This is a genomic window from Pantoea sp. NSTU24, assembly GCF_050157905.1.
Classification (GTDB): domain Bacteria; phylum Pseudomonadota; class Gammaproteobacteria; order Enterobacterales; family Enterobacteriaceae; genus Pantoea.
Genome location: NZ_JBKIWZ010000001.1, coordinates 115344 through 230686, shown reverse-complemented (window position 1 = coordinate 230686; position 115343 = coordinate 115344). Strand labels below are relative to the sequence as shown.

At 56.5% G+C, this 115343-nt stretch carries 98 protein-coding genes, 3 tRNA genes, 3 rRNA genes and 2 pseudogenes (2 of these 106 cut by a window edge); 44 read left to right on the top strand and 62 right to left on the bottom strand.

Annotation, left to right across the window (positions count from 1 at the left end; translation table 11 throughout):
* On the top strand, positions 1-1387 hold the 3' portion of the coding sequence (locus ACLHDD_RS01010; RefSeq protein ID WP_427102572.1) for an AtzE family amidohydrolase. It extends 11 nt beyond the left edge of the window; the window shows 1387 of its 1398 coding nt (coding positions 12-1398); its start codon lies off the left edge, out of view; the stop codon is at positions 1385-1387.
* Positions 1387-1767, top strand: coding sequence for an oxalurate catabolism protein HpxZ (gene hpxZ, locus ACLHDD_RS01005; protein WP_427102571.1), 381 nt, complete (start codon positions 1387-1389; stop codon positions 1765-1767). The genes ACLHDD_RS01010 and hpxZ overlap by 1 nt, the downstream gene beginning before the upstream one ends.
* Before the next feature lie 45 nt (positions 1768-1812).
* On the opposite strand, the gene puuE is transcribed toward hpxZ, so the two are convergent.
* From puuE to ACLHDD_RS00990, 3 genes are read right to left on the bottom strand one after another with little or no spacing between them, the layout of a single operon-like run.
* A complete protein-coding gene (gene puuE, locus ACLHDD_RS01000) occupies positions 1813-2766 on the bottom strand; it encodes an allantoinase PuuE (RefSeq protein WP_427102570.1) in 954 nt (317 codons plus the stop codon).
* 34 nt (positions 2767-2800) lie between these two features.
* Positions 2801-3532: an allantoin racemase gene (hpxA, locus tag ACLHDD_RS00995; RefSeq protein WP_111140124.1), complete on the bottom strand. Its 732-nt coding sequence runs from the start codon at positions 3530-3532 to the stop codon at positions 2801-2803.
* Positions 3529-4251, bottom strand: coding sequence for a GntR family transcriptional regulator (locus ACLHDD_RS00990; protein ID WP_427102569.1), 723 nt, complete (start codon positions 4249-4251; stop codon positions 3529-3531). Before ACLHDD_RS00990 ends, hpxA begins: the two co-directional genes overlap by 4 nt.
* A gap of 144 nt (positions 4252-4395) precedes the next feature.
* Between ACLHDD_RS00990 and ACLHDD_RS00985 the strand changes: the two genes are divergently transcribed.
* On the top strand, positions 4396-5904 hold the full coding sequence (locus tag ACLHDD_RS00985) for an NCS1 family nucleobase:cation symporter-1 (RefSeq protein WP_427102568.1): 1509 nt from the start codon (positions 4396-4398) through the stop codon (positions 5902-5904).
* Positions 5905-5951: 47 nt separating this feature from the next.
* On the opposite strand, the gene ACLHDD_RS00980 is transcribed toward ACLHDD_RS00985, so the two are convergent.
* Positions 5952-6028, bottom strand: a tRNA-Asp gene (locus ACLHDD_RS00980).
* Positions 6029-6162: 134 nt separating this feature from the next.
* The gene (gene dnaQ / locus ACLHDD_RS00975; RefSeq protein WP_427102567.1) at positions 6163-6894 is read right to left on the bottom strand and encodes a DNA polymerase III subunit epsilon; all 732 of its coding nucleotides are present in this window, start codon (positions 6892-6894) and stop codon (positions 6163-6165) included.
* 51 nt (positions 6895-6945) lie between these two features.
* On the opposite strand from dnaQ, the gene rnhA reads away from it, so the two are divergent.
* Positions 6946-7413 (top strand): ribonuclease HI, encoded by a 468-nt coding sequence (rnhA, locus tag ACLHDD_RS00970; RefSeq protein ID WP_427102566.1) that lies wholly within the window; start codon positions 6946-6948, stop codon positions 7411-7413.
* Here rnhA and ACLHDD_RS00965 read toward each other — a convergent pair.
* Positions 7395-8132, bottom strand: coding sequence for a class I SAM-dependent methyltransferase (locus ACLHDD_RS00965; RefSeq protein ID WP_427102565.1), 738 nt, complete (start codon positions 8130-8132; stop codon positions 7395-7397). The two genes, rnhA and ACLHDD_RS00965, sit on opposite strands and share 19 nt — an antisense overlap.
* Positions 8133-8174: 42 nt before the next feature.
* On the opposite strand from ACLHDD_RS00965, the gene gloB reads away from it, so the two are divergent.
* Positions 8175-8930 (top strand): hydroxyacylglutathione hydrolase, encoded by a 756-nt coding sequence (gloB, locus tag ACLHDD_RS00960; RefSeq protein ID WP_427102564.1) that lies wholly within the window; start codon positions 8175-8177, stop codon positions 8928-8930.
* Between the two features lie 71 nt (positions 8931-9001).
* Positions 9002-10378, top strand: a complete 1377-nt coding sequence (gene mltD, locus ACLHDD_RS00955; RefSeq protein ID WP_427102563.1) for a murein transglycosylase D — start codon at positions 9002-9004, stop codon at positions 10376-10378.
* A 99-nt stretch (positions 10379-10477) separates the two neighbouring features.
* Here the strand turns inward: mltD and ACLHDD_RS00950 are convergent, their stop codons facing one another.
* Positions 10478-11269 (bottom strand): endonuclease/exonuclease/phosphatase family protein, encoded by a 792-nt coding sequence (locus tag ACLHDD_RS00950; RefSeq protein ID WP_427102562.1) that lies wholly within the window; start codon positions 11267-11269, stop codon positions 10478-10480.
* A gap of 261 nt (positions 11270-11530) precedes the next feature.
* Between ACLHDD_RS00950 and yafC the strand changes: the two genes are divergently transcribed.
* A complete protein-coding gene (gene yafC / locus ACLHDD_RS00945; protein ID WP_427102561.1) occupies positions 11531-12433 on the top strand; it encodes a DNA-binding transcriptional regulator YafC in 903 nt (300 codons plus the stop codon).
* 191 nt (positions 12434-12624) lie between these two features.
* Here yafC and ACLHDD_RS00940 read toward each other — a convergent pair.
* The 6 genes from ACLHDD_RS00940 to gmhB all read right to left on the bottom strand — a co-directional run bounded on the left by ACLHDD_RS00940 (position 12625) and on the right by gmhB (position 18796).
* Positions 12625-12701: transfer RNA gene (locus ACLHDD_RS00940), tRNA-Asp, on the bottom strand.
* A gap of 89 nt (positions 12702-12790) precedes the next feature.
* Positions 12791-12906, bottom strand: a 5S ribosomal RNA gene (gene rrf, locus ACLHDD_RS00935).
* A gap of 89 nt (positions 12907-12995) precedes the next feature.
* Positions 12996-15899: ribosomal RNA gene (locus ACLHDD_RS00930) — 23S ribosomal RNA — on the bottom strand.
* A gap of 225 nt (positions 15900-16124) precedes the next feature.
* Positions 16125-16199: transfer RNA gene (locus ACLHDD_RS00925), tRNA-Glu, on the bottom strand.
* An 88-nt stretch (positions 16200-16287) separates the two neighbouring features.
* Positions 16288-17829: ribosomal RNA gene (locus ACLHDD_RS00920) — 16S ribosomal RNA — on the bottom strand.
* The 16S, 23S and 5S rRNA genes sit together here with 2 tRNA genes alongside, the layout of an rRNA operon.
* A 406-nt stretch (positions 17830-18235) precedes the next feature.
* On the bottom strand, positions 18236-18796 hold the full coding sequence (gmhB, locus tag ACLHDD_RS00915; RefSeq protein WP_427102560.1) for a D-glycero-beta-D-manno-heptose 1,7-bisphosphate 7-phosphatase: 561 nt from the start codon (positions 18794-18796) through the stop codon (positions 18236-18238).
* 188 nt (positions 18797-18984) lie between these two features.
* Between gmhB and metN the strand changes: the two genes are divergently transcribed.
* The 6 genes from metN (at position 18985) to proS (ending at position 24546) form a co-directional block, all read left to right on the top strand.
* Positions 18985-20016, top strand: coding sequence for a methionine ABC transporter ATP-binding protein MetN (gene metN, locus ACLHDD_RS00910; RefSeq protein ID WP_427102559.1), 1032 nt, complete (start codon positions 18985-18987; stop codon positions 20014-20016).
* Positions 20009-20662, top strand: coding sequence for a methionine ABC transporter permease MetI (locus ACLHDD_RS00905; RefSeq protein WP_427102558.1), 654 nt, complete (start codon positions 20009-20011; stop codon positions 20660-20662). Before metN ends, ACLHDD_RS00905 begins: the two co-directional genes overlap by 8 nt.
* Positions 20663-20693: 31 nt before the next feature.
* Complete coding sequence (locus tag ACLHDD_RS00900; RefSeq protein ID WP_313653187.1) at positions 20694-21509, top strand: MetQ/NlpA family lipoprotein; 816 nt, start codon at positions 20694-20696, stop codon at positions 21507-21509.
* Positions 21510-21638: 129 nt separating this feature from the next.
* On the top strand, positions 21639-22037 hold the full coding sequence (gene rcsF / locus ACLHDD_RS00895; RefSeq protein ID WP_427102557.1) for an Rcs stress response system protein RcsF: 399 nt from the start codon (positions 21639-21641) through the stop codon (positions 22035-22037).
* The gene (gene tsaA, locus ACLHDD_RS00890) at positions 22034-22738 is read left to right on the top strand and encodes a tRNA (N6-threonylcarbamoyladenosine(37)-N6)-methyltransferase TrmO (protein WP_427102556.1); all 705 of its coding nucleotides are present in this window, start codon (positions 22034-22036) and stop codon (positions 22736-22738) included. Before rcsF ends, tsaA begins: the two co-directional genes overlap by 4 nt.
* An 89-nt stretch (positions 22739-22827) precedes the next feature.
* Positions 22828-24546, top strand: coding sequence for a proline--tRNA ligase (gene proS / locus ACLHDD_RS00885; RefSeq protein WP_427102555.1), 1719 nt, complete (start codon positions 22828-22830; stop codon positions 24544-24546).
* Positions 24547-24720: 174 nt separating this feature from the next.
* Here proS and arfB read toward each other — a convergent pair whose 3' ends face one another.
* A complete protein-coding gene (gene arfB / locus ACLHDD_RS00880) occupies positions 24721-25131 on the bottom strand; it encodes an alternative ribosome rescue aminoacyl-tRNA hydrolase ArfB (RefSeq protein ID WP_313653182.1) in 411 nt (136 codons plus the stop codon).
* Between the two features lie 217 nt (positions 25132-25348).
* Here arfB and ACLHDD_RS00875 point away from each other — a divergent pair, with 217 nt between their 5' ends.
* Both ACLHDD_RS00875 and rof read left to right on the top strand, forming a co-directional pair.
* Positions 25349-25549: a YaeP family protein gene (locus ACLHDD_RS00875; RefSeq protein WP_313653181.1), complete on the top strand. Its 201-nt coding sequence runs from the start codon at positions 25349-25351 to the stop codon at positions 25547-25549.
* Positions 25536-25796 (top strand): Rho-binding antiterminator, encoded by a 261-nt coding sequence (rof, locus tag ACLHDD_RS00870; RefSeq protein WP_313653180.1) that lies wholly within the window; start codon positions 25536-25538, stop codon positions 25794-25796. Before ACLHDD_RS00875 ends, rof begins: the two co-directional genes overlap by 14 nt.
* 40 nt (positions 25797-25836) lie before the next feature.
* On the opposite strand, the gene ACLHDD_RS00865 is transcribed toward rof, so the two are convergent.
* The 21 genes from ACLHDD_RS00865 to rpsB form a co-directional block, all read right to left on the bottom strand.
* On the bottom strand, positions 25837-26145 hold the full coding sequence (locus ACLHDD_RS00865; RefSeq protein ID WP_427102554.1) for a c-type cytochrome: 309 nt from the start codon (positions 26143-26145) through the stop codon (positions 25837-25839).
* Complete coding sequence (gene tilS, locus ACLHDD_RS00860; RefSeq protein WP_427102553.1) at positions 26142-27461, bottom strand: tRNA lysidine(34) synthetase TilS; 1320 nt, start codon at positions 27459-27461, stop codon at positions 26142-26144. Before tilS ends, ACLHDD_RS00865 begins: the two co-directional genes overlap by 4 nt.
* Before the next feature lie 52 nt (positions 27462-27513).
* Positions 27514-27903, bottom strand: a complete 390-nt coding sequence (locus tag ACLHDD_RS00855; RefSeq protein ID WP_427102552.1) for a VOC family protein — start codon at positions 27901-27903, stop codon at positions 27514-27516.
* A gap of 63 nt (positions 27904-27966) precedes the next feature.
* Positions 27967-30117 carry a lysine decarboxylase LdcC gene (locus ACLHDD_RS00850; protein WP_427102551.1) on the bottom strand — a complete coding sequence of 717 codons (2151 nt, stop codon included), beginning with the start codon at positions 30115-30117 and terminating at the stop codon, positions 27967-27969.
* 166 nt (positions 30118-30283) lie between these two features.
* Positions 30284-31240: an acetyl-CoA carboxylase carboxyl transferase subunit alpha gene (accA, locus tag ACLHDD_RS00845; protein ID WP_427102550.1), complete on the bottom strand. Its 957-nt coding sequence runs from the start codon at positions 31238-31240 to the stop codon at positions 30284-30286.
* A 12-nt stretch (positions 31241-31252) separates the two neighbouring features.
* Entirely contained in the window at positions 31253-34735 is a 3483-nt protein-coding gene (gene dnaE / locus ACLHDD_RS00840; protein ID WP_427102549.1) for a DNA polymerase III subunit alpha, read from the bottom strand.
* Positions 34736-34766: 31 nt separating this feature from the next.
* Positions 34767-35393 carry a ribonuclease HII gene (gene rnhB, locus ACLHDD_RS00835; RefSeq protein WP_427102548.1) on the bottom strand — a complete coding sequence of 209 codons (627 nt, stop codon included), beginning with the start codon at positions 35391-35393 and terminating at the stop codon, positions 34767-34769.
* A complete protein-coding gene (gene lpxB, locus ACLHDD_RS00830; RefSeq protein ID WP_427102547.1) occupies positions 35386-36534 on the bottom strand; it encodes a lipid-A-disaccharide synthase in 1149 nt (382 codons plus the stop codon). The genes rnhB and lpxB overlap by 8 nt, the downstream gene beginning before the upstream one ends.
* 3 nt (positions 36535-36537) lie before the next feature.
* Positions 36538-37326: an acyl-ACP--UDP-N-acetylglucosamine O-acyltransferase gene (gene lpxA, locus ACLHDD_RS00825; RefSeq protein WP_427102546.1), complete on the bottom strand. Its 789-nt coding sequence runs from the start codon at positions 37324-37326 to the stop codon at positions 36538-36540.
* Positions 37327-37329: 3 nt separating this feature from the next.
* Positions 37330-37785: a 3-hydroxyacyl-ACP dehydratase FabZ gene (gene fabZ, locus ACLHDD_RS00820; RefSeq protein ID WP_009091980.1), complete on the bottom strand. Its 456-nt coding sequence runs from the start codon at positions 37783-37785 to the stop codon at positions 37330-37332.
* Positions 37786-37936: 151 nt separating this feature from the next.
* The gene (gene lpxD / locus ACLHDD_RS00815) at positions 37937-38962 is read right to left on the bottom strand and encodes a UDP-3-O-(3-hydroxymyristoyl)glucosamine N-acyltransferase (RefSeq protein WP_427102545.1); all 1026 of its coding nucleotides are present in this window, start codon (positions 38960-38962) and stop codon (positions 37937-37939) included.
* Between the two features lie 3 nt (positions 38963-38965).
* Entirely contained in the window at positions 38966-39463 is a 498-nt protein-coding gene (gene skp / locus ACLHDD_RS00810) for a molecular chaperone Skp (protein WP_003852644.1), read from the bottom strand.
* A 109-nt stretch (positions 39464-39572) separates the two neighbouring features.
* Positions 39573-41984 carry an outer membrane protein assembly factor BamA gene (gene bamA, locus ACLHDD_RS00805; protein ID WP_427102544.1) on the bottom strand — a complete coding sequence of 804 codons (2412 nt, stop codon included), beginning with the start codon at positions 41982-41984 and terminating at the stop codon, positions 39573-39575.
* A 51-nt stretch (positions 41985-42035) separates the two neighbouring features.
* Positions 42036-43382 (bottom strand): sigma E protease regulator RseP, encoded by a 1347-nt coding sequence (gene rseP / locus ACLHDD_RS00800; RefSeq protein WP_427102543.1) that lies wholly within the window; start codon positions 43380-43382, stop codon positions 42036-42038.
* Between the two features lie 13 nt (positions 43383-43395).
* The gene (gene cdsA, locus ACLHDD_RS00795) at positions 43396-44253 is read right to left on the bottom strand and encodes a phosphatidate cytidylyltransferase (RefSeq protein WP_427102542.1); all 858 of its coding nucleotides are present in this window, start codon (positions 44251-44253) and stop codon (positions 43396-43398) included.
* A gap of 18 nt (positions 44254-44271) precedes the next feature.
* Positions 44272-45024 (bottom strand): (2E,6E)-farnesyl-diphosphate-specific ditrans,polycis-undecaprenyl-diphosphate synthase, encoded by a 753-nt coding sequence (ispU, locus tag ACLHDD_RS00790; protein ID WP_313653164.1) that lies wholly within the window; start codon positions 45022-45024, stop codon positions 44272-44274.
* 181 nt (positions 45025-45205) lie between these two features.
* The gene (gene ispC, locus ACLHDD_RS00785; protein ID WP_427102541.1) at positions 45206-46402 is read right to left on the bottom strand and encodes a 1-deoxy-D-xylulose-5-phosphate reductoisomerase; all 1197 of its coding nucleotides are present in this window, start codon (positions 46400-46402) and stop codon (positions 45206-45208) included.
* 111 nt (positions 46403-46513) lie between these two features.
* Complete coding sequence (gene frr / locus ACLHDD_RS00780; protein ID WP_009091992.1) at positions 46514-47071, bottom strand: ribosome recycling factor; 558 nt, start codon at positions 47069-47071, stop codon at positions 46514-46516.
* Positions 47072-47214: 143 nt separating this feature from the next.
* Positions 47215-47940, bottom strand: a complete 726-nt coding sequence (pyrH, locus tag ACLHDD_RS00775; RefSeq protein ID WP_009091994.1) for a UMP kinase — start codon at positions 47938-47940, stop codon at positions 47215-47217.
* 157 nt (positions 47941-48097) lie between these two features.
* A complete protein-coding gene (gene tsf / locus ACLHDD_RS00770) occupies positions 48098-48949 on the bottom strand; it encodes a translation elongation factor Ts (protein WP_313653159.1) in 852 nt (283 codons plus the stop codon).
* Between the two features lie 180 nt (positions 48950-49129).
* Positions 49130-49855 (bottom strand): 30S ribosomal protein S2, encoded by a 726-nt coding sequence (gene rpsB, locus ACLHDD_RS00765; RefSeq protein WP_009091997.1) that lies wholly within the window; start codon positions 49853-49855, stop codon positions 49130-49132.
* A gap of 316 nt (positions 49856-50171) precedes the next feature.
* Here rpsB and map point away from each other — a divergent pair, with 316 nt between their 5' ends.
* The 4 genes from map (at position 50172) to ACLHDD_RS00745 (ending at position 55210) form a co-directional block, all read left to right on the top strand.
* Positions 50172-50966 (top strand): type I methionyl aminopeptidase, encoded by a 795-nt coding sequence (map, locus tag ACLHDD_RS00760; RefSeq protein WP_427102540.1) that lies wholly within the window; start codon positions 50172-50174, stop codon positions 50964-50966.
* Between the two features lie 64 nt (positions 50967-51030).
* On the top strand, positions 51031-53685 hold the full coding sequence (glnD, locus tag ACLHDD_RS00755; protein WP_427102539.1) for a bifunctional uridylyltransferase/uridylyl-removing protein GlnD: 2655 nt from the start codon (positions 51031-51033) through the stop codon (positions 53683-53685).
* Between the two features lie 83 nt (positions 53686-53768).
* Positions 53769-54593 (top strand): 2,3,4,5-tetrahydropyridine-2,6-dicarboxylate N-succinyltransferase, encoded by an 825-nt coding sequence (gene dapD / locus ACLHDD_RS00750; RefSeq protein WP_427102538.1) that lies wholly within the window; start codon positions 53769-53771, stop codon positions 54591-54593.
* 224 nt (positions 54594-54817) lie between these two features.
* The gene (locus tag ACLHDD_RS00745) at positions 54818-55210 is read left to right on the top strand and encodes a DUF3461 family protein (protein ID WP_010254085.1); all 393 of its coding nucleotides are present in this window, start codon (positions 54818-54820) and stop codon (positions 55208-55210) included.
* A gap of 59 nt (positions 55211-55269) precedes the next feature.
* Here ACLHDD_RS00745 and ACLHDD_RS00740 read toward each other — a convergent pair whose 3' ends face one another.
* From ACLHDD_RS00740 to dgt, 3 genes are all read right to left on the bottom strand, one after another.
* A complete protein-coding gene (locus ACLHDD_RS00740) occupies positions 55270-56427 on the bottom strand; it encodes a CdaR family transcriptional regulator (RefSeq protein WP_427102537.1) in 1158 nt (385 codons plus the stop codon).
* A gap of 183 nt (positions 56428-56610) precedes the next feature.
* Positions 56611-58044, bottom strand: coding sequence for a serine endoprotease DegP (gene degP / locus ACLHDD_RS00735; protein WP_427102536.1), 1434 nt, complete (start codon positions 58042-58044; stop codon positions 56611-56613).
* A 134-nt stretch (positions 58045-58178) separates the two neighbouring features.
* The gene (gene dgt / locus ACLHDD_RS00730; RefSeq protein WP_427102535.1) at positions 58179-59669 is read right to left on the bottom strand and encodes a dGTPase; all 1491 of its coding nucleotides are present in this window, start codon (positions 59667-59669) and stop codon (positions 58179-58181) included.
* A 92-nt stretch (positions 59670-59761) separates the two neighbouring features.
* Here dgt and mtnN point away from each other — a divergent pair, with 92 nt between their 5' ends.
* From mtnN to ACLHDD_RS00715, 3 genes are all read left to right on the top strand, one after another.
* Entirely contained in the window at positions 59762-60460 is a 699-nt protein-coding gene (mtnN, locus tag ACLHDD_RS00725) for a 5'-methylthioadenosine/S-adenosylhomocysteine nucleosidase (RefSeq protein WP_427102534.1), read from the top strand.
* Complete coding sequence (gene btuF / locus ACLHDD_RS00720; RefSeq protein ID WP_427102533.1) at positions 60453-61247, top strand: vitamin B12 ABC transporter substrate-binding protein BtuF; 795 nt, start codon at positions 60453-60455, stop codon at positions 61245-61247. Before mtnN ends, btuF begins: the two co-directional genes overlap by 8 nt.
* 120 nt (positions 61248-61367) lie before the next feature.
* Entirely contained in the window at positions 61368-61619 is a 252-nt protein-coding gene (locus ACLHDD_RS00715; protein WP_427102532.1) for a hypothetical protein, read from the top strand.
* Between the two features lie 30 nt (positions 61620-61649).
* On the opposite strand, the gene erpA is transcribed toward ACLHDD_RS00715, so the two are convergent.
* Complete coding sequence (erpA, locus tag ACLHDD_RS00710) at positions 61650-61997, bottom strand: iron-sulfur cluster insertion protein ErpA (protein WP_111140272.1); 348 nt, start codon at positions 61995-61997, stop codon at positions 61650-61652.
* A 203-nt stretch (positions 61998-62200) separates the two neighbouring features.
* On the opposite strand from erpA, the gene hemL reads away from it, so the two are divergent.
* A complete protein-coding gene (gene hemL, locus ACLHDD_RS00705) occupies positions 62201-63481 on the top strand; it encodes a glutamate-1-semialdehyde 2,1-aminomutase (protein ID WP_427102531.1) in 1281 nt (426 codons plus the stop codon).
* Between the two features lie 351 nt (positions 63482-63832).
* On the opposite strand, the gene fhuB is transcribed toward hemL, so the two are convergent.
* The 6 genes from fhuB to hrpB all read right to left on the bottom strand — a co-directional run bounded on the left by fhuB (position 63833) and on the right by hrpB (position 75054).
* Positions 63833-65812 carry a Fe(3+)-hydroxamate ABC transporter permease FhuB gene (fhuB, locus tag ACLHDD_RS00700; protein WP_427102530.1) on the bottom strand — a complete coding sequence of 660 codons (1980 nt, stop codon included), beginning with the start codon at positions 65810-65812 and terminating at the stop codon, positions 63833-63835.
* Positions 65812-66690, bottom strand: coding sequence for a Fe(3+)-hydroxamate ABC transporter substrate-binding protein FhuD (gene fhuD / locus ACLHDD_RS00695; RefSeq protein WP_427102529.1), 879 nt, complete (start codon positions 66688-66690; stop codon positions 65812-65814). The genes fhuB and fhuD overlap by 1 nt, the downstream gene beginning before the upstream one ends.
* Positions 66691-66699: 9 nt before the next feature.
* Positions 66700-67494 carry a Fe3+-hydroxamate ABC transporter ATP-binding protein FhuC gene (fhuC, locus tag ACLHDD_RS00690; protein ID WP_427102528.1) on the bottom strand — a complete coding sequence of 265 codons (795 nt, stop codon included), beginning with the start codon at positions 67492-67494 and terminating at the stop codon, positions 66700-66702.
* A 43-nt stretch (positions 67495-67537) separates the two neighbouring features.
* Entirely contained in the window at positions 67538-69742 is a 2205-nt protein-coding gene (gene fhuA, locus ACLHDD_RS00685) for a ferrichrome porin FhuA (protein WP_427102527.1), read from the bottom strand.
* 198 nt (positions 69743-69940) lie between these two features.
* Positions 69941-72472: a bifunctional glycosyl transferase/transpeptidase gene (mrcB, locus tag ACLHDD_RS00680; RefSeq protein WP_427102526.1), complete on the bottom strand. Its 2532-nt coding sequence runs from the start codon at positions 72470-72472 to the stop codon at positions 69941-69943.
* A 98-nt stretch (positions 72473-72570) separates the two neighbouring features.
* Positions 72571-75054 (bottom strand): ATP-dependent helicase HrpB, encoded by a 2484-nt coding sequence (gene hrpB, locus ACLHDD_RS00675; protein ID WP_427102525.1) that lies wholly within the window; start codon positions 75052-75054, stop codon positions 72571-72573.
* Between the two features lie 30 nt (positions 75055-75084).
* On the opposite strand from hrpB, the gene thpR reads away from it, so the two are divergent.
* The 9 genes from thpR (at position 75085) to panD (ending at position 82142) form a co-directional block, all read left to right on the top strand.
* Positions 75085-75642: an RNA 2',3'-cyclic phosphodiesterase gene (gene thpR, locus ACLHDD_RS00670; protein ID WP_427102524.1), complete on the top strand. Its 558-nt coding sequence runs from the start codon at positions 75085-75087 to the stop codon at positions 75640-75642.
* Complete coding sequence (gene sfsA / locus ACLHDD_RS00665) at positions 75620-76324, top strand: DNA/RNA nuclease SfsA (protein ID WP_427102523.1); 705 nt, start codon at positions 75620-75622, stop codon at positions 76322-76324. Before thpR ends, sfsA begins: the two co-directional genes overlap by 23 nt.
* 247 nt (positions 76325-76571) lie before the next feature.
* Positions 76572-77027, top strand: coding sequence for an RNA polymerase-binding protein DksA (gene dksA, locus ACLHDD_RS00660; RefSeq protein ID WP_111140281.1), 456 nt, complete (start codon positions 76572-76574; stop codon positions 77025-77027).
* 73 nt (positions 77028-77100) lie between these two features.
* Positions 77101-78027: a tRNA glutamyl-Q(34) synthetase GluQRS gene (gluQRS, locus tag ACLHDD_RS00655; RefSeq protein WP_427102522.1), complete on the top strand. Its 927-nt coding sequence runs from the start codon at positions 77101-77103 to the stop codon at positions 78025-78027.
* A 38-nt stretch (positions 78028-78065) separates the two neighbouring features.
* Positions 78066-79484 (top strand): polynucleotide adenylyltransferase PcnB, encoded by a 1419-nt coding sequence (gene pcnB / locus ACLHDD_RS00650; RefSeq protein ID WP_427105147.1) that lies wholly within the window; start codon positions 78066-78068, stop codon positions 79482-79484.
* Positions 79481-79966 carry a 2-amino-4-hydroxy-6-hydroxymethyldihydropteridine diphosphokinase gene (gene folK / locus ACLHDD_RS00645; protein ID WP_427102521.1) on the top strand — a complete coding sequence of 162 codons (486 nt, stop codon included), beginning with the start codon at positions 79481-79483 and terminating at the stop codon, positions 79964-79966. Before pcnB ends, folK begins: the two co-directional genes overlap by 4 nt.
* 83 nt (positions 79967-80049) lie before the next feature.
* Complete coding sequence (panB, locus tag ACLHDD_RS00640) at positions 80050-80844, top strand: 3-methyl-2-oxobutanoate hydroxymethyltransferase (protein ID WP_427102520.1); 795 nt, start codon at positions 80050-80052, stop codon at positions 80842-80844.
* Positions 80845-80859: 15 nt separating this feature from the next.
* Positions 80860-81714 (top strand): pantoate--beta-alanine ligase, encoded by an 855-nt coding sequence (gene panC / locus ACLHDD_RS00635; protein WP_427102519.1) that lies wholly within the window; start codon positions 80860-80862, stop codon positions 81712-81714.
* Positions 81715-81761: 47 nt separating this feature from the next.
* On the top strand, positions 81762-82142 hold the full coding sequence (gene panD / locus ACLHDD_RS00630; protein WP_010254022.1) for an aspartate 1-decarboxylase: 381 nt from the start codon (positions 81762-81764) through the stop codon (positions 82140-82142).
* Between the two features lie 50 nt (positions 82143-82192).
* Here panD and ACLHDD_RS00625 read toward each other — a convergent pair.
* From ACLHDD_RS00625 to ACLHDD_RS00615, 3 genes and pseudogenes are all read right to left on the bottom strand, one after another.
* Positions 82193-83140, bottom strand: a pseudogene (locus ACLHDD_RS00625) (acyltransferase family protein).
* 416 nt (positions 83141-83556) lie between these two features.
* Complete coding sequence (locus ACLHDD_RS00620; RefSeq protein WP_427102518.1) at positions 83557-84327, bottom strand: ABC transporter permease; 771 nt, start codon at positions 84325-84327, stop codon at positions 83557-83559.
* Entirely contained in the window at positions 84324-85253 is a 930-nt protein-coding gene (locus ACLHDD_RS00615) for an ABC transporter ATP-binding protein (RefSeq protein ID WP_111140290.1), read from the bottom strand. Before ACLHDD_RS00615 ends, ACLHDD_RS00620 begins: the two co-directional genes overlap by 4 nt.
* A gap of 108 nt (positions 85254-85361) precedes the next feature.
* On the opposite strand from ACLHDD_RS00615, the gene can reads away from it, so the two are divergent.
* Positions 85362-86018, top strand: coding sequence for a carbonate dehydratase (gene can / locus ACLHDD_RS00610; RefSeq protein ID WP_427102517.1), 657 nt, complete (start codon positions 85362-85364; stop codon positions 86016-86018).
* 82 nt (positions 86019-86100) lie between these two features.
* On the opposite strand, the gene hpt is transcribed toward can, so the two are convergent.
* Positions 86101-86637 (bottom strand): hypoxanthine phosphoribosyltransferase, encoded by a 537-nt coding sequence (hpt, locus tag ACLHDD_RS00605; protein ID WP_427102516.1) that lies wholly within the window; start codon positions 86635-86637, stop codon positions 86101-86103.
* 235 nt (positions 86638-86872) lie between these two features.
* Between hpt and ACLHDD_RS00600 the strand changes: the two genes are divergently transcribed.
* Positions 86873-88156 (top strand): cystathionine gamma-synthase family protein, encoded by a 1284-nt coding sequence (locus ACLHDD_RS00600; RefSeq protein ID WP_427102515.1) that lies wholly within the window; start codon positions 86873-86875, stop codon positions 88154-88156.
* Here ACLHDD_RS00600 and cueO read toward each other — a convergent pair whose 3' ends face one another.
* The gene (cueO, locus tag ACLHDD_RS00595; RefSeq protein ID WP_427102514.1) at positions 88157-89767 is read right to left on the bottom strand and encodes a multicopper oxidase CueO; all 1611 of its coding nucleotides are present in this window, start codon (positions 89765-89767) and stop codon (positions 88157-88159) included. It abuts the gene before it with no gap.
* 180 nt (positions 89768-89947) lie between these two features.
* Here cueO and ACLHDD_RS00590 point away from each other — a divergent pair, with 180 nt between their 5' ends.
* The 3 genes from ACLHDD_RS00590 to speD all read left to right on the top strand — a co-directional run bounded on the left by ACLHDD_RS00590 (position 89948) and on the right by speD (position 92100).
* Positions 89948-90295, top strand: a complete 348-nt coding sequence (locus ACLHDD_RS00590; protein ID WP_111140856.1) for a YacC family pilotin-like protein — start codon at positions 89948-89950, stop codon at positions 90293-90295.
* Between the two features lie 103 nt (positions 90296-90398).
* A complete protein-coding gene (gene speE / locus ACLHDD_RS00585; protein ID WP_427102513.1) occupies positions 90399-91262 on the top strand; it encodes a polyamine aminopropyltransferase in 864 nt (287 codons plus the stop codon).
* Between the two features lie 28 nt (positions 91263-91290).
* Positions 91291-92100: an adenosylmethionine decarboxylase gene (gene speD / locus ACLHDD_RS00580; protein ID WP_427102512.1), complete on the top strand. Its 810-nt coding sequence runs from the start codon at positions 91291-91293 to the stop codon at positions 92098-92100.
* A 43-nt stretch (positions 92101-92143) separates the two neighbouring features.
* Here the strand turns inward: speD and ACLHDD_RS00575 are convergent, their stop codons facing one another.
* The 3 genes from ACLHDD_RS00575 to dtnK are packed head-to-tail and all read right to left on the bottom strand — an operon-like array spanning position 92144 to position 95147.
* On the bottom strand, positions 92144-92908 hold the full coding sequence (locus ACLHDD_RS00575) for a DeoR/GlpR family DNA-binding transcription regulator (protein WP_427102511.1): 765 nt from the start codon (positions 92906-92908) through the stop codon (positions 92144-92146).
* 6 nt (positions 92909-92914) lie between these two features.
* Complete coding sequence (locus ACLHDD_RS00570) at positions 92915-93895, bottom strand: D-threonate 4-phosphate dehydrogenase (protein ID WP_427102510.1); 981 nt, start codon at positions 93893-93895, stop codon at positions 92915-92917.
* Positions 93888-95147, bottom strand: a complete 1260-nt coding sequence (gene dtnK, locus ACLHDD_RS00565; protein ID WP_427102509.1) for a D-threonate kinase — start codon at positions 95145-95147, stop codon at positions 93888-93890. Before dtnK ends, ACLHDD_RS00570 begins: the two co-directional genes overlap by 8 nt.
* 187 nt (positions 95148-95334) lie before the next feature.
* Here dtnK and ACLHDD_RS00560 point away from each other — a divergent pair, with 187 nt between their 5' ends.
* The 5 genes from ACLHDD_RS00560 to ACLHDD_RS00540 all read left to right on the top strand — a co-directional run bounded on the left by ACLHDD_RS00560 (position 95335) and on the right by ACLHDD_RS00540 (position 100758).
* The gene (locus tag ACLHDD_RS00560; protein ID WP_427102508.1) at positions 95335-96483 is read left to right on the top strand and encodes an iron-containing alcohol dehydrogenase; all 1149 of its coding nucleotides are present in this window, start codon (positions 95335-95337) and stop codon (positions 96481-96483) included.
* A gap of 11 nt (positions 96484-96494) precedes the next feature.
* Positions 96495-97379 (top strand): dihydrodipicolinate synthase family protein, encoded by an 885-nt coding sequence (locus tag ACLHDD_RS00555; protein WP_427102507.1) that lies wholly within the window; start codon positions 96495-96497, stop codon positions 97377-97379.
* Between the two features lie 79 nt (positions 97380-97458).
* Entirely contained in the window at positions 97459-98874 is a 1416-nt protein-coding gene (locus tag ACLHDD_RS00550; RefSeq protein ID WP_427105146.1) for a sodium:solute symporter family protein, read from the top strand.
* Position 98875: 1 nt separating this feature from the next.
* Entirely contained in the window at positions 98876-100078 is a 1203-nt protein-coding gene (locus ACLHDD_RS00545) for a sialidase family protein (protein ID WP_427102506.1), read from the top strand.
* Positions 100075-100758 carry an SDR family NAD(P)-dependent oxidoreductase gene (locus ACLHDD_RS00540; RefSeq protein WP_427102505.1) on the top strand — a complete coding sequence of 228 codons (684 nt, stop codon included), beginning with the start codon at positions 100075-100077 and terminating at the stop codon, positions 100756-100758. The genes ACLHDD_RS00545 and ACLHDD_RS00540 overlap by 4 nt, the downstream gene beginning before the upstream one ends.
* Before the next feature lie 33 nt (positions 100759-100791).
* On the opposite strand, the gene yacL is transcribed toward ACLHDD_RS00540, so the two are convergent.
* The 3 genes from yacL to ACLHDD_RS00525 form a co-directional block, all read right to left on the bottom strand.
* Positions 100792-101172 carry a protein YacL gene (yacL, locus tag ACLHDD_RS00535; protein ID WP_427102504.1) on the bottom strand — a complete coding sequence of 127 codons (381 nt, stop codon included), beginning with the start codon at positions 101170-101172 and terminating at the stop codon, positions 100792-100794.
* A gap of 190 nt (positions 101173-101362) precedes the next feature.
* Positions 101363-103960, bottom strand: coding sequence for a bifunctional aconitate hydratase 2/2-methylisocitrate dehydratase (acnB, locus tag ACLHDD_RS00530; protein WP_427102503.1), 2598 nt, complete (start codon positions 103958-103960; stop codon positions 101363-101365).
* Positions 103961-104517: 557 nt separating this feature from the next.
* Complete coding sequence (locus ACLHDD_RS00525; RefSeq protein ID WP_427102502.1) at positions 104518-105027, bottom strand: phenolic acid decarboxylase; 510 nt, start codon at positions 105025-105027, stop codon at positions 104518-104520.
* Positions 105028-105132: 105 nt separating this feature from the next.
* On the opposite strand from ACLHDD_RS00525, the gene ACLHDD_RS00520 reads away from it, so the two are divergent.
* Positions 105133-106038, top strand: a complete 906-nt coding sequence (locus ACLHDD_RS00520; RefSeq protein WP_427102501.1) for a LysR family transcriptional regulator — start codon at positions 105133-105135, stop codon at positions 106036-106038.
* 199 nt (positions 106039-106237) lie between these two features.
* On the opposite strand, the gene ACLHDD_RS00515 is transcribed toward ACLHDD_RS00520, so the two are convergent.
* The 6 genes and pseudogenes from ACLHDD_RS00515 to pdhR all read right to left on the bottom strand — a co-directional run bounded on the left by ACLHDD_RS00515 (position 106238) and on the right by pdhR (position 114092).
* The gene (locus ACLHDD_RS00515) at positions 106238-106663 is read right to left on the bottom strand and encodes a type II toxin-antitoxin system HicB family antitoxin (protein ID WP_427102500.1); all 426 of its coding nucleotides are present in this window, start codon (positions 106661-106663) and stop codon (positions 106238-106240) included.
* Between the two features lie 81 nt (positions 106664-106744).
* Positions 106745-106867: pseudogene (locus ACLHDD_RS00510) on the bottom strand (type II toxin-antitoxin system HicA family toxin); the annotation flags it as partial.
* A gap of 179 nt (positions 106868-107046) precedes the next feature.
* The gene (gene lpdA, locus ACLHDD_RS00505; protein ID WP_111140842.1) at positions 107047-108471 is read right to left on the bottom strand and encodes a dihydrolipoyl dehydrogenase; all 1425 of its coding nucleotides are present in this window, start codon (positions 108469-108471) and stop codon (positions 107047-107049) included.
* Positions 108472-108631: 160 nt separating this feature from the next.
* Positions 108632-110545, bottom strand: coding sequence for a pyruvate dehydrogenase complex dihydrolipoyllysine-residue acetyltransferase (gene aceF, locus ACLHDD_RS00500; protein ID WP_427102499.1), 1914 nt, complete (start codon positions 110543-110545; stop codon positions 108632-108634).
* 14 nt (positions 110546-110559) lie between these two features.
* Entirely contained in the window at positions 110560-113226 is a 2667-nt protein-coding gene (gene aceE / locus ACLHDD_RS00495; protein WP_427102498.1) for a pyruvate dehydrogenase (acetyl-transferring), homodimeric type, read from the bottom strand.
* Between the two features lie 101 nt (positions 113227-113327).
* Positions 113328-114092: a pyruvate dehydrogenase complex transcriptional repressor PdhR gene (gene pdhR, locus ACLHDD_RS00490; protein ID WP_111139429.1), complete on the bottom strand. Its 765-nt coding sequence runs from the start codon at positions 114090-114092 to the stop codon at positions 113328-113330.
* 515 nt (positions 114093-114607) lie between these two features.
* Between pdhR and aroP the strand changes: the two genes are divergently transcribed.
* On the top strand, positions 114608-115343 hold the 5' portion of the coding sequence (gene aroP, locus ACLHDD_RS00485) for an aromatic amino acid transporter AroP (RefSeq protein WP_427102497.1). Its footprint extends 620 nt past the window's final position; only the first 736 of its 1356 coding nucleotides appear in the window; the start codon lies at positions 114608-114610; the stop codon falls past the right edge of the window.

Here is a 115343-nt window from a genome sequence, read left to right as displayed (position 1 = left end):
TGACGTTTCAATTCAGACCCTGCAGCGGGCGATCCGCCAGGGTGAGATCAGTGCGCATGAGGTGGCGCAGCAGACACTGCAGGCCATTGAACAGCACAATCCGGCGCTGAATGCCTGGACGGAGGTCACCGGGCCACGCATGCTGCAGGAAGCCCGGACGGTCGATGCACAGCGGCAGCGCGGCGAGCCGCTGCCGCCGCTGGCGGGCATTCCCTATGCCGTGAAAAACCTGTTTGATGTGGCGGGTCACAGCACGCTGGCCGGAGCCAGCCTGTTCCGCGATCGTCCGGTCGCGCAGGCGGATGCCTTTGCTGTCGATAAACTGCGCCACGCGGGCGCCCTGCTGTCGGGCATGCTGAATATGGATGCCTATGCCTACGGCTTTACCACTGAGAACAGCCACTATGGCGCGACGCGCAATCCCCGCGATCTCAGCCGCGTGGCGGGCGGCTCGTCCGGTGGCTCCGCCGCGGCCGTGGCCGCCGGGCTGGTGCATTTTTCGCTGGGCACCGACACCAACGGTTCGATTCGGGTGCCTGCCTCGCTGTGCGGTATCTTTGGCCTTAAACCCACCTTTGGCCGCCTCTCGCGCAGCGGCAGCCATCCTTTTGTCGCCAGCCTTGATCATATCGGCCCACTGGCCCGCCGGGTGGATGACCTTGCGCTGGTCTATGACCAGTTACAGGGTGCCGATCCCGCCGATGCGTTTCAGGCTACGCATCCACAGGCCGCCACGCTGCCTTCGCTGGCACTGGGCAGCGAAGGCTTACGCTGCGGTGTGCTTGGCGGCTTTTTTGCCCGCTGGTGCGATGAGGATGCCCGCGCGGCCGTCGCGGTCGTTGCGACCGCGCTGAACGCGCATGAAGAGGTGCTGATGCCGGAGGCGGAGCTGGCACGCTCGGCAGCGTTTATCATGACTGCCGCAGAAGGCGGCAATCACTATCTGCCCGCCCTGCGCCAGATGCCTGAGCAGTTTGAACCGAACTCACGCGAGCGGTTGCTGGCCGGTGCGATAATGCCGGGCGCCTGGTATGTGCAGGCACAGCGTTTTCGTCGCCATTTTCAGCAGCAGGTGTTACCGCTGTTCGACCATTTCGATGTGCTGATCGCCCCGGCGACCCCCTGCAGCGCGATCGCGATTGGTCAGCAGACGCTGTCGATTCAGGGCGAATCGCTGCCGGCTAAAGCGAGTATGGGCATGCTGACGCAGCCAATCTCCTTCCTGGGCCTGCCGGTCTGCACCGTGCCGCTGGCCACCCGCAGCGGCCTGCCAATTGGCTTACAGCTTATCGCCCGTCCATTTAACGAAGAGGCTGTGCTACGCGCCGCCTGGGCACTGGAACAACAGGGCATTACGATACCGCAAATCAATATGGCAGGAGCCTGATGAACAGAGAGATTAATTTACCGCAGGTGCTCAGCGAGGTGACGGCGCAGTTTTATCGCTACGAGCAGGCGCTGGTCAGCAATGATGTGGACGAACTGGATGCGTTGTTCTGGCATGACGCGCGCACCGTGCGCCTCGGCGCGGGTGAGAATCTGTATGGCATTGACGCGATCCGCGCGTTCCGCGCCGCGCGCCCGTCAGCCGGGCTGGACCGGACACTGCGAAATACCGTCATCACCACCTTTGGCGAGGATTATGCAGTCTGTAGCACCGAATTTACCCGCGCCGGCAGCGACAAAACGGGCCGCCAGCAGCAGACCTGGGTACGGATGCCGCACGGCTGGTGCATCGTGGCCGCGCAGGTCAGCCTGATGAGCTAAGCCTTCAGACGCCTGAGCCCGAAAAGGCCAGGCGTCATCACCGTATCAGGGCGCCGGGTGCGTCGCGATCCAGTGGTCTGCAATCTGCTGGCGGGTACAGATCCAGACATCGTCGTGCTGCTGAATGTGATCGAGGAATTTCTGCAGCGCGCGGAATTTGCCAGGCCGTCCCAGCAGGCGGCAGTGCATGCCGATCGACATCATCTTCGGTGCGGTTTCCCCCTCTTCATACAGTACGTCGAAACTGTCACGCAGATAAGTGAAGAACTGGTCGGCGGTATTAAATCCCTGCGGTGTGGCAAAGCGCATGTCGTTGCACTCCAGGGTGTAGGGGATGATCAGGTGTGGTTTCACCGTGCCATCCTGACAGGTCACCTGAGTCCAGAAAGGCAGGTCGTCGCCGTAGTAGTCGCTGTCATAGCTGAAGCCCCCCTGCTCCACCACCAGACGACGGGTATTCGGGCTGTCGCGTCCGGTGTACCAGCCGGTGGGCGCTTTACCAAACAGATCCACCAGCACATCGACCGCCTGCTGCATGTGCTGACGTTCGGTTTTTGCATCCATGCCCTGATAGTGGATCCAGCGCCAGCCGTGGCTGACCACATCATAATCGGCCTGCTTAATCGCCTCCACGATCTCCGGATGACGTGCCAGCGCCATCGCGACGCCAAATACCGTCAGCGGCAGACCGCGCTTCTGAAACTCGTTGTGGATACGCCAGAACCCGGCGCGGGACCCATACTCATACAGCGACTCCATCGACATGTGTCGCTCGGTGTAGCTGGCGGCACCGATGATGTCGGAGAGGAACTGCTCTGACCCGGCATCGCCGTGCAGCACGCTGTTTTCAGCCCCCTCTTCATAGTTCAGGACAAACTGCACCGCCACGCGGGCGTTGCCTGGCCAGGCGGCGTGCGGCGGATGAGCACCATAACCGATTAAATCGCGCGGATAGTTTTTGTTAAAACTGTACTCTTTCTTCTCTGCAGCGTCAGTCATCACTCGCTTCCTGTCTTAAGTCTGGAAAGTTCCGTTAGTTTAGATGCTCAAAGGCACCTGAGAGAGGTTTCTGCAAAGGCCAGGCCAGATCGCCCTGTTTGCTGGTGCCAAAGCCCAGCGCCACCAGCGACTCCACCATTTTCACCGCTGCACTGACGCCATCGATTACTGGCATATCGAGTTCCCGGGTCAGCGACGCTGCCAGCGTCGCCATGCCGCCACAGCCCAGCACGATCGCGCCGCTGCCATCTTCACGTTTCGCCTGTATACAACGCTGCCGCACTTTTTCCTGAGCCAGACCGCTGCCATCTTCCAGCGCCAGGACCGGCAAATCGATCGCATGCAGTGCGGCACAGTGATGGGTAAAGCCATACTGCTGCAGCAGATGGCGCGCAATGATCAGCGTGCGCGGCAGCGTGGTGACGATAGAGAACCGGGTCGCCAGCAGCGTGGCGGTGTGCATTGCCGCTTCGGCAATACCAATCACCGGGCCGCTGGCCAGCTCGCGCGCCGCCAGCAATCCCGGATCGCCAAAGCAGGCGATAACATGGCCGCTGACGCCCTGCGCCCTGCCCAGCTTAACCTGCTCCAGCACACCGATGGCAGCGATCGCTTCGTCGAAATGCCCTTCGATTGAGGGCACGCCCTGCGAGGGTGAAACAGCCAGAATCTCCGTGCCCGGCGCGGCGACGGCCCGTGCAGCCTGACCGATGGTTTCGGTCATCGCCAGGCTGGTGTTGGGGTTGATAACCTGAATGATGCTCATGAGACCGCTCCGAAGTCTGCGGCAAACAGCCGGGAAAAATCGGGAAGGGTTTCACCGCTGCGCTCAAAGTGCAGGCTGGAAACGATGTGATCAAAATGGTGCTGCAGCGCCTCTGTCAGCGGATGAAGCGCACGCGCACGCAGTTGATGCAGCAGCGTAGCGTGGTCGTCACAGCGACAGCCCCGCTGCCAGGGTGCGCCGTACGCGGCAATGACCAGCGATGATCGCTGTGTCAGGCTGGTGACCATGCCGGTCAGCACCTGATTACCGGAAATCGCCTGCAACTGAATATGAAACGCCGCCGAAAGGCGGATGGCGGCCGGGCCATCATGGCTGGCGTGCGCCTGATTCTCCTGCGCGATGAGCTGTTCCAGCGCCACCAGATGTGGCGGCTGAAGATGCGCCAGCACGGCGGGCAGATTGCCGCATTCTATTAAGCTGCGGGTGATGAAGATCTCCCGCGCCTCGTCGACACCCGGCGTCGCGACCTGCGCACCACGTTTGGGCGTCAGGGCCACCATCTGCACCGCCGCGAGGCGTTGCAGCACTTTGCGGATGCCGGTGCGGCTGACGCCAAAGACGCCGGAAAGGGCCTCTTCCGGCAATCTGCTGCCTGGCGGCAGCTGGTGCTCAACGATGGCGTTCATCAGCGCCTGGTAAATCCTTTCATCTTTATCCTGCAGCCTGCCCGCGTCATGCTGGCCTGTTTTATTCGTCATTACCTGCTCCGATCGCTCTCTGCCTGCCACCTATCGTATACGTGAAGAGAAATTATTGTATACAAAAAACGAGATCTGGCCTGAATCCTGCAATACCCCTTTACCAGATTATTCATTTCACTCTCGGTTAGAGGAGCAGGTTTTATGCCAGAACATTCCAGGGTGGCCAGCGCGGCCTCTGAAACCAGTACCCATTACAGCCCACGGCTCTGTAACGAGGACCTGGCCCCCACGCGCGATCAGAACTGGTCGTGGTACAACATTTTCTCTTTCTGGATGTCGGACGTACACAGCATGGGCGGCTATGTGGTGGCCGCCAGCTTCTTTACGCTGGGGCTCGCCAGCTGGCAGGTGCTGCTCTGCCTGCTGGCGGGGATCTGCATTGTACAGCTCTGTGCCAATCTGGTGGCAAAACCGAGCCAGATGGCGGGCGTGCCTTATGCGGTGATTTGTCGTCAGGCATTTGGCGTGTTTGGCGCGAACATCCCGGCGGTGATCCGTGGATTAATAGCGTTTGCCTGGTATGGCATCCAGACCTGGCTGGCGGCGAATGCGCTGATGCTGGTGTTGCTGAAATTTGCACCGTCGCTGACCCCGATGACAGAGCCGCACTGGCTGGGGCTGTCGCTGCTGGGCTGGTGCTGTTTCGGGGTGATGTGGTTGCTGCAGGCGATGGTGTTCTGGCACGGCATGAACGCGATTAAACGGTTTATCGACGTGGCCGGGCCGGCGGTCTATGTGGTGATGGCGGCACTGGCGGGCTGGATTGTATACCAGACCGGCTTTGAGGGGATCTCCTTTACTCTCGCCAGCAAATCGCTTTCACCGGGTGAACAGACATGGCAGATGATCACGGCGACGGCGCTGGTCGTCTCCTACTTCTCCGGACCGCTGCTGAACTTCGGTGACTTCTCACGCTACGGCAAAAACATGTCAGCGATCCGTCGCGGCAACCGCTGGGGCCTGCCGTTTAACTTCCTGCTCTTCTCCATCGTGACGGTGGTGATCGTTTCCGGAACGCAGTCGCTGTTTGGCAAAATGATCACCGATCCGATCGAAACGGTCAGCATGGTCGGCAACGATCTGGCCGTGGCGATTGGATTACTGACCATGATTACCGCCACCATTGGCATCAATATCGTGGCGAACTTTGTCTCGCCCGCGTTTGACTTTTCCAACTGTTCACCGCAGAAAATCAGCTTCAGAACCGGTGGCATGATCGCGGCGGTAGGCTCGGTGCTGCTGACGCCGTGGAACCTCTTCCAGTCACCTGAGCTGATCCACTACACCCTTGACGTGCTGGGATCCTTTATCGGGCCGCTGTTCGGGATTTTACTGGCCGATTTCTATCTGATTAAACGTGGACGTATCTCAGTCGACGACCTGTTCAATGACACGCCGTCAGGCCGTTACTGGTATCGCGGAGGCTTCAATCCCAAAGCCATTGCCGCGCTGCTGCCGTCGGTGGCGATCTGTCTGGTAATCAGCTTTATTCCCTCCCTGCATGAGGTAGCAAACTTCAGCTGGTTTATCGGTGTCGCACTGGCCGCAGGCTGCTATCGTTTCATCGCCCGTGAAGAGCGTGAAGCGACGGATGACGCACGCTGGACTCACGAAAGCATTACGCCAAACAAACAGGCTGCCGTCGAATAGCAGACAGCAAAAAGCCGATTCATTTCTGAATCGGCTTTTTTAAATAGTGGCGGAACGGACGGGGCTCGAACCCGCGACCCCCTGCGTGACAGGCAGGTATTCTAACCAACTGAACTACCGCTCCGCGCTGTGTTCCCCGTCGGGAACGAGGCGCATATTAATAGCAGGCTTATGCGGCGTCAACGCTTTTTCCTGGCGACTAAATCGTTTGCTGTTTTTTTCAGCTCACCGCTGTTTTTCTCCGCAAAATCACAAGGTTCAGCCACGCCAGAGGCAGCTGCCACCCTTCTTCATTACCAGATCCAGACGGGACTCATGGGCAACCACCTCTTCGTCGCTGGCGGTCACCACCCGCAGTGCAGAAGCAGGACGCACGATGCGCTGAATGCTTTCGCCCTGCGCCTGACGGGCGCTTTCGCTTTCTGACAGGAAGGAAAGCGATGTCTGACCGCCGGTCATGGTCAGGAAGACTTCCGCCAGAATCTCGGCATCGAGCAGAGCGCCGTGCAGAGTACGTTTACTGTTATCTATTTCGTAGCGCGAGCAGAGCGCATCGAGGCTGTTACGCTTGCCGGGGAACATGCGACGCGCCAGGGCGAGGCTGTCAGTGATCTTACAAAAGGCTTCGGTTTTCTCAATGCCGCGGTTCAGCTTTGAAAACTCATAGTCCATAAAGCCGATATCAAACGGGGCGTTATGGATCACTAATTCCGCGCCCCGGATATAGTCCAGGAACTCATCCGCAATTTCACTGAAGGCGGGCTTGTCAGCCAGGAACTCATCTGCAATGCCGTGAACGCCAAAGGCTTCCGGATCCACCAGCCGATCGGGCTTGAGGTACATGTGGAAATTGTTGCCGGTCAGGCGGCGGTTGATCACCTCCACCGCACCAATCTCGATGATGCGGTGCCCCTCATAATGTGTCCCGATCATGTTCATGCCAGTGGTTTCAGTATCGAGAACGATCTGGCGGTTATTTGCAGTGCTCATAAGACCCGTTTTATGTCAGACTTGACGCTTTTGAGAGGAAGTCTACCAGAGATGCGCAAACAGGTAGAAATATTCACCGATGGATCCTGCCTTGGGAATCCCGGCCCCGGCGGTTACGGGGCGATTTTACGCTATGGCCAGCATGAAAAAACCTTCAGCGCGGGTTATCGTCTTACGACCAATAATCGGATGGAGCTGATGGCGGCTATCGTCTCGCTTGAGGCGCTGACTCAGCCGTGCGAGGTGGTGCTCAGCACCGACAGCCAGTATGTGCGTCAGGGGATCACCAGCTGGATCCATAACTGGAAAAAACGGGGCTGGAAAACGGCCGATAAAAAACCGGTGAAAAATGTGGATCTCTGGCAACGTCTCGATGCCGCACTCAGCACGCACAAAATTCAGTGGGAGTGGGTAAAAGGTCATGCCGGCCATCCGGAAAATGAGCGTTGCGACGTGCTGGCACGCAGTGCAGCTGAGCATCCTGCCTTTGATGATACCGGCTATAAAACTGAATCCTGATCGTCTGCCTGCCGGAACTGACGTGTGGCGTTGACCGTCTGACGGATTTTGCTGGTGCTGATGCTCTTCTTTGTCCGGGTCGGCAGCAACGGGAAGGTGCGTTTACGTGCCACCACAATGTTCAGACAGCCTAAAGCCGGTAAATGCGCGCTGATGATTTTTCCGCCCTGCTGATGCCAGGGCAGAACCTGAAATCGGGTGCGGTAGACCACCTCATAGTTCAGCAGTCCCAGCCAGTCGAGCAGCCGCATCTGGCTAAACATCCGCCCGCTCCAGGGCGCTCTGCGCGCTAATCCCGGCACTATTTTACTCACGCCAAGCAGGCTGAAGGGATTGAAACCACTGATGATCATCCAGCCATCGTCAATCAGCACCCTGTCGACTTCGCGTAATACCCGATGCGGGTCCTGGCTCCAGGCAAGCGTATGGGCCATCAGACAGGCGTCGACTGACTTCGACTCAAACGGCAACTGCATCGGATTAGCGAGGACCTGAAGCAGCTCACCCTCACGGCCAACATTAACCTGATGTGAAATAGCACAATTTTCCGTATTGATTTCTGCGCTGAGGTTGCCAAGCTTAAGCATATGAAAGCCATATAGCTTTCCAAGGTAGGGCTGGAGCTGCTGCGTCAGCGCATCGCGGAAATAATCTCCCCATGGCATATCGCGCCACGACAGCGGTGCGTTCAGAACCTGGCGTGATTTAGCGGGCTTCATGCTTTACGCTCTTCCTTTTCCTGCGACCTTCGAGAGGTGATGATGAATCTTAACAGTATTCCTGCGTTGCAGGACAACTACATCTGGACACTGACTGACGATCAAGATAAGTGCCTGATTGTAGACCCTGGCGAAGCCCAGCCGGTGTTAGAAAAACTGGCTTCTAATGGCTGGCAGCCCGTGGCGATCCTGCTCACCCACCACCACAACGATCATACGGGTGGGGTCAAAACCCTGCGCGAGCATTTTCCTCAGCTGGAGGTCTATGGTCCTCAGGAGACGGCGGAGAAAGGAACCACAACGGTGGTCAGCGAAGGTGATAAGGTCAACGTGCTGGGCCTGACCTTTGACGTCATCCACACACCCGGACACACTTTAGGACATATCTCATATTACAGTGCACCTTATCTTTTCTGTGGCGACACGCTCTTTTCCGGCGGCTGTGGACGCCTTTTTGAGGGCACCGCAGAGCAGATGTATTATTCATTTCAAAAGCTTAATAAGCTTCCGGAAGAAACCTTAGTCTGTTGTGCGCATGAATATACTTTATCCAACCTGAAGTTTGCTGCGGCTATTCTGCCCCATGACCCGCAAATAACAGCCGAATATCAGAAAATTAAGGACTTACGTGCTGAAAATGGCATTAGTCTGCCAACAAAACTGGCGCACGAACGGATAATAAATTTATTTCTTCGCACGCAAGATGCTGATTTACAAAGGGCATTAAACGTTAACGTAGCTGATGAACCTGTATGGCAGACATTTGCCGTTTTACGCGAGAAGAAAGACGCTTTTTGATTTTTCGGGTTGTGTTGTGAAAAGTCGTCACGTATAGTTGCTCGTCTTTTAAGCGAACTATTGACACACACATGAAGGCTAAAGCGATCTTACTCGCCTCAGTCTTGCTGGTAGGATGTCAGGCGTCCAGGAACGATGCCAATATCCCCGAACAGCATGCACAGAGTCTGTCTTCAGCTGGTCAAGGTGAAAATGGAAAGTACGGAGACAAGTTTTTGTCGCCGCGATGGCAGGAAGATGGAACTGGCCTCGCAGCAGACGCCGATCTCTGGAGTTTCATTAGTGACGAGTTGAAGATGGGGATTCCGGAAAACCCGGCAATCCGCGAACAAAAAAGTAAATTTTTAAAAAATAAGAGCTATCTCCACGATGTAACATTACGGGCAGAGCCGTACATGTACTGGATAGTCGAGCAGATACAGAAACGTAAAATGCCGATGGAACTGGTACTGCTACCCATAGTGGAGAGCGCTTTTGACCCTCGGGCAACCTCATCTGCCAATGCCGCAGGCATCTGGCAAATCGTTGCTGCAACGGGTCGGAACTATGGTCTGAAACAGAATCAGTATTACGATGGGCGACGTGATGTGGTGGCATCCACAAAAGTTGCGCTGGATATGATGCAACGTCTCAATTCCATGTTTGACGGTGACTGGTTGTTAACCATTGCCGCGTACAACAGTGGTGAGGGACGGGTACTCAAAGCGATCAAACAGAACAAGGCGCGCGGTAAGCCGACTGACTTCTGGCATCTGTCGCTGCCACGCGAAACAACTGTGTATGTTCCCAAAATGTTAGCGCTGAGTGAACTGCTGAAAAATAACAAGCGTTACGGCATCAAACTGCCGACACCTAATGAAAGCCGTGCGCTGGCACGTGTGGAAGTGGGTCAGCAGATACAGCTGACGCAGGCTGCCGAAATGGCAGGTATGTCGCTCACAAAACTGAAGAGCTTCAATACCGGCTACAAAGGCGGCGCTACTGCACCAAACGGTCCGCACTACATTATGGTTCCGAAGTCGAACGTTGCAAAACTGCGCAACTCACTGGCCTCCGGTGACATCGCTGCGGTACAGCCGACCCAGCTGGCAAAAGCCAGTGCAGGCGGCGGATACAAAGTGCGACGAGGTGATACGCTTTCGGGCATTGCCTCAAAACTGGGCGTGAGTGTTTCCGCACTGAAGCAGGATAACAACCTGCGCGGGGCTGATATCCGACCGGGTCAGATGCTGACCATCGGTTCGAACGGCACCCGACTGGCTGATAACGGCAACAGCATCACCTACCGTGTTCGTAAGGGTGATTCTCTTGACAGTATTGCCCGTCATCACGGCGTCAATATCAAAGACGTGATGCGCTGGAACAGTGTGCTGGATAGTGCGAAAGATATTCAACCTGGCGATAACTTAACGCTGTTTGTGAATAATAACGCAACTCCGGATACCTGATACGTTGAAAAGGCTGACATCTGTCAGCTTTTTTCTTTTTTCCGCAGCCCTCTCCGGGCTTCCCCTTCCCCTTTTTTCCAGGCGAGCGGCCTTTGCGGGCTAGCGTATTGAGCTGAACTCCACCAGTAAAGGGTTATGATCAGAAGCGCGCGTCACCAGTACTGAAGCTTCGCTGACGTTGAGATCGCGATAAAACACGAAGTCCAGCGGGCGGCCAAAGGCTTTACGCCGGTGATCGGCCGTAAACATCACCTCTTCCAGCTTCATTCGCTGGGCAAAACGGTAGAGGGCATTGATACGCTGGCGGCTCCAGGCATTGAAATCTCCGGCCATAATGACCGGCCCCTGGTGATGCATAATCTGTTCGCCAATAGGCCCCAGTTGCTTACTGTAGACGTCGACACCCAGACTGAAGTTTACCGCATGTATATTAACCACCATCAGCATTTCACCGGCCGGTAGCGGATAGGCCGTTACCAGAGCCGACTTAGAGAGCCTCAGTAGCGGCTCACGCTCGCGTAACGGACAACAGTAGACCGGATGGGCTGAGGCCAGCGTCATCACCCCAGAGGGATGCTGAGGCAGCACAAAGGCGGGTACCTGATCGGCGGCCAGATAATTGGTGGTCGCAAACTGTACCAGTTCAGGCGTAGTCTGGGCTTCCTGCAGTAGTACCAGGTGAGCATCTTTACCGAATCCCTCCAGAACCGACATCCAGTCTGCTCGCTGCTGCTTGAAAATATTCCAGACAAGGACTTTGAGAGTGGGATGCGCAGGCAATGGCGCGCCAGGAGGCAGTGCCTGCCCGAGATGAAGCATCGCGCCAGGTGGAAAGATCTGTTCCACTGGTTGTCCTGCTACATATCGCATTGCATACGTTTTTTTGCGCACTTTCCCGCCTGGCTGATGATTCAGATTACAGTTAACACCTGTCTGTTATAGGGATTTTAGACCGGGGTTTCAATGGATGCAGGTGAATGTCAGAATTCATCACCCTTTTCCAGCATAAAACCGCTTCATTATGTTTGTTAAGCAAATCGGGTCAGATCGCGGCAAGCCCTGCTGGCTCATCCCTGCAAACATCTATACTGGTCAGGATTGCATTATCGGTCATCAATGGGTATGCAGGTCACGTCATAACAGGGAGGAAGGATGAAGGCATCTTCTGACGAACTACAGGTGTTTGTCAGTGTAGTCGAAAGCGGGAGTTTCAGTCGGGCGGCGGAGCAGTTGCAGATGGCTAACTCAGCCGTCAGCAGAACCATTAAAAAGCTGGAAAACAAGCTGGGTATTGCCCTGCTGACCCGCACGACACGGCAGCTGGCGCTGACGCAGGAGGGCGAGCGCTATTTCCGTCACGTTCAGCATTTTTTGCAGGAGATGACGACGGCAGAGAATGATTTGATCGAAAGTCTGCAAGAGCCGAAAGGGTTATTGCGCGTGGATGCTGCGACACCGGTCATTCTCCATCTGCTGATGCCGATGATCAAACCCTTCCGACTGCGCTATCCCGGCATCACCCTTTCGCTGATCTCCTCAGAGAGTTTTATCAATCTGATTGAGCGGAAAGTGGATGTCGCGATCCGTGCCGGTAATCTGACGGATTCTACCCTGCGCGCCCGGCTGCTGTTTAACAGTTTTCGCAGGATTGTGGCTTCGCCCGCTTATCTGCGTGAGCATGGCATACCGCAGCAGGTGGCGGATCTGGATAACCACCCCTGCCTGGGCTTCGATGACTCACCACGTCTGAATCGCTGGCCGGTCAGCCGTGAGAATGGCGAACTTTACGATATAAACTGGGCTATCTCTTCAAACAGTGGAGAGACGATTAAGCAGCTCTGCCTGACCGGCAATGGTCTTGCCTGCCTGTCGGACTATATGATCGATCGTGAAGTTGCAGAGGGGAAACTGGTGGAGGTGCTAGCCGATCAGCGTCTGCCGGTTGAGATGCCGTTCAATGCGGTTTATTACAGTGATACAGGCGTAAGCCAGCGTGTGCGAGCTTTCATCGACTTTGTCAGTGAGTGGACGGCAGCGCAGCCGTGGCGCAGCTGAAATCGGTGATTTTCATGCTGTCTGCTGGCAGACAGTCCTGAACAGATGAACGGGTCGCTCCGGCTTTGAACCTATGGCGATCCGGTCGCTGACTATGTGAGTCGGAGCAGGATCCTGCAGACGGCGCTGTCTGGCATAATGCGATCCAATGGAAAAAGCCCTGACCGTTAAGTCAGGGCTTTCCAATTAAGTGGCGGAACGGACGGGGCTCGAACCCGCGACCCCCTGCGTGACAGGCAGGTATTCTAACCAACTGAACTACCGCTCCACCGGTTCTTTCACAGCCATCAGCGCCTCGCTGATACCTGTCTGTTCCTTCTTTTTTTCCCTGTCAGAGGAAAAAGGAACGTATCTTATGCCTGGCAGTTCCCTACTCTCGCATGGGGAGGCCCCACACTACCATCGGCGCTACGGCGTTTCACTTCTGAGTTCGGCATGGGGTCAGGTGGGACCACCGCGCTAAAGCCGCCAGGCAGATTCTGTTTTCCGCGCCGCCCTGGGGCCGCGCAGACTTATCCGGTTCAGGCTGAAAATCGTCTCTCAAAAACGCCTCTGGCGTTGTAAGGTTAAGCCTCACGGGTCATTAGTACCGGTTAGCTCAACGCATCGCTGCGCTTACACACCCGGCCTATCAACGTCGTCGTCTTCAACGTCCCTTCAGGACCCTTAAAGGGTCAGGGAGAACTCATCTCGGGGCAAGTTTCGTGCTTAGATGCTTTCAGCACTTATCTTTTCCGCACTTAGCTACCGGGCAGTGCCATTGGCATGACAACCCGAACACCAGCGGTGCGTTCACTCCGGTCCTCTCGTACTAGGAGCAACCCCCCTCAATTCTCCAGCGCCCACGGCAGATAGGGACCGAACTGTCTCACGACGTTCTAAACCCAGCTCGCGTACCACTTTAAACGGCGAACAGCCGTACCCTTGGGACCTACTTCAGCCCCAGGATGTGATGAGCCGACATCGAGGTGCCAAACACCGCCGTCGATATGAACTCTTGGGCGGTATCAGCCTGTTATCCCCGGAGTACCTTTTATCCGTTGAGCGATGGCCCTTCCATTCAGAACCACCGGATCACTATGACCTGCTTTCGCACCTGCTCGAGCCGTCACTCTCGCAGTCAAGCCAGCTTATGCCATTGCACTAACCTCACGATGTCCGACCGTGATTAGCTGACCTTCGTGCTCCTCCGTTACTCTTTGGGAGGAGACCGCCCCAGTCAAACTACCCACCAGACACTGTCCGCACCCCGGATCACGGGGCCACGTTAGAACATCAAACATTAAAGGGTGGTATTTCAAGGATGGCTCCACGCAGACTGGCGTCCGCGCTTCAAAGCCTCCCACCTATCCTACACATCAAGGCTCAATGTTCAGTGTCAAGCTGTAGTAAAGGTTCACGGGGTCTTTCCGTCTTGCCGCGGGTACACTGCATCTTCACAGCGAGTTCAATTTCACTGAGTCTCGGGTGGAGACAGCCTGGCCATCATTACGCCATTCGTGCAGGTCGGAACTTACCCGACAAGGAATTTCGCTACCTTAGGACCGTTATAGTTACGGCCGCCGTTTACCGGGGCTTCGATCAGGAGCTTCTCCTTACGGATAACCCCATCAATTAACCTTCCGGCACCGGGCAGGCGTCACACCGTATACGTCCACTTTCGTGTTTGCACAGTGCTGTGTTTTTAATAAACAGTTGCAGCCAGCTGGTATCTTCGACTGGCTTCAGCTCCGGGAGCAAGTCCCTTCACCTACGCGCCAGCGTGCCTTCTCCCGAAGTTACGGCACCATTTTGCCTAGTTCCTTCACCCGAGTTCTCTCAAGCGCCTTGGTATTCTCTACCTGACCACCTGTGTCGGTTTGGGGTACGATTCTGTGTTACCTGATGCTTAGAGGCTTTTCCTGGAAGCAGGGCATTTATCACTTCAGCACCGTAGTGCCTCGTCGTCACGCCTCAGTGTAAAGTGAACCGGATTTGCCTGGAACACACACCTACACGCTTAAACCGGGACAACCGTCGCCCGGCTGATATAGCCTTCTCCGTCCCCCCTTCGCAGTAACACCGAGTACAGGAATATTAACCTGTTTCCCATCGACTACGCCTTTCGGCCTCGCCTTAGGGGTCGACTCACCCTGCTCCGATTAACGTTGAACAGGAACCCTTGGTCTTCCGGCGAGCGGGCTTTTCACCCGCTTTATCGTTACTTATGTCAGCATTCGCACTTCTGATACCTCCAGCATGCCTCACAGCACACCTTCGACGGCTTACAGAACGCTCCCCTACCCAACAGTATCGCTACTGCTGCCGCAGCTTCGGTGCATGGTTTAGCCCCGTTACATCTTCCGCGCAGGCCGACTCGACCAGTGAGCTATTACGCTTTCTTTAAATGATGGCTGCTTCTAAGCCAACATCCTGGCTGTCTGTGCCTTCCCACATCGTTTCCCACTTAACCATGACTTTGGGACCTTAGCTGGCGGTCTGGGTTGTTTCCCTCTTCACGACGGACGTTAGCACCCGCCGTGTGTCTCCCGTGATAACATTCTCCGGTATTCGCAGTTTGCATCGGGTTGGTAAGCCGGGATGGCCCCCTAGCCGAAACAGTGCTCTACCCCCGGAGATGAGTTCACGAGGCGCTACCTAAATAGCTTTCGGGGAGAACCAGCTATCTCCCGGTTTGATTGGCCTTTCACCCCCAGCCACAGGTCATCCGCTAATTTTTCAACATTAGTCGGTTCGGTCCTCCAGTTAGTGTTACCCAACCTTCAACCTGCCCATGGCTAGATCACCGGGTTTCGGGTCTATACCCTGCAACTTAACGCCCAGTTAAGACTCGGTTTCCCTGCGGCTCCCCTATACGGTTAACCTTGCTACAGAATATAAGTCGCTGACCCATTATACAAAAGGTACGCAGTCACCCCATAAAAGAGGCTCCCACTGCTTGTACGTACACGGTTTCAGGTTCTGTTTCACTCCCCTCGCCGGGGTTCTTTTCGCCTTTCCCTCACGGTACTGGTTCACTATCGGTCAGTCAGGAGTATTTAGCCTTGGAGGATGGTCCCCCCATATTCAGACAGGATACCACGTGTCCCGCCTTACTCATCGAGCTCACAGCGTGTGTGCTTTTGTGTACGGGAGTATCACCCTGTACCCTGCGACTTTCCAGACGCTTCCACTAACACACAGGCTGATTCAGGCTCTGGGCTGCTCCCCGTTCGCTCGCCGCTACTGGGGGAATCTCGGTTGATTTCTTTTCCTCGGGGTACTTAGATGTTTCAGTTCCCCCGGTTCGCCTTGCAGCACTATGTATTCATGCTGCAATGATGCACAGAGTGCACCGGGTTTCCCCATTCGGACATCGACGGCTGTAGCGGTTCATATCACCTTACCGTCGCTTTACGCAGATTAGCACGTCCTTCATCGCCTCTGACTGCCTGGGCATCCACCGTGTACGCTTAGTCACTTAACCTCACAACCCACAGGCGTTTTCACGCTGCGGACTGCAGGGATTTGAGAGACTCGTACGCATCGCCTTTTTCATTCTTATTACGGAGAATGAAAGCGACGCGTCGTTTCAATTTTCAGCTTGTTCCGGATTGTTAAAGAGCAAATATCTCAGACGCGTCTCCCTGCTCGCGCAGCGGAAACGGTTTTGAGATACTGTGGAGACACCTTTCACCTGTCACCAAGCAGGTGGCGTCCCCTAGGGGATTCGAACCCCTGTTGCCGCCGTGAAAGGGCGGAGTCCTAACCGCTAGACGAAGGGGACACGATAGTGTCACGACTTCGCAGCCGTCCTGCTCATTACTTTTTATCAGACAATCTGTGTGAGCACTGCGCGGGACCGTATCTTAAGGTAAGGAGGTGATCCAACCGCAGGTTCCCCTACGGTTACCTTGTTACGACTTCACCCCAGTCATGAATCACAAAGTGGTAAGCGCCCTCCCGGAGGTTAAGCTACCTACTTCTTTTGCAACCCACTCCCATGGTGTGACGGGCGGTGTGTACAAGGCCCGGGAACGTATTCACCGTGGCATTCTGATCCACGATTACTAGCGATTCCGACTTCACGGAGTCGAGTTGCAGACTCCGATCCGGACTACGACGCACTTTGTGAGGTCCGCTTGCTCTCGCGAGGTCGCTTCTCTTTGTATGCGCCATTGTAGCACGTGTGTAGCCCTACTCGTAAGGGCCATGATGACTTGACGTCATCCCCACCTTCCTCCGGTTTATCACCGGCAGTCTCCTTTGAGTTCCCGACCGAATCGCTGGCAACAAAGGATAAGGGTTGCGCTCGTTGCGGGACTTAACCCAACATTTCACAACACGAGCTGACGACAGCCATGCAGCACCTGTCTCAGCGTTCCCGAAGGCACCAATCCATCTCTGGAAAGTTCGCTGGATGTCAAGAGTAGGTAAGGTTCTTCGCGTTGCATCGAATTAAACCACATGCTCCACCGCTTGTGCGGGCCCCCGTCAATTCATTTGAGTTTTAACCTTGCGGCCGTACTCCCCAGGCGGTCGACTTAACGCGTTAGCTCCGGAAGCCACGCCTCAAGGGCACAGCCTCCAAGTCGACATCGTTTACGGCGTGGACTACCAGGGTATCTAATCCTGTTTGCTCCCCACGCTTTCGCACCTGAGCGTCAGTCTTCGTCCAGGGGGCCGCCTTCGCCACCGGTATTCCTCCAGATCTCTACGCATTTCACCGCTACACCTGGAATTCTACCCCCCTCTACGAGACTCAAGCCTGCCAGTTTCAAATGCAGTTCCCAGGTTAAGCCCGGGGATTTCACATCTGACTTAACAGACCGCCTGCGTGCGCTTTACGCCCAGTAATTCCGATTAACGCTTGCACCCTCCGTATTACCGCGGCTGCTGGCACGGAGTTAGCCGGTGCTTCTTCTGCGGGTAACGTCAATCGGCGCGGTTATTAACCGCACCGCCTTCCTCCCCGCTGAAAGTACTTTACAACCCGAAGGCCTTCTTCATACACGCGGCATGGCTGCATCAGGCTTGCGCCCATTGTGCAATATTCCCCACTGCTGCCTCCCGTAGGAGTCTGGACCGTGTCTCAGTTCCAGTGTGGCTGGTCATCCTCTCAGACCAGCTAGGGATCGTCGCCTAGGTGGGCCATTACCCCGCCTACTAGCTAATCCCATCTGGGTTCATCCGATAGTGAGAGGCCCGAAGGTCCCCCTCTTTGGTCTTGCGACGTTATGCGGTATTAGCCACCGTTTCCAGTGGTTATCCCCCTCTATCGGGCAGATCCCCAGACATTACTCACCCGTCCGCCACTCGTCACCCAAGGAGCAAGCTCCTCTGTGCTACCGTCCGACTTGCATGTGTTAGGCCTGCCGCCAGCGTTCAATCTGAGCCATGATCAAACTCTTCAATTTAAAGTTTGATTTGCTGAAACCAGTCCAGCGATGCTCATCTGTAAAACGTCATAATGAATGTCATTATGTGTTCACTCGTGAGACTTGATATTTTTTTGCGTCCGGAGACGCTGATATCAATCCTGCGAGTGCCCACACAGATTGTCTGATAAATTGTTAAAGAGCAGCGCGAACAGTGCGTTAGCGCCCTGTCGCGAGGTGGCGTATATTACGCTTTCCTCCTTCAGAGTCAACCTCTTTTTCAGAAGTTTTTCTCCGGCGGGTCAGCTTCCTGAACCTCTCAGCACGCTTCCCGTTGCCGGTGTGCCGTGTTGATGGAGGCGCATTATAGGGAACGGTTCAGATAGCGCAAGTGCAAAGTGAGACTTTTTTTCTGTTCGTCTGAAATTTGCACAAAAACGCCGTTTTAGCCCCTTTTAATGCGTCCCGGCAGCTCTGCCAGACTGTTTAATACCCAGTCCGCTGCCGCTTCCCCTTCGGCGGTCACGGGTTTCCCGCTGCGCACCAGGACTTTTGTCCCCACACCGGCGGCCTGCCCTGCCAGCATATCTTCCAGCTTGTCGCCAACCATATAAGAAGCAGCCATATCGATGTTCAACTCTTCCTGTGCCATCAGCAGCATGCCCGGCTGAGGTTTACGGCAGTCACAGGACTGACGGAACTCTTCTACTGTTGCATCAGGATGATGAGGACAAAAGTAGATGCCGTCGAGATCCACATCGCGATCGGCCAGCGACCAGTCCATCCATTCGGTCAGCTGCATAAAGGTATCTTCGGTAAACATACCGCGGGCGATGCCAGACTGATTGGTAACCACCACCAGCGCAAAGCCCATGGCTTTCAGCTGTTGCAACGCTTCGATCGTGCCTTCTATAAACTGAAAGTTGTCGATCTCATGGACATAGCCATTGTCGACATTAAGGGTGCCATCACGATCAAGAAAAATAGCGGGGACTTTATTCGCCACGTAGAAACTCCTGCTGTAGATATTGCCGATCAGTATCGCATGATTGCGATAAAAGGGAGAATGCCAGATTGTATCACTTCGATTGATTTAGACGTCTGGATGCCTTAACATCCATCCAGCTTTATCCTGGATAAAAGCGACGAGGTTTCCCACACCACGGACCACGCAACACGATAATAAACACCACAATGATTAAATTAGAAAATATCACCAAGGTCTTCCAGCAGGGCACGCGAACGATAGCGGCGTTAAATGACGTCAGCCTGCATGTACCTGCCGGACAAATTTATGGCGTCATCGGAGCTTCCGGTGCCGGTAAAAGTACGCTGATTCGTTGCGTCAATCTGCTGGAGCGCCCGACCTCGGGCCGCGTACTGGTTGACGGTACCGATCTGACGGCACTGAATGAGCGTCAGCTCACTCAGGCGCGTCGTCAGATTGGCATGATCTTCCAGCACTTCAACCTGATGAACTCCCGTACCGTTGCGGGTAACGTGTCTCTGCCTCTGGAACTCGGCAATCTCTCCCGTGCACAGATCAACGCCCGCGTCGCTGAGTTACTGGAACTGGTGGGATTGTCAGATAAGCATGATGCCTGGCCCGCTAACCTGTCGGGCGGACAGAAGCAGCGTGTCGCCATTGCCCGTGCACTGGCAAGCAACCCTAAAGTGCTGTTGTGTGATGAAGCCACCAGCGCACTGGACCCGGCGACCACCCGCTCAATCCTGGAGTTGCTGAAAGACATCAACCGTCGCCTGGGGCTGACCATTCTGTTGATCACCCATGAGATGGATGTGGTGAAACGCATCTGCGATCAGGTTGCGGTTATCAGCCAGGGTGAGCTGATTGAGAAAGATAGCGTCAGCGAGGTCTTCTCTCATCCTAAAACACCACTGGCGCAGCAGTTTATTCAGTCCACGCTGCATCTGGATATCCCGGACGATTATCAGCAGCGTTTGTCGGCCACTGCCGCTGACGGTACCGTGCCGTTGCTGCGACTGGAGTTCACCGGTAAATCGGTTGATGCGCCCCTGCTTTCCGAAGCGGCGCGTCGTTACAACGTCAATAACAATATTATCAGTGCTCAGATGGATTATGCCGGTGGCGTGAAGTTCGGCATCATGCTGGCCGAAATGCACGGTACAGCAAACGATATCAGCGTGGCCATCGCCTGGCTGCAGGAAAATCATGTGAAAGTAGAGGTGTTAGGTTATGTCTGAGGCGATGATCTGGTTGCTGGGACGGGGCGTGTGGGAAACGCTGATGATGACCTTCGTCTCAGGCTTTTTCGGTTTTGTACTGGGCCTGCCGGTCGGCGTTCTGCTCTATGTTACGCGCCCCGGACAGATTCTGCAGAATCAGGGACTTTACCGCGTGCTCTCCGCGCTGGTGAATATCTTCCGCTCCATTCCTTTCATTATCTTACTGGTCTGGATGATCCCCTTTACGCGCGTCATTGTGGGCACCTCAATCGGACTGCAGGCGGCCATCGTGCCATTAACCGTCGGTGCCGCGCCCTTTATCGCGCGTATGGTGGAGAATTCCCTGCTGGAACTGCCTACCGGCCTGATTGAAGCGTCCCGCGCCATGGGTGCCACGCCGATTCAAATCATCCGTAAAGTCCTGCTGCCCGAAGCGATGCCGGGCCTGGTGAATGCGGCGACCATTACCCTGATTACCCTCGTAGGTTACTCAGCCATGGGCGGCGCAGTCGGTGCCGGTGGTCTGGGTCAGATTGGTTACCAGTATGGTTATATCGGATACAACGCAACTGTGATGAATACAGTATTGGTGTTGTTAGTGATTTTGGTGTATCTCATTCAATTCTGTGGCGACCGCATTGTGCGTGCTGTGTCCCATAAGTAAGCCAGCAATATCACATTATTAAGGAAAGGATATGTCTTTCAGATTCAAGAAAATTGCCGCTGTGGGTGCACTGATTGGCGCGATTGCGCTGGCAGGATGCGATCAAAAAGAGAAAGATCCTAACCATATCAAAGTCGGCGTGATTGTCGGCGCTGAGCAGCAGGTTGCTGAAGCCGCGCAGAAAGTTGCCAAAGATAAGTATGGTCTGGACGTTGAACTGGTGACCTTCAACGACTATGTCCTGCCAAATGAAGCGCTGAGTAAAGGCGACATTGATGTCAACGCCTTCCAGCATAAACCTTATCTGGATCAGCAGATCAAGGATCGTGGTTACAAACTGGTGTCCGTGGGTAACTCCTTCGTTTACCCCATTGCAGGCTACTCGAAGAAGATCAAATCTCTGGACGAGCTGCAGGATGGCGCACAGATCGCGATTCCCAACGATCCGACCAACCTGGGACGCACCCTGCTGCTGCTGCAGAAAGTGGGTCTGATCAAACTGAAAGAGGGCACAGGCCTGCTGCCGACCGTGCTCGACATCACCGAGAATCCAAAGCATCTGAAAATTGTTGAACTGGAAGCGCCTCAGCTGCCACGCTCACTGGATGATCAGCAAATCGCGCTGGCGGTGATCAACACCACTTACGCCAGCCAGATCGGCCTGACGCCTGCCAAAGATGGTATCTTCGTCGAAGATAAAGATTCACCTTACGTGAACCTGATTGTGGCGCGCGAAGATAACAAAGATGCGGAAAACGTGAAGAAATTTGTTCAGGCTTATCAGTCTGACGAAGTCAACGAAGCCGCTAACAAAGTCTTCAACGGCGGCGCCGTGAAAGGCTGGTAATTCAGCGATTCATCTCCCTGAGGGCGGCACTGTGCCGCCCTTTCTGTTACTGGCGCCCCCTGCCCGACTTGTTATTTACTCTTGTCCTTGTTTCAATAACGCCACTTTTTGAAACCTGAGGATGTTGCCATGCGTTTTTTACCGCTCTGCTTGTTAGCATTGATGCTGACAGGGTGCGTTCATGAGTATCACCCGATAAGCAGCGCACCGTCCCGGACACAGCAGTCCAGTGAACCGGCCCACAAACCTGCGGCACGTCCGGCCCCGGTTAAGCTCTATACCGACGCCGCCGATCTGGTCAGCAAACCCTTCCGCGATCTCGGTGAAGTCTCCGCTGAAGATTGCCAGCTCAGCAACCAGAACTCGCCAGCCAATATCGCCACCGCCCGTAAACGCCTGCAGATCAAAGCATCACAGATGAAAGCGAATGCCGTGCTGCTCCATAAATGTGAAATCGTGACCGGCACGCCAGGCTGCTATCGCCAGGCGGTATGTCAGGGGTCTGCACTTAAAGTCAGCAATCAATGAGTGAATTTGCCTTCGCGCAGATCGGGGTGATCCGTTCCCCCTGGAAGGAGAAGTTTGCCGTTCCGCGTCAGCCCGGTCTGGTGCAGGATGGCGTCGGCGAACTCCACCTGCAGGCGCCCTACAATCAGCCGGAGGCGGTGCGTGGACTGGAAGATTTCAGCCATCTCTGGCTGCTGTTTGTCTTCCACCAGACCATGGCGGGAGGCTGGCGCCCGACCGTTCGCCCTCCGCGGCTGGGCGGCAATGCGCGTATGGGAGTCTTTGCCACCCGTTCAACGTTCCGTCCCAACCCTATCGGCATGTCGCTGGTCGAGCTGAGGGGCATCAGAACGGAAAAACAGCAGGTGATCCTGCAGCTGGGCAGTCTGGATCTGGTCGATGGCACGCCGGTGGTCGATATCAAGCCCTACCTGCCCTTTGCCGAAGCCGTGCCCGATGCCCGTGCAGGTTTTGCCCCGGGCGCCCCGGCGGCGGATATGCCGGTTCGCTTTTCCGCACTGGCGCAGCAGCAGCTTCAGCAGCAGTCGCGCTATCCCCATCTGGCCCGTTTTATCCGTGAGGTGCTGGCCCAGGATCCCCGTCCCGCTTATCGCAAGGGCGAAACCCTGGATCGGGAATATGCGGCCTGGCTGATGGATTTTAATGTCCGCTGGCGTGTTGACGACATCGGTACAGAAGTGATCGCTATCGACCCGCGTTAAAACCCGCTTTTGAGCCGGTGATCTCACTGGTACACTAGCCGCCAGCAAAATTCTGTCTGTGACTTTCCGATTAACTGGAACCGTAATCAATGCGCACTACTCAATATCTGCTCTCTACTCAGAAAGAGACGCCTTCCGACGCTGAAGTGATTAGCCACCAGCTGATGCTGCGCGCCGGTATGATCCGCAAACTGGCTTCCGGCCTCTACACCTGGTTACCGACCGGGGTTCGCGTGCTGAAAAAAGTTGAAAACATCGTTCGCGAAGAGATGAACAACGCGGGCGCGGTTGAGATTTTAATGCCGGTTGTACAGCCCGCCGATCTGTGGCAGGAAAGCGGTCGCTGGGAGGAGTATGGCCCGGAGCTGTTGCGTATCGCGGATCGCCATGAGCGTCCATTCGTGCTGGGCCCGACGCATGAAGAGGTGGTCACTGACCTGATTCGCAATGAGCTGAGCTCCTATAAGCAGCTGCCACTCAATCTGTATCAGATTCAGACTAAATTCCGCGACGAAGTGCGTCCACGTTTCGGTGTGATGCGCTCACGCGAATTCACCATGAAAGACGCCTACTCCTTCCACGTTTCGCAGGAATCACTGCAGGAAACCTACGATGCGATGTACCGCGCCTACAGCCAGATCTTCAGCCGTATGGGACTGGATTTCCGCGCCGTCCAGGCCGACACCGGTTCAATCGGCGGCAGCGCGTCGCATGAGTTTCAGGTTCTGGCTCAGAGCGGTGAAGACGATGTCATCTTCTCTACCGAGTCGGATTACGCTGCCAACATTGAGCTGGCCGAAGCGGTCGCACCTGCCGGTGAACGTGCAGCGCCTTCGCAGGCGATGCAGCTGATTGAGACACCAGACGCCAAAACCATTGCAGAACTGGTTGAACAGTTCAGCGTGCCAGTGGAAAAAACCGTGAAGACGCTGATTGTCAAAGGCGCCGAAGAGAGTGGTCATGCGCTGGTTGCTCTGCTGGTTCGCGGCGATCATCAGCTTAACGAAATCAAAGCGGAGAAGTCGGCTATCGTCGCGTCACCGCTGGTGTTCGCCACCGAAGAAGAGATCCGCGCCGCCGTGGGTGCCGGCCCTGGCTCAATCGGCCCCGTTGGCCTGCAGATGCCGATCATCGCTGACCGTACCGTCGCGAAGATGAGCGATTTCAGCGCCGGTGCTAACGTCGACGGTAAGCACTACTTCGGCATTAACTGGGAGCGCGATCTGCCGCTGGCCAGCGTGGCCGATATCCGTAACGTGGTTGAAGGCGATTTGAGCCCGGACGGCAAAGGCACGCTGCAGATTAAACGCGGCATCGAAGTGGGTCACATTTTCCAGCTCGGCACCAAATATTCCGACGCGCTGAAAGCGTCTGTGCAGGGCGAAGATGGCCGTAACCAGGTGATGAGCATGGGCTGCTACGGTATCGGCATCACCCGCGTTGTCGCGGCTGCGATTGAGCAGAACCACGACGAGCGCGGCATCATCTGGCCGGACGCGCTGGCACCTTTCGAAGTCGCCATTCTGCCGATGAATATGCAGAAATCATTCCGCGTGAAAGAGCTGGCGGAAGAGCTGTATGCCACCCTGCGCGCTAAAGGTGTTGAGGTGATTCTGGATGACCGTAAAGAGCGTCCTGGCGTGATGTTCGCAGATATGGAACTAATCGGTGTGCCACACACCATCGTCATCGGCGATCGCAATCTCGATAACCAGGAGATTGAGTATAAATCACGCCGTGGCGGTGAGAAGCAGATGATTAAGCAGGATGAGATCGTTGCGTTCCTGCTGAAAGCACTGAATAAGTAAGACGCTGGTGTTACTCAGGGGCCCCGCTTGCGGGGCCTCTTACTTCAGGGCACTGACCTGACTGCTATGAGTCAGGCGTCATTCAGTGACGTGTCGATCGTCCCCCGTTCCCTCAGCAGTCGCGCGCGCTTCGCCGCAACTATTGTCAGCATCGCCCCATCTGCGGGGCGTTTTTTATTGCACTTTGCCACGCATCGCTTTGGTCGTGCTGCGACGCGCTTTGCCTTCCAGACGCCGCTCTTTCGACGCGCGGGTCGGCCGCGTGGCGCGACGCGCTTTTTCGACCGTGCTCAGTTCGCGGATCAGATTGACCAGACGCTGCAGCGCCGCTTCGCGATTCATCTCCTGACTGCGGTACTCCTGCGCCTTGATCACCACCACCCCCTCACCGGTAATCAGATGATGGCTGGCAGAGAGCAGCCGCTCTTTATAGAAAGCGGGCAGCGAAGAGGCAGCAATGTCAAAACGCAGATGGATAGCCGTGCTGGCTTTATTAACATGTTGTCCACCCGCGCCCTGAGCGCGTATCGCGGTCAGCTCAATTTCACTGTCCGGGATCTCAACCAGACGGGACAGCATAACCATCACTCCCCTCCCCACTGCTTCATAACGTTGACCTCTGATAACCTGTTCATCAACTTAACCTTTTGTGCTTCCACGCTTTCCGCATGAATCCGCGGAATCTGTCACTTTAGCAGTGATTCGCACACGCTTCCTGCTTTACACGGGCTGATTTCCTCTGAATGGCTATGGTATAGTCGCCAGTTAACCAGGGTATATACACTCTGATGAGGAGGGCCATGTGCACAATTATTGTGAGTTAGTTCGCCGGAAATATGCCGAAATCGGCAGCGGGGATTTAGGTTACATACCGGATGCGATTGGCTGCGCATTAAAGGCGCTTAATGATATTGCCGCAAATAGTGAACTAAACTCTTCTGTCAGGGAACAGGCGGCCTGGGCCGCTGCTAACTTATTGGTGAGCGACTATGTTGATAAATGAAGCGTACCAACCCATCAATTGCGATGATTACGATAACCTGGAACTCGCCTGTCAGAACCACTGGATGCTGTCGCTGGAAATGAAAGATGGTGAGCAGCTCAGGGCGAAGGCCAGAGAGATCTTTTCACGCAAAAACGTTGAATATCTCTCTATCGATCTGGCCAGTGAGCATCGTGATTTGCGTCTCGACCATATCGCCAGCTTCACCCACCCCGAGCTGGGTACGGTGGTTGTCAGCGCAGAGTAATTCACGCTTTCCGGGCGGGACGTTCCCGCCCCTGTTACACTCAGGGCTGCAACGAACTGTAATACGCCGCCAGATCTGCCATGTCGCTGTCACTTAATCCCGTCACAAACGCTTTCATCACCTCAGCCTGACCGCCACTGCGCTCGCCCTTTTTATAAGCCTGCAGCGCCAGTTCCAGATACGCGGCATTCTGCCCGGCCAGATTCGGATAGATGGGCGCCGCAGCTTTTCCCGTTGCGCCATGACAGGCTATGCAACTGCCCGCTTTCTCTGTGCCACGCTGAGCGTCACCCGCTGCCCACACTGGCAAGGCGATGGCGATCAGAGAGACGATAAGCCACTGTTTCATTCTTCTGTTCCTGTAACGGATGCCCGATCCCACACGACCTGCCAGCCCGGTGCATCGATAGCGGCGCCATCCCGAGTAACGAAGAGGCCTGGGGCGGAGACCAGCGTCTGGTTGTAAAAAATTAACGGCAGCCGTTCCCGCTGCCACGGCGGTATCTGTAACGCCTGCCACACTTTTTTCATCTCCCTGCCGCCATTGCGCCCCACCAGATGGACGCGGCCCTGCGCATGAAACCGCACGCTGACCTGCTCATCCGGACGCGGATAGCGCAACGGGTTTGTCGCCTGGCTGGCGCGCAGCACACCGAGCTGCTGCGGTAGCGTCAGCGGCTGGCTGAGATCGGGCCATGTCAGCACGCGATCGCGCAGTGACGCCTGCAACGGCAGCCAGTAAAGCTGCTGTCGGTAACGCCGCACTTCAGCCTGACCCAGTCGCAACCGCGGCTGCGCATCTTCCCGGCTCTTCATCACTTCTTCCTGAAGACGTTTCAGCGCATCGCGGGACGGCATTATCCCGCCCTGCCCGGCGATCCAGCGGCGTAGTAACGCATTCGCCCGCGGCTCACTCATGCGCAGCAGCGGCGTAAAAAAGAGACTGCCGTCAGGCTGGATCAGCCCGGAAAGTGCTTCAGCCAGCAGCTCATCCAGTAACTGCTCCTGCTCGCTGCATAACGCCGCACTGCGGGCAGCGGCATCGGCAAAATGCGGCCAGCGCTGATGGAGTGCAGGCAGCAGTTGCTGCCGCAGGAAGTTACGGTCATAGCGGAGATCCTGATTACTCTCATCTTCAATCCAGACCAGCTGATGCCGGTCGGCGTAAGCTTCAAGCGCCTGTCGCGACTGATTCAATAGCGGACGGATCAGCGGATGGGCACCCAGCATGCGCACCGCGGGCATCGCCGCCAGCCCGGCCGGCCCGCTGCCACGTTTCAGCGCCAGCAGGAAAGTCTCACACTGGTCGTCGAGATGCTGTGCGGTGAGTAACAGCTCGCCTGGCCGCAGGGCCGCAGTGAGTGCCCGATAGCGCGCCGTACGGGCCGCCGCTTCGATGCCACTGTCGCGACCATCCACGCTGACGCGCAGGACCTCACACGGCAGCTGCCACTGTGCACATAGCGCCTGGCAGTGTGCCGCCCATTGGTCTGCATTCGGGCTTAGCCCATGATGTACGTGCAGTGCCCGCAGAGACGACTCGGGATGCTGCTGCTGCCAGGCGCGAAGCTGATGCAGCAGCACGGTGGAGTCGAGTCCACCGCTGAACGCGACCACCAGCGTGGCATCGGATGGCAACAGGGCATCAAAAGCAGGAGCAGACATGAGAGAATCCAGATGGTCGGGCCACCGGATGTGGCCCGCTGAGCGCGCTATTTTACGCCTGATAAAGCTCCAGCGGCAAACCGTCCGGATCGGCGAAGAAGGTGCACGCTTTGCCCGTCAGTTCGTCAATGCGGATCGGTTCGCAGATCACCCCTTTGTCGGCCAGAGCCGCCACGGCAGCGGCAACATCCGGCACGGTGAAGGCCAGGTGGCGCAGCCCGCACGCTTCAGGATGCGAGACGCGGGCCGGGGGGTAGGGAAACGAGAACAGCTCAATGGTGTAGCGATCCTGGAGGGCCAGATCGCCCTTCCAGGAGTCGCGCGCCTCACGGTAATATTCGCCCATCAGACGAAACCCCAGCACATCACAATAGAAGGCTTTGCTGCGTGCGTAGTCGGAGGCGATGATGGCGATGTGGTGAACAGCGGTTAACTGCAACATGGTTAATATCCTGATTCGGGCAGGCGATCCGCAGACAGCCTGCCGCTAAGCGTCATCTGACGGTTATTCGGGGGTATTTTTCAGCACACGGACGCGATATTCACCCTCTTCCGTCAGGGTCGCGCCATGAATATCGGTTTCGAAACCCGGATAGTGCCGGCCGATGCTGCACAGCATCAGCAGGAAATCGAGCACCGCGCGGCTTTTTTCGGTGATCATCTCTCCCGGCATCACCAGCGGCACGCCTGGCGGGTAAGGCAGAATCATGTTGGCCGATACCCGGCCCACCAGCTCGCTGAGATCAACCGTTTCGATATTGCCTCTGACCTGCTGCTGGAAGGCCTGGTGAGGCGTCATCTTCATCTCGGGCAGAACATCAAACGCCTGCAGCATCAGGCGTGGCAGATCGTGATGACGGATCAGCTGGTGGATCCCCTGCGCCAGCGTCTGAATCCGCATATTGCGATAGAAATCGGGGTCTTCCGCGTAGAGATCCGGCAGCATGTTTTTAACCCGCAGATTGAGATCGTAGGCGCGCTTGAACTCAGTCAGGCCGCGCAGCACGCTCATCGCTTTGGTTTTATCGATGCCGATGCTGAACAGGAATAGCAGGTTATAGGGGCCGGTTTTCTCCACCACAATACCTCGCTCGTCGAGGAACTTTGCCACCAGCGCCGCCGGGATCCCCTCTTCCGCCATCTCACCCAGCTCGCTCATACCTGGCGTCAGGATCGTCACCTTGATCGGATCAAGGTACATGTGATCGCGATCGGCCTGCGTGAAGCCGTGCCACGCCTCTTCACCCGGCTGGATCGGCCAGCACTGCGCTTCATCGATCGCTTCCGGCTGCCAGATATCGAAGAACCAGCTGTCGGACTCTTCCCGCAGGCGCTGGATCTCACGACGGAAGTGCAGTGCCCGCTCGACTGAGCGATTGATCAGTCGCTTACCGGGATTACCACGCAGCATTGCGGCGGCCGTTTCAATCGACGAGACGATGGCGTAATTGGGCGAGGTGGTGGTGTGCATCATATAGGCTTCGTTAAAGGTCTGTTCGTCGTAGTCGCCTTTAATATGAATCAATGAAGCCTGCGAAAACGCGGCCAGCAGTTTATGAGTCGACTGCGTTTCATAGATCACCTTGCCCGGAATACGCTCGCCGCTCATACCGCTTTTGCCGGTATAGATGGGATGGAAATTAGTGTAAGGCACCCAGGCCGAATCGAAATGAATCGACGGCACATCGAGCGTCTCTTTGATGTACTGCGTGTTATAGAGCAGCCCGTCATAGGTGGAGTTGGTGATCACCGCATGCACCGGCCAGCTGGCGCGGTCAATAGCGGCCACTTTTTCTGCAATGCTCTCGCGGGTGAACTCCTGTTTCGGGATGCCGCCCAGGATCCCCAGCGCATTACGGGTTGGCTTCAGCCAGACAGGGATCAGATCGCTCATCATCAGCAGATGAGTCAGCGACTTGTGGCAGTTGCGGTCGATCAGCACCGTGCTGCCGGCAGAGGCGGCATACATCCCGACGATCTTATTCGACGTGGAGGTGCCGTTGGTCACCATATAGCTCTGTTCGGCACCAAAGGTGCGGGCGATATACTCTTCGGCTTCCAGATGCGGGCCGGTGTGATCCAGCAGAGACCCCAGCTCGGTGACGGAAATGGAGATGTCGGACTTCAGCGTGTTTGCCCCAAAGAAATCGTAGAACAGACAGCCAACCGGGCTCTTCTGAAAGGCCGTGCCCGCCATGTGTCCCGGCGTACAGAAGGTATATTTCCCCTCCTTCACATAGGTGAACAGCGCCCGGGTCAGCGGTGGCGTAATGTGTTCGATGTAATCATCCGTGTACTGGCGGATATGCAGCGCGATATCGTCGGCGGCATTCAGCGCATACTCGAAGAAGTGCAGCGGCATGCGGATCTCATTGATACTGATGTCCATCTGCGAGTGGGTGTTGATAAATGCGTAGAGTGGCAGGTATTCGTTGAGCTGATTGATCTCGCCGCACAGTTCCGGACTGTTGTGCGCATCCCAGTCGAAGATGACGCCACTGATACGCGGATTGTGCTCGATCAGTTTCAGCAGGTCGTCACTGTTTCTGGGGTAAAGCAGCTGGAAGCCTTGCAGATTTAACGCCGCGTCGAGTTCGCGTAACGGTTCATCTTTATAAAACACGCCGTGCGCGCCCATGATCGCCAGAATATTCAAAGCCCTCTCCCTGATTGTGATGGAACCGATCAAGCATAACCGCTAACCCACGGAAGGTGTAGCCACGGGACGATCGGATGGCGCTGAAAAAGGTGGAGCGGGCGTGGAGGCAAACCAGAGGAATAAAAAAAGCGGACCGGAGTCCGCTTTCAGGGAGAAGGATGAATCAGGCGTAGCCGTAGCTCATCAGGCGCTGATAACGGCGATCCAGCAGCTCTTCTGTGCTGAGTTCGTCGAGCTCGGCCAGATCTGCCAGCAGCTGCTGTTTCAGCGACTGCGCCATATCGATCGGACGACGATGCGCACCACCCAGCGGCTCAGGAATGACGGCGTCAATCAGCTTCAGTTCCTTCAGACGGTTGGCGGTGATACCCATCGCTTCTGCGGCCAGCGGGGCTTTATCCGCGCTCTTCCACAGAATGGAGGCACAGCCTTCCGGCGAGATAACGGAATAGGTGCTGTACTGCAGCATATTCACTTTATCGCCCACGCCGATTGCCAGCGCACCACCTGAACCGCCCTCACCGATGACCGTACAGATCACCGGCACTTTCAGGCCAGACATTTCACGCAGGTTACGGGCAATCGCTTCAGACTGTCCGCGCTCTTCCGCACCCACGCCCGGATAGGCGCCAGGCGTGTCGATGAAGGTGATGATCGGCATCTTAAAACGCTCAGCCATCTCCATCAGGCGCAGGGCTTTGCGATAGCCTTCCGGTGCAGGCATGCCAAAGTTGCGGCGAATTTTCTCTTTGGTTTCGCGCCCTTTCTGGTGGCCGATGATCATCACCGGACGGCCATCAAGACGCGCAATGCCGCCCACAATCGCTTTGTCATCCGCATAAGCGCGGTCGCCCGCCAGCTCATCGAAATCGTCAAACGCATTGCGAACGTAGTCAAAGGTATAAGGACGCAGAGGATGGCGCGCCAGTTGCGCGATTTGCCATGCGCCTAAATCGGCGAAGATTTTACGGGTCAGCTCAACGCTTTTCTCGCGCAGACGCTGAACTTCTTCATCCAGATTAACGTGTTTATCATCCTGACGACCAATTGACGTCAGCGAATCGATCTTCGCTTCCAGTTCTGCAATTGGCTGTTCAAAATCCAGGTAATTAAGACTCATAATGTTCCTGTTCTAGTCAAACTCCAGTTCCACCTGCTCCGATCCAATCAGCGAGCGCAGATCGTTAAGTAAACGATCGCTGGGCGAAATTCGCCACGCTGCACCAAAGCGCAGCTTCGCTCGCGCGTCGGCTCTCTGATAATAGAGATGCACCGGAATAGTCCCTGATCGATGAGGTTCCAGGGACTGACGGAGTCGGTTTAATAGCTGGTCATCAATTTGCCTGTCCGTCAGCGAGATAGCAAGTCCGCGCGCGTATTTTTCGCGAGCTTCGTCGATGTCCATGACTTCACGGGCGGTCATTTTAAGGCCACCACTGAAGTCATCAAAGCTGACCTGTCCGCTGACGATCAGGATTCGGTCTTTCTCCAGCAGCTGCTGGTATTTATCTAACGCATCGGTAAATAACATCACCTCCAGACGACCGGAACGGTCATCCAGAGTACAGATACCAATTCGGTTGCCGCGTTTGGTCACCATTACCCGCGCCGCGATCACCAGACCGGCCGCCACGGTAATCTTACCCCGATCGGTAGGATGCATATCTTTCAGTCGCACCCCGCCAACATAACGCTCAATTTCTTTCAGATACTGGTTGATCGGGTGGCCGGTCAGATAGAGCCCCAGCGTTTCCCGTTCACCATCCAGCTGCACCTGCTCGGGCCACGGCGTCACGCTGGCGTAGGATTTCTCAATCTGCTCCGGCTCTTCGGCCAGTACGCCAAACATATCTGCCTGACCGATCGCTTCCGCTTTCGCGTGCTGATCGGCCGCCTTCAGCGCGTCGCCGAGCGAACTCATTAGCGCCGCGCGGTGCGGTCCGAGGCGGTCAAAAGCCCCGGACATAATCAGTTTTTCCATCACCCGGCGGTTAATCTTTTTGGTGTCGGTGCGGGCGCAGAGATCAAACAGCTCCCGGAAGTAACCGCCTTCATTTCGTGCGTCGATAATCGCTTCGATCGGGCCTTCACCCACGCCTTTAATCGCGCCGATGCCGTAAACGATTTCGCCCGCGTCGTTGACATGGAAAGGATAAAGGCCGGAGTTGATATCGGGCGGCAGGACTTTCAGTCCCATACGCCAGCACTCATCCACCAGCCCTACCACTTTCTCGGTGTTGTCCATATCCGCGGTCATCACGGCGGCCATAAATTCAGCCGGATAGTGCGCCTTCAGCCACAACGTCTGATAGGAGACCAGAGCGTAAGCCGCAGAGTGTGACTTGTTAAAGCCGTAGCCTGCAAATTTTTCTACCAGATCGAAGATCTTCATCGACAGCTCGCCGTCGATGCCCATGCTTTCGGCACCGTCGCGGAACACCGATCGCTGCTTGGCCATCTCCTCAGGTTTCTTTTTACCCATGGCGCGACGCAGCATATCTGCGCCGCCCAGGGTATACCCGGAGAGCACCTGCGCAATCTGCATCACCTGTTCCTGATAGAGGATGATGCCGTAGGTGGGTTCCAGAACTGGTTTCAGGCTTTCATGCTGCCACTGGATATCGGGATAAGAGATTGCTTCCCGGCCATGCTTACGGTCGATGAAGTTATCTACCATGCCGGACTGCAGCGGGCCCGGACGGAATAGCGCCACCAGTGCGATCATATCTTCGAAGCAGTCGGGCTTCAGACGTTTGATCAGATCCTTCATGCCGCGTGATTCAAGCTGGAATACCGCCGTGGTTTCCGAGCGCTGCAGCATATCGAAGCTTTTCTTATCATCCAGTGGGATAGAGGCGATGTCGATCGGCTCCAGCCCCTGCTTTTCCCGGCGCGGGTTAATCATCTTCAGCGCCCAGTCGATGATAGTCAGCGTGCGCAGTCCCAGGAAGTCGAACTTCACCAGGCCGGCATATTCCACATCGTTTTTATCGAACTGCGTGACCGGGAACTGGCCGTGCTCATCGCAGTAGAGCGGCGCAAAATCAGTAATCTTTGTGGGCGCAATCACCACGCCGCCCGCATGTTTACCGGCGTTACGCGTCACCCCTTCCAGCTTACGCGCCATGTCGATCAGCGCCTTCACCTCTTCGTCTGCGTCATACATCGCAGGCAGCTGCGGTTCCGCAATAAAGGCTTTTTCCAGCGTCATGCCGGGATCGGGCGGGATCAGTTTTGAGATGCGATCCACAAAGCCGTAGGGGTGCCCCAGCACGCGGCCGACGTCGCGGATAACTGCTTTCGCCGCCATGGTGCCGAAGGTGATAATCTGAGAAACCGCTTCGCGGCCATACATATCGGCGACGTGCTCAATGACCTGGTCGCGCTTCTCCATACAGAAGTCGACGTCGAAGTCGGGCATCGACACACGTTCCGGGTTCAGGAAACGTTCGAACAGCAGATCAAATTCCAGCGGATCGATATCGGTGATTTTCAGCGCATAGGCCACCAGCGAACCGGCACCAGAACCACGACCCGGCCCGACCGGCACGCCGTTATCCTTCGACCACTGGATAAACTCCATCACGATCAGGAAGTAGCCGGGGAACCCCATCTGGTTGATAACGTTAAGCTCAACCTCCAGACGTTCGTCATATTCAGGACGTTTTGCCGCACGCACCTCTTCATCCGGGAACAGAAATACCAGACGCTCTTCCAGCCCCTCGCGGGATTTCACCACCAGATAATCTTCAGTCGTCATGTCGCCGGTCGGGAACTGCGGCAGGAAATACTCGCCCAGCCGGACCGTTACATTACAACGCTTAGCAATCTCTACGCTGTTTTCCAGCGCCTCCGGGATGTCTGAGAAAAGCTCGCACATCTCCGCTTCGCTGCGCATATATTGCTGAGGACTGTAGTTGCGCGGACGTTTAGGATCGTCCAGCGTATAGCCGTCATGGATAGCGACACGGATCTCATGCGCATCAAAATCTTCGGCGTTGATAAAGCAGACTTCGTTGGTGGCAACCACCGGCACGCCTTCAGCAATCGCCAGCTCGACAGCCGCGTGCAGATAACTCTCTTCGTCCTGACGGCCGGTGCGGATCAGTTCCAGGTAGTAGCGATCGGGAAAATGCTGCTGATAAAACGACAGGCACTGAGAAACCAGCGCGCTGTTGCCCCGCAGCAGGCTGCGGCCCACATCGCCACGCCGGCCACCTGACAGCAGAATTAGCCCTTCCTGTAACTCAATCAGCCAGTCGCGATCGATGACCGGCCCGTCCACGCCGTAGCCACGCTGATAGGCGCGGGAGATTAGCAGTGTCAGATTCTGATAACCGGTATTGTTCGCCGCCAGCACGGTAAGCTGGGTAAGTTCGTCTCCCATCAGCTCGCTGGCCACGTTGAAGTCAGCACCGATAACCGGTTTTATCCCTGCGCCGTGTGCGCCACCGTAAAATTTTACCAGGCCACACAGGTTGGTGAAGTCAGTAATGGCGATAGCGGGCATGCCGAGTGCAGCCGCCTTCTTGATCAGCGGCCCGGTTTTCGCCAGGCCATCAATCATCGAATAGTCACTGTGGACACGCAGATGTATAAAACGGGGTTCAGCCATATCAGTTTCCGGTTAAAACAGTGTCAGGCTATTACAGCGTCAGGGGCTGGCGCGCAGCCAGGACTTCAGCATCGAGCAGCGCATTGCGAACGGGCGCAAAGCTGCGACGGTGATGCGGTGTGGCACCATGCTGCGTCAGTTTTTCCATGTGCAGCGCGGTCGGATAACCTTTGTGCTGCGCAAAACCATACTCTGGAAACAGCCGATCCAGCTCGGCCATTTCGCGGTCGCGCGACACTTTGGCGATGATCGACGCCGCACTGATTTCGGCAACCAGACTATCCCCTTTCACCACCGCCTGGGAAGGCATCGGCAGTGCCGGGCAGCGATTACCATCAATCAGCACATAGTCGGGCTGGATGTGCAGACCTGCCACGGCGCGCTGCATCGCCAGCATAGTGGCGTGCAGAATATTGAGCTGGTCGATCTCTTCAGGCTCTGCACGTCCCAGACTCCAGGCCAGTGCTTTCTCTTTGATCTCGTCATACAGCGCCAGGCGGCGCTTTTCCGACAGTTTCTTCGAGTCGGCCAGGCCGGCAATCGGATTAGCCGGATCGAGGATGACAGCAGCGGTGACTACCGCACCGACCAGCGGCCCGCGCCCCACTTCGTCCACACCCGCAATCAGGCTGGCGACAGGGTAGATAAAATCAGGCATTCACCAGCTCCAGTACCGCATCCGCTGCCTGCTCATCGGCGTTCCAGCGGATCTGTTGATGTAATTCATGAAACGTCTGCAGCAGCGTTTCGCGTTCAGGCCCGGCATGCAGCAGCGGATCTAACGCAACGGCCAGCGCTTCGGGCTGACACGCATCCTGCAGTAACTCTTTGACCAGCTCACGCCCAGCCAGCAGATTTGGCAGCGAGACATAAGGCGTTTTGACCAGCCGTTTGGCCAGCCAGAACGTGGCAGGCTTCATGCGATATCCCACCACCATTGGACATTTTGCCAGCATGCACTCCAGAGCGGCAGTACCGGAAGCCAGCAATGCGGCATCGCTCGCGATCATCGCCTCCCGGCCCTGTCCATCCAGCAGATGCATCGGCAGCTCCGGTGCCGTTTCGGCCTTAATCTTCTCAAACTGTTCACGGCGACGGGCATTCACCAGCGGCACCACGATTTCCAGCGCCGGATAGTGACGACGCAGCAGGCGGGCCGTTTTCAGGAAGTCTGCGCTGAGCATCTCTACCTCTGCGCCGCGACTGCCCGGCAGCAGGGCCAGACAGAGCGCGTCATCGGCAATTCCCAGATGACGCCGGGCGGCCAGCTTATCGGGCTGCAGCGGCATGGCATCCGCCATCGTATGGCCGATAAAGCGGCAGGGAACGTTGAAGCGATCGTAAAAAGCTTTTTCAAACGGCAGGAAGGCCAGCACCAGATCGGTGTTGCGGCCTATCTTAAAGACGCGCTTTTGCCGCCATGCCCAGACAGAAGGACTGACATAGTGGATGGTGCGGATACCCGCGCGTTTGAGATTGCCTTCCAGCGTGATATTAAAATCCGGCGCATCAATGCCGACAAAGACATCGGGCCGCAGGGCGGTGAAACGTTGCGTCAGATCGCGGCGAATTTTCAGCAGGCGTCGCAGACGGCCCAGCACCTCGACAATCCCCATCACCGCCAGCTCTTCCATCTCATACCAGGCTTCACACCCTTCCGCCTGCATCAACGGTCCCGCCACACCCACGAAGCGAGCATCCGGATGACGGGCTTTCAGAGCACGGATCAGACCGGCACCAAGAATATCGCCGGAGGTTTCTCCGGCGACCAGGGCAATCGTTAACGGACGCGCTGACATGGATTAACGGATTAATCCACGGGTAGAACGGCTGAAGAAGTCGTAGAAAGGTTGCACTTCGCTGTGCTGCTGTGCGATAGCTTCGATCTCTGGCTTCACTTCCTCCAGTGTTCTGCCGCTGCGGTAGAGCAGCTTGTAGGCGTTGCGGATGGCGTGCAGCGACTCTTTGCTGAAGCCACGGCGCTTGAGACCTTCGATATTGATCCCGAACGGCGTCGCGTGATTGCCCTGTGCAATCACATAAGGAGGGACATCCTGTGCCACGCCGGAGCAGCCGCCAACCATCACATGCGCACCGATGGTGCACCACTGATGGACCGCTGTCATGCCGCCAATAATGGCGAAATCATCGACCGTGACGTGACCACCCAGAGTGGCGTTGTTGGCGAAGATGCAGCGGTTGCCAATCACGCAGTCATGCGCGATATGAACGTTTACCATCAGCAGATTATCGCTGCCCACCGTGGTGACATGGCCACCCTGGGTAGTGCCACGGTGAATCGTCACGCTTTCACGGATGCGGTTGCGATCGCCGATCTCAACCCGTGTTGGCTCACCGGCATATTTCAGATCCTGATTCACTTCCCCGATTGAGGCGAACTGATAGATCTGGTTATCTTTACCGATACGCGTGTGGCCGTTCACCACAACGTGTGACTTCAGTACCGTTCCTTCACCGATCTCAACATTCGCGCCAATAAAGCAAAACGGGCCAATGTGAACACGGGCGCCAATGATAGCGCCCTCTTCGATAACAGAACTGGGATGGATAGTGGCGGTTGGATCAATCACGAATTATGCCTCCCGGCTGCGGGCACACATCATGGTCGCTTCACAAACGATTTTACCATCGACAGTCGCCACGCCTTTAAAGCGGGTCAGACCACGGCGGGTTTTCTCGAAAGTCACTTCCATGATCATTTGGTCGCCTGGTACGACAGGGCGTTTGAAACGGGCATTGTCGATACCGGCAAAGTAGTAGAGTTCGCCTGGCTCCAGTTTACCCACGCTTTTAAACGCCAGAATTCCGGTAGCCTGCGCCATCGCTTCCAGGATCAGAACGCCAGGAAAAATCGGTTTACCAGGGAAATGCCCCTGGAAAAACGGTTCATTAACAGAAACGTTCTTCACTGCACGCAGGTATTTGTGCTCTTCAAATTCAAGCACACGGTCTACCAGCAGAAACGGATAGCGGTGCGGCAGCAGCTCTAAAATCTCTTCAATTTTCAGAGTATGAGTTTCAGTAGTCAAAATACTCTTCCTGTCCTAAAAATCTGATGACATCAATAACACGGCCTGCACAGATCAAGTGATCTTCCGCAGGCCGCAAATAGGTTCTGTGGCGCCGGGCTTCCCTGCTTAACATTTTTGTTATGAAAGCCGGTCAGTTTGGGGATGGCGGTTAGTCGTCTTTGCCGACCTTGCGCTCGATGGCTTTTAAGCGTTTGCTCATGTCATCGATGTTCATCACCAGCGCTGCAGTTTTGCGCCAGGTTTTGTTGGGTTGCAGCGGAATGCCGGATGAATAAACACCTGGCTCTGTGATAGGACGCATGACCATGCCCATACCGGTCACCGTTACTTTGTCACAGATTTCCATGTGGCCGTTAATGACGCTGGCACCGCCAATCATACAGTAACGCCCAATCTTCAGACTACCCGCCATGATCACACCGCCTGCAACGGCTGTATTGTCGCCAATAACTACGTTGTGGGCGATCTGGCACTGGTTGTCTATGATAACACCATTGCCGATCAGAGTGTTATCCAGCGCACCGCGATCGATGGTTGTACAGGCACCTATTTCCACGCGATCGCCGATAATCACCGCGCCTAACTGCGGGATTTTCACCCAGTTACCGCGATCGTTGGCGTAACCAAAACCATCAGAACCGATGACCGTGCCTGACTGAATCAGACAATCCTGACCGATGACAATCTCGTGATACACAGAAACGTTGGCCCATAGACGGGTTCCGCTGCCGATACGGGTTTTTTTGCCGATAAAGCATCCTGCACCAATTACCACGTTATCGCCCAGCTCCACATCCGCTTCAATCACGGCGTTTGCGCCAATCGCGACATTGCTGCCGAGACGGGCCGAAGGGTCAATCACCGCGCTGGGCGCAATGTTCTGCGCAGGCTGAGGGGTAGTGTCGAGTATCTGTGCCATACGCGCGTAGGTCAGGTAGGGATTTTTCACTACCAGCGCCGCGGTATTACACCACTCCAGATCCGCTTCCGTCAGCACCACGGCTGAGGCCTTAATCAGGGCGAGTTGCTCGCGGTAACGGCTGTTTGCAAGAAAAGTGATTTGACCAGTTGTGGCGGATTGCATAGAAGCAATGCCGGAGATGGCGATATCGCCATCTCCGTGCAATTCTGCATCCAACTGCTGGGCTAAATCAGCCAGTCGAATAGATGACATGAATTATTTAACCTGTTTCAGCACGTCAGCCGTGATGTCTTTTGCGTTTGATGCATAAGCCACCGCGTTCGCGTCGATGACGACGTCATAGCCATCGCTGTCCGCGACTTTCTTCACGGCGTCCTGAATACGGCTCAGCAGCTTGTTACGCTCTTCCATCTGACGGCGACGGTTATCCTGCTCAAACGCCTGTGCTTTCGAAGAGAAGGCTTCACGCTGTGACATGACGTCTTTCTCCATGCGGCTGCGCTCGCTGGCCTTCATGGTCGAACCGTCACGCTGCAGACGCTGCATTTTGGTTTGCAGATCGCGTTCCTGGCTCTGCAGCTCAGTTGCACGGCCTTTGAACTCGTTTTCCAGCTGTTTAGCAACAGTCGCTCGTTGCGGTAACTGTTGGAAAATGCTGGACACGTTTACCACTGCAATTTTGTCAGCAGCCTGAACACCAGCGGAAACCGCTAAAGCAAGACCCAGACCTGCGGCACACAACAACTTTTTCACTATAAACTCCTTACCATCAACGTTTGTGTCAGCGACACAGTGTTTGCACCGGAACAGCAGCGGGTGCTGTCCGGCAGCAAGACTTCAGCTTGCATCCATGCTCAGAACATTACCAGGTTTTACCAATGTTAAACTGGAACTGCTCTGATTTGTCTCCCTCGACTTTCTTCATCGGCTGGGCATAAGAGAATACCAGCGGGCCAAGCGGTGACATCCACTGCAGCGCTACACCGCTTGAAACGCGGATGTTGTTTGGATCGCTATAGTCAGGAATGCCCGCAGCACGCGTTTTGTCGGTATTTTCCCAATGGGTATCCCACGCGGTACCGGCGTCGACAAACACCGACGTACGTACCGAGTTAGCATACTTTTCGCTCAGGAACGGCGTTGGCGTAATCAGCTCAAGGCTGGCGATCGCCATCGCGTTACCCCCGACCGCATCGTCAGACTTACAGACGCCATCTGGATCGGCAATCCGGCAGTTAGACGAGTTGTTATTGTAGTAAGCGGCTTTCGGACCAATGGTGTTGGACTGGAAGCCACGTACGGTGCTTGAACCACCGGCGTAGAAGTTCTCATAGAACGGCATCTCTTTGCCGCCAAGTCCATCGCCATAGCCCACGCGGCCACGGCCCAGCAGCACCCAGGTATGATCCTGGTTAATCGGCATATATTGCTGGGTATCCAGCGTCGCCTTATAGAAGCTGTTATCTGAGCCTGGAATCGTCACCTTACCGTTCAGGTTGGTGCGGTTACCCGACGTCGGGAAGAAGCCGCGGTCCAGGGTGTTGTACGTCCAGCCATAGTTAAAGGTGAAGTCATCCGCAGAGAACTCACCTTTGTCGTTAAGCTGCTGCGGCTTGCCAACCGAGTCGAGATAACGCCACATCGCTACCTGCGGCTGCATGTTGGAGAGGTCGTTATGGACATAGCCCAGACCGACACGCAGGGTGTTGTTTTCGTTAACCGGGAAGCCGAGCGTACCATCCAGACCATAACTTTTGTTGGTATAGTCAGAGAGGTCCGCGTTGTCCGCTTTAAAGTCGTTGTAGAACAGACGACCACCCAGACTGACACCGTCAACAGTGAAGTACGGATCGGTCAGCGAGAATTCCGCATAGGTCTGGTAGTCATTTTTGGTGCCGCTGATACCGACGGTATTACCGGTGCCCAGCCAGTTATCCTGCGTTACCCCGACCTGGAAGCTCACGCCACTTTCGGTGCCGTAGCCGACGCCGAAGTTAAAGGTCCCGGTGTTGCGCTCTTTAACCTTATAAACCACATCCACCTGGTCCGGTGAGCCCGGTACGCGCTGGGTATCCACATCCACGGTTTCGAAGTAACCGGTGCGGTTCAGACGCTCTTTACCCTGCTCAACCAGGTCGCTACCCAGCCACGCGCCTTCCATCTGGCGCATCTCACGACGTAACACCGAATCTTTCGAGGTGTCGTTGCCTTCGAAGCGGACGTTGCGCACGTAGTAGCGGTTACCCGCATCCACATTGATATGCAGTTTTACGGTCTTATCAGCGTCGTTGATTTCTGGCTGTGTCGCCACGCGCGGATAGGCATAGCCATAGCGGCCCAGCAGTTTCTTGATGTCATCTTCCATCTTCGTCACTTTGGCGCCGTTATAAAGCTCGCCTGACGGAATCTTGGTCAGATGTTCAATTTCTGCTGAGTGGCCCGCCATGCTGCCATTGACGATCACGCCCGCAATTTTATACTGGTCGCCTTCGGTGATGTTCACCGTGATGTAGATGCCTTTTTTATCGGGCGTCAGGCTGACCTGAGTAGAATCGATGTTGAAGCGTGCATAACCGCGATCCAGGTAGAAGCTGCGCAGGGTTTCGAGGTCGCCCGCCAGTTTCTGTTTCTGGTATTTGCGGTCACCCACCACGTTCCACCACGGCACTTCATCGCGCAGCTGGAAGCGGGAGATCAGCTCGTCGGAGCTAAAGGCTTTGTTACCAACGATGTTGATCTGCTGAATTTTGGCAGAGACACCTTCGGTAAAGACCAGCTTCAGGTCGACACGGTTACGTGGCAGCGGCGTAACCACGGCTTTCACGTTAGCGGTGTATTTCCCGACGCTGTAATAGAAATCCTCAAGGCCTTTCTCGATAGAAGAGATGGTGGTGCGGTCCAGCGCTTCGCCGACACGCACACCAGAGGCTTCCAGATTCTGTTTGAGCTGGTCCTCTTTCACCGCTTTGTTACCGCTGAAGGTAATGCTGGCAATGGTAGGACGTTCTTTGACCTGGACAATTAGTGTTGTACCGTCTCGCAGGACCTGAACATCCTCAAAGTTGCCAGTAGCAAACAGCGAGCGAATGGTGTTTCTGACATCATCGTCATTCACCGTATCGCCAACCCGTACTGGCATACTCAGCAGAGCCGCGCCGACGGCGACTCGCTGCAGCCCTTCGAAATGAATATCCTTCACCACGAAATCGTCTGCACCGTAAACGGTGGCGCTGCTAAACAGCAGCGACGCTATGAGCAACTTTTTCATCGCCATCGTTGTTATGCGTTTTCCTAACACATCCCTCGAATGTTCGCGTTCCAGCGGTTACAAACGTGAGAAATCATTGAAAAGTGCAAGCCCCATTAACAGCACCAGCAGAATTGAGCCGATGCGATAACTAAAGTCCTGAACTCGCTCGGACACCGGTCCACCTTTGATCTTTTCGATCGCCAGGAAGAGCAGATGACCACCATCTAAAACCGGCAGAGGGAACAAGTTGATGATGCCCAGGTTGACGCTAATCAGCGCCAGGAACATCAGGTAATAAATCAACCCGTACTCCGCTGACAACCCTGCGCCCTGTGCAATTGAAATTGGCCCGCTCAGGTTGTTCAGCTTCACATCGCCGGTTATTAACTTGCCCAGCATGGACACGGTGAGCTTCATCAGCTGCCAGGTTTTTACACTGGCTTCGCCGATAGCGGCAAACGCGCCATACTGCCTTACCGTTTTGTACTCTTCTGGCAGCGGGATTACGCGCGGAATGACACCCGCAAATCCCGCTTTACTGCCCGCTTTCGCTTCCGGCGTCATCGTCAGCGCAATCGAGTCACCGCCGCGATCCACCTCAAGTGCCATGCTTTTGCCCGGGTTATCCCGAACCTGGGTCACAAAGGACTGCCACTGCGATAATGGCTGACCATCGACTTTAACGATCCTGTCGCCTGCTTGCAAACCGGCTTCACTGGCTGGCGAATTCGCCTGTACTTCTGCCAGCGTGGTCTCAATCTGCGGACCGCGAGGCTGAATCCCTAACGCAACGACTGGATCCTGCTTATCCGGCTCAAACTGCCAGTTACGCAAATCCAGCTGCTTCTGCTGCGTCGCTTCTTCGCCAAATCGGGCCACGGTCAGCGTGGTACTGCTGTCCCCGATTTTACCGACCAGCGCCATACGCACAGCATCCCAGTCAGGCGTTTCGATACCGTCAACCGCCTTAAGTTCCATGCCGGGCGTAATTTGAGCTTCTGCAGCCACCGAACCGTTTAAAATTTCACCGATTACCGGGCGCACGCCGGGCACGCCGTGAATAAACACAACCCAGTAGGCGAAGATGGCGAAGATGAAGTTCGCGACGGGACCCGCCGCGATGATGGAGGCGCGTTGCCAGACGGTTTTGTTGTTAAAAGCCTGATGACGCAGCTCGGCCGGCACGCTTTCAACGCGTTCATCGAGCATTTTGACGTAGCCGCCGAGCGGAATCAGCGCGATGACATATTCGGTGCCGTGGCGGTCACGGCGCTGCCAGAGCGCCTTGCCGAAGCCTATGGAAAAGCGTTCAACCTTAACGCCACAGCGACGAGCGACCCAGAAGTGGCCAAACTCATGAACCGTAATCAGTACACCCAGCGCAACGATAAAAGCGACGAAACTCCAGAGTATGCTCAACATCTTTTGCCTGTCCTTAGAGAGTGCGGAACACCAGCAGCAGTAAACAGGCAAACACCGGCACCGCCGCAGTCAGGCTATCGATGCGGTCAAGCATGCCACCATGCCCCGGGATCAGGTTGCCGCTGTCCTTAATGCCCGCTTCACGTTTGAACATACTCTCCGTAAGGTCGCCCAGTACCGACGCCAGCGTTGAAATCACCGCACAGACCACCAGCGTACTGGCAGAAACCGTAAGCGGCGCCAGCGAGGCAAACAGCAGCGCAATCAGCGCCGAGCAGACCAGACCACCCAGAAACCCTTCCCAGGTTTTTCCCGGTGAAACCTTCGGCGCCAGCTTGTGTTTGCCGAACATTTTGCCAAACATGTAGGCTCCCGAATCCGCGCCCCACACCAGCAGCAGCACAAACAGCAGCCACCAGGCACCGGCAAAGTGGTCAGTTTCATAGTGATACTGGCGCAGCGCCACCATGCCCCAGAAAAAGGGCACCAGGGTTAATATGCCAAAGAGTAAGCGGAGCGGACGCGAATGGCGCCAGAAAGCCGCAGAAGCGGGATAGGAGAGCACAAGCAGCAGCGCCACAACCCACCACACGAGCGACGCCCAAAGCGATGTCGCAATCTGTGGCAGATGCACGGTGTGTTGATAGGGTGGCAGCGTAAACTGCATCAGTGCCAGCAGCAGGCCACAAAGTACAGCCAGCCAGACGCGCTGCTGGCGTGATGCCATCCCTGCAAACTGCCCCCACTCCCAGGCGGCCAGCATGCAGATAACAATCGTTGTCAGTGCGAAACCTACGGGCGGTAACCAGAACAGTGCAACTATTACCAGCGGAATTAAGATCAACGCGGTAATCAGACGAGACTTCAGCAAAGGTTACCCCCAGATTGCTCAGGCGCCGCCTGGTGCAGCGCCGCCAAAACGACGCTCCCGCAGAGAGAATGCATTCAGTGCACCTTCAAAAACGTGTTCATCGAAATCCGGCCAGAGCACATCGGTAAAATAGAATTCAGCATAGGCAATTTGCCACAGCAGGAAGTTGCTAATCCGATGCTCTCCCCCGGTCCTTATCACTAAATCCACTGGCGCCAGCTCCTGCATACAGAGCTGCGACGTCAGGCTCTCTTCGGTAATCTGATCAGGTCTCAGTAATCCTTCCTGAACCTGTTCAGCCAGTTTTTTCACGCCTTCGATAATATCCCAACGGCCGCCATAGTTGGCAGCAATGTTGAGCGTCAGGCCACTATTATTTGCAGTCAGTGTCTCAGAACGACGAATACGTTCCTGAATACGCGGACTGAAACGGCTGGTATCGCCAATGACACGCAGACGGACATTATGTTTATGCAGGCTTTTAACTTCGCTATCCAGCGCCCAGACAAACAGTTCCATCAACGCGGTGACTTCCTGCGCTGGCCGACTCCAGTTTTCACTGCTGAAGGCGTAAAGCGTCAGGGCTTCGAGATTGTTGCTGACCGCAAAGCTGACGGCACGGCGTACCGATTTAACGCCCGCTCTGTGACCGGAAATCCGCAATTTTCCCTGATTTTTTGCCCAGCGACCGTTGCCATCCATGATGATAGCGACGTGACGCGGGCCGTTTCCCTGCTGGTCATCAGTGTTGTTGTGATTGTTAGACGACATAACGCTTAACCAATTCCTTTCATCAGAAATGCTGTGGTTTCTGAATACATTGCGCCCGATTCAAATCCCGACACGCTCTGAGTGCCGGGCCACACCGAATTCGGTGACAGACCGTGAAACGCGAGCCAGCGACTATACCATTTTCACCTGAAGCGAACAAATGGCCTCATAGCGATCGCTGTCACGACGTAAAACGCGGCAACATTTCTGTTGCCAGCGCGCGCGCGATGCGATCAATTTCGAGGACAGCGTCCACCGAATCCGGTTCCGGACATGCCTGTGCCGCCATCACTGCACTGTTCAGGGCGGCAATGTCGGTGAAGCGGATCTGGTGATTCAGGAAAGCCGCGACGGCAACCTCGTTGGCGGCATTAAGCGTGGTGGTCGCCGCCTGCCCTGCGTCACAGGCATCAATAGCCAGTTTGAGGCAGGGATAGCGGCTGAAATCAGGTTCTGCAAAGGTCAGCGCCGACATGCGGGTAAAATCCAGCGGTGTCACACCAGCATGAATACGCGACGGCCAGGCCATGCTATGAGCAATCGGCGTACGCATATCCGGAGAACCTAACTGAGCCAGCACGCTGCCATCGCAGTATCGCACCATGGAATGAATCACCGACTGGGGGTGAAGGATCACTTCCATCTGCGCTGCGCTGGCATTGAACAACCAACGGGCTTCAATGTACTCGAGACCTTTATTCATCATGGTGGCCGAATCGACAGAGATTTTTCTCCCCATCGACCAGTTCGGATGCGCACAGGCCTGGTCCGGCGACATGGCACTGAGATCCGCTAACGCTGTGTCACGAAAAGGACCACCCGATCCCGTAAGGATAATCGACTCAATGCCATTATCCTGCAGGTCAGCGTAACCTAACTGATGCTGGATGGTAGCGGGTAAACTCTGAAAAATGGCGTTATGCTCGCTGTCGACCGGTAGTAACTGTGCGTGATGATGACGCACCGCCTCCATAAACAAACGGCCGCAGGTGACAAGGGACTCTTTGTTAGCCAGCAGGACTGTTTTGCCCGCACGAATGGCCGCCAGTGTCGGCAGCAGACCCGATGCGCCCACAATCGCCGCCATGACCTGATCCACCTCGTCCAGCGCAGCCAGTTCACAGGCGGCCTGAACGCCGGAGAGCACTTCAGTGTTAACTCTGATTGCTCTCAGTCGCTCACGCAACGCAGCAGCGGAGGCGTCGTCTGCCATGCAGGCGTAGCGCGGAGTAAAGGCTGCACACTGTTCAGCCATTAGCGCCACGTTGTGACCGGCTACCAGTGCCGTGATCTGATAAAGCTCTGGGTTGGCGCGAACCACCGCCAGCGTGCTGGTGCCGATCGAGCCGGTTGATCCCAGCAGAGTTAATCGCTTCATGAGGCTATCCGTGTGAAGTCAGCGTGCCCACAGGCACAATGTAAAACGCCGCCAGATGTCGCATTCATTCGAATACCTCTCTGTACGGCGTTTTGTCGGGCAGTGATGGGATCAGAAATCCATCAGCTCCGTCTCTTTTTCTGACAGTGCAGCATCGACTTTTTTGATGTAAGCATCCGTCATTTTCTGGATTTCATCCTGCGCACGACGTTCGTCGTCTTCGCTGATCTCTTTATCTTTCAGCAGCGCTTTGATTTTATCGTTGGCATCGCGACGGACGTTACGTACCGACACCCGGCCCTGCTCGGCTTCGCCGCGCACGATTTTAATCAGATCTTTACGACGCTCTTCGGTCAGCGCAGGCAGCGGAACACGGATGTCGCTACCGGCTGAACTTGGGTTCAGACCGAGATCGGACTTCATGATCGCCTTTTCAACTGCCGCACTCAGTGTGCGATCAAACACGTTGATTTTCAGCGTGCGTGAATCTTCCACAGTGACGGAAGCCAGCTGACGCAGTGGCGTCGGCGTGCCGTAATATTCGACGACGATGCCGTCAAGCAGCGAAGGGGAAGCACGACCTGTGCGCACTTTGCTGATGGTATTTTTGAATGCTTCAACGCATTTTTCCATGCGCGTGTCAGCATCTTTTTTGATGTCGTTAATCACGTTGAAACCCTTGGATTCGGTTTGACCTGGCCAGTTCCGGCATCACCGGAAGCGGGATCGATAATTATCGATAATCCTGACTGGTGCGCAATGCATTATCATCGCGCTGACAGAATATACCTTATTTTATCTCGCCTCGGGTATTAATGCGTAATCAGGGTGCCTTCTTTTTCACCCATGACTACGCGACGCAGCGCGCCAGGCTTGTTCATGTTGAAAACTCGGATAGGTAATTTGTGGTCGCGCGCCAGGGTAAAGGCCGCGAGATCCATCACTTTCAGCTCCTGATCCAGCACTTCGGTATAGGTCAGCTGCTCATAGAGGGTTGCATCCGGATTTTTCACCGGGTCAGCAGAGTAAACGCCATCGACCTTGGTCGCTTTCAGCACTACGTCCGCCTCAATCTCAATGCCGCGCAGACACGCCGCAGAGTCCGTGGTGAAGAACGGGTTGCCGGTACCGGCGGAGAAAATCACCACGCGGTTATTGCGAAGCAGGCTGATCGCTTCTGCCCAGCTGTAGTTGTCACAGACGCCATTCAGTGGAATCGCTGACATCAGGCGTGCATTCACATAGGCGCGGTGCAGCGCATCACGCATCGCCAGACCGTTCATAACGGTTGCCAGCATACCCATGTGGTCGCCTACGACGCGATTCATTCCCGCCTGTGCAAGGCCTGCGCCACGGAACAGGTTACCACCGCCAATCACAACACCGACCTGGATGCCCAGTTCAACCAGCTCTTTTACCTCTTGTGCCATACGGTCAAGCACACTCGCGTCGATACCAAAACCTTCAGCGCCTTGCAGGGCTTCACCGCTGAGTTTAAGCAGGATACGTTGATAAACAGGTTTTGCGTTGGTCGCCATGGTCAGTTCTTCCTGGAAGATTGGGTGTAAAAAAGAAGTAAATTCTGATCGATCATCCGCTTACCGCGATGAAATTGCTATTGGGATGAAACTGAAAACGAGCCTGTTGCGGTGCACAGACAAAAAAGAACCGCCATCTGGCGGTTCTTTCAAAGCATTAAGACTGTTTGGACATGGCTGCAACTTCTGCAGCAAAGTCAGACTCAACTTTCTCGATGCCTTCACCCACTTCGAAGCGGATGAAGTTGATGACGTCAGCGCCCTGCTCTTTCAGCGCCTGGCCAACGGTTTTGCTTGGGTCGATAACGAAAGCCTGACCGGTCAGAGAGACTTCGCCGGTGAATTTCTTCATACGGCCTTCAACCATCTTCTCAGCGATCTCTTTTGGCTTGCCAGACTGCATCGCGATGTCCAGCTGAACCTGGTACTCTTTCTCAACCACGTCAGCAGAAACGTCTTCTGGCTTAACGAATTCAGGCTTGCTTGCTGCAACGTGCATTGCGATCTGTTTGATCAGATCTTCGTTTGCGCCGGTTGCTGAAACCAGAACGCCGATACGTGCGCCGTGCAGGTAGCTGCCCAGCTCAGCGCCTTCCAGGATTGCAACGCGACGGATATTGATGTTCTCACCGATTTTAGCAACCAGTGCAACGCGCTCTTCTTCGAACTGCGCTTTCAGGACTTCAACATCGGTAACGCGATCGGCAGCAGCTGCATCCAGAACTTTGTCTGCGAATGCCTGGAAACCGCCATCTTTTGCAACGAAGTCAGTCTGGCAGTTTACTTCCAGAATAACGCCGTAGTCGCCAACGATCTTGGTTTTGATCACGCCATCAGCAGCCACGTTGCCTGCTTTTTTCGCTGCTTTGATTGCGCCAGACTTACGCATGTTCTCAATCGCCAGCTCAATGTCGCCGTTCGCTTCAGTCAGCGCTTTTTTGCAATCCATCATGCCAGCGCCAGTACGCTCACGCAGTTCTTTTACCAATGCAGCGGTAATGTCAGCCATTCCAGAATCCTCGGTTCGTGCCTGTGTGCATGTGCACCAGCAGACACTTATTTGCGGAAAATTTTTCTGTCCCGCCGTCCGGTAGGCAGCGTGACAGACTAAGATAAAATAAAGGGGCCAGTATAGGCCCCTTACAGATCACATCTGAATGCTAAGGGCTCTTATGCAGAGCAAACCTTATTAAGCGTTTTCTAAAGACGCTTCTTCAGCTTGCTCAGCCAGGTCCTGAGAGCGGCCTTCGCGAACGGTAGTCGCAACGGCATTCAGGTACAGGCTTACAGCACGGATCGCATCGTCGTTACCTGGGATAACGAAATCAACGCCATCTGGATCAGAGTTGGTATCAACGATAGCAAATACCGGGATACCCAGGTTGTTTGCTTCTTTGATTGCGATATGTTCGTGATCAGCATCAACAACAAACAGCGCGTCTGGCAGACCGCCCATGTCTTTGATACCGCCCAGGCTGTTTTCCAGCTTGGCCAGCTCACGCGCACGCATCAGCGCTTCTTTTTTGGTCAGTTTGTCGAAAGTACCATCCTGAGACTGAGTCTCCAGATCTTTCAGACGCTTGATTGACTGACGAACCGTTTTCCAGTTAGTCAGCATGCCACCTAACCAGCGGTGGTTGACGAAGAACTGGTCGCAGCTCAGTGCAGACTCTTTTACCGCTTCAGCAGCAGCGCGTTTGGTACCTACGATCAGGATCTTACCTTTACGGGAAGCGATCTTGTTCAGCTCAGCCAGTGCTTCGTTGAACATAGGGACAGTTTTCTCAAGGTTGATGATGTGAACCTTGTTGCGCGCACCAAAGATGAATGGCTTCATTTTTGGGTTCCAGTAACGGGTCTGGTGACCGAAGTGAACACCCGCCTGGAGCATGTCGCGCATGGAAACAGTTGCCATGATTACCTCTGAATTTTGATTGGGGTTGGGCCTCCATGTATCCCATACGACCGACCTCTTTCAAGGCACCCCGGCGTATGTGTCGATACATGTGTGTTTTATTACACATAATGAGAGTTATGCGTTTCCTGCTGACCGAAACGGCCATACAGAGAATCGTCGGCGCGCTTTATACCACAACCAGCGCCGGGACGCCAATAATTGATCGCGAGCCGGGGCCAGTGCGTTCTCTATTTGGCAGCCCATTTACGGGCTGCTAACATGGCAGCACAGAGTTCATTATTGTCGAAATTTTCGACAAATGCGGATTAATTTAATGGCAATTTCAATCAAAACCCCCGAAGAAATCGAAAAAATGCGCGTCGCCGGCCGACTGGCCGCTGAAGTGCTGGAGATGATCGAACCCCACGTTCAGCCGGGTGTAACGACCGGTGAGCTGGACCGCATCTGCCACGAGCACATCACGCAAAAGCAGCAGGCGGTTTCTGCCTGTCTTGGCTATCACGGTTTTCCAAAATCAGTCTGCATTTCGGTGAATGAAGTGGTGTGCCACGGCATCCCAAGCGACGATCGTCCGTTAAAAGATGGCGATATCGTTAATATCGATGTCACGGTTATCAAAGATGAGTATCACGGTGACACCTCTAAGATGTTTATCGTGGGTAAGCCGACAATCCAGGGCGAGCGCCTGTGCCGCATCACGCAGGAGAGCCTCTATCTTTCCCTGCGTCTGATTAAGCCCGGCATCCGCCTGCGCGAGCTGGGCCGCGCAATTCAGAAGTATGTGGAAGCGAACGACTTCTCCGTAGTGCGGGAATATTGCGGCCACGGCATTGGTAAAGGGTTCCACGAAGAGCCTCAGGTGCTGCATTACGATGCCGATGACAGCGGCGTGGTGCTGCAGGCGGGCATGACCTTTACGGTCGAGCCGATGGTCAACGCTGGCGATTACCGCATCCGCACCATGAAAGATGGCTGGACGGTAAAAACCAAAGATCGCAGCTTGTCCGCACAGTATGAGCATACTATTGTGGTGACGGAAAACGGCTGTGAGATTTTAACCCTGCGTAAAGATGACACGCTGCCTGCTGTGCTCGTCGCCGAAGGGTGATTCCCCGATTACAGATCAAGCCGGCGCTGAGCCGGCTTTTTTTTGGCTAAAAGAGAAGAGCTGCATGAGCGTGAGTCTGTCGGAAGATGTGAAGAGCGGTCTGGCCGATTCCCCGGCCGAGTGGAGTGACGACCAGCTGACCCGCGACAGCCTGAAGCTGCGGCTGGAACAGTTTCAGCAGCATCTGGCTGCCGCCTTTGATGCGGGTGAAGCGGTAGCGTCGCTGATTGATGCGCGCACGCTGTTTATTGATCGGCTGCTGTGCCGCCTGTGGCGCTTTTTTGGCTTTGCGGAGATGCCCGCGATCGCGCTGGTTGCCGTGGGCGGCTATGGCCGCGCCGAACTGCATCCGCTCTCAGATATTGATGTCCTGATCCTCAGTCGCCAGCCACTGGATGAACAGGCTGCGCAGCGTACCAGCGCGCTGCTGACGCTGATGTGGGATCTCCGGCTGGAAGTAGGCCACAGCGTCCGCACGCTGGAAGAGTGCCTGCTGGAGGGGCTCTCTGATCTCACCGTTGCCACCAACCTGATTGAGTCCAGGATGCTGACCGGCGATGTGGCGCTGTTTCTCGAGTTGCAGAAGAATATCTTCAGCGATGGCTTCTGGCCCTCCTCCACCTTTTTTGCGGCCAAAACGGAGGAGCAGCAGGAGCGACATAAGCGTTATCACGGCACCAGCTACAATCTGGAGCCGGACATTAAGAGCAGCCCCGGCGGCCTGCGGGATATTCATACGCTGCAGTGGGTCGCCCGACGTCATTTTGGTGCCACCACGCTGGATGAGATGGTCGGCTTTGGTTTCCTCACCGACGCGGAGCGCAGCGAACTCAATGAATGCCAGGCGTTTCTCTGGCGCATCCGCTTTGCCCTGCACCTTTCCCTGCCCCGCTACGACAACCGCCTGCTGTTCGATCGCCAGCTCAGCGTGGCACAGCGCCTGAACTACCAGGGCGATGGCAATGAGCCGGTTGAGCGAATGATGAAGGATTTTTATCGGGTCACGCGGCGCATCGGCGAGCTGAATCAGATGCTGCTGCAACTGTTTGATGAGGCAATTCTGGCGCTTTCCACCAGTGAAAAGCCCCGCCCTGTCGATGACGATTTCCAGCTGCGCGGCGATTTAATCGACCTGCGCGACGAAACGCTGTTCAGACGCGAGCCGCAGGCGATTCTGCGCATGTTCTACGTCATGGTGCGTAACGACAACATTAAAGGCATCTACTCCACCACCCTGCGCCATCTGCGTCATGCACGTCGTCATCTCAGTCAGCCGCTGTGTCAGATTCCGGAGGCACGCCGCACCTTCATGTCGATTCTGCGTCATCCTGGTGCAGTCAGCCGGGCGCTGGTGCCCATGCATCGCCACAGCGTATTGTGGGCCTATACGCCACTATGGGGCCAGATTGTCGGACAGATGCAGTTCGATCTGTTTCACGCCTACACCGTTGATGAACACACCATCCGGGTTCTGCAGAAGCTGGAAAGCTTTGCCAGTGAAGCGACCCGGCCGCAGCATCCGCTGTGCGTTGAGCTGTGGCCCCGTCTGCCTCAGCAGGAGCTGCTGCTGATGGCCGCCCTGCTGCATGACATTGCCAAAGGGCGCAACGGCGACCACTCTGTTCTCGGCGCGCAGGATGCGCTCGACTTCGCAGAGATGCACGGCCTGAACTCGCGGGAAACGCAGCTGGTGGCCTGGCTGGTCCGTCACCACCTGCTGATGTCAGTGACGGCGCAGCGGCGCGATATTCAGGATCCGACGGTGATACAGCAGTTCGCCGAGGTGATGCAGAATGAGAACCGGCTGCGCTATCTGGTCTGCCTGACTGTCGCCGACATCTGCGCCACTAACGAAAGCCTCTGGAATAGCTGGAAGCAGAGCCTGCTGCGCGAGCTGTTCTTCGCCACCGAGAAGCAGCTACGACGCGGCATGGAAAACAGCCCGGATCTGCGCGAGCGGGTACGTCATCATCGCCTGCAGGCGCTGGCACTGTTGCGTATGGACAATATTAACGAAGAGCGGCTGCATCAGATCTGGAATCGCTGCCGCGCCGACTATTTCCTGCGCCATACCCCCAATCAGATCGCCTGGCATGCCCGACACCTGCTGGGTCACGATCTGAAAAAACCGCTGGTACTGGTCAGCCCGCATGCCACGCGTGGCGGAACGGAAATTTTTATCTGGAGTCCTGACCGGCCGCATCTGTTTGCCGCCGTCGCCGGTGAGCTGGACCGCCGCAACCTCAGCGTACACGACGCACAAATCTTCACCAGCCGCGATGGCATGGCGATGGATACCTTTATCGTGCTGGAGCCGGATGGCAGTCCGCTCTCGCCGGATCGTCATCCGATGATTATTCAGGCGCTGGAACAGGCGATTACCCAGTCCGAGTGGGTGCCGCCACGCACCCGCCGCCCGTCAGCCCGGCTTAAACATTTCAGCGTGGATACCGAAGTCAATTTCCTGCCAACGCACACCGACCGGCGCAGCTATCTGGAGCTGGTGGCGCTGGATCAGCCCGGCCTGCTGGCACGGGTCGGAGAAGTCTTTGCCGATCTGGGGGTTTCACTGCATGGCGCACGCATCAGCACGATTGGCGAGCGGGTCGAAGATTTGTTTATTCTGGCTAACAGTGAACGGCAGGCGCTGAACGAAGAAATGCGCAAAGCGCTGCAACAACGGTTGACAGAGGCCCTTAATCCAAACGATAAAGTGTGACCCGAACCGACTGGTAAACCTTTATCTTTTTACTTGTGCCGGGGTATTGCCCGGCATCGTACATGACAGATCAGGAAAAAAATATGCAACAGTTACAGAGCGTTATTGAATCCGCCTTCGAACGTCGCGCTGACATCACCCCGTCCAGCGTCGACGGCGAAACCCGTGATGCCATCAACCAGGTAATCTCTCTGCTGGATAGTGGCGCACTGCGCGTTTCTGAGAAGATCGACGGCGAGTGGGTAACGCATCAGTGGCTGAAGAAAGCAGTGCTGCTCTCTTTCCGCATCAATGACAATCAGGTGATGGAAGGCGCGGAAACCCGTTTTTATGACAAAGTGCCGATGAAGTTTGCGGGCTGGGATGAGGCTCGTTTCAAAGAAGCCGGTTTCCGCGTGGTGCCGCCTGCGGCAGTACGCCAGGGTGCGTTTATCGCCCGCAACACCGTGCTGATGCCTTCTTACGTCAATATTGGCGCGTTCGTCGATGAAGGCACCATGGTGGACACCTGGGCGACCGTGGGCTCCTGTGCGCAGATCGGTAAAAACGTTCACCTCTCTGGCGGCGTCGGTATCGGCGGCGTGCTGGAGCCGCTGCAGGCTAATCCGACCATCATCGAAGATAACTGCTTCATCGGCGCACGCTCTGAAATCGTGGAAGGCGTGATCGTCGAAGAGGGCTCAGTGATCTCCATGGGCGTCTACATCGGTCAGAGCACCAAAATCTACGATCGTGAAACCGGCGAAGTACATTATGGCCGCGTTCCTGCCGGTTCAGTGGTGGTTTCCGGTAACCTGCCGTCCAAAGATGGCAGCTACAGCCTCTACTGTGCGGTGATCGTGAAGAAAGTGGATGCGAAAACCCTCAGCAAAACCGGCATCAACGAACTGCTGCGCACCATCGACTGATTTTCGTGACGGGCTGGAAACCAGCCCGTCATCTTTTCTTTACAATCCCTCCGGAACAGCCTGCTTCGCGCCGCGAAAGATCGGGTGCGTTTAGTTTTTATCCAGGTCATAATCCGCGCCAGTTAAATCCTGCTGCGCAATGTTCATCCCGCTGCTTTATGTCTACAGTTGTCTGACGTCATGAACAAAACTGCGCGCTTCTCACTTTTGATGGAAACAACGCTATGTATGACAATCTTAAAAGTTTAGGAATCAGTAACCCGGATGATATCGACCGTTACAGCCTGCGTCAGGAAGCCAACAACGATATTCTGAAAATTTACTTCCGCAAAGATAAAGGCGAGTTTTTCGCGAAGAGCGTTAAATTCAAATATCCGCGCCAGCGCAAAACGGTTGTGGCCGACCACGCGACGCAGGGCTACAAAGAGGTGCAGGAGATCAGCCCGAACCTGCGTTATGTCATCGATGAGCTGGACCAGATTTGCCAGCGTGACCAGGTTGAAGTCGATCTGAAACGCAAAATCCTCGATGACCTGCGTCACCTGGAAAGTGTGGTATCCCATAAGATCACTGAAATTGAATCGGATCTGGAAAAATTAACCCGTAACGGTCGTTAATTTTCCCACCGACAGACAGGGCCAGCGCTGCTGGCCTTTTTTATGTCTTGCGCTTTCCCTCATCCCTGCTCATCCAGCTGCAACGCGACATAGAGCAGCAGCCGATCGTCGAACTGGCCAAGATTGAGCCCGGTCAGCTCAGAAATCCGGTTCAGCCGATATTCCAGCGTGTTGCGATGGATAAACAGTGCGCGCGCCGTGGCACCCGGCTGAACATTATGAGTGAACCAGGCGATCAGCGTCCGGCGCAGCAGGCCATTGTTATCCATGCTTTTAAGTTTCGCCAGGGGCCGGGCGAGTTCGTTAGCCTGCCAGCCGCCGCGCAGACTGTCGAGCAGCACTGGCAGCATCAGGTCCTGATAAAAGTAACTGCGCACATCGGGCATCCGCTGCTTGCCAACCATCATCGTCGTGTGCGCCGTCCGGTAGGAGCGCGCAATGCCGCCCGGGCCACTGAAAAAATTACCCAGCGCAATGCGCATCCGCAGGTGTCCGCTCTCTTTCATTCGCTGCAGTAACTGTTCAACGCGACGGCGATGATCCTCCTGATCATAGCGTCCATGGGCATTCAGGGCGGGTTTCAGCACCACCATCTCCGTCAGCGATACGATAGCGATCAGGTTATCGCGTTCAGGTGTCGTGAGCAGCGTCTGGAGCTGCTGTAATTCCGACATCGCACTGTCAACGCCAAGCTGACCACTGTCAATCTCCAGCACCGCGACCACGCGCGGCTGATTGAGATCGATACCGAGCCGCTGCGCCCATTCGGTCAGCTGCGGTGACAGGGTATCGCTGCGGATCAGGTTCAGCACCAGCTCCTCACGCAGACGGCTATCCTGCGCCAGCAGATGCAGCAGTCGCGCCTGTTCCAGCATCATCTCCGCCGTCATACAGACCAGCTCGCCATAGTGACGTAAGGCGACCGGCTCCCCTGTCAGGCCAATCACGCCAACGATCTCGCCATCGATCCGCAGCGGCAGGTTAATACCGGGCCGCACGCCATGAAGATGTTTAGCCACTGCCTCGTCGATATCGACCACCCGCCCCTGAGAAAGCACCAGCAGCGCACCTTCGTGCAACTCTCCAATCCGTTCCCGGTCACCGCTGCCGATGATCCGGCCACGCGCATCCATCACGTTGACGTTACTGTCAATAATCTTCATGGTGCGTGCCACGATATCCTGTGCCAGCCGGGCATCAAGGTGATAGGTCGCCATCCATAACTCCTGATAGAGAGGGGGAGAAACAGAATACGCATGGGTTGCGCACAGAGCATTGTGCAATTGCACAGAGCCGGGGAGGCATTTACCGAATCTGCGGTCAGCATCACACTCTGGCAGGATAAAGCGCAGATATAAAAAAGGCGGACCGTAGTCCGCCCATTGCTGAAAGATAGGCTGTTACTGCATCAACAGATAGATACTGCTGTCACCGCGTTTCACGTTCAGCGCCAGTACGGAAGGTTTAGTATCCAGCACTTTGCGCAGTTCACCCAGGTTCGTGACGACCTGCTGATTAACACCCTGAATCACGTCGCCCTTTTTCAGGCCGATGCGCGCCGCGGCGCTGCCCGGTTTCACGTTATCCACGCGAACCCCTTTATCACCGGTCTCCACATTGCTGAGATCAGCCCCTTCAATGCCGTTATAGATGGTGGCCGACTGTACTTTCGCCTGGCTGCTCTGCTGCAGCTGAACGGAGACATCGACCGGCTTGCCGTCACGCAGCAGGCCCAGCTTCAGCGTGGTGCCCACTGGCAGTGAACCCACTTCGGCGCGCAGTGACGCAAAGCTGCTCAGCGGTTTGCCGTTCATTGAGACGATGACGTCACCCGCTTTGATGCCCGCTTTGGCCGCCGCCGAATCCGGCAGCACCTGGCTGACAAAGGCGCCGCGCTGTGCATCGACCTTCATCGCTTTTGCCAGCTCGGAGTTCAGCTCCGTGCCCTGCACGCCCAGTTCGCCGCGTTTCACCTGACCAAACTCAACCATCTGGGCCGTCAGGTTTTTCACCATGTTACTCGGGATCGCAAAGCCGATACCGATGTTGCCGCCGTCCGGCGCCAGGATGGCGGTATTAATCCCGATCAGCTCACCGTTGAGGTTAACCAGCGCACCACCGGAGTTACCCCGGTTGATCGCCGCATCCGTCTGGATGAAGTTTTCGTAGTTTTCCACGTTCAGGCCGCTGCGGCCCAGCGCCGAGACGATACCGGACGTCACGGTTTCGCCCAGGCCATAAGGGTTACCGATCGCCACGGTGTAGTCACCCACGCGCAGGTTGTCGGAATCAGCAATTTTCACGGCGGTCAGGTTTTTCGCATCTTTCAGCTGCACCAGCGCGATGTCTGAGCTTGGATCTTTACCGATCACTTTAGCGTCGTAACGGCGACCGTCGCTGAGCTGCACCTGAATTTTGGTCGCATTGTTGACCACATGGTTGTTCGTCACCACATAGCCTTTTTCAGCATTAATGATAACGCCCGATCCCAGCGCCCGGAATTTCTCCTGCTGCGTATCCGGTCCGGGCGCGCCGCCGCCCTCGCCGCTCTGGCACATGGGTGAACTCTGGAACGGAGAGCCGTCCTGACAGAAAGGCGAATTGTCGCCAAAGAATTGCTGGAACTGTTGCGGCATACGCGGGGTTTTCACCGTGGTGGTCCCCTCGACGCTGATACTGACCACAGAGGGCATTACTTTCTCCAGCATAGGAGCCAGACTTGGCTGCTGCTGGCTATCAGATGAGGCCGTTTGTGCAGCAGAAACAGTAACAGGGGCGAGGGCCATGCTCAGGCTCAGAGCCAGCGCACTTAACATTAAGGTCTTTGTTTTCATTTTTCGTTTCTCAATAAGATTACTGTTCAGACCATTGCTGTGGTCGAAAGGTGAGATAAATGTTTTAGCGCGAAGTTCCTTTAAAAGTTTAAGCCAAAGGTAAAAATTTATTCGCGCTCTTTACAATCGGTGGCTTATTCTACGGCCATCAGTCGGCGATACTCATCCCACGCATAGAGATCGGTCATCCCGCTGATATAATCCTGAATAAGCCGGAAACGATAATAACGTTCCCACAACAGCCGTTGATATTTATGTTCCACGACCAGATTACGCATCTTATGCAGATAGGCTTTGCGATGTTTGCCGGAGAGCTTATGGAAAAGCCGGGTTTCGATAGGATGCTGGCGCAGGAAATCTTCATTTATCAGCGTGGTAAAGGCTTCATAGTTCAGGCGCATCAGTGGCGCATAGATTTCCAGTAAGCCCTTAATCACCCGGTAGCCCTGCAGCTCCAGCTGCTCCACTTCAGAGTGATTAAACACATGCTGGCGCGCGACGGTCTTGAACAGCTGCAGCAGACGCCCCTCTTCTCCCTCATCTTCAAGCAGCGCATGATTGAAACTGCCTGCGAATATTGCCGGCAGATTATCGACAAAACGTTTCACGGCGTAGCTGACCAGCACGCTCTGAACATTTACGCGTAATGACATAAAAAATTGATCGCTGCGGCTGCGACGTTTTTTACTGCAGGCTTCACGCCAGGCTTCGCCAATCGTCCGGCTGAAGGCATCATTATTTTTGACTGGCCCCCAGGCTTTATTGAGAAACTCATACAAACTTTCAACATTAAAGATATCTTTTTCTACAGCATCGTCCAAATCGGCAATACAGTAGGAGATATCATCGGCGGCTTCCATTATATAGGTGAGCGGAAAGCGGTGATGTTCTTCCATATTGGTGGCGGCGCGCAGGTCGGCAATATAATCCTGCTCGGAGAGATAAAATCCCGGCTTTTTCATTAATACGCTAAATTCAGCGGGCTTTTCACCCTGCCACCAGGCGGGCGCGGTATATTTCAGGATACAGGCGACCTGAGAATAGCTGAGGTTGAGTTGCAGCAGCGTGTGCACCATGCGGATGGCCTGCGCGTTGCCCTCAAAATGACAGAGATCCTGACGGATCATGGCATTGAGTTGATCAAATGCGCTGCGTTGCGCCTCCCCTTCCACGCCCGCCACCAGCGGATCCACCAGCTCAGCGGCGAGATTCGCTTCAAACCAGTCGTTAATGGCCGCCTCGCCAAAATGGCCAAACGGTGGATTGCCGACGTCGTGCAGCAGACACGCCATCTCAATCAGGCTTTCAAATGCGCCTTCGAGTTCATCCAGCCCGTACTGTGCCAGCCCGCCCTGCATTTTCAGCGTTTGCAGGATCTCTTTGGTGATATACCGCCCGGTCTGTTGTACCTCCAGCGAATGCGTCAGGCGGGAGCGGACGGCGGCGTTGCGCTCCAGGGGAAAAACCTGGGTTTTCTGCTGCAGGCGGCGGATAGCCGCAGAGTTAATAATGCGTCCGCGGTCGCTCTCAAAATGACGCGTAATGTAATATTCGCCTTCCGGATCTTTTCGGCTGGTATAAGGGCGCGAGAAGCTGATCTTCTTCCTGAAATTGATCGCCGACATGAATTACCCCTGACTTTTTCGTGAATTAATCCCCGGATTGCCATGCTAAACTATGCCCTAAATTTTGACTCTTTACATTAGCGGAACTCATTATGAAAGCAGGCATCATTGGCGCGATGGAGCAGGAAGTTACCCTGCTGCGCGACAAAATTGAAAACCGTCAAACGCTGTCGCTGGCGGGTTGTGAAATCTATACCGGCACCCTGCAGGGCGTTGAGGTGGCACTGCTGAAATCGGGCATCGGTAAAACCTCTGCCGCGCTGGGTACCACGCTGCTGTTACAGCTCTGCAAACCCGACGTGGTGATCAACACCGGTTCGGCGGGTGGCTTAGCCTCCACACTCAGCGTCGGTGATATCGTCGTGTCTGAAGAGGTGCGCTATCACGATGCGGACGTCACCGCGTTTGGGTATGAGCCGGGTCAGATGGCGGGTTGTCCGGCCGCGTTTGTTGCCGACAGTACGCTCGTCGCGGCAGCAGAAGCCTGCATTAAACAGCTGAATCTCAATGCCGTGCGCGGTCTGGTAGTAAGTGGTGATGCCTTTATCAACGGTGCAGAGCCGCTGGCGCGTATCCGTCATCAGTTCCCGCAGGCGATTGCCGTTGAAATGGAAGCGACCGCGATCGGCCACGTCTGCCACCAGTTCCAGGTGCCGTTCGTGGTGGTGCGCGCGATCTCCGACGTTGCCGATCAGGAATCTCACCTCAGCTTCGACGAGTTCCTGAGCGTCGCGGCGAAGCAATCTTCGCTGATGGTGGAGAACCTGCTGGCGCATCTGGCGCGTGGCTAAAACCCTGCTCCTCTGCTGGCTGCTGCTGTTCAGCGGCAGCCTGCTGGCTTCCCCGCCCCGCGTTATCACTCTTGCTCCCCACCTGACCGAACTCGCCTTTGCCGCCGGGATCACCCCGATTGCGGTAAGCGCCTGGTCCGACTATCCGCCGCAGGCGAAACAGATTGAGCAGGTCGCGAACTGGCAGGGCATCCGGGCCGAACGTATTCTGCAGCTGAAGCCGGATCTGGTGCTGGCCTGGCGCGGTGGCAATCCGCAGCGTCAGATTGCGCAGTTGCAGCAGCTCGGCGTGACCGTGAAATGGATCGATCCGCAGACGCTGGATGAGATGTTCGCGGCGCTGGCCGGGCTGGGCCGCTGGAGCCCTGATCCGGCGCAGGCCGCCCACGCCGCACAGCAGCTGCGCGAGCAGGCAGTCGCGCTGCGGCAGCGCTATGGCCATCTCACCGCCGTTCCGCTTTTTCTGCAGTTTGGTCAGCAGCCGCTGTTCACGGCCTCCGGCGCCACGCTGCAGGATGCGGTTATCCGGTTATGCAGCGGCAGCAACATCTTTGCAGAAAGCCGCGTCAGCTGGCCACAGGTCAGCCGTGAGCAGGTACTGATGCGTCATCCACAGGCCATTGTGATTGCGGGCAGCCTCCGGCAGGCGGAAAATATCCGCGCATTCTGGCGGCCACAACTTAGCGTTCCGGTAATCGCCATTAACGAAGACTGGATCAGCCGGCCAGGCCCGCGGCTGCTGCTGGCGGCCCGGCAGCTCTGTGCAGCTCTGCACCCCGCCCCGTAAAGAGTGATTTAATTAAAGTCCCTGCTTTACTTGCCGTTAAACACTATCAGAGACGGACGCGCCACGTATGCTCGCCGTCCTTTCAGCGCTTATGCGCCTTTACGACACCAGGAACTGATCATGACCAGAGCACTGCTGCTGGCCATAGGGCTATCGCTCGCCGGGACAGGGATTGCGGCATCGATAAATGGCTCTATCGCTGCCAGACTTGTTATCTATTCACGCTGTGAAATCAGCACGACTCCGCGTCAGTCCGCGCCACAGATCGACTGTGGCAGACAGCCGCAGGCGCTGCCGCGCGTGACAGAGAGTCAGATTCAGATGCAGGGAAGTGTAAAGCAGCGTAATCGGCTGATTACGGTTGAGTGGTAAGCGAGGCCGTCAGCATGACGGCCTGCATCATCAGATACTGAAAGAGGAACCACACCCACAGGTGGTTTTGGCATTCGGATTGGTCACGATAAAGCGCGATCCTTCCAGACCTTCTGTATAGTCAACTGAACCGCCCACCAGATACTGCAGGCTCATCGGGTCAACGACCAGGGAAACGCCCTGCTTTTCAATCGTCATATCGCCATCGTTCAGCTGGTCATCAAAGGTGAAGCCATACTGGAAACCGCTGCAACCGCCACCGGTAATATAGACGCGCAGTTTCAGCGCCGGGTTTTCTTCGTCGGCAATCAGGTTTTTCACCTTGGTGGCTGCGGCGTCGGTAAACTGCAACGGCAGTGCTGCTACTTCATCACTCATGTTTTACTCCGGTAAACGCCCAGGTCAGAAAACGACCTCAATTACGCTATTATCAGTCAGCACCTCAGCGCAATCAAGCTCTGCCCTTCGCACTCTGTGCCGCTTTCCGTGCGCTAAAGGGCACTGCGTGTGAATCTGCCTTTCGTCTGCTGGCCCTCTTCCGTAGAATGGGGCAATATTTTTCTGAACCGCTGGAGCCGAAAATGAGTAAGTCCGAACAACTGTTTGCCGAGGCACAACGCCTGATCCCGGGTGGGGTAAACTCGCCAGTACGCGCATTTACCGGTGTGGGCGGCGTTCCGCTGTTTATTGAACATGCCGATGGCGCTTACCTCTATGACGCCGATGGCAAAGCCTATATCGACTATGTCGGATCCTGGGGCCCGATGGTGCTCGGCCATAACAACAGCGCGATCCGCGATGCGGTGATCGAAGCCGCTCAGCGCGGACTGAGCTTTGGCGCACCGACCGAAATGGAAGTGACGATGGCGCAGCTGGTGTGCGAGCTGGTGCCGAGCATGGAGATGGTGCGGATGGTGAACTCCGGCACCGAAGCGACCATGAGCGCTATCCGCCTGGCGCGCGGCTTTACCCACCGCGATAAAATCATCAAGTTTGAGGGCTGCTACCACGGTCATGCCGATCACCTGCTGGTGAAAGCCGGCTCCGGCGCCCTGACGCTGGGTCAGCCAAACTCGCCGGGCGTTCCGGCCGATTTTGCAAAGCATACCCTGACCTGCACCTTTAACGACCTCGATTCGGTGCGCAGTGCCTTTGCGCAATATCCTGATGATATTGCAGCCATTATTGTGGAGCCGGTTGCCGGGAACATGAACTGCATTCCGCCGCAGCCAGATTTTCTGCCGGGCCTGCGTGCGATCTGTGATGAGTTCGGGGCGCTGCTGATTATCGATGAAGTGATGACCGGTTTCCGCGTCGCGCTGGGCGGTGCCCAGGCGCATTACAACGTGCGTCCCGATCTGACCTGTCTCGGAAAAATTATCGGTGGCGGGATGCCGGTGGGGGCTTTCGGTGGCCGTCGCGAGGTGATGGCCGCGCTGGCCCCGACCGGGCCGGTTTATCAGGCCGGCACGCTCTCCGGTAACCCGATCGCGATGGCCGCGGGCTACGCCTGCCTGTCGCAGATTGCACAGCCGGGCACCCATGAGAAACTGGATGCCCTGACCCGTCAGCTGGCGCAAGGTCTGCGCGAGGCCGCACAACAGCAAAACATCCCGCTGGTAATTAACCACGTTGGCGGCATGTTCGGCCTGTTCTTCACCGAAGCTGACAGCGTGACCTGTTACGCCGATGTGACGCGCTGCGACGTGGAGCGCTTTAAAACCTTCTTCCACCTGATGCTGGAAGAAGGCGTTTACTTTGCCCCATCAGCCTATGAAGCGGGCTTTATGTCGCTGGCGCACAGCGAGGCGGATATTCAGCACACCGTGGACGCCGCACGTCGTTGCTTCGCGAAACTGTAGTTTCGACAGCGTAAAAGACAAAGACCGGCAGCAGCCGGTCTTTGGTTATTGATAAGGTTTGCCCCGCTCTGCTGTGAGAGGAGGCAGGCACAGGAAACAGGGCCGAACGGAAAGCCACGAAAGTCGTCATCCATGACGCGCCCGGCCCGCGCGATTACGCACCTCATCCATAAGATGCACCCGTAAACGGGCTGACGCTTTGCATGATTCAAAAGCGCTCCCGGCGTCTTTTTCAGGCGGTGTAACGCTTTCCTCCTCTGACCCGACGCCCTGCGCATTGCGCTTGTTCGTGGTTATCTGATGCGTCCTGCTCTGGATCAGACCGCTGTCTGGCATGCGCCTGCTTTTTTCTTAACCCGAACGCCTGAGCAGCCAGATAAAGTACGGTGCCCCCAGGAAGGTCGCCATCAGCCCGGCCGGAATCTGATCCGGGAACGCCAGCATCCGGCCGCACCAGTCCGCCAGCACCATTAATCCTGCCCCCAGCAGCCCCGACAGCAGCAGCTGCGGCAGGGCTCGCCGGAAACCCAGCATCCGCGCCATGTGCGGCGCCATCAGACCAACAAAACTCAGCGGGCCGATAGTCAGGGTTGCGCTGGCAGTAAGCGCTGCGGCCAGCAGTAGCAGACTCAGCCGCGCAGGCGTTAACGCCATACCGGCCGAACGCGCAGTCGCACTGCCCAGCGGCAGCAGTGTCAGCCAGCGCGTGGCCAGCGGTGCCAGCCCTGCCAGCAGCAGTGCGCAGAGCGCACTCTGTACCGCCTGCGTCCCGCTGATGTTATAAGTCGAACCCGAGATCCAGGTCAGCAGCCCGCCCATTCGCGGATCGCCGCTGGCCAGCAGCAGCAGCAACAGAGTGACAAAGGCGCTGTTAAGCGCCATGCCCGCCAGCAGCAGCCGCTCCGGCGTAAAGCCTCCCCGGCTGGCTACCGTCATGATGACCAGCAGCGTCAGCGCCGCCCCCAGCGCACCGGCGGGCAACAGCCAGGCCACCGCATCACCGGGTACAAAAAACATCATGATGACCACGCCGCAGGCGGCGCCGGAGCTGATACCCAGTACTTCCGGACTGGCCATGGGGTTGCCGGTCAGCCGCTGGATCAGGCTCCCGGCCACGCCCAGCATCAGACCGGTCACCAGTGCGGCCAGCAACCGTGGTGCGCGGTACGGAAGCAGAGCATGCAGCATCTCACCGGCTGCGACACGCCAGCCCAGCGCATCACGCCCGAACGCCAGACCTCCCCACATCAGCAATCCCAGTACAATAAGACCGATCAGCAGCCAGCGCAGCAGATTCTGACGCTCGGCGGGCACCCTGTCACCCTGATTCAGCGCGGGTGCGACAGAGCCGGTGCGCAGGCGTGGCAGCAGCCACAGGAGGACCGGCACACCGAGCAGAGCCGTGGCCGTACCGGTCGGGATATCGCGCCCGTACTGGCTGAGCCACATCACGCAGCTGTCCGCCAGCCAGAGCAGCAGCGCCCCCGTCAGCGGAGCCAGTACCATCCGGCTGATGAGTCGTCTTCCGCCCACCAGCTTTGCCAGCAGCGGGGCAAACAGCCCGATAAAACCAATAATGCCGGCAACATTCACCAGCTGTGCGCTGAGCAGAATCGCCAGCCCCAGCCCGCCAATCCGGGCGACAGAAAGTGTCAGCCCCAGATTTTTCGCCACATTGTCATCCAGCCCCATCAGCGTCAGCGGACGCAGCAGCGCCAGCGCCGCGACAAACGCCAGCAGCAGGCGCGGCCAGAGCTGTTGCACATTCTCCCAGCCCATCTGATTCAGCGCACCGCTGCTCCAGAGAAACATGTTCTGCAACTGGTCATGGTTAAAAATCGCAAAGATTTGATTGACCGCGCCGCTGTAAAGGCTCAGCACCAGCCCGGCCAGGATCAGCGTAACCGGCGACAGCCGCCTGCTCCAGGCGACGCCAAAGACCAGGGCACCCACCAGCAGCGCGCCGCTCAGCGCCGCAAACTGTTGCGCCAGCACGCCGCCCGGCAGATGCCACAGCGTAGCAACAGTAATACCAAGCTGGGCGCCGGAGGAGACGCCCAGCGTGGTCGGTTCCGCCAGTGGATTGCGCAGGATCTGCTGGAACAGCAGACCGGCCAGGCCCAGCCCGGCCCCCACCAGCAGTGCCAGCACCGTACGCGGCAGCAGACTGTAGTGAAACACCATCTGCGGCAGGTTATCGACGGCCGGCGACCAGAGTGCCTGCCACCATTCCGCCTGCGGCAGCACCTCATGCAGATTGGTCAGCGTGAGGCTCAGCGCCAGCAGGAACAGCAGGCTGAAGAGGCCCGCAGGAAGCAGAGCGTAACGCATTAATGTTTCTCCAGTGCGCGTTCCAGCACGCGAACAAAGTGCAGCGCCGAGAGTGTGGCACCGTAATACCAGACCGCGGGCACACGCTGAAAGCGTCCGCTACGCACAAATGGCATCGCCTGCCACAGCGGGCTGCCCATCAGTTGCTGCATCTCCCTGTCGTTGTCGTGATCGAAACAGATCGCCTCAACGTCGCCTGCCTGTGCCAGCTGTTCAATGCCGATCACCGCACTGCCCCAGAAACTGGTTTCGCCATGCCAGCCATTTTTCAGGCCCAGCAGCGTCATCACCTCCAGAAACAGGCTGTTTTTACCAAAGGCGATGGCGTGACGGCTGTCGAGCAGCGTCATCAGCAGGATCGTGCGTCCGGCATAGGGCGCCAGACGCTGACGTGCCGCCGCCAGTTGCGCATCAACCTCGCGCAGATGCTGCTCCGCTCGTTCGCTTATGCCCAGACGTGCCGCCAGCCGACGCAGCGAGGCCCGGGCGGCGGTAAAGGGTTTACCGTCGCCGCCATGGAGGTCAAATCCCATCGCAGGCGCAATACGTTGCAGCTTCTCTTTTGCCGGGCCATAGCCGTTGGAACAGAGGATGAGTGAGGGCTGCATCTGCGCCATCAGCTCAAGGTTAGGCTCGGTACGCAGACCTACGTCGGTTACACCAGCAGGAAGCGGTGGCTGTCCGACCCAGATGTTGTAGTTGTGCAGATCGGCCACGCCATAGGGTGTGATCCCCAGCGCCAGCAGAAGTTCGGTAGGTAACCACTCCAGCGCAATAATACGGCCAGCCTGGGGGGTAACAGCACGCAGGGGCATAGCACAAAACAGCGGCGAGGCCGCCAGTGCCAGCATCAGCCTGCGGCGATAAAGATCGGGCATGATACTTCCTTAACAGACAAAACTGACCGGCGCGCCGCCCTGCGGATGTGGCAGGATGCCCATCGGGATACCATAAATCGCCGCCAGCACGTCAGCCTGCATAATCGCGTCTGCATCACCGTCAGCGATCATCGCACCCTGACGCAGTGCGACCAGATGATCGCAGTAGCGCGCGGCCATATTGATATCATGCAGTACGGCTATCACCGTTAATCCTCGTTGCTGACTCAGCGTTTTTATCAGTGCCAGCACCTCGACCTGATGAGCGATATCCAGCGCCGATGTCGGTTCATCCAGCAGCAGACAGCGGCTGTTCTGCGCCACCATCATCGCCAGCCAGGCGCGCTGCCGTTCGCCGCCCGACAGGCTATCGACCAGCCGTCCGGCAAAAGGCTTCAGCCCGACCTGGGCAATCGCTTCTTCCACCCTGTCACGATCCTCCTGTCCAAAGCGTCCCAGGGCGCCATGCCAGGGATAGCGGCCTATTGCCACCAGTTCGCGAACCGTCATCCCTTCTGCTGCCGGTAACTGCTGCGGCAGATAGGCGACTTCGCGGGCGAAAGCTTTGCTGCTCCACTCTTCTGTCGGCTGCTGGTTCAGCAAAACCTCGCCATGACTGGCGGTATGATGACGGCCCAGCATTTTCAGTAACGTCGACTTGCCAGAGCCGTTATGACCAATCAGCGCCGTCATTTTGCCCGGCGGAAAGGTCAGCGACAGCGGCTGAAGCAGCGTGCGGCCTGGCACGTCAAAACCGGCGTTTTTCAGAGTAAAGGTCGACGCTTTTGCGTGAGGATGTGGCATGATCATTCCTGTGAACGAACGGGCGCCTGCGCGCCCGGTTAAATCAGAATCTGAAGGTTGCGGTACCGATAATCTGGCGCTCTGCCCCCCAGTAGCAGGCGTAATCACGGTAACAGCTGGCGACATACTCACGATTGAACAGATTATTGACATTAACGCCAACGGACGAACCCGGCAGTCCCAGACGACCCAGGTCATACTTCAGCGCCGCATCGACAGTGGTGTAACCGGCTACCTTAAAGTTCTGGTTCTGCTGCGCGCCTGCGCTGTAAAGCCCCTGGCTCTCGCCGACATAACGCACACCCGCGCCCACCGTCACGCCCGATAAGGCGGTCTCGTGGAAGGTGTAATCACTCCACAGGGAGGCCATCTGTTTTGGTACCTGTACCGGCGTTTTGCCTTTCAGCTGCGTGTCTTCCGTGTATTCGGCATCGGTGTAGGTGTAAGCGGCCGTCAGGTTAACGTTGGCATTCAGTGCCGCTTTCGCTTCCAGTTCTACGCCGCGCGACCGGATCTCGCCGCTCTGCACGCTGGCATTAGGATGATTAACCGTATCCGGATCGGCAGTCAGGTTTTTGGTTTTGGTGAGCTGATAAAGCGCGGCGGTAAGCACCACCGGACGATCTTTCGGCACATACTTCACCCCCGCTTCATACTGCTTCGCGCGGGACGGATCAAATGCCTGACCGTCATGGGTCGCACCCGCATTGGGAATAAAGGCTTCGCTGTAGCTGAAATAAGGTGCGATACCGTTATCAAACACATAGTTCAGACCACCACGCCAGGTAAAGGCCTGATCATTCTGACGGTCAACGCTATTTTTAACCCGATCGTAAACGGAGGTCATGGCGTAGTCATAACGTCCACCGAGCGTCAGCACCCAGCGGTTCCACTCCATTTGATCCTGTGTATAAAGACCAGTCTGACGCTGCTTATCAAGATGCTGATAAGGTCCGTATGATGTCACGCTGTTATTGCCATACTGCGGATTGACGGCATCCAGACCGGATGCCGCACCATACCGGGCATCAATATCATTGTGGGTACGCTGATAATCCACGCCCAGCAGCAGCGTATGATCCACCTGGCCGGTAGCAAATTTTGCCTGCGCCTGGTTGTCCACCGCAAACTGGTTCAGCTTCTCGTGCGAGATCGCAGAGCCACGGGATATCACCTGGGTCCCCGGGATAAGCCCGTTGCCATAAATGCTGCGATAGTCGGTACGCAGATCGGCGTAACGCAGATTCTGACGCACCGTCCAGGTGTCGTTGAGGCTGTGCTCAGCGTTATAACCCACCATTTTGGTGGTGCGTGAAATATTGTTGCTCTGCTCGCCTTCATCGAAGTCAGTCGGCAGTTTGTACTGGCTGCCGTCGGCGCGGGTAATCGGCACCACGGTGCCCTGCCGCGGCAGCCAGCCGTAATAGCCGGTTTCCGGCTCGTTCTGGAAATAGGTCAGCAGATCGATACGAGTGCGATCGTCGGGACGCCAGCTGAACGAGGGAGCGATGGTGTAGCGCTTCTCTTTGTTCATCGCCTGCTGCGCATCCTGACTGCGCGCCTGGCCCGTCAGTCGATAGCTGTAGACGCCGTCATCATCCAGCGCCCCACCGAAATCAAAGCCGGTCGAGAAGAGATTGTCGTTGCCCATCTGGAACTGCACTTCACGCTGGGTTTCCGTCGTCGGCCGCTTGCTCACCAGCGCAACCACGCCGCCAGGATTGCTTTTGCCATATAGCACCGAAACCGGACCGCGCAGCAGTTCGGCGCGCTCCAGGAAGTAGGGATCAATGGCAAACTCAGAGAAGCTATCCCCCTGCAGTTTCAGGCCATCGAGATACTGATTGGTATTGGTTTCGCTGAAGCCGCGAATCGACAGGGCATCAATCACACCTGAGCTGCCACGGTTCCCGGTCAGTACGCCGGGCGTGTAGTTGAACGCCTCTTTAACGCTGGTCACGTTGCGCATTGCCATCTCTTCGCGGGTCACCACGGAGACAGACTGCGGATTTTTTTCAATCGGCGTATCCGTTTTGGTACCGGTGGCGCTGCGTTTCGCCGCTATCGTTGGCGCCGGGCCCCAGGGGTTTTCCGCTTCGACGCCGCTGCCGCCATCGGCCGAGACGACCAGGGTTTCCGGCTGCGCCGCGTGAAGGCTGGCGCTGAGGCTGAGGGTAATCAGGATGCCCAGAAGAGGACGGGAAAAGGTTTTTTGGGTGTTGTCAGAAAAAGTCGTTCGCACGTTCATAAAAGTGTCTCTGGGCAGCGGGCGCAGTCAAGCGAATCGAAACGATAATGATTATTATATCGTTTCGATAATATGCGAAACGCCTCCGGCACTGCAAGCGAAAATCCCCGCTGTGACAGCCTGTACAGGCCAGCACGCGCAGGATCGTCAGGCAAAAAAAAGGGCGCCGGAGCGCCCTTTTTAACCGGTCAGACCGGATTATTTGCCAAACATATCTTTTATCCAGCCTGCTACGCCGTCGCTATCTTTTTGCTCCTGCGGTTGCTGAGCCGGTTGCTGCTGCTGTTGTTGTTGTTGCTGTTGATCGAAAAGCTGTTGCTGCTGCTGAATCTGTTGCTGCTGCTGCTGACACAGCGCGTTCGGATCCAGCGCCCACACTGGCAGCGAACGCCAGGTGCTGCTGCCCGTGCCGCAGACAAAGTTACCGGCAGAGTCCACATTCATCATCGACACATCTTCCGGTGGCGTCAGCTGAAGCGGCATCGGCGCCTGGATATCCAGGTAGCGGCGATAGAGCTGCATCGCCCCGCTGGCACCGTAGAGTTTGGTCGGCTGGTTGTTGTCGCGTCCCACCCAGGTAATCGCGACTTCTTTACCATCGATGCCGGCAAACCAGCTGTCGACCAGGTCATTCGTGGTCCCGGTTTTACCGGCCAGATGCGCATTCGGGAAACGCGCGCCCAGGGCACGGGCGGTACCGTGATCGGCAACCTGCTGCATCGTGTAGAGCGTCAGGTAAGCGGCCTGCGCCGGTTCAACACGCTGCGCCTGCGGATAGCTCTGATAGAGCACGCTGCCATCTTCCGCAATCACCGAACGCACGGCGGACAGCGATGCGCGGTTGCCGCCGCTGGCGATTGACTGGAACGCCTGCGCCACTTCAACCGGCGTCAGGTTCAGGGCACCCAGCAGCATCGCCGGGACCGGATGCAGCTGATCTTTTGGTACACCGAGCTTGTTCCAGGTCTCCACCACCGCATCCAGACCCAGCGTCATGCCGAGATTCACCGTCGGAACGTTCATGGAGTTGGTCAGTGCATCCACCAGCATCACTTTACCGCTGAAGCGACGGTCGTCGTTCATCGGCTTCCAGATGCTGCCGTTGGGCTGCTTCAGCGCTATCGGTTCATCCGCAATCCAGCTGTTCAGCCGATAGCTGTTGGGCTGACTCAGTGCGGTCAGATAGGTCGCCGGTTTCGCCAGTGACCCGATAGAGCGGCGCGCCTGTAGCGCACGGTTATAACCGGCATACTGCGGATCTGCCCCGCCGACCATTGCACGGACTTCGCCGCTGAAGCGGTCGACCACCACCATCGCCGTTTCCAGATCTTTCAGGCCACGCTGTTTTTTCAGCGTCGGGATGCCATCAATCACCGCTTTTTCGGCTGCATCCTGCGACACCGGATCCAGCGTGGTGAAGATTTTCACCCCGGAGAGATCCTTGATTTTGTCGCCCAGCTTCGCCTGCAGTTCATTGCGCACCATCTGCATAAAGGCAGGCTGTGGCGTAATCACGCCGCCCTTCGGCTGCACGCCCAGCGGACGCGCCGACAGCATGTCATACAGCTCCTGGTCGATCACTTTCTGCTGCTGCAGAAGACGCAGCACCAGGTTGCGGCGCTCCAGCGCCAGTTTCGGGTTACGCCACGGATTATAGAGTGACGCCCCTTTCACCATGCCGACCAGCATCGCCTGCTGATCCAGACTCAGTTCATCAACCGGACGGCCAAAGTAGTAGAGGCTCGCCAGCGGGAAACCGCGGATCTGATCGCTGCCCGCCTGACCGAGATAGACCTCGTTCAGGTAGAGCTCCAGAATGCGATCTTTGCTGTAGCGTGCATCCATGATCACCGCCATGTAGGCTTCACGCGCTTTACGCCACAGCGAACGCTCGTTGGTGAGGAACAGGTTCTTCACCAGCTGCTGCGTCAGGGTACTGCCGCCCTGCACCGCTTTACCGGCCGTGATGTTCGCCAGGAAGGCGCGACCAATCGAGTAGGGGCTGATGCCATCATGCTCGTAGAAGTGACGGTCTTCGGTGGCGATCAGCGTATCGACCAGCAGATCCGGGAAGCCGGTGCGCGGAACGAAGAGTCGCTGTTCACCGTTCGGTGACTGCAGCATGGTAATCAGGCGTGGATCGAGACGGAAAAAGCCAAAATCGCGGCCGGTTTCGAGGTTTTTAATCTCGCTCAGCTCATCCTTTGTGAAGCTCATGCGCGCGTGGATCTGCCCCTCTTTACTGTCGGGGAAATCAAACGGACGACGCAGCAGTTCAATCGTGTTGCCTTTAACCGAAAACTCGCCAGGGCGGGTGATCCGGGAGACTTCGCGATACTGGGTTCCTTCCAGCAGCGCCACCATTTCACTTTTGTTGTAGGCCATGCCCGGTTCCAGGCTGACCATGCGGCCATAGACGGTGGCGGGCAGTTGCCACACTTTACCGTCGATCCGGCTGCGAATTTCCGAGTCGAGGTAGATGCCCCATACGGCCATCACCACCACAAACACCAGGAACAGTTTAATTATCCATCCCAGCCAACGGCGTTTGCCGCGCGGCGGTTTTCCACCTTTACCTTTACGTGGCACCGGCGCCTCCTCCTCGTCATCATTAAAATCGTCCTGACCGATATCCTGTTCGATATCCCTGCGTCGTCCCCGGCCCGTACTGCTGCGCGGCGGCAACGGTTTACCCTTGCGCCCGATTGGTTCGCGATCGTTCCCAGACATTACTTTTCTTCTCCAGGCAGTGCTTACGGCAGCGCCGCTACTCTAACTGCTTTCTCGCGTGCCGCATGGCAGAACCCTCTGAATTCGATCCAGTGGACTCAACCCTGCGGGGACATTTTTTTGGTCCGCCTTGTTGGCAAGGCGGTGGCCGGATCCTCTGGCCAGAGATGTTTAGGATAGCGCCCTTTCATCTCTTTCCTGACCTCCGGCCAGGCCCCCCGCCAGAACGCCGCCAGATCGCGGGTGATCTGCAGCGGGCGCTGCGCGGGCGATAACAGCTCCAGCACCAGCGGGACACGCCCGTCGGCGACCGCCGGATTACGTGCTTCGCCAAACATCTCCTGAATCCGCACCGCCAGGGCGGGCGGCTTATCCGCATCGTAGCGAATGGGGAGCCGGCTTCCGGTCGGCACAGTGTAATGAGTTGGCAGCGCACTATCCAGCCGCTGGCGTTGTGACCATGTGAGTAAATGTAAGAGTGCGGTGGTCAGGTTCACCGCCTGCAGGCTGCGGAGATCGCGCACGGCGGACATCTGTGGCAGCAGCCACTGCGACAGGCTCTCAAGCAGCGTCCTGTCATCGGTGGCGGGCCAGCTCTCTTCCGGCAGCCACTGCGCCGCGCACTGGATGCGCAGCCGCAGCTGCTCCGCCTCCGGCGACCAGCCCAACACCGACAACCCCTTTTCCGCGATCCAGCGCAGCATGGCCGCATGCAGCACGTCCGGCTCCGGGCGTGCCATCGGCTGGGTTTTCAGCACCAGTGCGCCGATCTGCTCGCGCCTGAACGCACGCAGTGTGCCTTTCTCTTCATCCCACTCCACTTCGGTCCGGCGCTCCACCAGTGACGGCTGCTGCTGGCACAGGGCCTCAATGTCAACCGGCAGCGCCAGCAGCATCCGGGCATCCGGCGTGGCGCTGGTCTGCAGCAGCGCCGGGACAATCAGCCATTCACTGCGCGTCAGGCCATCCTGCTCATCGAGCCTGGCACCCAGCCCGTTGGCCAGCTGATAGCGTCCGCTCTGGTCGCGCCGTCGCGCCAGCCGATCGCCGAATCCCGCCGCCAGCAGGGCGGCAAAGCAGTCGTCATCGACCCGGCCGCCCCGGATCCGAAGCCGCTGCTGCCACTGCTGCGCCCGTCGCTGCCACTGAGGCTGAGGCCGGTGTAACGCATCACGCAGGTCGGCGCTGCCGCTGCGCGGCGGATCTTCCAGAATCGCCACCAGCAGCGCGGCGCTGGCGACCGCATCCGGCTCCTCGCCTGCCGCACAGAGCAGCGCCGCCAGGCGGGGATCACAACCCAGCTGCGCCATGCGCCGTCCCAGCGGATTCAGCAGGCCGTGGCTGTCCAGCGCCCCCAGCCGGCTCAGCTGCTGTTGTGCCGCGTCGAGATGGCGGGCGGGTGGCTCGTCCAGCCATTGTAATTGCCCGGGCTGCGTACAGCCCCACTGCAGCAGATCCAGCCACAGCGAGGAGAGATCGCTGTTGAGGATCTCCGGTTCACTCTGTGCCGCCGCACGCGCGGCCTGCTCCTGCGGCAATAAATGCAGGCAAATCCCTGGCATCAGTCGACCAGCACGGCCTGCACGCTGGATCATGGAGGCCTGACTGATCCGCTGGGTCTGCAGGCGCGTAACACCGCTGCGGGCGTCAAACAGGGCGCTGCGTTCCAGGGCGCTGTCGACCACCAGCCGGATCCCCTCAATCGTCAGGCTGGTTTCGGCGATATTGGTGGCGAGTACCACCTTACGGCGTCCGGCGGCGGCAGGCAGAATTGCCTGTCGCTGCGCCGCCAGCGGCAGCGCGCCATACAGCGGGGTCAGATCCACATCGTCACCGATTCGGGATTCCAGCTCGCGCTTCACCCGCTCGATCTCCGCCACGCCAGGCAGAAACAGCAGCAGCGATCCGCTCTCATCCCGCAGTAGCTGGGCGACCTCTCGTGCGACCGCCTCTTCAAAGCGCACCGTCTGATTCAGCGACGCATAACGCCGTTCAACCGGAAAGCTGCGCCCCTCTGACACAATCAGCGGCGCATCGGGCAGCCGTGCCGCCAGCCGGGCATTATCCAGCGTGGCGGACATCAGCAGAATCTTCAGATCGTCGCGCACCCCCTGCTGCACATCGAGCAGTAGCGCCAGCGCCAGATCGGCCTGCAGGCTGCGTTCATGAAATTCATCAAGGATCACCAGTGACACGCCTTCCAGCATTGGATCGTGCTGCAGCATGCGCGTGAGCATCCCTTCGGTGACCACCTCCAGCCGGGTCCGGGGGCCGACGCAGCTTTCGCCGCGCATCCGGAACCCGACCGTGGCTCCCGGCTGCTCGCCCAGCTGCTCTGCCAGCCGCTGCGCCACATTGCGTGCCGCCAGCCGCCGTGGCTCCAGCATGATGATTCGTCCCGCCAGCCCCGCCTGCTGTAACAGCTGCAGCGGCAGCCAGGTCGATTTGCCCGCGCCCGTGGGGGCGGCCAGCAGGACTTGAGAGGCGTCTTTCAGCGCCGCCAGGAGGTCAGGCAGCACCATGCTGACCGGTAAATCGCTCACAGCAAACTCCGCTTCTGCCTGTGCTAAGATGGTGCGCATTGTAGCACGCGATATTTGCCGGAGAGCGCCATGGCGACACAACGCTTATTTTTTGCCCTCAGCCTGCCTGACGATATGCAGCAGGCGCTGGTGCGCTGGCGAGCCGACACCTTTCCGGCGGAGGCGGGCGTACCGGTCGGCGCGGCGAATCTGCACCTGACGCTGGCGTTTCTGGGTGAAGTGACACCGGACACCTCACAGCGTCTGCAGACGCTGGCGTCACGCATCATTCAGCCCGGTTTCGATCTCGATTTGGATGATGCCGGACACTGGCCACGCCCCGGTGTGGTCTGGCTCGGCTGCCAGCGCGCGCCACGCGGATTGTTGCAGCTCGCCAGTCTGCTGCGGGCGCAGGCCGCCCGGCATGGCTGTCACCAGAGCCCACAGCCGTTTCATCCACACATTACGCTGTTACGTCACGCCACACAGCCAGTGGCATTACCGCCGCGCGGCTTTCACTGGCATTTCCGTGTCTCGCGTTTTTCACTGTTCGCCTCTGAATATAGCCGGGGCCGGACCCGTTATCGCGCCCTGGCCAGCTGGCCACTTGCTTCTCAGGATCCGCATGCACTTTTCTCCGCCCCTTAAGCCCGCCCGTCTGATTGCACGTTATAAACGCTTTCTGGCCGATGTCATGACGCCCGACGGCGAGGTGCTGACGATCCACTGCGCCAACACGGGTGCCATGACCGGCTGCGCCACGCCGGGTGATCGGGTCTGGTACTCCACCTCAGATAGCCTGACGCGCAAATATCCCCACAGCTGGGAACTGACCGAGACGCAGCAGGGACACTGGATCTGCGTCAATACCCTGCGCGCTAACCCGCTGGTGGCCGAAGCGCTGGATCTGAACCAGCTGCCCGAACTGGCCGGTTACACGCAGCGTCAGGCCGAAGTTAAATATGGGACTGAAAAGAGCAGAATTGATTTCCTGCTCAAAGCAGAGGGGCGGCGCAACTGCTATATTGAGGTCAAATCCGTCACTCTTTTACATGAAGGCAAAGGGTATTTTCCGGATGCGGTGACGATTCGAGGCCAAAAGCATCTGCGTGAACTGGCGACAGTGGCGTCAGAAGGTCATCGGGCCGTTTTGTTGTTTGCCGTTCTGCACGCGGGGATTGAGGACGTTTCCCCGGCACGTCACATCGATGCGGCGTATGCAGAACAACTGGCTCAGGCGCAGCAGGAGGGCGTAGAGGTTTTAGCATATCAGGCAGAGCTGTCGGCGCAGGGAATGTTTCTTAAAACGCCGATCAACGTAACCTTGTAATATCTTTTGCAATTTTATGTGCTAAGAATGTTCTGGGCTAAACGCTGAATACGCTGTTCCTCACAGGCTTGTCAAGGTGTGTTCATGAAGAATTGCCAACCCTGACTGCTTCTGTTATTTATAGCGGCCTGTTTTTTTCCCCAATGGGGGATCGATGTACCCGACAGAGGTCAGATGCAGGCTGGCAGTTACGCCCCTGTGAGACGTCAGTGAAAGGGTATAGTGCGTGTTATCCAGGAGAAGCAACATGCAAGAAGGTCAAAACCGTAAAACATCGTCCCTGAGTATTCTCGCTATCGCCGGAGTCGAACCTTATCAGGTGAAGGCTGGCGAAGAGTATATGAACGACGCGCAGCTGACCCATTTTCGTAAGATTCTGGAAGCCTGGCGTAATCAATTGCGGGACGAAGTCGATCGTACCGTATCGCACATGCAGGATGAAGCTGCCAACTTCCCGGACCCGGTTGACCGTGCCGCACAGGAAGAGGAGTTCAGCCTGGAGCTGCGTAACCGCGATCGCGAACGTAAACTGATTAAAAAGATCGAGAAAACACTGAAGAAAGTCGAAGATGACGACTTCGGTTATTGCGATTCCTGTGGCGTTGAGATTGGTATCCGCCGTCTCGAAGCACGTCCGACGGCCGATCTCTGCATCGACTGCAAGACGTTAGCAGAAATTCGTGAGAAACAAATGGCCGGCTGATGCCGCGTCCAGCCTGTTACCACGCAGTGGAGCACCGGCTACTTCGCTCCCTGCGTGGTCACTTCTGAAACTTATGTCATCCTCCTGTATCGGCCGTTTCGCCCCTTCCCCCTCTGGTGAACTTCACTTTGGCTCGCTGATTGCTGCGCTGGGCAGTTACCTGAGCGCGCGCGCGCAGAAGGGTCTCTGGCGAGTGAGGATTGAAGATATCGATCCACCACGTGAAGTGCCGGGTGCCGCCAGCCGTATCCTGCAGCAGCTTGAACACTATGGCTTAACGTGGGATGGCGAAGTGCTCTGGCAGTCTCAGCGTCATGATGCTTACCGTGAGGCGCTGGACTGGCTCCGGGCGCATCGACAGAGCTATTACTGCACCTGTACCCGACGCCGCATCCAGCAGATTGGCGGCTTCTATGATGGCTACTGCCGTGACCGCCAGCGCGGGCCGGAGAATGCCGCACTGCGTTTACGCCAGCATGCGCCGGTTCTCGCCTTTGAGGATCGGCTGCGCGGCCGGATAGACGCAGAGCAGGCGCTGGCGCAGGAAGACTTTATCATTCACCGCCGGGATGGCCTGTTTGCCTATAATCTGGCGGTCGTCGTTGATGATCACTTTCAGGGCATCACCGAAGTGGTGCGCGGCGCAGACTTAATTGCGCCGACGGTGCGCCAGATTGCGCTCTATCAGCAGTTTGGCTGGCCGGTACCCGACTGGATGCATCTGCCGCTGGCGCTGAATCGCGATGGCAATAAGTTATCGAAGCAGAATCACGCGCCTGCCCTGCCAGCGGGCGATGCCCGACCGCTGCTGGTGGCAGCGTTGCGTTTTCTCGGCCAGCCGGTTTCCTGCGGCTGGCAGGATTTAACGCAGGAGAAACTGCTGTCTGATGCGGTGGCACAGTGGAATATCGCTTTGATGCCGCAGGAGAACGCCCTGACACCGGATGCACAGACAACAGCATTCTCAAACGGTTCTCAACAGGCTATGATTAGCCGCTGATTTTACCTACACCCTTATTGCCACTGTCGAGGTGTCCCATTTTTACCCGAGTAGCTAATTTTTGCCGGAAAGTCCTTAAGCGAGATGAAGAGGAAGCCCCAGCAGAGGTTGAACCAGAGCGTCTTATGACCATCATCCCTCGTGAAAGCCATACCATCTCACGTAAAGACATCAGCGAAAATGCCCTCAAAGTGCTCTATCGCCTGAACAAAGCCGGTTATGAAGCCTATCTGGTAGGCGGTGGCGTGCGCGATTTGCTACTGGGGCAAAAGCCCAAAGATTTCGACGTCACGACCAATGCCACGCCTGAGCAGATGCGCAAGCTGTTCCGCAACTGTCGCCTGGTTGGTCGCCGTTTCCGCCTGGCTCACGTGATGTTCGGACCCGAGGTGATCGAAGTCGCCACCTTCCGTGGCCATCATCAGACGGAAGAGCCCGATGAGGATCGCAACAGTTCGCAGCGCGCCCAGAGCGGGATGCTGCTGCGCGACAACATCTTCGGCTCTATCGAAGATGACGCTCAGCGCCGCGATCTGACGATCAATAGCCTCTACTACAGCGTGGCTGATTTTACCGTCCGCGACTATGTCGGCGGCATCAGCGATCTGGAGGCGGGCATTATCCGTCTGATTGGCGATCCGGAAACCCGCTATCGGGAAGATCCGGTCCGCATGCTGCGCGTCGCGCGCTTTGCCGCCAAACTCAATATGCGTATCGCGCCGGAAACGGCCGAGCCGATTCCGCGTCTGGCTTCGCTGCTGCGGGATATTCCACCTGCACGCCTGTTTGAAGAGTCCCTGAAACTGCTGCAGGCGGGTTACGGCTACAGCACCTATCTCAAACTCTGTGAATATCAGCTGTTTCAGCCGCTGTTCCCGACGCTGGCCCGTAACTTCACGGAAAACAGCGACAGTCACATGGAGCGGATGGTGGCGCAGGTGCTGAAAAACACCGATAACCGCATTCACAATGAGATGCGCGTTAATCCGGCGTTCCTGTTTGCCGCGATGTTCTGGTATCCGCAGCTCGAAGCGGCAGAGCGCATTGCGCAGGAGAGCGGCCTGACCTACTTTGAAGCCTTTGCGATGGCAATGAACGATACGCTGGATGAAGCGTGCCGCGCGCTGGCGATTCCGAAACGCATTACCTCACTGATCCGCGATATCTGGCTGCTGCAGTTGCGCATGTCTCGTCGTCACGGAAAACGCGCCTGGAAACTGATGGAGCATCCGAAGTTCCGTGCCGCTTACGATCTGCTGGCGCTGCGCGCAGAGGTGGAGAATAACCCGGAACTGCTGCGCCTGAGCCAGTGGTGGGGCGAGTTCCAGGTGGCCGCACCGCCACAGCAGAAAAACATGCTGAATAATCTGGGCGACGATCCGGTGCCACGCAACCGCTCACGCCGTCCGCGCCGCCGCACTTCCGCACCCCGTCGCGACAACCGCAACGTCTCATGACACGGGTTTATCTCGCGTTAGGCAGTAATCTGGCCGATCCGCTGCATCAGGTTGATGCAGCACTGACCGCACTCGATGCGTTGCCGCAGACGCAGCGCATTGCGACCTCGCCATTCTACCGCACGCCGCCTTATGGCCCACCCCATCAGCCTGATTTTCTCAACGCCGCCGTGGCGCTGGAAACTGATCTCAGTGCAGAGGCGTTGCTGGATCATACTCAGCGCATCGAACATGAGCATGGCCGGGTGCGAAAAGCAGAACGCTGGGGACCGCGTACGCTGGATATCGATCTGATGCTGTTTGGCGATGCCCGGATCAACACGGCCCGGCTGACTGTGCCGCATTATGATCTGCTGAATCGCGCCTTTATGCTGGTGCCACTGCTGGCGATAGCATCGGATCTCTGCCTGCCGGATGGCCGTCCCCTTCGCCCCTTCCTGACCTCTCTTGACACCCGCAGCATCGTGCTGTGGCACGGCTGACGCAACAAACGCACATCGGTGATTCCGCTCGTTCACGCTATCCAGTAAACTGCGCGCATCAGAATTCCTGAGTTGAGAGCGCCATGAAACCCACCACGATTTCACATCTGCGTCAGGCCAAGGCCAGCGGCAAAAAGTTTGCCACGCTGACCGCTTACGATTTCAGTTTTGCTCGTCTGTTTGCCGAGGAAGGCATTCAGGTTTTGCTGGTTGGTGATTCGTTAGGGATGACGGTACAGGGGCATGACTCCACGCTGCCGGTTACGGTCAGTGACATCGCTTATCACACCGCGGCGGTCCGCCGTGGTGCGCCGCAGGCCCTGCTGCTCGCCGACCTGCCGTTCATGAGTTACGCTACGCCAGAACAGACCTTCGACAGCGCCGCGCAGCTGATGCGTGCCGGCGCCAACATGGTGAAACTGGAAGGCGGCAGCTGGCTGGCTGAAACCGTGCAGATGCTGACCGAGCGGGCAGTGCCGGTGTGCGGGCATCTCGGCCTGACACCGCAGTCTGTGAATATCTTTGGCGGCTATAAAGTGCAGGGCCGTGACGAAGCGGGTGCTGATCAGCTGCTGGCAGATGCACTGGCGCTGGAGGCCGCAGGCGCACAGCTGATGGTGCTGGAGTGCGTTCCGGTCTCCGTAGCGCAGCGCATTACCGATGCGCTCACCATCCCGGTGATCGGCATCGGGGCGGGTAACGTTACCGACGGACAGATTCTGGTGATGCATGACGCACTGGGCGTGACCGGCGGCCATATCCCTAAATTTGCTAAAAATTTCCTGGCGGAGACCGGCGACGTTCGCGCGGCCATTCGTCGCTATATCGCCGATGTCGGGGCCGGCACCTATCCGGCGGCAGAGCACAGTTTTCAGTAATCCGGGAGAATCATCGTGTTGATCATTGAAACGCTACTGATGCTGCGTCAGGAAGTTCGTCGCTGGCGTCAGCAGGGTAAACGCATTGCGCTGGTGCCTACCATGGGCAATCTGCATGAAGGGCATCTGACGCTGGTGGATGAAGCGCGCGCACGCGGCGACATCGTCATCGTCTCGATCTTTGTGAATCCGATGCAGTTCGATCGTGCCGACGACCTGGCGCGCTACCCGCGCACGCTGCAGGAGGATTGCGAAAAGCTGAACCGTCATCAGGTTGACGTAGTCTTTGCCCCCTCGCCTGCCGAAGTCTATCCGCAGGGCGCGCAGAATCAGACCTTCGTTGAAGTCCCGGTGCTCTCTTCCCTGCTGGAAGGGGCCACCCGTCCCGGCCATTTCCGCGGCGTTGCCACCATCGTCAGCAAACTGTTTAATCTGGTCCAGCCCGATATTGCCTGTTTCGGTGAAAAGGATTTTCAGCAGCTGGCTATCATTCGTAAGATGGTGGCCGATATGGGCTTCGACATTGACATTGTTGGCGTGCCAACCGTGCGGGCGAAAGATGGTCTGGCGCTGAGTTCGCGCAACGGTTACCTGACAGCTGAGGAGCGCAAGCTGGCGCCGGTGCTGAGCCAGGTGATGAAACAGATGGCGACGCGGCTGGAAAACGGTGAGCGTCACGTCGAAGAGATCGTTGAGGCGGCCAGTGACGCCCTGCTGGCGCAGGGACTCCGTCCGGATGGCCTGGCGATCTGCGATGCGGAAACACTGCAACCGCTGACGGTAGATAGTCAGCGTGCGGTGGTGCTGATGGCTGCCTGGCTGGGTAACGCCCGCCTGATCGATAATCAAACTGTTGACCTGACGCTGTAATTACACCCGCGGCAGGTTATTTTCTTTCTCTGACAAGGTTTCTGGCTATGATTCGCACAGTTCTGCAAGGCAAATTGCACCGCGTCAAGGTGACACAGGCGGACCTCAACTATGAAGGCTCCTGTGCTATCGATCAGGATTTTCTGGATGCTTCGGGCATTCTGCAATATGAAGCGATCGATATTTATAACGTCACCAACGGACAGCGTTTTTCTACCTACGCTATCGCGGCTGAACGCGGCTCTAAAATTATTTCGGTCAACGGTGCTGCCGCCCGCTGCGCCTGTGAAGGCGATATTTTAATTATCTGCTCTTACGTGCAGGTTGACGATGCCGAAGCGCGTCAGTGGCAGCCCAAAGTCGCCTATTTTGAAGGCGATAATCAGATGAAGCGTCTGGCAAAAGCCCTGCCGGTGCAGATTGCCTGATAAAAAAGGCCGGCCCGTTAAACGGCCGGCCTTTATCATTACCGCAGATATCAGGCTGTTTTGCTGGTCATTGACTTCTTCATCGTGCAGAAGAAATTGAACCAGCCGCGTTTTCTCATCAGATACAATGTCCACGGCAAGGCCAGCGCGACCAGAAATGCCGAAATAAACTTCACATCATTCGCCCAGGCTGACGGGCTTTCAAATTTCACAATTTTACTGCAGAACTGAATCGCCAGATAATGCGACAGGTAAAAGACGATTGAATTCACGCCAATGCAGTAGACCAGCTCAGACTTCAGCTTCAGCGAAATCCAGACAAACAGCGGCACTGACAGCAGCGCCAGCGGCGATAATAATGCCTGAGCATGACGATCCAGCACAAAGATATTCAGGCAGGAGAGCACGATGAAACTGACCAGTGAAATAAGCAGTGTCGGGCCATGCTGAACTTTTTCTGTAATATCGACCTGCTTTCTGACCACGTCATCTCCGGGAGAGAAGAAAATAAACAGATAGAGCAACTTGTTGATATGGGTATTGTCGAAGCTGGCAAACACCAGCAGAAACGGCAGATGACGCGCAAAGATAATCGCAATAAAGAAGCTAAACAACGAATGCAGGAACCCGGTCATATCGCCGCCACCAGTGAGGTGGAAGAGAATAATGTTCATTGGTGATTGCGGCGTATTCGCCATTGAGCTGAATAGAATTTTTAATCCGCCATAAACCGCAACCCAGACCACAAACGAATAGAGGATACTGCGCACTTTATTATTAAAAAAAGGACCCAGACCTTTTCTTAATCCCGCATCGACAAATAACCCCGACACCAGGCACATCAATCCGATATCTGACCGGCGCCAGCATCTCATTTAACAGACTGCTGAAGGCAGTAAAATGTCCGGCATTGTTATGTACGGCGATAGTACTGTGCAAAAAAATGATTGCGAGAATACTCAACCCCACAGATTATCGATCCACGTTATACGATTCATCCGCCCCTGACCTTGATTAAAAACCGGTCCTGACTCGCGAGCCATTTTTATTATTGAAAATACCCCGTCTCCACCCTTTTTTCCCGGGACGGAGCAATAAGCTTACTCTCGTCGTGTTCTGATAACTCAGATAAAAATAAACAACCGCCTGGCGTCAGGGCTAATCAAAAAAATTATTATTTCAGAGTCATTAAGATAGGTGTGCCCGCGGGTGTAATACCAGATAAAAATCAGGGTTATTTTATTGTCAGGCAGCAGTAAAGCGGGATAGAGAGCAGCAGCAGGGGAAAAAGTAACAGCGGAACCTGAAGCGGAGGCGATTTTTAAGTCCAGCCACAACCGCAACGATTGCTGTTTTAACAGACAAAAAAAAGCCACGCGCTTATCGCTGCGTGGCCCTGTCCGTTTCTGCGTTGTCAGGTGCGCAATCCGCGACCGCGCTGAATCAGCGCATAGACCAGCCCGTAAAAGACCACAATGAAAGCCACCAGTACCGAGAGGGTAAAGACCAGCGGCACGTCATGAATACCGAGAAAACCGTACCGGAATCCGCTAATCATATAAACGATCGGGTTGAGCTTAGAAATAGCCTGCCAGACTGGTGGCAGCAGGCTCAGTGAGTAAAAGACTCCGCCGAGATAGGTCAGCGGTGTCAGCACAAACGTCGGGATCAGGCTGATATCGTCAAAAGTACGCGCAAACACCGCGTTCAGCAGACCCGCCAGTGAAAAGAGAATCGCCGTCAGCAGCAGGGTCACTGCCACCATGATCCAGGAGTGCACATGGAATGGCACAAAAAACAGCGAGATGGCCGTGACCAGTATGCCCACGCAGACCCCACGCGCGACGCCGCCACCCACATAGCCCGCAATAATAATGTGAGTAGGAACCGGCGCGACCAGCAGCTCTTCGATATTGCGCTGGAATTTGGCGCTGAAGAACGACGATGCCACATTGGCATAGGCGTTGGTAATGACCGCCATCATAATCAATCCGGGCACAATGAACTGCATATAGCTGAAGCCGTGCATCTCACCGATGCGCGAACCGATCAGGTTGCCAAAGATAATGAAATAGAGCGTCATGGTAATTACCGGCGGCACCAGCGTCTGGATCCAGATGCGGGCAAAACGGTTAACCTCTTTGGCCCAGATGCTTTTCAGCGCCACCCAGTAGAGATGTGTCATGCTTTAACTCCTGTTTTTCCCTGCGTCGTCAGACCCACAAACAGCTCTTCCAGACGGTTGGCTTTGTTGCGCATACTCAGTACCTGTACGCCCTGCGCACTGAGCTGGCTGAAGACGCTGTTCAGCCCCTGCTCACGCAGCACTTCGACTTCCAGCGTTGAGGTATCGGTCAGACGATACTGGAATCCCTCCAGTGTCGGCAGCGGACTGCGCGGTGCCAGGTCGAGAATAAAGGTTTCGGATTTGAGTTTAGAGAGCAGCGCTTTCATGGAGGTGTTCTCCACCAGCTCGCCGCTCTGAATGATGCCGATGTTGCGGCACAGCATCTCCGCCTCTTCCAGATAGTGGGTAGTCAGAATGATCGTCGTGCCTTTGGCGTTAAGATCTTTCAGGAAGACCCACATGGAACGGCGCAGTTCAATATCGACCCCGGCGGTCGGCTCATCCAGAATCAGCACCTTCGGCTCATGCATTAACGCACGGGCGATCATCAGACGGCGTTTCATCCCGCCGGAGAGCATCCGCGCACGTTCACCGCGCTTGCCCCACAGGTCGAGCTGTTTAAGGTACTTTTCCGCCCGCTGGTTAGCCTCACGACGCTCGACGCCGTAGTAGCCCGCCTGATTGACGACGATCTGCATTACCGTCTCAAACGGATTGAAGTTAAACTCCTGCGGGACCAGACCCAGCTGGCGTTTAGCATTGACCACATCTTTTTCCAGATCGTAGCCAAACACCCGCACGCTGCCGCCGGATTTATTCACCAGCGAACTGATAATGCCGATGGTGGTCGATTTACCGGCGCCGTTTGGCCCCAGCAGCGCATAAAAATCACCGGCTTCGACATTAAGATCAATGCCCTTCAGCGCCTGAACGCCGCCGGCATAGGTCTTGGTCAGCCCGGAAAGTTCCAGTGCATAAGTCATTCTGCATCCATACCCTGTTTTGATGGCATTACAATGCCGTTTAAATTTATCAGGCCCTGGCCTATAGTACGCGCGCGCACTCTGCGCAGTAACCGGTCGCTCAATGCCATGACAGATATCAATACCCTGATCAGTAACAACCGTGAATGGTCGAAATTACTGATTGAAGAAGATCCCGGCTTTTTTGAGCGGCTCGCCCAGACACAAAAACCGCGCTTCCTGTGGATTGGCTGCTCGGACAGCCGCGTCCCTGCCGAACGTCTGACCGGACTGGAGCCAGGCGAACTCTTTGTCCACCGCAATGTGGCCAATCTGGTGATCCACACCGATCTGAACTGTCTCTCGGTGGTGCAATACGCCATCGAGGTGCTGGAAGTGGAACACGTTATTGTGTGCGGCCACTACGGCTGCGGCGGCGTGCAGGCGGCGATGGATAACCCGGAGCTGGGCTTAATCGACAACTGGCTGCTGCACATTCGCGACCTCTGGTACAAGCATAGCGTGTTGCTGGGGGAACTCCCGCCGGATAAGCGCCTGGACAAATTGTGCGAAATCAACGTTATTGAACAAGTCTACAACCTGGGGCACTCAACCGTGCTGCAGTCGGCCTGGAAACGTGGACAGACTGTCTCCCTGCATGGCTGGGTATACGGTATTCAGGATGGCTGTCTGCGTAACCTTGATGTCACCGCCAGCAGCCGGGAGACCCTCGAACAGCGCTACCGTCATGGCATGGCTAACCTGCAGATGAACAGTCACGTCTGAGTCGGTCGCGGCATAAAAGCGCGACATAGCCTACACCAGGCAACGGCTGCAGGCCTTGGAAGAATGTGCGGTTAAGGCTGTATCAGGATTCCAGCGGGACCACTTTGCCGATGTAAGGCAAATGGCGATAGTGCTGGGCATAGTCGATACCGAAGCCCACTACGAACTCATCGGGAATGGCAAAGCCCACATACTCGACATTGACCTCAACTTCACGGCGCTCTGGCTTATCCAGCAGGGTACAGATCGCCAGGGATTTGGGCTGACGCAGCTGCAGGATTTCGCGCACTTTGCTCAGGGTGTTGCCGGAGTCGATAATATCTTCGACGATCAGCACATCTTTGCCGCGAATATCTTCATCCAGATCTTTCAGGATCTTCACATCGCGCGAGCTGGACATGCCGCTGCCGTAACTGGAAGCCGTCATGAAATCGACCTCATGCGGTACATCAATAGCACGGCAGAGATCCGCCATGAACATAAAAGAGCCGCGCAGCAGCCCCACCAGTACCATGTCGCTGCCGCTGTCGCGGTAGTGGTCGTTAATCTCTTTGCCCAGTTCAGCGATGCGCGCGGCGATTGCCTGTTCAGGGATCATCACTTCAACAGTGTGTTTCATTGCGTTCAGCCCGGTTACGTCAGAAAGCCCCGCAGTCTATCACAGACGCCGCCGCGTCGGCGCAGTCACGCCATACGCAAACGATTACGTCGAAAAAATTCTCGCCCGTTTCACGCGTCTGACAGGAATGCGCATTACCTTAGAACATTACGGCATTTACCAGCATGATTCGCTGCATGGTAGCCTTCTTCCAACAGGATCGTTACCCTACTCGCCCTGCTGGCCGGAGATCACAATGACTTCATATTCAGGCAAAAAAACGCATATCGGCGACAGACCGCTGCACCCGGAAACCCAGATGCTGAATTATGGCTATGATCCGCGTCTCTCTGAGGGTGCGGTGAAGCCGCCGGTCTTTCTGACCTCCACTTTTGTTTTCGACAGTGCCGAAGAGGGGCGGGATTTTTTTGATTACGTTTCCGGTCGCCGTGAACCGCCGGAAGGCAAATCGGGCGGGCTGGTCTACTCTCGCTTTAACCACCCCAACAGCGAGATTGTTGAAGACCGTCTGGCGATTTATGAGCAGGCCGAAAGCTGTTCACTCTTCTCATCTGGCATGGCCGCGATCTCAACCACCCTGCTGGCGTTTGCCCGGCCCGGCGAGGTGATTCTGCACTCGCAGCCGCTCTATGGCGGCACCGAAACCCTGATGAGCAAAACGCTGCACAATCTGGACATCAAAGCTGTCGGCTTCAGCGACGGTAACGATGAGGCGAAAGTTCGTGAAGCGGCGCAGCAGGCCATGAGCCGGGGTCGGGTAGCCGTAATCCTGATTGAAACCCCGGCAAACCCGACAAACAGCCTGGTCAATATCCGCCTGATCGCGCGGATTGCCGATGAGATTGAGCAGCAGCAGGGTTCGCGCCCCGTTATCGCCTGCGACAATACCCTGCTCGGCCCGCTGTTCCAGCAGCCGCTGGCGCTGGGCGCGGATCTGTCGCTCTACTCGCTGACAAAATATGTGGGCGGCCACTCTGACCTGATTGCCGGTGCGGCGATGGGCAGCAAGGTGCTGATGGCAAAAGTGCGCGCGTTGCGCAGCGCCATCGGCACTCAGCTCGATCCTCACTCCAGCTGGATGCTCAGCCGCTCGCTGGAAACGCTGTCGCTGCGGATGGAGAAAGCCTTTCACAATGCGGAGGCGGTCGCGGCGTTTCTGCGCGATCACCCGAAAGTGGCGAAGCTGCACTGGCTGCCCTATCTGGATGCGGACAGCGCCGAAGGAAAAACATATCGCGAACAGTGCAGCGGCGCCGGTTCAACCTTCTCGTTTGATATTACCGGCGGTCAGCCCGCTGCGTTCCGTTTTCTGAATGCCCTGACGCTGTTTAAACAGGCGGTCAGCCTGGGCGGTACAGAGTCCCTGGCCAGCCATCCCGGCAGCACCACCCACTCCGGTGTGCCGCAGGCAGTGCGTCAGCGCATTGGCATCACGGATGCCACGGTGCGGCTGTCGATTGGCATCGAGAACGCCGGTGACCTGATCGAGGATGTGAGGCTGGCCCTGGAGCAGGCGTAATCAGCTCACGGTAAAACCCAGCATCATGCCGGTGTCTTCGTGCTCCAGCAGGTGACAGTGGGCCATGTAAGCGTGTTCGGCGGCGGCGACATAGTTGAAGCGAACCAGCACTTCGCTGCGCCCGCCGTCGACATTGACCATATCTTTCCAGCCCTGCCGGTGCGCGGCGGGCGGCTTGCCGTTCTCGGAGAGAATGCGGAACTGTGTACCGTGAATGTGGAACGGATGCAGCATCGCGTCGCCCTCTCCTGAAATCGTCCACGTCTCATACTGACCCAGCGCCACGGCGAATGACGGTTTTGTCATATCAAAGGCTTTGCCGTTGATCTTATTGCCGTTGTGGAAATCGTACCCGGCGGACTGCGCCATGCCGGGCATGTCATGCATGCTGTGGTCGCCATGGTCCATCGACGGCATCGGCTCTTCTGCGGCTTTCGCCTGTTTCTGCGGCATCGCATGGTGCCCGTGCCCACCCTTACCCATCGCTTTTTCACCGTAGCGCTGCATCAGCGCCTGCATGCCCTGCTGGTCGAGCTGCGGGTCCATCATCAGCTGCAGCCAGCGCGTAGTCAGGCCGTCGGTGGACGGCAGCGCAGGCAGCGTCGCCAGCCGATCCGGCAGCGTGGCGCTCGCCATCACCCGCAGCGGCAGGATTTGCACCAGCGGCAGCGGCTGATCAAACGGCGGCAGCGTCATGCCCATCTGCCCGGTGGGCAGCGTCACCAGATCAAAGGCCTGACCGTCCGAGGTATCAATCATCACTTCAAAGCGTTCGCCCGGCAGGATCGGCAGCGCGTCGAGCTTTACCGGCTCGGCCAGCAGGCCGCCATCGCTGGCGATCACATAGAGAGGACGGTGATCGCTGGCGGCGATATGCAGTGACCGGGCATTGCAGCCATTGAGCAGGCGCAGCCTCAGCCAGCCGCGCGGCACCGCATGCTGCGGATACTGCACGCCGTTGGTCAGCATCATGTCACCGAACCAGCCTACCGCGGCGCGCATGACGTCAAGCTGATAATCGATTCGGCTGCCATCTTTAGTGAGCTGCTTGTCCTGAAAGATCAACGGCACATCATCCACGCCCCACTGCGAAGGCAGCCGCAGCGTGCCGCTCTCTTTATCCTCCAGCAGGATCAGGCCCGCCAGTCCCTGGGCCACCTGATGCCCGGTTTTGCCATGCAGATGCGGATGATACCAGCAGGTCGCGGCGGGCTGATCGGGGGTAAACGAAACCTGACGTGAGCCACCCGGCGCAATCATCGCCTGAGGTCCGCCATCCACTGCACCCGGAATTTCCAGCCCGTGCCAGTGCAGCGTCGTCGCTTCACGCAGCCGGTTATGGATGTTCACCGTCACCGGTTTACCACTCTGCAACTTCAGCACCGGCCCTAGCAGGCTGCCGTTGTAGCCCCAGGTTGGCACCGCTTTGCCGTTCCATTGAGTCGTGCCCTGCATCGCCGTCAGGCTGTAGCTGCCGCGGGCATCAGGTTCCAGCAGCGAGGGGATCGGTAACAGCGGGCGGCTGGCCGCCATCAGCGAACGGCTCCAGAGCGGCAAGGCTCCGGCTGCACTCAGTGCGGCGGTGAGTTTCAGGAAATGGCGACGTTGCATGGGGGTCATCCTTGTGGCATCGGAACAGACAGCCTAAACCCTGACCTTATGGGAAGGTCAAGTCTCGCTGTGAGAATCTGACGAAAAAAGAGGGCACCGCGGCCCGGCGCGGCAAATTAATCGAAAACCTCACAGCAACTGTGCTAACGTCATGAGTAATATCCCTTGAAGAGAATGACTATGAAGCAAAGCATCAAGGTCCTGCTGTTGACGGGACTTCTTGGCTTCTCCTCCACCAGCTTTGCCCTTAGCGAATCCGAAGCGGAAGATCTGGCCGATCTGACAGCAGTTTTCGTCTATCTTAAGAATGATTGCGGCTATCAGGATCTCCCGGACGCGCAGATTCGCAAGGCGCTGGTTTTTTTTGCTCAGCAGAACCGCTGGGATTTAAGCAACTACAGCAACTACAACATGAAAGCGCTGGGCGAAGAGAGCTATCGCGATCTTAGCGGCATCGCCATTACCAACGACAAAAAGTGCAAGTCTCTGGCCCGGGATTCACTGAGCCTGCTGGCCTACGTCAGGTAACCCCTCACGCCCTCTGCAGCCGGACATTGACCGTGCAACCACGGTCACTGTTAGCTATCATGTGCCGCCCATCTTCATGGCGATGTCATCAGAGGAGAGCACAATGGCCCATAATGAAACGTGGTATGAAACCCTTCATGCCGGTTTTGGCCAGTATTTCACGGTAGATAAAGCGCTGTACCGTGAAAAGACTGCGCATCAGGATTTAATCATCTTCGAAAATGCGGCGATGGGCCGGATTATGGCGCTGGATGGCGTCGTACAGACCACCGAACGCGACGAATTTATCTATCATGAAATGATGACCCATGTTCCGCTGCTGGCTCATGGGGCGGCGAAACACGTTCTGATTATCGGCGGCGGTGATGGCGCCATGCTGCGGGAAGTCTCGCGTCATCCTGAAGTCGAGAAGATTACCATGGTAGAGATCGATGCAGGTGTCGTGACGTTCTGCCGCCAGTATCTGCCGAATCACAGCGCCGGTGCCTATGACGATCCGCGTTTTACGCTGGTGATTGATGACGGGGTAAACTTCGTTAATCAGACGCAGGAGACGTTCGATGTGATCATCTCTGACTGCACCGACCCCATTGGGCCTGGCGAAAGTCTGTTTACGTCGGAGTTTTATGCAGGGTGTAAAGCGGCCCTTAATGAAAATGGCATCTTTGTAGCGCAGAATGGCGTCTGCTTCCTGCAGCAGGATGAAGCTGTCAACAGTCATCGTAAACTGGGTCACTATTTTGCAGATGTCAGCTTCTATCAGGCGGCAATCCCGACCTATTACGGCGGCATCATGACCTTTGCCTGGGCAAGTGATAACCCGGCGCTGCGTCAGCATGATGTCGCCACGCTGCAGTCGCGCTTTGCACGCGCCGACCTGCGCTGCCGTTACTACACGCCAGCGATCCATACCGGCAGCTTTGCCCTGCCGCAATATCTGTTAGATGCGTTATCTGCCGCGAGCTGATAGGGCATCTCTAAGGAGGTGAACGAAATTGCAAAAGCTAAAACTACATGGCTTCAACAACCTGACAAAAAGCCTGAGTTTTTGTATTTACGATATCTGCTATGCGAATACTGAAGCTGAACGCGATGGCTACATTGCCTATATCGATGAGCAATATAATGCTAACCGTCTGACGGAGATTCTGACGGAAACCTGCTCCATCATTGGCGCCAACGTACTGAATATCGCCCGCCAGGATTATGAACCGCAGGGTGCCAGCGTTACGATTCTGGTCAGCGAAGAGCCTATCGATCCCAGAGATATCGATAACTCCGAGCATCCGGGCCCGCTGCCCAATTCGGTCGTGGCCCATCTCGATAAAAGTCATATCTGCGTACACACCTATCCGGAAAGCCATCCCGAAGGCGGACTGTGCACCTTCCGCGCAGACATTGAAGTGTCGACCTGTGGCGTGATCTCACCGCTTAAGGCGCTGAATTACCTGATTCATCAGCTGGAGTCCGATATCGTCACCGTCGATTACCGGGTGCGCGGTTTCACCCGCGACGTGAAGGGGATGAAGCACTTTATCGATCATGAGATCAATTCCATTCAGAACTTCATGTCAGAAGATATGAAAGCAATGTATGACATGGTGGATGTGAACGTTTATCAGGAAAACATCTTCCATACCAAGATGTTGCTGAAAGAATTTGACCTGAAACATTACCTGTTTAATACCCGTCCGGAAGATCTTACGCCGCAGGAGCACAAGCGCATTACCGACCTGCTGTGGAAGGAGATGCGTGAGATCTATTACGGCAGAAATATCCCCGCCGTGGGACTGAAGACGCTGTAACATCAGGCGCGCAGCATTACCCGCCGTAATCTGCGCGTGCTGTTTATCCGGCGCTCAGCGTCAGCGTAATCCCGCGCTCCTGCAGCGTGCGACAGACAGCCTCATCTAACCGGGGGTCCGTCACGACATCCGTCAGATCGTCCACCGGTGACGCGCAGAACAGCGACCAGGAGCCATATTTACTGCTGTCCGCCAGCAATACCCGCCGGGCGGCATTAGCCAGCAAATCGTGCTTCAGGCCCGCTTTCTCCTCGGTAGGCGTAGTAATGCCGCGCTCCAGGCTCCAGGAGTTACAGCTGACAAAAGCGATGTCTGGGTTGATACTGCGCAACAACCGGCGACCATGCTCTCCCACACAGGACTGGCTGGAGTCGTCAATTCGGCCACCGATAATCGTGACTTCGATCTGCTTAAACTCAGACAGAAATAGCGCAATGTGCAGGTCTGCGGTGATGACCCGCAGCGGCAGATGCGTAAGCTGACGCGCCAGCTCCAGCATGGTGGTGCCCGCATCCAGCACGACCGCATCTCCCGCCCGGACAAAACTGGCGGCAGAGGTCGCGATCGCCTGTTTTTCCGCCAGATTACGCTGCAGCTTCTCAAGCGTGGTGGGCTGGGCAGGAATAAAACGGTTCAGCGTAACGCCACCATGACTGCGGCTGATTACGCCCTCTTTATCCAGCTTAATCAGATCGCGCCGGATTGTCGCGGGTGAGGCGGAGATGGCATTAACCAGTTGCTCAACAGTCACCAGATTATGACTTTTCAGATAATCCATAATCTGATCAAGACGGCTCTGTCCGTTCATAGTTCCCTAAGCGAGCTGCATCGCAAGTTTAATTGAGATCGCCATGCTGTCAGACTTCGCTTTACCTGTCCAGGCGATATCAAACGCCGTACCGTGGTCAGCAGACGTCCGGATAAACGGCAGGCCTGCGGTGATATTCACGCCATCATAAAAGCCCAGCAGCTTAAGCGGAATGTGTCCCTGATCGTGGTACATCGCTACCACCATGTCATACAGCCCCTCCTGGCATTGCAGGAACACGGTATCCGGCGGACAGGGTCCGTAAACGTCTATGCCCTGCGCTTTCATCGCCTGAATCGCGGGCGCGACCGTCGTAATCTCCTCATCCCCGAACAGCCCGTTTTCTCCGGCGTGCGGATTAACCCCCGCCACCGCGATGCGCGGGGCGTGATTACCCACACGGCGCAGGAAGCTGTCCGCCATCTCTATCACCGTTTTGATGCGCGTCTGGTTCAGCGTGTCGAGGAATTTGCGCAGTGCGATGTGGGTCGTGACATGGATGACTTTCAGTTTGTCGGTGTAGAGCACCATCGCGTAATCTCTGGTGTCGGTCAGGTGCGCCAGCAGTTCGGTGTGTCCCGGATAGAGATGACCGGCGGCATGCATTGCCTCTTTGTTCAGCGGTGCGGTGGCAATGGCGTGAACCTCCCCCGCCAGCGCCAGGGCGGTTGCCCGCTTCACGCAGCGCCACGCCAGATCGCCCGCCTCTTTCTGCACGACGCCAGGCTTCAGGGCGGCGGGATCCGCCAGCGGCTCATCAATGACATTAATGATGCCCGGCGCAAAGTGCGCATCCTGCACCCGATCCAGCACCCGTAATTCAGCCTGGGGTGTAATGTTCATTGCCATGATGCGACGCAGCGTGCTGGCGCAGCCAATCACTACGGCAGGAATCCCATTCAGCTCACCTTCAGAGAGTGATTTGATAATGATTTCCGGACTGATGCCCGCCGGGTCGCCCATCGTAATCGCAATAATTTTACTCACTCGACTTCTCCTCAATAAAACCAATGGCTGCTACCAGCGTATTCGCATCACCAAAGCCACCCGCTTTGGTCATCACCGGCAGAGTAAATTCACTGCTAAGCAGAACCCCGTGCGGCACACAATCCGCCACCAGACCCTGAATGTTGAAGCCGCTGGCACCCAGCGCTTGCGCGACGGCGATCGCCACGTCGCCCCCTGACAGATAGAGCGCATGCGGCAGCGCGGCGCGGCAGAGGCTTAAGGTCATCTCACCCAGCAACTGGCAGATCGCCTCACCCAGTTGCTGGCGCGTCAGACTGTGCTGCTGGCAGAGCGCATCGATCGCGTGGCGCTGAGCGCGATGCTGACAGGTGCGGATCACCGTGTGGCGACCGGCCCGCAGCGCGTCAGCTGCCTGCGCGATCCAGCGCGTCCGATCCGGCCACGCGGGTTGCTGAAACAGCTGAGCAATATCGACGTCCACAATCGCAACGGGCCGCTGCTGCTGCAGGACAGCGATTTGCTGCTGCGCGCTGTCACTCATCGATCCCACTACCGCCAGCACCGGCCGGGCCGGGCGAACCGAGAGCGCCGCGCCCAGCGCATCGCTTAATCCGGCGGCCCCGACCAGCAGCGGCTTCTCGTGCAGTCGCGCCGCCGCCGCAATCAGCCGCGTCAGATCGGCCTCATTTTCGGCATCCACCACCACCACCCCCTGCGCCGCGGCCAGTACAGCATCAAGCCGATCGCTGCGCAGCGTCGCGAGATCGATCTCCGCGCCGTCGATCTGCATCTGATCGAGAACGCGGGCGCTGCGGATCGGGGTTTTGGGATCGCTGGCAAATTCGGTTTCCGTCAGCAAACGCTGATCGACCCATACGTGACCCTGCCGTGTCGTGCGGCCCAGTCGCGGCACCGCCGGCACCACCAGCGCCAGGGTTTTGCCGCTGGCGCGCAACGCTGCCACTGTTTCCGTACCGGCGTTGCCGCGCAGCGTGGAGTCCATCTTCTTAAACAGCCAGCCCGGCTGAAACTGTGTCGTGTAGTGCTGCACCACCTGCGTGACGCGTGCCGCCGCCTGCCCGGCGCTGACGGCCCGGCTATCGGTGCTGATGACCAGTACATCCGCCACCTCATCCGGCAACGACGCCTCCAGGCCAAACAGCACCTGCACGCGGGCACCGGCCCGGGCCAGTCCGCTTCCGGCATCGTTGGCACCGGTAAAGTCATCAGCGATGACCAGCACCGGTGTTTTCCATATTGATGAGTTCATCCTTACTCCTGTCAGGCAATTGCCGCTGCATTTGATTATATTCAATCATGATTGATTATATGTGAGCAAGTTCAAATTAATCGAAATCGATATGCCTTATAAATTTAGCCACACAGAGTGACTTGATTCGCATTGCGCTGAGCAAAATTAATCATGTGCTTCGCTGCGACGGTAAAGAGGGGATGAAATGAACATTAACAGCACGGTAATCAGCGGCTACCAGGCGCTGAATGACATGCGCTATCTGCTACAGGGCGTCTCTGCCGCAGTGGTGGTCACGGATCGTAATATTGAGGCGATTCCGGCGGTACAGGCGCTGATAGGGCAACTGCGGGATCGGATTCCGCAGCTCTGCCTGGTCAACAGCGTCCCGCCTGAGCCTAGCCAGCACGATGTCGCCGCGATCCTGGCGACGCTTCCCCATCAGCAGGCTGACATGGTGATCGGCATCGGCGGTGGCAGCGTACTGGATGTGGCGAAGCTGCTCTCTGTGCTCTGCCTTGATACAGCACCGTCGCTCGACGCCCTGCTGGCAGGTGAAAAGCCGCAGCGCCGCACCCGTTCGATACTGATTCCGACCACCGCCGGAACCGGTTCTGAAGCCACGCCCAATGCGATTCTGGCTATCCCGGAGAAAGAGACTAAAGTCGGTATTATTTCCCCGGTGATGCTGCCGGATGTGGTGGCGCTGGTGCCGGAACTCACGACCAGCATGCCCGCCCACATCGCCTCTTCGACCGGCATTGATGCGCTCTGCCATCTGATTGAGTGCTTCACGGCCAACGTCGCCAATCCGGTTAGCGACAACTATGCACTGACCGGCATGAAGAAGCTGTTTACGCATCTTGAGACCACCCTGCGTGAGCCCGACAATTTACAGGCACGGCTGGAGATGCTCTGGGCCTCTTACTATGGCGGCGCAGCCATCGCCCATGCCGGTACCCATCTGGTGCATGCCCTCTCCTATCCGCTCGGCGGCAAATATCATCTGCCACACGGGGTCGCTAACGCCATTCTGCTGGCACCCTGCATGCGCTTTGTCCGTCCTGCGGCAGTGAGCAAGTTCGCTCAGGCCTATGACCTGCTGCCCGATGCCGACAGCCATTTAAGCGATGAAGAGAAATCCCATGCGCTGGTGAATTATTTCACCGCGTTGGTCGCGCGGCTGCAGCTGCCTGCCAGTCTCGAAGAGCTGGGCATCAGCCCGGATCACCTGTCCTATTTGGTGGAAGCGGCACTCGACGTTCAGCGCCTGATGAAAAATGTGCCGATGACTGTCAGCGCTGACGATGTGCGCGCCATCTACCTGACACTGTTTCCTTCCTGCCAGGCGTAATGAGGATTGTTATGAATAAGAAAATAGAGGGCATTCTGACGGCCATCGTCACCACTTTTGACCGTGAAGGGGCCTTTGATCCGGTCACGCAGCGCGAGCAGGTCAGACGACAAATCAATGCCGGTAACGGGATCTTCTGCGGCGGCACTAACGGCGAATTTTTTGTGCTGAATGAGCAGGAGAAAATTGCCGTCACCACCACCTGCGTGGATGAAGTCAACGGCCGGGTGCCGGTGGTCGCACATATCGGCGAGATTTCGACCCGCGAAACTATCCGGCTCGGGCAGCAGATTGGCCGTCTGGGCGTGGACGCGGTCTCCGCGATCACACCGTGGTTTGTTCCGCTGAAACAGCAGGAACTGATTGATCACTATCAGCGCGTGGCGGATGCGCTTCCGGTACCGCTGTTCCTCTATAACATCCCGGCACGCACCGGCAACACCCTGCAGCCCGAAACGGTACGTACACTGGCGGCGCATCCAAACATCGTCGGCATCAAAGACTCCGCAGGCAGCTATGAGAGCCTGAACGGATTTCTGCAGGCCACTGCCGACTGTAAAGGCTTCAATGTTCTGAACGGCCCGGATTCATTGATCCATCAGGGGTTCGTTGAGGGCTGTTCCGCCGCCATTTCCGGACTGGCTAACGTGGCCCCGGCGGCCATTAACGCGATCTGGGCGCGCTTCAGCGCCGGAGATATCGCCGGTTCGCAGCAGGCACAGGAGAGCGTGACCGGACTGCGCACCGCGCTCTATAGCATCGGTTTTTCACCCGCCGCCGTGAAAAAAGCGGTCAGCCTGCAGGGCTTTGAGGTCGGTGAAAGTCGCTATGCGGTGCAGTTCAGCGCCGAAGAGCAGCAGCAGATTCGTCAAATCGTGAACCACTACCTGCAGTAACGTCCATCGCCTTTGTACTCTACCGGTCAGATGAGAACGAGCCTGATGGTCGCCATCTGCCAGAACAATCGAGGTCATGATGAAAGCATTTTCAACTGAAAGTACCTTACTGATCGTCGGTATGGTGGTCGCCTATATCCTGTTCACTACCTGGCTGACCTGGCGGCTGCGCAGTAAATCCAGCGGCGACTTTATGGAAGGCTCGCGCGCCATGCCCGCCTTTATTGTCGGCATCATGCTGATGTCTGAATATATCGGAGCAAAATCAACCATCGGCACGGCCCAGGCGGCCTTTGAGGATGGCTTCGCCGCCTCCTGGTCGGTGATTGGCGCGGCGATTGGCTTTCCGCTGTTTGGCCTGATTCTGGTCAGACGCATCTATAACACCGGCAAGATTACGATCTCCGGTGCTATTGCCGAGAAATATGGCAGCTCGACCAAAAATATCATCTCGCTGATCATGATCTATGCGCTGTTGCTGGTGAACGTCGGTAACTACATCAGCGGTGCAGCGGCGATCTCCACCGTCCTGAAAATCAATCTGACGCAGGCAGCGTTTATTACAGCGGTAGTCAGCACCTTCTATTTTGCATTTGGTGGCATGAAAGGCGTCGCCTGGGTAACACTGCTGCATAGCGCCATCAAATATGCCGGGATCCTGATTATTCTCTATGTGGCGCTGAAGATGACCGGTGGCGTCGCGCCGATGATTGAGAAAATGCCCGCGTTCTACTGGACATGGGATGGGCATGTCGGGGCCAGCACCATTGTCGCCTGGCTGATCGGCACCGTGGGATCGATCTTCTGTACCCAGTTTGTGATCCAGGCAATCTCCTCGACTAAAGATGTGAAGTCTGCAAAACGCGCGACCTGGATCGCCTTTATCTTCTGTCTGCCTATCGGTCTGGCAATGGCGCTGATTGGCGTAGCGGCGAAGTTTGCGCATCCCGATATCAACAGCCTCTATGCGCTGCCGGTATTTCTGCAGGATATGTCGCCGTGGCTGGCCGGAATCGTCACTACGTCGCTGGTGGCCTCCATCTTCGTCAGTGTTGGCACCGTTGCGCTGGCTATTGCCTCGCTGGTCGTGAAAGATTTCTATGTTCCTTATCGTAAGCCGACCCCGGAGCGTGAATTTAAGGTCACGCGCTGGATCTCGATCGCTATCGGCTTCTTCCCGCTACTGTTTGTCCTGTTCTTCCCGGAAGTGCTGAAGCTCTCCTTCTTTACCCGCGCGATCCGCCTGTCGATCACCGTGGTGGCGATTATGGCGTTCTATCTGCCATGGTTTAAGAGTACGCGGGGCGCGAATGCCGGTCTGATTGGTGCCTGTCTGGTCACCTCCGTCTGGTTCCTGATGGGCAATCCTTTTGGTATCGACAATATGTATGTGGCGCTGATTACCCCGGCCATCATTATGATGATTGACCGCTGCATTCCATCACGTCAGTCTCAGCCTCAACCGCAACACAATGCACAAAAAAGTGGAGCCTAATATGACTCAGGAAACCGTCACCGCTGAACGCACCGGCCAGCTCGCGCCGCACCCGCAGGACAGGGCGCAGCAGATTGCGATGCTGCCCTCCTCCTGCCCGCAGAACCATGCGGCCAATCTGCTGCCGCTGCCCGATGGCGATCTGCTTTGCGTCTGGTTTGGCGGCACACAGGAGGGGATCGCCGATATCTCCGTCTGGTGCTCGCGGCTGAAAAAAGGCAGCGACCGCTGGAGCGATGCAGAGAAACTCTCTGACGATCCGGGTCGCTCAGAACAGAACCCGGTGCTGTTCCTCGATCCCGACCAGGTACTGTGGCTGCTCTGGACGGCGCAGAAGTCGGGCAATCAGGACACGGCGATTGTCCGCTATCGCCAGTCTCACGATCTGGGTCAGAGCTGGGGTGAAATCCGTACCCTGCTGGATAAGCCCGGCACCTTTATTCGCCAGCCGATCGTGGTGCTGCCCAACGGCAACTGGCTGCTGCCGGTCTTTTACTGCCTGACGCCTCCCGGAGAAAAATGGGTCGGCAGCTATGATGTCAGCGCGGTAAAAATCTCGGAAGATAAGGGCCGCAGCTGGCGCGATGTCAGCGTGCCTGACAGCACCGGCTGCGTGCACATGAACGTTACGCTGCTGGAGGATGGCTCCCTGCTGGCGCTCTACCGCAGCCGCTGGGCCGACCATATTTATCAGAGCCGCTCCGTCGATCAGGGTGAGAGCTGGAGCGCACCTGAGCCGCTGTCGCTGCCCAACAACAACTCCTCTATTCAGGTCACCACACTGCGCAACGGTCATCTGGCGCTGGTGTTCAACGCCATGAGCGCAGAAGGGGCCAGCGAGCGGCGTCTGTCGCTGTATGATGAGATCGAAGATGATGAAGAGATGGGAGAAAGTGACATGGCGGTCGCCGCCGCACCGATCGTGCAGAGCGGTCGTACCGCCTTCTGGGGCGCGCCACGCGCACCGATGACGCTGGCGATCTCCACGGATGGCGGTAAAAGCTGGCCGCTGCAGCGCAATCTGGATGAGGGCGATGGTTACTGCATGACCAATAACTCTCAGCAGAAGCTGAACCGCGAATTCTCCTACCCCAGCATCAAGCAGGGCGTTAACGGCGAACTGCATATTGCCTACACCTGGTATCGTCAGGCGATTAAGTATGTGCGGGTTGAGGAGTCCTGGGTGCAGGGAGGTGACGCGTGATCGCGCGAATGGCGCTGGTGACCGGGGCCAGTTCCGGCATCGGTCAGGCGATCGCCGATCGCTTGCTCAGTGCCGGCTGGCATGTAGTCGGCCTCGGCCGCTCGGCCATCAATCGGGCAGAGAGCGGCTGGCAGAGTCATCAGGTCGATATCAGCGACAGCGCGGCATTGCAGGCATTACTGGTGAAGCTGCCCGTGCCGCAGGCGGTGGTTCACGCAGCAGGCATGATGCAGGCCGCGCCGCTGGGCGAGCTGGACGGCGAGGCCAGCGCACGCCTGTGGCGGCTGCATGTTGCCGCCGCTGAACAGCTGGCGAATCACTTTGCGCCGCAGATGCAGACGGGTGGCAGGATCGTGCTGCTGGGGAGTCGCACGTCAGGCGGCGCGGCGGGCCGCAGTCAGTATGTGGCGACCAAGTCGGCGATGATCGGCATGGTCCGTAGCTGGGCCGCAGAGCTGGCACCGCGCGGCATCACGGCAAATATCGTGGCGCCTGGTGCCACCGAAACCCCGATGCTGCAGCAGCCGGGCCGGGCAAGTTCGCCGCCCCGCCTGCCGCCAATCGGCCGCTACATTCAGCCGGAGGAGGTCGCCGGACTGGTCGATTTCCTGCTCTCCCCGGCGGCGGCGGCGATCACCGGTCAGCAGCTGGTAATGTGCGGCGGCGCGTCGCTGAGTTAGCGCACAGGCCGGGTGACCCAGGTCGCCCGGCTGTCATTGCCGGACTGGCTTACCGTACTGATTAACGAACTGGCGATAGGCGGCGATCACCAGCAGGAAGTCTTCAATGCCGCAGAACGAGAGGCTCTCTTCGTCGTAATAGTTCATCCCCTCCTCCATGCCATCATCTTCCAGTGCCAGCAGGTTAGCGCGGATCATCACCTCTTCTTCATCCAGCAGAATGGTGTACTCGCTGCCGATGCGCTGCCACTGACGCACGCTGCCTTTCACATCTTCAATGGCGGCCTCCACTTCATCCAGCAGGCCCGGATCGTTGCTGACCTCTTCGTTGAACCAGTGGCCGACCGCTTCATGATCCATCGACATGCGGACTTTAATCTGTCCGGTCACATCGCGTAAAAATTCATATTCCATCGCCCGTTCCTCTCAACGTCGTCGCGTCACCTGATAAGTGTCCGTGCTGCTTCTGCAGCAAAGTGTGACACGTCGCGCATTATTACAGGCTGTCTGGCGAAATCCAGCTTTTGATCGTGCCGCAGTCCGATCGCCAGACGTAAAAAAGGGGCGAATCATCGCCCCTTCTCGCATGCTGTCGGGTGAAGAATCAGACCGCAGTCTGGAAAATCACGCCGTCAGCTTTATCGGTGTACTGCGCCAGCTGGTCAAAGTTGAGATAGCGATACGTGTCGCTGGCCGTTTTATCGACCTGTGCCATGAATTGCTGATACTCATCCGGCGTAGGCAGTTTGCCCAGCAGAGATGCGACCGCGGCCAGTTCGGCTGACGCCAGATAGACGTTCGCGCCGGTTCCCAGACGGTTCGGGAAGTTACGGGTCGAGGTAGAAACCACCGTCGAACCATCTGCCACACGCGCCTGGTTACCCATGCAGAGTGAACAGCCCGGGATCTCGATACGCGCACCGCTTTTGCCGAAGACGCTGTAGTAGCCCTCTTCAGTCAGCTGTGCCGCATCCATCTTGGTTGGCGGCGCCACCCACAGACGGGTTGGCAGCTGGCCTTTGTGGCTATCCAGCAGTTTACCGGCGGCACGGAAGTGACCAATGTTGGTCATGCAGGAGCCGATGAACACTTCGTCGATCTTCTCACCCTGAACGTCAGAGAGCAGACGGGCATCGTCCGGATCGTTTGGCGCACAGAGGATCGGCTCTTTGATGTCGGCCAGATCGATTTCGATCACGGCGGCATATTCCGCGTCCGCATCGGCTTCCAGCAGCTGCGGATCGGCCAGCCATTTCTCCATGCTCTCAACACGACGCTCCAGCGTACGGCGATCGCCGTAACCTTCTGCGATCATCCATTTCAGCAGGACGATGTTGGAGTTGAGGTATTCGATAATCGGCGCTTTATCCAGCTTGATGGTACAGCCCGCTGCAGAACGTTCCGCTGACGCATCAGACAGCTCAAACGCCTGCTCCACCTTCAGATCCGGCAGACCTTCGATTTCCAGGATGCGGCCAGAGAAGATGTTTTTCTTGCCTTTCTTCTCAACGGTCAGCAGGCCCTGTTTGATGGCGTACAGCGGGATAGCGTGAACCAGATCGCGCAGCGTGATACCTGGCTCCATTTTACCTTTGAAGCGCACCAGCACCGATTCCGGCATGTCGAGCGGCATGACGCCTGTCGCGGCGGCAAACGCCACCAGGCCTGAACCTGCCGGGAAAGAGATACCGATAGGGAAACGGGTATGGGAGTCACCACCGGTGCCTACGGTATCCGGCAGCAGCATACGGTTCAGCCAGCTGTGGATGATGCCGTCGCCCGGACGCAGTGAGACACCGCCACGGTTCATGATGAAGTCTGGCAGCGTGTGGTGCGTGTTCACATCGACCGGCTTAGGATAGGCGGCGGTGTGACAGAAGGATTGCATTACCAGGTCGGTCGAGAAGCCCAGGCAAGCCAGATCTTTCAGCTCGTCACGGGTCATCGGCCCGGTGGTATCCTGCGAGCCGACCGAGGTCATCTTCGGTTCGCAATAGGCGCCCGGACGCACGCCGGTCACGCCACAGGCGCGGCCAACCATTTTCTGCGCCAGCGAGAAGCCACGGGTGCTCTCCGCAACATCTTTCGCCTGACGGAATACGGTGCTGTGCGGCAGACCCAGCGACTCGCGCGCTTTGGTGGTCAGGCCACGGCCAATGATCAGCGGAATACGGCCACCGGCACGCACTTCGTCGATCAGCACTTCGGTTTTGAGTTCGAAGCTGGCCAGCAGTTCGTTGGTTTCGTGGTTGCGGACTTCACCTTTAAATGGATAGATGTCAATGACATCGCCCATGTTCAGGTTGTTGACGTCCACTTCAATCGGCAGTGCGCCCGCATCTTCCATGGTGTTAAAGAAGATCGGTGCAATTTTGCTGCCCAGCACCACGCCGCCGCCTTTTTTATTTGGCACGTTCGGGATGTCGTCGCCCATAAACCACAGCACCGAGTTGGTGGCGGATTTACGTGAAGAACCGGTTCCGACCACATCACCGACGTAGGCCAGCGGAAAACCTTTGCTCTTCAGCGCGTCGATCTGTTTGATCGGGCCGATATTGCCGGGTTCGTCCGGCTCGATGCCATCACGGGCATTTTTCAGCATCGCCAGAGCATGCAGAGGGATATCGGGACGCGACCAGGCATCCGGTGCCGGAGAGAGGTCATCAGTATTGGTTTCGCCGGTGACTTTGAACACCGTAACGGTGATCTTTTCCGCCAGCTCAGGGCGTGACAGATACCATTCGGCCTCTGCCCATGACTTCATCACCTGCTTCGCGTATTCATTACCCGCTTTCGCTTTCTCTTCAACATCATAGAAGTTGTCGAACATCAGCAGCGTGTGGGAAAGGGCTTTCGCCGCGCCAGGGGCCAGTCGGCTATCGTCCAGCGCCTCGATCAGCGGATGAATGTTGTAGCCGCCCTGCATGGTGCCGAGCAGTTCAACCGCTTTTTCAGGAGTAATCAGAGGAGAGGTTGCTTCGCCTTTGGCGACAGCCGCCAGGAAACCGGCTTTGACATACGCCGCTTCATCGACGCCAGGTGGGACGCGGTTGACCAACAAATCGGTCAAAAATTCTTCTTCACCCGCAGGTGGATTTTTCAGCAGTTCAACCAGCGCGGCCATCTGGGAAGCCTCTAAAGGCTTAGGTACAATTCCCTGGGCAGCACGCTCGGCAACGTGCTTACGGTATTCTTCTAGCACGACGTTATCCTCGCTCTCATTATGTAGGGCTTTCCGACCACCTTGCTCACTTATGGAGAACACACTTCCCTTTCTCGTCCAGGTTGAGGTGCCCGGTTTCGCGGAGGGCAGAATAGCAGGATTCCGGCTGTTTGTTAATCTGTTTACAAAAATACAACATGATCTCCTGCGTTCATTCTGCCCTTCTCCCTCCCTCGTATCTGCCCGCTGAGCCTGCCGAAACGCTTCCGGCGCGCAGCGGCACAGGATAGGGCATTTGGCGGGTGAGCATGTCCGCAAAAGGGGATTTTTGGTGAACAGATTCAGTGAAATAGATAACCTGCCGGAATAGAAACCCACCTGCGCAGTCTTTGTCGCAGAGGAGATGACAGACAGATATTCACAGCGGAGATAACCTGATGATGGCAGCGCCAGTTTGGTTTGCCGGAGGCGTTTCCGACCAGCGGCAGCACACTTTCAGAATCCGGGCAGTGCACCGGAAGCGGTTTTGCAGACAGCGCAAAACGTTCGTCTGAAGCGGATAAACAGAAGAGGCCACGCAGGCCTCTTCCGGACGATTAGTTTTTCAGGCTGGCTGGCCAGTCGGCTGGCAGTTGGTCAGGCGGGCAGTCCACCACGCTTTCGTTGTTTTCACCCACATCGCGGATCAGGGTCAGCGTCGCAAACTCATCAATGACTTCGGTAGGATAAGCCGGGCCCGCTTCGCGCAAGGTTGCCATCTCCTCCAGATGATCGTTCTGGAAGCAAACTGTTTTTTCAGGGTTATTCATGACCCAGCGCGGGAAGAAAATGGTGCCATGGAAAATTTTGTCGGTCAGGTTAACGGCCAGACTGACATCCGTGCCGGTTGGCTCAGTCCAGGAGACTTTGTAGACATCCTGCGCCAGACGCACAACATAGACGTGCTGATTCTTAACCCAGCGGTTACCGACCATGCCGCTGTGAATCCGGTAATCGATGGTGCTGGCGTTTTTAATGTAAAGCTCATAGTTCCAGCCGTTGTCATAGGTATAAACCAGATGTTTGCCGACGATGCCTGACAGGTCATGTTTATCAAATGTGCTCATGATTTATTCCTTCTCTGTTTTCGTTGAGAAAATTATTGCGCATTGCAAAAGCGATTAATAACGCTATTTTTAGCGCTGAATCATTCAATTTTTAGATGAGACAGCATGTATAAAACGACGCTTGAGCAGTGGTATCTGCTGGACGAAGTGGTCAATGCGGGCAGCTTCGCGCTGGCTGCAGAGAATAATCATCGCAGCCAGTCATCGCTAAGCTATCAGCTTAGCCTGCTTCAGCAGCGGCTGGGGATGACACTGTTAGAACAACAGGGCCGTCGCGCGGTATTGAGCGCGGAGGGACATCAGCTGCTTGCTCAGGTTCGTCCGCTGCTGCAGGGATTCAGCGCCCTGGAGGCCAGAGCGAATGCACTGCAGCGCGGCGAGCGTTCGCGCATCGATCTGATGGTCGACGCCACCCTGCCCAAGCCCCTGCTGTTTGATGTGCTGCAGACCTTTCAGCAGCGCTATCCGCATGTCCGCATCTGGTTCAGTGAAATCGTCCGCAGTGAGACGCCGGACAGGCTGGCAGAATCTCAGGCCGATCTCTGGCTGGTGGCGCAATATGGCGCCGGACCATTAGCAGGTGAGAGCCTGATGAGCGTCGATTTCATCGCTGTCGCCCATCGCGACCATCCGCTGCATCGCGAACCGGCCCCGCTGGATGCGGCCACACTGGCCCGCTGGCCTTGTGTCACCATTCTGGATCGTCAGCAACAGCAGCAGTCAGAGGTGAATGGCGAGCAGGCGGAGAACTGGTCATTTACCACGCTGTCGGCAGCGATTGAAGCGGTCCAGCATCAGTTAGGCTATGGCTGGCTGCCGGAACAGACTATCGCGGCCCTGCTGGAGAGCGGTGAACTTCGTCCTCTGCCGCTGCGCCAGGGTCGCCGGCGCAGCAGTACGCTGGTGATGTACATGAATGAAGAGAGGCTGCCTGGCAACAGCGCCATTGCTGCGCTGGCACAGATGTTTATTGAGCGTGTGGCGCAGGAGAAGCAAAACGTTAAGATTTGAATAGTCGCCGTTTTTCTTTCAGCAACGCCGGAGTGGGCTGGGGGGTGACTTCACGGTTACTGCTCATTCTTTTTAGCAGCTTATCCAGACGGACGGCCTCCCCCTGCCCCGCGCGCTGTTTCGTCGGACAGAAACAGCGTGACAGGCCCCGCAACGTTGACCCTCCTGCTATTCCTGCCTTTTCAGCCGCAGTGCGGAATTACTTTTCAGGCCTGCTGGCCTGAGCCGTAATCCGCTCAAGCGCAACCTGTGCTAAAAAGCCTGAACGACTTTTGTATTCGGGTTGCGAGGCGACGCAACGGTCGATTCTGTCGATCAGGGATTCAGGCAGGGTAACGTTAATTTTTTCAGAGCCGCCCAGCAGTCGAATCACATCGATATCCACCAGCGCCCAGATATAGCCCTGATAGTCGGGGTGCGTTGCCAGCGCCTCAATCGTCGAGACGGCAGGGATGGCATGGCCAGGCTCAACGCATAGTTCGATATGCCCGGTAATCGCCTCTTTTGCATTTTTTATCGCTTCGTCCAGCGTCTCGCCAGCAGAGAAGCATCCGGGTAAATCAGGAACAATGACGCCACAGGCGTGTTCGTCATCACCAGCTTCAATCGCAATCGGATAAAACATATCAACCTCTTCGCGCAGGCGGGATTAAATCTTCGCCTTTTTTCTGATGCTTTTTACCGTACCGGGCGGTAAGTCCTTTTAGGGGTGAGGCACCGTAACCAGCCCCAGTTTAACCGGATGAGTGAAATGGTGATGGCTACCGTTTATCCTTATCAGCACCCAGCCATCAGCCCTGATTTCCGCAATTAATCTGCTGCTATCCATAGCGGCGTCCTGTCCTGTACCCGTCAGAAAAAAATAACTCCAACCCCCCTCCGGGCAATCCCTTTATCAGGGCTGCGTTGCCTTCTGGCTGGCCTGATTAATTCGGGACATCCCGCACGGCATTCGTCGCAAAAAAAAAGCCCCCGTTACGGGAGCTTTTCTTATACTGCGGCAGAAATTTACTTCTTCTTCGCTTTCGCGTTAGGCAGATCGGTGATGCTGCCTTCGAAGATCTCTGCGGCCAGACCGACGGACTCATGCAGGGTCGGGTGAGCATGGATGGTCAGCGCGATATCTTCCGCATCACAACCCATCTCAATCGCCAGACCAATCTCACCTAACAGCTCGCCGCCGTTAGTGCCGACAATCGCGCCACCGATGACACGGTGCGTCTCTTTGTCGAAGATCAGTTTGGTCATACCTTCTGCACAATCAGAGGCGATAGCACGGCCAGAGGCCGCCCATGGGAAGGTCGCTGTCTCATAGCTGATGCCCTTCTCTTTCGCTTCTTTCTCGGTCAGACCGACCCAGGCAACTTCTGGCTCTGTATAGGCAATGGAAGGGATTACTTTCGGATCGAAGTAGTGCTTCAGACCGGAGATCACTTCTGCTGCCACGTGGCCTTCGTGGACACCTTTGTGCGCCAGCATTGGCTGACCGACGATGTCGCCGATAGCGTAGATGTGTGGCACGTTGGTACGCATCTGCTTGTCGACGCGGATGAAACCACGGTCATCCACTTCCACGCCCGCTTTACCGGCATCCAGACCTTTACCGTTCGGTACGCGACCAATCGCCACCAGCACGGCGTCATAACGCTGCGCTTCGCCTGGGGCTTTTTTACCTTCCATGGAAACGTAAATGCCATCGTCTTTTGCTTCAACGGCGGTCACTTTGGTTTCCAGCATCAGGTTGAATTTCTTGCTGATCTTCTTGGTAAAGACCTTGACCACGTCTTTGTCCGCAGCCGGGATAACCTGGTCAAACATCTCGACCACGTCGATCTCTGAACCCAGCGCGTGATACACGGTCGCCATTTCCAGACCGATGATACCGCCACCCATAACCAGCAGGCGCTTCGGCACTTCTTTCAGTTCCAGTGCATCGGTAGAATCCCAGACGCGTGGATCTTCATGCGGGATGAAAGGCAGTTCGATAGGGCGTGAACCCGCAGCGATAATGGCATTGTCGAAGTTGATGGTGGTCGCGCCGCCTTCTCCTTCAACCACCAGGGTATTAGCACCGGTGAATTTGCCCAGGCCGTTAACCACGGTGACTTTACGCCCTTTTGCCATACCTGACAGGCCGCCAGTCAACTGGTTGATGACCTTCTCTTTCCAGCTGCGAATCTTGTTAATATCAGTAGAGGGCTGGCCGAACACAATACCGTGCTCTTCAAGGGCTTTCGCCTCTTCAATCACTTTGGCAACGTGCAGCAGCGCCTTAGAGGGGATACAACCGACGTTCAGACAAACACCGCCCAGGGTGCTATAACGCTCAACCAGTACGGTTTCCAGACCTAAATCCGCACAACGGAAGGCTGCAGAGTAACCTGCAGGACCTGCCCCAAGTACCACGACCTGGGTTTTAATCTCTGTACTCATCATGACCTCTTAATTGATATCCGGCGGGTCAGACGTTCTTATAATGCCCTTGTTCCACCGGGACTTTCACCGCAAGAGTTTACAGAATTGTTAACAAACTGCCAACCGCGGCGCGACGAATCGTTAAAGGAAGGCCGGCATCCGCCGGCCTTCTTTACTTTTACATAACTAAACGACGAATGTCGGAGAGCATATTGCCAATAATGGTGATGAATCTTGCACCATCGGCTCCGTCAATCACGCGGTGGTCGAAGGAGAGAGAAATCGGCATCATCAGACGCGGCATAAATTCTTTGCCGTTCCATACCGGTTCCATCGCCGACTTAGAGACACCCAGGATAGCCACTTCTGGCGCGTTCACGATAGGCGCAAAGTGAGTGGTGCCCAGGCCACCCAGGCTGGAGATGGTGAAACATCCGCCCTGCATGTCGCCCGCTGTCAGTTTACCGTCACGCGCTTTCTTCGAAATTGCCATCAGCTCACGGGACAGCTCGGTGATGCCCTTCTTGTTCACGTCTTTAAAGACCGGAACCACCAGGCCGTTTGGCGTATCAACCGCCACACCGATATTGATATATTTTTTCAGCGTCAGTTTCTGCGCATCTTCAGAGAGTGAGCTGTTGAAGCGTGGCATCTGCTCCAGCGCGGCCGCTACGGCTTTCATGATGAACACGACAGGCGTGTACTTCACATCCAGCTTACGCTTCTCAGCTTCCGCATTCTGCTGCTTACGGAAGGCTTCCAGCTCGGTAATGTCGGTTTTGTCGAAATGCGTAACGTGCGGGATCATCACCCAGTTACGGCTCAGGTTCGCGCCAGAGATTTTCTGGATACGACCCAGTTCGACTTCTTCGACTTCACCGAACTTGCTGAAGTCCACTTTCGGCCACGGCAGCATGCCTGGCAGACCGCCGCCGCTGGCAGCAGCCGGTGCCGCTTCAGCGCGCTTCACCGCCTCTTTCACGTAAGTCTGCACGTCTTCTTTCAGAATGCGACCTTTACGACCGGTGCCTTTGACTTTCGCCAGATTTACACCGAACTCACGCGCCAGGCGACGGATCACTGGGGTGGCGTGAACGTAAGCGTCGTTTTCTGCAAACTCACCTTTGCTGTCCGCTTTCGCGGCAGCCGGTGCAGGTGCTGCGGCTTTCGCTTCAGATTTAGCAGCCGGTGCCGGCGCAGCGTCCTGTTTCGCCGCCGCAGGTGCCGCTGGCGCAGCGCCTTCAACCTCGAACACCATGATCAGTGAGCCGGTGCTGACTTTATCGCCGGTTGAGACTTTCAGCGCTTTTACCGTACCCGCAAATGGCGCAGGCACTTCCATTGAGGCTTTATCGCCTTCCACCACGATCAGTGACTGCTCGGCTTCGACTTTGTCGCCGACCTTCACCAGAACCTCGGTGACTTCAACTTCATCACCGCCGATGTCCGGGACGTTCACATCTTTTGCGCCCGCGGCGGCGGCAGGTGCCGATGCCGATGCCGCTTCTTCTTTCATGGCTGGCTTCGCGTCAGAGGCTGGTGCTTCGCCTTCTGCTTCAAAGACCATGATGGCGGAACCGGTGCTGACTTTGTCGCCGGTCGCGATGGTGATTTCTTTGACGACACCCGCGAACGGTGCCGGGACTTCCATCGAGGCTTTGTCACCTTCCACCACGATCAGTGACTGCTCGGCTTCCACTTTATCGCCGACCTTCACCAGAATCTCAGTGACTTCCACTTCGTCACCGCCGATATCCGGCACTGCCACTTCTTTGCTGGCCGTGGCCACAGCCGCAGCTGGGGCAGGCGCCGCATCTGCTTTTTTCTCTTCGGCAGCGGCAGGGGCGGCTTCCGCTGCGCCCTCTGCTTCAAACATCATGATCAGTGAGCCGGTTTCAACTTTGTCGCCGGTAGCGATCTTAATCTCTTTCACTACGCCAGCCTGTGGCGACGGCACTTCCATTGAGGCTTTGTCGCCTTCCACGGTGATCAGCGACTGCTCGGCTTCCACCTTGTCGCCAACTTTCACCAGAATCTCGGTGACTTCAACTTCGTCAGACCCGATATCCGGTACCTTAATTTCGATAGCCATTACTCTCTTACCTCTTAAGCCAGACGCGGGTTAACTTTATCGGCATCGATATTGAATTTGGTGATCGCGTCGGCCACCACTTTCTTCTCGATTTCGCCACGTTTAGCCAGCTCACCCAGCGCAGCAACCACCACATAAGATGCATCAACTTCAAAGTGATGACGCAGATTCTCACGGCTGTCAGAGCGACCAAAACCATCTGTACCCAGGACGCGATAATCGCTGGCCGGGACATAGCTACGAACCTGCTCAGCGAACAGTTTCATGTAGTCGGTTGAGGCGACTGCTGGCGCGTCGTTCATCACCTGAGCGATGTAAGGCACGCGCGCTTCTTCTGTCGGATGCAGCATGTTCCAGCGCTCACAATCCTGACCATCACGCGCCAGTTCGGTGAACGAGGTGACGCTGTAGACATCAGAACCGATACCATAATCTTTCGCCAGGATCTGCGCCGCTTCACGTACGTGACGCAGGATAGAACCTGAACCCAGCAGCTGCACTTTACCTTTGCTGCCGTCTACCGTTTCCAGCTTGTAGATACCCTTACGGATACCCTCTTCCGCGCCCTTCGGCATGGCTGGCATGTGGTAGTTTTCGTTCAGCGTGGTGATGTAGTAGTAGATGTTCTCCTGCGCTTCGCCATACATACGCACCAGACCGTCGTGCATGATGACAGCGACTTCATAGGCGTAGGACGGATCGTAAGAAATACAGTTCGGGATCGTCAGCGACTGAATGTGGCTGTGACCATCTTCATGCTGCAGACCTTCGCCATTCAGGGTCGTACGACCCGAGGTGCCGCCGACCAGGAAGCCGCGTGCCTGCTGGTCACCTGCCAGCCACATCAGGTCGCCGATACGCTGGAAGCCGAACATCGAGTAGTAAATGTAGAACGGGATCATCGGCAGGTTGTTGGTGCTGTAAGAGGTCGCCGCCGCCAGCCAGGATGAACCTGCGCCCAGCTCGTTGATCCCTTCCTGCAGAATCTGGCCTTTCTCATCTTCTTTGTAGTACGCAACCTGCTCACGGTCCTGCGGGGTATACTGCTGGCCGTTCGGGCTATAGATACCGATCTGGCGGAACAGACCTTCCATACCAAAGGTACGCGCTTCGTCGGCGAGGATCGGAACCAGACGATCTTTGATCGACTTGTTCTTCAGCATCACGTTCAGGGCACGCACGAAGGCGATGGTGGTGGAGATCTCTTTGTTCTGCTCTTCCAGCAGCGCACCGAACTCTTCCAGCGCCGGCATTTCCAGCTTTTCACTGAACTTCGGCTGACGCGTTGGCAGGTAGCCACCCAGCTTCTCACGCTGCGCATGCAGGTAAGTGTGCTCTTCTGAACCTTTTTCGAAGGTCACGTACGGCAGCTCTTCGATTTTGTCATCGGCAACCGGCACGTTGAAACGATCACGGATATAGCGTACGCCATCCATGTTCATCTTCTTCACCTGGTGGGCAATGTTTTTGCCTTCCGCGGTGTCACCCATACCATAGCCTTTGATGGTATGCGCCAGGATCAGGACGGGCTTGCCTTTAGTGTCCTGCGCTTTTTTCAGCGCCGCGTAGATTTTCTTCGGATCGTGGCCGCCACGGTTCAGTGACCAGATCTCATCGTCGGACATATCTTTAACCAGCGCAGCGGTTTCCGGATATTTACCGAAGAAGTGCTCACGTACGTAGGCACCATCACGGGATTTGAAGGTCTGGTAGTCACCGTCGACAGTTTCATTCATCAGCTGAATCAGCTTGCCGCTGGTATCTTTGCGCAGCAGCTCATCCCAGCGGCCGCCCCAGATGACCTTGATCACTTCCCAGCCAGCACCGGCAAAGATGCCTTCCAGCTCGTTGATGATCTTGCCATTACCGGTGACCGGGCCATCCAGACGCTGCAGGTTGCAGTTGATGATAAAGACCAGGTTATCCAGTTTTTCACGGGTAGCGATGGTGATCGCACCTTTTGATTCTGGCTCATCCATCTCACCGTCACCCAGGAAGGCGTAAACGGTTTGTGCGGAGGTGTCTTTCAGACCACGGTGTTCCAGATATTTCAGGAACTTCGCCTGATAAATAGCGGACAGCGGACCCAGACCCATAGAAACGGTCGGGAACTGCCAGAATTCCGGCATCAGTTTTGGATGCGGATAAGAAGAGAGGCCTTTGCCGTCCACTTCCTGACGGAAGTTATTCATCTGCTCTTCGGTCAGGCGACCTTCAAGGAACGCACGGGCATAGATGCCCGGAGAGATGTGGCCCTGGAAATAGACCAGATCGCCGCCATCCTTGTCACTGCGCGCACGGAAGAAGTGGTTGAAGCAGACTTCATAGATCGTGGCAGAAGACTGGAAGGAGGACATGTGGCCGCCCAATTCCAGATCTTTTTTAGATGCGCGCAGCACCGACATGATGGCGTTCCAGCGAATTGCGGAACGGATACGACGTTCAAGAGAGGTGTTGCCCGGATAGTCGGGTTCATCTTCAACGGCAATCGAGTTGATGTAGTTGCTGATTGCAGACGAACCTGCAGCCACATTGACGCCGCCTTTACGGGCTGCACCCAGTACCTGATCAATCAGATACTGTGCACGTTCAACACCTTCTTCACGGATGACCGATTCGATCGCCTGTAGCCAGTCACGAGTTTCGATCGGATCCACGTCATTGTGTAAACGTTCTGACATGGGTGTGTTCCTTATCTGTGTCTAATACGTTGAATAATCGGGAGCCTGTTAAAGCAGATGCCGGCAGGCTCGTCTGATGTCCGTACGATCTTTGTCGCACGTTATTCCTTACGTTGCTGTAAACGACGCAGGGAGCGTTCACGACGGCTCTGCTCCCGACTTCTGTCCAGCAAGATTTCCTCTATGAACGCCAGGTGACGGTGTGAAGCCTCGCGCGCTTTTTCTGGCTCACGGGCCACAATCGCCTCAAAAATTCTGGCGCGGTGACCGCTCACTTTTGCCAGCATTTCCCGGCGCGAGTAGAGCAATTCGAAATTCTGACGGACGTTTTGTTCCAGCATAGGGCCCATTGAGCGTAGCAAATGCAAAAGCACAACATTATGGGCGGCTTCTGTGACAGCGATCTGATACTGCATCACTGCGTCCGCTTCGGCGTCTAAGTCGCCGCTGTCCTGCGCCTGCTGAATGTGAAGATGACAGTCACGAATACGCAACAGGTCCTCTTCCGTGCCGCGCAGTGCCGCGTAATAGGCGGCGATACCCTCCAGGGCATGGCGCGTTTCCAGCAGGTCAAACTGTGATTCCGGATGGTCGGCGAGAAGCTCAACGAGTGGATCGCTCATGCTTTGCCAGAGATTCTCCTGTACAAACGTTCCGCCACCCTGTCGGCGCAGCAATAATCCTTTGGCTTCCAGCCGCTGGATCGCTTCACGGAGAGATGGACGTGAGACATCGAATTGTTTGGCGAGTTCGCGCTCAGGGAGCAGCTTCTCTCCCGGACGCAGGGTCCCTTCCATGATCAGGGATTCGAGCTGTTGCTCAATGGCGTCAGAGAGCTTGGGTTGACGTATTTTACTGTAAGCCATCATCCCTTCTTATCAGACCAATCGTCCGGAGTAAATTGGTAATACCAATTGCCATAAGGCGCCCGTAAAGTAACAAAGTATTCACCTTGTGTCTATATGGTGTCAGCGACATTCCCCTCACCCAGGGCCCTGCGCTGGCGCTAACATGCGGTAAAAAAAATGAAAATTCACTGTTACTGCAAATGTTAAATAAATGCACTTTTACCAAACCTTACACCCGGTTAGCGGCCAGACGCAGCGGCAGCTATAAGTGAAAGCTATTCGTCATGCGTCCCGTTTCATGGCAAAAAATTTTCTGGCCGGACGTGACAGGGATGGCGTTTTTTCAGTCAACTCTCAGCACAAAAGGCGAAAGCAGGTGCAAAGCGATTCGCTTATCACTATTCTTGTCGCCAGGGTAGCGCATGGCAGCATCCGGCATGTCAGATACCGTAAAATTATCAATACGTTATTGTAACCACTTCATTACAGCGAACAGCGCTGCGAACGAAGAATAAAAACATCACGAGGTGTGTATGGAACAACAGCAAGGCGAAGCGCTGAAACGTGGTCTTAAGAACCGCCATATTCAGCTCATCGCGCTGGGTGGTGCAGTGGGAACCGGGCTGTTTCTGGGCAGCGCCTCGGTTATTCAATCTGCCGGACCGGCCGTTATTCTGGGCTATGCGGTGGCCGGTTTTATTGCCTTTCTAATCATGCGCCAGCTGGGTGAAATGGTGGTGGAAGAGCCGGTCGCAGGCAGCTTCAGCCACTTTGCTTATAAATACTGGGGTAACTTTGCCGGCTTTGCCTCGGGCTGGAACTACTGGGTTCTCTACGTGCTGGTCGCGATGGCGGAACTGACCGCCGTGGGCAAATATATCCAGTTCTGGTGGCCCGATTTTCCGACCTGGGCCTCCGCCGCTATCTTCTTCGTGATGATTAACGCCATCAACCTGACTAACGTTAAAGTGTTTGGTGAGATGGAGTTCTGGTTTGCCATCATCAAAGTGGTGGCGGTGATCGGCATGATCCTGTTCGGTGGCTGGCTGCTGTTTGGTGGTCATGCAGGTCCGCAGGCCACCGTCCGCAACCTCTGGGAACAGGGCGGCTTCTTCCCGCACGGCATCGGCGGGCTGGTCGCCGTCATGGCGATTATCATGTTCTCGTTTGGCGGGCTGGAGCTGGTTGGTATTACTGCGGCCGAAGCTGACAATCCGGAAGTGAGCATCCCGAAAGCAACCAACCAGGTGCTCTGGCGCATCCTGATCT

What these genes read in the sequence shown, in the direction of transcription:
- hpxZ (WP_427102571.1), top strand. Translation starts at nt 1,387, where the DNA reads ATGAACAGAGAGATTAATTTACCGCAGGTGCTCAGCGAGGTGACGGCG.
- puuE (WP_427102570.1), bottom strand. Translation starts at nt 2,766, where the DNA reads ATGACTGACGCTGCAGAGAAGAAAGAGTACAGTTTTAACAAAAACTAT.
- hpxA (WP_111140124.1), bottom strand. Translation starts at nt 3,532, where the DNA reads ATGAGCATCATTCAGGTTATCAACCCCAACACCAGCCTGGCGATGACC.
- ACLHDD_RS00990 (WP_427102569.1), bottom strand. Translation starts at nt 4,251, where the DNA reads ATGACGAATAAAACAGGCCAGCATGACGCGGGCAGGCTGCAGGATAAA.
- ACLHDD_RS00985 (WP_427102568.1), top strand. Translation starts at nt 4,396, where the DNA reads ATGCCAGAACATTCCAGGGTGGCCAGCGCGGCCTCTGAAACCAGTACC.
- dnaQ (WP_427102567.1), bottom strand. Translation starts at nt 6,894, where the DNA reads ATGAGCACTGCAAATAACCGCCAGATCGTTCTCGATACTGAAACCACT.
- rnhA (WP_427102566.1), top strand. Translation starts at nt 6,946, where the DNA reads ATGCGCAAACAGGTAGAAATATTCACCGATGGATCCTGCCTTGGGAAT.
- ACLHDD_RS00965 (WP_427102565.1), bottom strand. Translation starts at nt 8,132, where the DNA reads ATGAAGCCCGCTAAATCACGCCAGGTTCTGAACGCACCGCTGTCGTGG.
- gloB (WP_427102564.1), top strand. Translation starts at nt 8,175, where the DNA reads ATGAATCTTAACAGTATTCCTGCGTTGCAGGACAACTACATCTGGACA.
- mltD (WP_427102563.1), top strand. Translation starts at nt 9,002, where the DNA reads ATGAAGGCTAAAGCGATCTTACTCGCCTCAGTCTTGCTGGTAGGATGT.
- yafC (WP_427102561.1), top strand. Translation starts at nt 11,531, where the DNA reads ATGAAGGCATCTTCTGACGAACTACAGGTGTTTGTCAGTGTAGTCGAA.
- metN (WP_427102559.1), top strand. Translation starts at nt 18,985, where the DNA reads ATGATTAAATTAGAAAATATCACCAAGGTCTTCCAGCAGGGCACGCGA.
- ACLHDD_RS00905 (WP_427102558.1), top strand. Translation starts at nt 20,009, where the DNA reads ATGTCTGAGGCGATGATCTGGTTGCTGGGACGGGGCGTGTGGGAAACG.
- ACLHDD_RS00900 (WP_313653187.1), top strand. Translation starts at nt 20,694, where the DNA reads ATGTCTTTCAGATTCAAGAAAATTGCCGCTGTGGGTGCACTGATTGGC.
- rcsF (WP_427102557.1), top strand. Translation starts at nt 21,639, where the DNA reads ATGCGTTTTTTACCGCTCTGCTTGTTAGCATTGATGCTGACAGGGTGC.
- tsaA (WP_427102556.1), top strand. Translation starts at nt 22,034, where the DNA reads ATGAGTGAATTTGCCTTCGCGCAGATCGGGGTGATCCGTTCCCCCTGG.
- proS (WP_427102555.1), top strand. Translation starts at nt 22,828, where the DNA reads ATGCGCACTACTCAATATCTGCTCTCTACTCAGAAAGAGACGCCTTCC.
- arfB (WP_313653182.1), bottom strand. Translation starts at nt 25,131, where the DNA reads ATGGTTATGCTGTCCCGTCTGGTTGAGATCCCGGACAGTGAAATTGAG.
- rof (WP_313653180.1), top strand. Translation starts at nt 25,536, where the DNA reads ATGTTGATAAATGAAGCGTACCAACCCATCAATTGCGATGATTACGAT.
- ACLHDD_RS00865 (WP_427102554.1), bottom strand. Translation starts at nt 26,145, where the DNA reads ATGAAACAGTGGCTTATCGTCTCTCTGATCGCCATCGCCTTGCCAGTG.
- tilS (WP_427102553.1), bottom strand. Translation starts at nt 27,461, where the DNA reads ATGTCTGCTCCTGCTTTTGATGCCCTGTTGCCATCCGATGCCACGCTG.
- ACLHDD_RS00855 (WP_427102552.1), bottom strand. Translation starts at nt 27,903, where the DNA reads ATGTTGCAGTTAACCGCTGTTCACCACATCGCCATCATCGCCTCCGAC.
- accA (WP_427102550.1), bottom strand. Translation starts at nt 31,240, where the DNA reads ATGAGTCTTAATTACCTGGATTTTGAACAGCCAATTGCAGAACTGGAA.
- dnaE (WP_427102549.1), bottom strand. Translation starts at nt 34,735, where the DNA reads ATGGCTGAACCCCGTTTTATACATCTGCGTGTCCACAGTGACTATTCG.
- rnhB (WP_427102548.1), bottom strand. Translation starts at nt 35,393, where the DNA reads ATGCCTGATTTTATCTACCCTGTCGCCAGCCTGATTGCGGGTGTGGAC.
- lpxB (WP_427102547.1), bottom strand. Translation starts at nt 36,534, where the DNA reads ATGTCAGCGCGTCCGTTAACGATTGCCCTGGTCGCCGGAGAAACCTCC.
- lpxD (WP_427102545.1), bottom strand. Translation starts at nt 38,962, where the DNA reads ATGTCATCTATTCGACTGGCTGATTTAGCCCAGCAGTTGGATGCAGAA.
- bamA (WP_427102544.1), bottom strand. Translation starts at nt 41,984, where the DNA reads ATGGCGATGAAAAAGTTGCTCATAGCGTCGCTGCTGTTTAGCAGCGCC.
- rseP (WP_427102543.1), bottom strand. Translation starts at nt 43,382, where the DNA reads ATGTTGAGCATACTCTGGAGTTTCGTCGCTTTTATCGTTGCGCTGGGT.
- ispU (WP_313653164.1), bottom strand. Translation starts at nt 45,024, where the DNA reads ATGTCGTCTAACAATCACAACAACACTGATGACCAGCAGGGAAACGGC.
- ispC (WP_427102541.1), bottom strand. Translation starts at nt 46,402, where the DNA reads ATGAAGCGATTAACTCTGCTGGGATCAACCGGCTCGATCGGCACCAGC.
- pyrH (WP_009091994.1), bottom strand. Translation starts at nt 47,940, where the DNA reads ATGGCGACCAACGCAAAACCTGTTTATCAACGTATCCTGCTTAAACTC.
- tsf (WP_313653159.1), bottom strand. Translation starts at nt 48,949, where the DNA reads ATGGCTGACATTACCGCTGCATTGGTAAAAGAACTGCGTGAGCGTACT.
- rpsB (WP_009091997.1), bottom strand. Translation starts at nt 49,855, where the DNA reads ATGGCAACTGTTTCCATGCGCGACATGCTCCAGGCGGGTGTTCACTTC.
- map (WP_427102540.1), top strand. Translation starts at nt 50,172, where the DNA reads ATGGCAATTTCAATCAAAACCCCCGAAGAAATCGAAAAAATGCGCGTC.
- glnD (WP_427102539.1), top strand. Translation starts at nt 51,031, where the DNA reads ATGAGCGTGAGTCTGTCGGAAGATGTGAAGAGCGGTCTGGCCGATTCC.
- dapD (WP_427102538.1), top strand. Translation starts at nt 53,769, where the DNA reads ATGCAACAGTTACAGAGCGTTATTGAATCCGCCTTCGAACGTCGCGCT.
- ACLHDD_RS00745 (WP_010254085.1), top strand. Translation starts at nt 54,818, where the DNA reads ATGTATGACAATCTTAAAAGTTTAGGAATCAGTAACCCGGATGATATC.
- ACLHDD_RS00740 (WP_427102537.1), bottom strand. Translation starts at nt 56,427, where the DNA reads ATGGCGACCTATCACCTTGATGCCCGGCTGGCACAGGATATCGTGGCA.
- degP (WP_427102536.1), bottom strand. Translation starts at nt 58,044, where the DNA reads ATGAAAACAAAGACCTTAATGTTAAGTGCGCTGGCTCTGAGCCTGAGC.
- dgt (WP_427102535.1), bottom strand. Translation starts at nt 59,669, where the DNA reads ATGTCGGCGATCAATTTCAGGAAGAAGATCAGCTTCTCGCGCCCTTAT.
- mtnN (WP_427102534.1), top strand. Translation starts at nt 59,762, where the DNA reads ATGAAAGCAGGCATCATTGGCGCGATGGAGCAGGAAGTTACCCTGCTG.
- ACLHDD_RS00715 (WP_427102532.1), top strand. Translation starts at nt 61,368, where the DNA reads ATGACCAGAGCACTGCTGCTGGCCATAGGGCTATCGCTCGCCGGGACA.
- erpA (WP_111140272.1), bottom strand. Translation starts at nt 61,997, where the DNA reads ATGAGTGATGAAGTAGCAGCACTGCCGTTGCAGTTTACCGACGCCGCA.
- hemL (WP_427102531.1), top strand. Translation starts at nt 62,201, where the DNA reads ATGAGTAAGTCCGAACAACTGTTTGCCGAGGCACAACGCCTGATCCCG.
- fhuB (WP_427102530.1), bottom strand. Translation starts at nt 65,812, where the DNA reads ATGCGTTACGCTCTGCTTCCTGCGGGCCTCTTCAGCCTGCTGTTCCTG.
- fhuD (WP_427102529.1), bottom strand. Translation starts at nt 66,690, where the DNA reads ATGCCCGATCTTTATCGCCGCAGGCTGATGCTGGCACTGGCGGCCTCG.
- fhuC (WP_427102528.1), bottom strand. Translation starts at nt 67,494, where the DNA reads ATGCCACATCCTCACGCAAAAGCGTCGACCTTTACTCTGAAAAACGCC.
- fhuA (WP_427102527.1), bottom strand. Translation starts at nt 69,742, where the DNA reads ATGAACGTGCGAACGACTTTTTCTGACAACACCCAAAAAACCTTTTCC.
- mrcB (WP_427102526.1), bottom strand. Translation starts at nt 72,472, where the DNA reads ATGTCTGGGAACGATCGCGAACCAATCGGGCGCAAGGGTAAACCGTTG.
- hrpB (WP_427102525.1), bottom strand. Translation starts at nt 75,054, where the DNA reads ATGCGCACCATCTTAGCACAGGCAGAAGCGGAGTTTGCTGTGAGCGAT.
- thpR (WP_427102524.1), top strand. Translation starts at nt 75,085, where the DNA reads ATGGCGACACAACGCTTATTTTTTGCCCTCAGCCTGCCTGACGATATG.
- sfsA (WP_427102523.1), top strand. Translation starts at nt 75,620, where the DNA reads ATGCACTTTTCTCCGCCCCTTAAGCCCGCCCGTCTGATTGCACGTTAT.
- dksA (WP_111140281.1), top strand. Translation starts at nt 76,572, where the DNA reads ATGCAAGAAGGTCAAAACCGTAAAACATCGTCCCTGAGTATTCTCGCT.
- gluQRS (WP_427102522.1), top strand. Translation starts at nt 77,101, where the DNA reads ATGTCATCCTCCTGTATCGGCCGTTTCGCCCCTTCCCCCTCTGGTGAA.
- folK (WP_427102521.1), top strand. Translation starts at nt 79,481, where the DNA reads ATGACACGGGTTTATCTCGCGTTAGGCAGTAATCTGGCCGATCCGCTG.
- panB (WP_427102520.1), top strand. Translation starts at nt 80,050, where the DNA reads ATGAAACCCACCACGATTTCACATCTGCGTCAGGCCAAGGCCAGCGGC.
- panD (WP_010254022.1), top strand. Translation starts at nt 81,762, where the DNA reads ATGATTCGCACAGTTCTGCAAGGCAAATTGCACCGCGTCAAGGTGACA.
- ACLHDD_RS00620 (WP_427102518.1), bottom strand. Translation starts at nt 84,327, where the DNA reads ATGACACATCTCTACTGGGTGGCGCTGAAAAGCATCTGGGCCAAAGAG.
- ACLHDD_RS00615 (WP_111140290.1), bottom strand. Translation starts at nt 85,253, where the DNA reads ATGACTTATGCACTGGAACTTTCCGGGCTGACCAAGACCTATGCCGGC.
- can (WP_427102517.1), top strand. Translation starts at nt 85,362, where the DNA reads ATGACAGATATCAATACCCTGATCAGTAACAACCGTGAATGGTCGAAA.
- hpt (WP_427102516.1), bottom strand. Translation starts at nt 86,637, where the DNA reads ATGAAACACACTGTTGAAGTGATGATCCCTGAACAGGCAATCGCCGCG.
- ACLHDD_RS00600 (WP_427102515.1), top strand. Translation starts at nt 86,873, where the DNA reads ATGACTTCATATTCAGGCAAAAAAACGCATATCGGCGACAGACCGCTG.
- cueO (WP_427102514.1), bottom strand. Translation starts at nt 89,767, where the DNA reads ATGCAACGTCGCCATTTCCTGAAACTCACCGCCGCACTGAGTGCAGCC.
- ACLHDD_RS00590 (WP_111140856.1), top strand. Translation starts at nt 89,948, where the DNA reads ATGAAGCAAAGCATCAAGGTCCTGCTGTTGACGGGACTTCTTGGCTTC.
- speE (WP_427102513.1), top strand. Translation starts at nt 90,399, where the DNA reads ATGGCCCATAATGAAACGTGGTATGAAACCCTTCATGCCGGTTTTGGC.
- ACLHDD_RS00575 (WP_427102511.1), bottom strand. Translation starts at nt 92,908, where the DNA reads ATGAACGGACAGAGCCGTCTTGATCAGATTATGGATTATCTGAAAAGT.
- dtnK (WP_427102509.1), bottom strand. Translation starts at nt 95,147, where the DNA reads ATGAACTCATCAATATGGAAAACACCGGTGCTGGTCATCGCTGATGAC.
- ACLHDD_RS00560 (WP_427102508.1), top strand. Translation starts at nt 95,335, where the DNA reads ATGAACATTAACAGCACGGTAATCAGCGGCTACCAGGCGCTGAATGAC.
- ACLHDD_RS00555 (WP_427102507.1), top strand. Translation starts at nt 96,495, where the DNA reads ATGAATAAGAAAATAGAGGGCATTCTGACGGCCATCGTCACCACTTTT.
- ACLHDD_RS00550 (WP_427105146.1), top strand. Translation starts at nt 97,459, where the DNA reads ATGAAAGCATTTTCAACTGAAAGTACCTTACTGATCGTCGGTATGGTG.
- ACLHDD_RS00545 (WP_427102506.1), top strand. Translation starts at nt 98,876, where the DNA reads ATGACTCAGGAAACCGTCACCGCTGAACGCACCGGCCAGCTCGCGCCG.
- yacL (WP_427102504.1), bottom strand. Translation starts at nt 101,172, where the DNA reads ATGGAATATGAATTTTTACGCGATGTGACCGGACAGATTAAAGTCCGC.
- ACLHDD_RS00525 (WP_427102502.1), bottom strand. Translation starts at nt 105,027, where the DNA reads ATGAGCACATTTGATAAACATGACCTGTCAGGCATCGTCGGCAAACAT.
- ACLHDD_RS00520 (WP_427102501.1), top strand. Translation starts at nt 105,133, where the DNA reads ATGTATAAAACGACGCTTGAGCAGTGGTATCTGCTGGACGAAGTGGTC.
- ACLHDD_RS00515 (WP_427102500.1), bottom strand. Translation starts at nt 106,663, where the DNA reads ATGTTTTATCCGATTGCGATTGAAGCTGGTGATGACGAACACGCCTGT.
- lpdA (WP_111140842.1), bottom strand. Translation starts at nt 108,471, where the DNA reads ATGAGTACAGAGATTAAAACCCAGGTCGTGGTACTTGGGGCAGGTCCT.
- aceF (WP_427102499.1), bottom strand. Translation starts at nt 110,545, where the DNA reads ATGGCTATCGAAATTAAGGTACCGGATATCGGGTCTGACGAAGTTGAA.
- aceE (WP_427102498.1), bottom strand. Translation starts at nt 113,226, where the DNA reads ATGTCAGAACGTTTACACAATGACGTGGATCCGATCGAAACTCGTGAC.
- pdhR (WP_111139429.1), bottom strand. Translation starts at nt 114,092, where the DNA reads ATGGCTTACAGTAAAATACGTCAACCCAAGCTCTCTGACGCCATTGAG.